104 protein-coding genes and 1 pseudogene (2 of these 105 only partly in view) are annotated in these 113,112 nt (G+C 71.5%); 52 read left to right on the top strand and 53 right to left on the bottom strand.

What is annotated here, in order from left to right; genetic code table 11:
* A protein-coding gene (locus tag IE264_RS21990) for a helix-turn-helix domain-containing protein (protein ID WP_373301930.1) crosses the window boundary here: on the bottom strand, window positions 1-1,025 show its 5' portion. Its footprint begins 238 nt before the window's first position; 1,025 of the gene's 1,263 nt are visible here — the first part of the coding sequence; its start codon is at window positions 1,023-1,025; its stop codon lies off the left edge, out of view.
* 397 nt (window positions 1,026-1,422) lie between these two features.
* Here IE264_RS21990 and IE264_RS21985 point away from each other — a divergent pair, with 397 nt between their 5' ends.
* The 3 genes from IE264_RS21985 to IE264_RS21980 all read left to right on the top strand — a co-directional run bounded on the left by IE264_RS21985 (window position 1,423) and on the right by IE264_RS21980 (window position 3,130).
* On the top strand, window positions 1,423-1,722 hold the full coding sequence (locus IE264_RS21985) for a hypothetical protein (protein ID WP_032759343.1): 300 nt from the start codon (window positions 1,423-1,425) through the stop codon (window positions 1,720-1,722).
* The gene (locus IE264_RS38050) at window positions 1,719-1,943 is read left to right on the top strand and encodes a hypothetical protein (RefSeq protein WP_078618725.1); all 225 of its coding nucleotides are present in this window, start codon (window positions 1,719-1,721) and stop codon (window positions 1,941-1,943) included. The genes IE264_RS21985 and IE264_RS38050 overlap by 4 nt, the downstream gene beginning before the upstream one ends.
* A gap of 83 nt (window positions 1,944-2,026) precedes the next feature.
* The gene (locus tag IE264_RS21980) at window positions 2,027-3,130 is read left to right on the top strand and encodes a methyltransferase domain-containing protein (RefSeq protein WP_032759429.1); all 1,104 of its coding nucleotides are present in this window, start codon (window positions 2,027-2,029) and stop codon (window positions 3,128-3,130) included.
* Here IE264_RS21980 and IE264_RS21975 read toward each other — a convergent pair.
* The 3 genes from IE264_RS21975 to IE264_RS21965 form a co-directional block, all read right to left on the bottom strand.
* On the bottom strand, window positions 3,127-3,651 hold the full coding sequence (locus IE264_RS21975; protein WP_032759342.1) for a GNAT family N-acetyltransferase: 525 nt from the start codon (window positions 3,649-3,651) through the stop codon (window positions 3,127-3,129). The two genes, IE264_RS21980 and IE264_RS21975, sit on opposite strands and share 4 nt — an antisense overlap.
* A gap of 74 nt (window positions 3,652-3,725) precedes the next feature.
* On the bottom strand, window positions 3,726-4,580 hold the full coding sequence (locus IE264_RS21970; protein WP_032759340.1) for an ABC transporter permease: 855 nt from the start codon (window positions 4,578-4,580) through the stop codon (window positions 3,726-3,728).
* Window positions 4,577-5,629, bottom strand: coding sequence for an ATP-binding cassette domain-containing protein (locus tag IE264_RS21965; protein WP_051821975.1), 1,053 nt, complete (start codon window positions 5,627-5,629; stop codon window positions 4,577-4,579). Before IE264_RS21965 ends, IE264_RS21970 begins: the two co-directional genes overlap by 4 nt.
* A 128-nt stretch (window positions 5,630-5,757) precedes the next feature.
* Here IE264_RS21965 and IE264_RS21960 point away from each other — a divergent pair, with 128 nt between their 5' ends.
* Window positions 5,758-6,672, top strand: a complete 915-nt coding sequence (locus tag IE264_RS21960) for a TetR/AcrR family transcriptional regulator C-terminal domain-containing protein (protein WP_032759338.1) — start codon at window positions 5,758-5,760, stop codon at window positions 6,670-6,672.
* Window positions 6,673-6,703: 31 nt separating this feature from the next.
* Window positions 6,704-7,105 (top strand): PPOX class F420-dependent oxidoreductase, encoded by a 402-nt coding sequence (locus IE264_RS21955; protein WP_015610458.1) that lies wholly within the window; start codon window positions 6,704-6,706, stop codon window positions 7,103-7,105.
* Window positions 7,106-7,130: 25 nt separating this feature from the next.
* On the opposite strand, the gene IE264_RS21950 is transcribed toward IE264_RS21955, so the two are convergent.
* Window positions 7,131-8,162, bottom strand: coding sequence for an SdiA-regulated/phytase-like domain-containing protein (locus tag IE264_RS21950; RefSeq protein ID WP_032759428.1), 1,032 nt, complete (start codon window positions 8,160-8,162; stop codon window positions 7,131-7,133).
* A gap of 112 nt (window positions 8,163-8,274) precedes the next feature.
* Between IE264_RS21950 and IE264_RS21945 the strand changes: the two genes are divergently transcribed.
* The gene (locus IE264_RS21945; RefSeq protein WP_229887679.1) at window positions 8,275-8,994 is read left to right on the top strand and encodes a GDSL-type esterase/lipase family protein; all 720 of its coding nucleotides are present in this window, start codon (window positions 8,275-8,277) and stop codon (window positions 8,992-8,994) included.
* On the opposite strand, the gene IE264_RS21940 is transcribed toward IE264_RS21945, so the two are convergent.
* Window positions 8,978-9,757, bottom strand: coding sequence for an MBL fold metallo-hydrolase (locus tag IE264_RS21940; RefSeq protein ID WP_051821974.1), 780 nt, complete (start codon window positions 9,755-9,757; stop codon window positions 8,978-8,980). The two genes, IE264_RS21945 and IE264_RS21940, sit on opposite strands and share 17 nt — an antisense overlap.
* Window positions 9,758-9,833: 76 nt before the next feature.
* Window positions 9,834-10,475 carry a TetR/AcrR family transcriptional regulator gene (locus IE264_RS21935; RefSeq protein WP_015610454.1) on the bottom strand — a complete coding sequence of 214 codons (642 nt, stop codon included), beginning with the start codon at window positions 10,473-10,475 and terminating at the stop codon, window positions 9,834-9,836.
* 275 nt (window positions 10,476-10,750) lie between these two features.
* Here IE264_RS21935 and IE264_RS21930 point away from each other — a divergent pair, with 275 nt between their 5' ends.
* Both IE264_RS21930 and IE264_RS21925 read left to right on the top strand, forming a co-directional pair.
* On the top strand, window positions 10,751-11,785 hold the full coding sequence (locus IE264_RS21930; RefSeq protein WP_032759337.1) for an MDR family NADP-dependent oxidoreductase: 1,035 nt from the start codon (window positions 10,751-10,753) through the stop codon (window positions 11,783-11,785).
* A 37-nt stretch (window positions 11,786-11,822) separates the two neighbouring features.
* A complete protein-coding gene (locus tag IE264_RS21925) occupies window positions 11,823-12,296 on the top strand; it encodes a MerR family transcriptional regulator (protein ID WP_190167682.1) in 474 nt (157 codons plus the stop codon).
* On the opposite strand, the gene IE264_RS21920 is transcribed toward IE264_RS21925, so the two are convergent.
* Window positions 12,250-12,792, bottom strand: a complete 543-nt coding sequence (locus IE264_RS21920; protein ID WP_051821973.1) for a MarR family winged helix-turn-helix transcriptional regulator — start codon at window positions 12,790-12,792, stop codon at window positions 12,250-12,252. The genes IE264_RS21925 and IE264_RS21920 overlap by 47 nt on opposite strands.
* A 19-nt stretch (window positions 12,793-12,811) precedes the next feature.
* Here IE264_RS21920 and IE264_RS21915 point away from each other — a divergent pair, with 19 nt between their 5' ends.
* Window positions 12,812-13,726 carry a DMT family transporter gene (locus IE264_RS21915; RefSeq protein ID WP_106973134.1) on the top strand — a complete coding sequence of 305 codons (915 nt, stop codon included), beginning with the start codon at window positions 12,812-12,814 and terminating at the stop codon, window positions 13,724-13,726.
* A 113-nt stretch (window positions 13,727-13,839) separates the two neighbouring features.
* On the opposite strand, the gene IE264_RS21910 is transcribed toward IE264_RS21915, so the two are convergent.
* Window positions 13,840-16,122, bottom strand: a complete 2,283-nt coding sequence (locus tag IE264_RS21910; RefSeq protein ID WP_032759334.1) for an exo-beta-d-1,3/1,6-glucosidase — start codon at window positions 16,120-16,122, stop codon at window positions 13,840-13,842.
* Window positions 16,123-16,353: 231 nt separating this feature from the next.
* Here IE264_RS21910 and IE264_RS21905 point away from each other — a divergent pair, with 231 nt between their 5' ends.
* Window positions 16,354-16,953, top strand: coding sequence for a TetR/AcrR family transcriptional regulator (locus IE264_RS21905; protein WP_031124740.1), 600 nt, complete (start codon window positions 16,354-16,356; stop codon window positions 16,951-16,953).
* 116 nt (window positions 16,954-17,069) lie between these two features.
* On the opposite strand, the gene IE264_RS21900 is transcribed toward IE264_RS21905, so the two are convergent.
* From IE264_RS21900 to IE264_RS21890, 3 genes are all read right to left on the bottom strand, one after another.
* Window positions 17,070-17,972 carry a CPBP family intramembrane glutamic endopeptidase gene (locus IE264_RS21900; protein WP_032759424.1) on the bottom strand — a complete coding sequence of 301 codons (903 nt, stop codon included), beginning with the start codon at window positions 17,970-17,972 and terminating at the stop codon, window positions 17,070-17,072.
* Window positions 17,973-18,281: 309 nt separating this feature from the next.
* Window positions 18,282-18,926, bottom strand: coding sequence for a dihydrofolate reductase family protein (locus tag IE264_RS21895; protein WP_015610446.1), 645 nt, complete (start codon window positions 18,924-18,926; stop codon window positions 18,282-18,284).
* A 194-nt stretch (window positions 18,927-19,120) separates the two neighbouring features.
* Entirely contained in the window at window positions 19,121-19,558 is a 438-nt protein-coding gene (locus IE264_RS21890) for a MerR family transcriptional regulator (RefSeq protein ID WP_032759333.1), read from the bottom strand.
* Between the two features lie 412 nt (window positions 19,559-19,970).
* Here IE264_RS21890 and IE264_RS21885 point away from each other — a divergent pair, with 412 nt between their 5' ends.
* A complete protein-coding gene (locus tag IE264_RS21885) occupies window positions 19,971-21,446 on the top strand; it encodes a SulP family inorganic anion transporter (RefSeq protein WP_106973133.1) in 1,476 nt (491 codons plus the stop codon).
* Between the two features lie 153 nt (window positions 21,447-21,599).
* Here the strand turns inward: IE264_RS21885 and IE264_RS21880 are convergent, their stop codons facing one another.
* The 6 genes from IE264_RS21880 to IE264_RS21855 all read right to left on the bottom strand — a co-directional run bounded on the left by IE264_RS21880 (window position 21,600) and on the right by IE264_RS21855 (window position 26,113).
* Window positions 21,600-22,193, bottom strand: coding sequence for an alpha/beta fold hydrolase (locus IE264_RS21880; RefSeq protein ID WP_051821972.1), 594 nt, complete (start codon window positions 22,191-22,193; stop codon window positions 21,600-21,602).
* A gap of 32 nt (window positions 22,194-22,225) precedes the next feature.
* Window positions 22,226-22,639: a VOC family protein gene (locus IE264_RS21875; RefSeq protein WP_031124736.1), complete on the bottom strand. Its 414-nt coding sequence runs from the start codon at window positions 22,637-22,639 to the stop codon at window positions 22,226-22,228.
* 66 nt (window positions 22,640-22,705) lie between these two features.
* Window positions 22,706-23,041 carry a hypothetical protein gene (locus IE264_RS21870; protein ID WP_032759331.1) on the bottom strand — a complete coding sequence of 112 codons (336 nt, stop codon included), beginning with the start codon at window positions 23,039-23,041 and terminating at the stop codon, window positions 22,706-22,708.
* A gap of 121 nt (window positions 23,042-23,162) precedes the next feature.
* Entirely contained in the window at window positions 23,163-24,263 is a 1,101-nt protein-coding gene (locus IE264_RS21865; protein ID WP_032759330.1) for a hypothetical protein, read from the bottom strand.
* Window positions 24,264-24,574: 311 nt separating this feature from the next.
* The gene (locus tag IE264_RS21860) at window positions 24,575-25,522 is read right to left on the bottom strand and encodes a phosphotransferase (RefSeq protein WP_032759329.1); all 948 of its coding nucleotides are present in this window, start codon (window positions 25,520-25,522) and stop codon (window positions 24,575-24,577) included.
* A gap of 165 nt (window positions 25,523-25,687) precedes the next feature.
* Window positions 25,688-26,113, bottom strand: coding sequence for a hypothetical protein (locus tag IE264_RS21855; RefSeq protein WP_032759422.1), 426 nt, complete (start codon window positions 26,111-26,113; stop codon window positions 25,688-25,690).
* An 81-nt stretch (window positions 26,114-26,194) separates the two neighbouring features.
* On the opposite strand from IE264_RS21855, the gene IE264_RS21850 reads away from it, so the two are divergent.
* Both IE264_RS21850 and IE264_RS21845 read left to right on the top strand, forming a co-directional pair.
* On the top strand, window positions 26,195-27,022 hold the full coding sequence (locus IE264_RS21850) for a helix-turn-helix domain-containing protein (protein ID WP_032759328.1): 828 nt from the start codon (window positions 26,195-26,197) through the stop codon (window positions 27,020-27,022).
* The gene (locus IE264_RS21845; protein ID WP_032759327.1) at window positions 27,019-27,258 is read left to right on the top strand and encodes a DUF397 domain-containing protein; all 240 of its coding nucleotides are present in this window, start codon (window positions 27,019-27,021) and stop codon (window positions 27,256-27,258) included. The genes IE264_RS21850 and IE264_RS21845 overlap by 4 nt, the downstream gene beginning before the upstream one ends.
* Before the next feature lie 62 nt (window positions 27,259-27,320).
* Here the strand turns inward: IE264_RS21845 and IE264_RS21840 are convergent, their stop codons facing one another.
* The 3 genes from IE264_RS21840 to IE264_RS21830 are packed head-to-tail and all read right to left on the bottom strand — an operon-like array spanning window position 27,321 to window position 30,144.
* On the bottom strand, window positions 27,321-27,911 hold the full coding sequence (locus IE264_RS21840; RefSeq protein ID WP_032759325.1) for a hypothetical protein: 591 nt from the start codon (window positions 27,909-27,911) through the stop codon (window positions 27,321-27,323).
* Complete coding sequence (locus tag IE264_RS21835; protein WP_032759324.1) at window positions 27,908-29,716, bottom strand: alpha/beta hydrolase; 1,809 nt, start codon at window positions 29,714-29,716, stop codon at window positions 27,908-27,910. Before IE264_RS21835 ends, IE264_RS21840 begins: the two co-directional genes overlap by 4 nt.
* Window positions 29,713-30,144, bottom strand: a complete 432-nt coding sequence (locus tag IE264_RS21830) for a hypothetical protein (RefSeq protein WP_106973132.1) — start codon at window positions 30,142-30,144, stop codon at window positions 29,713-29,715. The genes IE264_RS21835 and IE264_RS21830 overlap by 4 nt, the downstream gene beginning before the upstream one ends.
* 268 nt (window positions 30,145-30,412) lie before the next feature.
* Between IE264_RS21830 and IE264_RS21825 the strand changes: the two genes are divergently transcribed.
* On the top strand, window positions 30,413-30,853 hold the full coding sequence (locus IE264_RS21825; RefSeq protein ID WP_032759323.1) for an NUDIX hydrolase: 441 nt from the start codon (window positions 30,413-30,415) through the stop codon (window positions 30,851-30,853).
* A 62-nt stretch (window positions 30,854-30,915) separates the two neighbouring features.
* Entirely contained in the window at window positions 30,916-31,449 is a 534-nt protein-coding gene (locus tag IE264_RS21820) for a GNAT family N-acetyltransferase (protein ID WP_032759322.1), read from the top strand.
* On the opposite strand, the gene IE264_RS21815 is transcribed toward IE264_RS21820, so the two are convergent.
* Entirely contained in the window at window positions 31,428-31,829 is a 402-nt protein-coding gene (locus IE264_RS21815) for a hypothetical protein (protein WP_032759321.1), read from the bottom strand. The genes IE264_RS21820 and IE264_RS21815 overlap by 22 nt on opposite strands.
* A gap of 96 nt (window positions 31,830-31,925) precedes the next feature.
* Here IE264_RS21815 and sigJ point away from each other — a divergent pair, with 96 nt between their 5' ends.
* Entirely contained in the window at window positions 31,926-32,837 is a 912-nt protein-coding gene (gene sigJ, locus IE264_RS21810) for an RNA polymerase sigma factor SigJ (RefSeq protein WP_032759320.1), read from the top strand.
* A 77-nt stretch (window positions 32,838-32,914) separates the two neighbouring features.
* Here the strand turns inward: sigJ and IE264_RS21805 are convergent, their stop codons facing one another.
* From IE264_RS21805 to IE264_RS21795, 3 genes are all read right to left on the bottom strand, one after another.
* Window positions 32,915-33,241, bottom strand: a complete 327-nt coding sequence (locus IE264_RS21805) for a nuclear transport factor 2 family protein (protein ID WP_031124726.1) — start codon at window positions 33,239-33,241, stop codon at window positions 32,915-32,917.
* A 132-nt stretch (window positions 33,242-33,373) separates the two neighbouring features.
* On the bottom strand, window positions 33,374-34,270 hold the full coding sequence (locus IE264_RS21800) for a LysR family transcriptional regulator (protein WP_032759319.1): 897 nt from the start codon (window positions 34,268-34,270) through the stop codon (window positions 33,374-33,376).
* A 37-nt stretch (window positions 34,271-34,307) separates the two neighbouring features.
* Window positions 34,308-35,066 carry an SDR family oxidoreductase gene (locus IE264_RS21795; RefSeq protein ID WP_032759318.1) on the bottom strand — a complete coding sequence of 253 codons (759 nt, stop codon included), beginning with the start codon at window positions 35,064-35,066 and terminating at the stop codon, window positions 34,308-34,310.
* Between the two features lie 230 nt (window positions 35,067-35,296).
* On the opposite strand from IE264_RS21795, the gene IE264_RS21790 reads away from it, so the two are divergent.
* Window positions 35,297-36,157, top strand: coding sequence for an SDR family oxidoreductase (locus IE264_RS21790; RefSeq protein ID WP_032759317.1), 861 nt, complete (start codon window positions 35,297-35,299; stop codon window positions 36,155-36,157).
* A 91-nt stretch (window positions 36,158-36,248) separates the two neighbouring features.
* On the top strand, window positions 36,249-38,339 hold the full coding sequence (locus IE264_RS21785; RefSeq protein WP_032759316.1) for a serine/threonine-protein kinase: 2,091 nt from the start codon (window positions 36,249-36,251) through the stop codon (window positions 38,337-38,339).
* A gap of 77 nt (window positions 38,340-38,416) precedes the next feature.
* On the opposite strand, the gene IE264_RS21780 is transcribed toward IE264_RS21785, so the two are convergent.
* The 3 genes from IE264_RS21780 to IE264_RS21770 form a co-directional block, all read right to left on the bottom strand.
* The gene (locus IE264_RS21780) at window positions 38,417-38,902 is read right to left on the bottom strand and encodes a hypothetical protein (RefSeq protein ID WP_032759420.1); all 486 of its coding nucleotides are present in this window, start codon (window positions 38,900-38,902) and stop codon (window positions 38,417-38,419) included.
* A gap of 125 nt (window positions 38,903-39,027) precedes the next feature.
* Window positions 39,028-39,276 carry a hypothetical protein gene (locus tag IE264_RS21775; protein WP_158706566.1) on the bottom strand — a complete coding sequence of 83 codons (249 nt, stop codon included), beginning with the start codon at window positions 39,274-39,276 and terminating at the stop codon, window positions 39,028-39,030.
* A 33-nt stretch (window positions 39,277-39,309) separates the two neighbouring features.
* On the bottom strand, window positions 39,310-45,618 hold the full coding sequence (locus IE264_RS21770) for an RHS repeat domain-containing protein (protein WP_229887677.1): 6,309 nt from the start codon (window positions 45,616-45,618) through the stop codon (window positions 39,310-39,312).
* Window positions 45,619-46,015: 397 nt separating this feature from the next.
* Here IE264_RS21770 and IE264_RS21765 point away from each other — a divergent pair, with 397 nt between their 5' ends.
* Entirely contained in the window at window positions 46,016-49,027 is a 3,012-nt protein-coding gene (locus IE264_RS21765; protein WP_229887675.1) for a VCBS repeat-containing protein, read from the top strand.
* A gap of 158 nt (window positions 49,028-49,185) precedes the next feature.
* On the top strand, window positions 49,186-50,160 hold the full coding sequence (gene pip / locus IE264_RS21760) for a prolyl aminopeptidase (protein ID WP_032759312.1): 975 nt from the start codon (window positions 49,186-49,188) through the stop codon (window positions 50,158-50,160).
* 96 nt (window positions 50,161-50,256) lie between these two features.
* Here pip and IE264_RS21755 read toward each other — a convergent pair whose 3' ends face one another.
* From IE264_RS21755 to IE264_RS21745, 3 genes are all read right to left on the bottom strand, one after another.
* The gene (locus IE264_RS21755; RefSeq protein ID WP_015610419.1) at window positions 50,257-51,246 is read right to left on the bottom strand and encodes an aldo/keto reductase; all 990 of its coding nucleotides are present in this window, start codon (window positions 51,244-51,246) and stop codon (window positions 50,257-50,259) included.
* Between the two features lie 533 nt (window positions 51,247-51,779).
* Window positions 51,780-53,114: an MFS transporter gene (locus tag IE264_RS21750; RefSeq protein ID WP_015610418.1), complete on the bottom strand. Its 1,335-nt coding sequence runs from the start codon at window positions 53,112-53,114 to the stop codon at window positions 51,780-51,782.
* 174 nt (window positions 53,115-53,288) lie between these two features.
* Window positions 53,289-53,729 (bottom strand): MarR family winged helix-turn-helix transcriptional regulator, encoded by a 441-nt coding sequence (locus tag IE264_RS21745; RefSeq protein ID WP_015610417.1) that lies wholly within the window; start codon window positions 53,727-53,729, stop codon window positions 53,289-53,291.
* A gap of 134 nt (window positions 53,730-53,863) precedes the next feature.
* Between IE264_RS21745 and IE264_RS21740 the strand changes: the two genes are divergently transcribed.
* Window positions 53,864-54,058 (top strand): hypothetical protein, encoded by a 195-nt coding sequence (locus IE264_RS21740; RefSeq protein ID WP_015610416.1) that lies wholly within the window; start codon window positions 53,864-53,866, stop codon window positions 54,056-54,058.
* 43 nt (window positions 54,059-54,101) lie between these two features.
* Here IE264_RS21740 and IE264_RS21735 read toward each other — a convergent pair whose 3' ends face one another.
* Window positions 54,102-55,556 (bottom strand): NCS2 family permease, encoded by a 1,455-nt coding sequence (locus IE264_RS21735; protein WP_032759311.1) that lies wholly within the window; start codon window positions 55,554-55,556, stop codon window positions 54,102-54,104.
* A gap of 210 nt (window positions 55,557-55,766) precedes the next feature.
* On the opposite strand from IE264_RS21735, the gene IE264_RS21730 reads away from it, so the two are divergent.
* Complete coding sequence (locus IE264_RS21730) at window positions 55,767-56,096, top strand: DUF2530 domain-containing protein (protein ID WP_015610414.1); 330 nt, start codon at window positions 55,767-55,769, stop codon at window positions 56,094-56,096.
* A 145-nt stretch (window positions 56,097-56,241) separates the two neighbouring features.
* The gene (locus IE264_RS21725) at window positions 56,242-58,722 is read left to right on the top strand and encodes an HAD-IC family P-type ATPase (RefSeq protein ID WP_015610413.1); all 2,481 of its coding nucleotides are present in this window, start codon (window positions 56,242-56,244) and stop codon (window positions 58,720-58,722) included.
* A 95-nt stretch (window positions 58,723-58,817) separates the two neighbouring features.
* Here the strand turns inward: IE264_RS21725 and IE264_RS21720 are convergent, their stop codons facing one another.
* The 3 genes from IE264_RS21720 to IE264_RS21710 form a co-directional block, all read right to left on the bottom strand.
* The gene (locus IE264_RS21720; RefSeq protein ID WP_032759310.1) at window positions 58,818-59,678 is read right to left on the bottom strand and encodes a DUF5707 domain-containing protein; all 861 of its coding nucleotides are present in this window, start codon (window positions 59,676-59,678) and stop codon (window positions 58,818-58,820) included.
* Between the two features lie 235 nt (window positions 59,679-59,913).
* Complete coding sequence (locus tag IE264_RS21715; protein WP_015610411.1) at window positions 59,914-60,768, bottom strand: hypothetical protein; 855 nt, start codon at window positions 60,766-60,768, stop codon at window positions 59,914-59,916.
* Between the two features lie 123 nt (window positions 60,769-60,891).
* Window positions 60,892-61,782 (bottom strand): hypothetical protein, encoded by an 891-nt coding sequence (locus tag IE264_RS21710; RefSeq protein ID WP_032759309.1) that lies wholly within the window; start codon window positions 61,780-61,782, stop codon window positions 60,892-60,894.
* Window positions 61,783-62,051: 269 nt separating this feature from the next.
* On the opposite strand from IE264_RS21710, the gene IE264_RS21705 reads away from it, so the two are divergent.
* Window positions 62,052-64,559 carry a hypothetical protein gene (locus IE264_RS21705; RefSeq protein ID WP_051821970.1) on the top strand — a complete coding sequence of 836 codons (2,508 nt, stop codon included), beginning with the start codon at window positions 62,052-62,054 and terminating at the stop codon, window positions 64,557-64,559.
* Between the two features lie 156 nt (window positions 64,560-64,715).
* On the opposite strand, the gene IE264_RS21700 is transcribed toward IE264_RS21705, so the two are convergent.
* Window positions 64,716-67,925: a sacsin N-terminal ATP-binding-like domain-containing protein gene (locus tag IE264_RS21700; RefSeq protein WP_032759308.1), complete on the bottom strand. Its 3,210-nt coding sequence runs from the start codon at window positions 67,923-67,925 to the stop codon at window positions 64,716-64,718.
* A 323-nt stretch (window positions 67,926-68,248) separates the two neighbouring features.
* Complete coding sequence (locus IE264_RS21695) at window positions 68,249-69,178, bottom strand: DUF3027 domain-containing protein (protein ID WP_176144298.1); 930 nt, start codon at window positions 69,176-69,178, stop codon at window positions 68,249-68,251.
* A 472-nt stretch (window positions 69,179-69,650) separates the two neighbouring features.
* Between IE264_RS21695 and IE264_RS38560 the strand changes: the two are divergent.
* The 4 genes and pseudogenes from IE264_RS38560 (at window position 69,651) to IE264_RS21675 (ending at window position 73,213) form a co-directional block, all read left to right on the top strand.
* A pseudogene (locus IE264_RS38560) lies at window positions 69,651-71,098 on the top strand (MFS transporter).
* 27 nt (window positions 71,099-71,125) lie between these two features.
* The gene (locus IE264_RS21685) at window positions 71,126-71,605 is read left to right on the top strand and encodes a hypothetical protein (protein WP_015610406.1); all 480 of its coding nucleotides are present in this window, start codon (window positions 71,126-71,128) and stop codon (window positions 71,603-71,605) included.
* Between the two features lie 41 nt (window positions 71,606-71,646).
* Complete coding sequence (locus tag IE264_RS21680) at window positions 71,647-72,354, top strand: futalosine hydrolase (RefSeq protein ID WP_015610405.1); 708 nt, start codon at window positions 71,647-71,649, stop codon at window positions 72,352-72,354.
* Complete coding sequence (locus IE264_RS21675) at window positions 72,344-73,213, top strand: 1,4-dihydroxy-6-naphtoate synthase (RefSeq protein WP_015610404.1); 870 nt, start codon at window positions 72,344-72,346, stop codon at window positions 73,211-73,213. Before IE264_RS21680 ends, IE264_RS21675 begins: the two co-directional genes overlap by 11 nt.
* 16 nt (window positions 73,214-73,229) lie before the next feature.
* On the opposite strand, the gene IE264_RS38555 is transcribed toward IE264_RS21675, so the two are convergent.
* Complete coding sequence (locus IE264_RS38555; RefSeq protein ID WP_015610403.1) at window positions 73,230-73,613, bottom strand: cold-shock protein; 384 nt, start codon at window positions 73,611-73,613, stop codon at window positions 73,230-73,232.
* A gap of 190 nt (window positions 73,614-73,803) precedes the next feature.
* On the opposite strand from IE264_RS38555, the gene IE264_RS21665 reads away from it, so the two are divergent.
* Together IE264_RS21665 and IE264_RS21660 are read left to right on the top strand one after the other, a co-directional pair.
* Window positions 73,804-74,043 (top strand): hypothetical protein, encoded by a 240-nt coding sequence (locus tag IE264_RS21665; protein ID WP_015610402.1) that lies wholly within the window; start codon window positions 73,804-73,806, stop codon window positions 74,041-74,043.
* Between the two features lie 16 nt (window positions 74,044-74,059).
* Window positions 74,060-74,401, top strand: a complete 342-nt coding sequence (locus IE264_RS21660; protein WP_032759307.1) for a hypothetical protein — start codon at window positions 74,060-74,062, stop codon at window positions 74,399-74,401.
* 35 nt (window positions 74,402-74,436) lie between these two features.
* Here IE264_RS21660 and IE264_RS21655 read toward each other — a convergent pair whose 3' ends face one another.
* Window positions 74,437-75,099 (bottom strand): HAD family hydrolase, encoded by a 663-nt coding sequence (locus tag IE264_RS21655; RefSeq protein ID WP_032759417.1) that lies wholly within the window; start codon window positions 75,097-75,099, stop codon window positions 74,437-74,439.
* Between the two features lie 198 nt (window positions 75,100-75,297).
* Between IE264_RS21655 and IE264_RS21650 the strand changes: the two genes are divergently transcribed.
* The 4 genes from IE264_RS21650 to IE264_RS21635 are packed head-to-tail and all read left to right on the top strand — an operon-like array spanning window position 75,298 to window position 79,282.
* A complete protein-coding gene (locus IE264_RS21650; protein ID WP_051821968.1) occupies window positions 75,298-76,347 on the top strand; it encodes a FecCD family ABC transporter permease in 1,050 nt (349 codons plus the stop codon).
* Window positions 76,344-77,420 carry a FecCD family ABC transporter permease gene (locus IE264_RS21645; protein ID WP_032759305.1) on the top strand — a complete coding sequence of 359 codons (1,077 nt, stop codon included), beginning with the start codon at window positions 76,344-76,346 and terminating at the stop codon, window positions 77,418-77,420. The genes IE264_RS21650 and IE264_RS21645 overlap by 4 nt, the downstream gene beginning before the upstream one ends.
* A complete protein-coding gene (locus tag IE264_RS21640; protein ID WP_032759304.1) occupies window positions 77,417-78,292 on the top strand; it encodes an ABC transporter ATP-binding protein in 876 nt (291 codons plus the stop codon). Before IE264_RS21645 ends, IE264_RS21640 begins: the two co-directional genes overlap by 4 nt.
* Window positions 78,293-78,295: 3 nt before the next feature.
* Window positions 78,296-79,282, top strand: coding sequence for an ABC transporter substrate-binding protein (locus tag IE264_RS21635; RefSeq protein ID WP_032759303.1), 987 nt, complete (start codon window positions 78,296-78,298; stop codon window positions 79,280-79,282).
* A 10-nt stretch (window positions 79,283-79,292) separates the two neighbouring features.
* Here the strand turns inward: IE264_RS21635 and IE264_RS21630 are convergent, their stop codons facing one another.
* Entirely contained in the window at window positions 79,293-80,510 is a 1,218-nt protein-coding gene (locus IE264_RS21630; protein WP_078657578.1) for a chromosomal replication initiator protein DnaA, read from the bottom strand.
* A gap of 54 nt (window positions 80,511-80,564) precedes the next feature.
* Between IE264_RS21630 and IE264_RS21625 the strand changes: the two genes are divergently transcribed.
* The 4 genes from IE264_RS21625 to IE264_RS21610 all read left to right on the top strand — a co-directional run bounded on the left by IE264_RS21625 (window position 80,565) and on the right by IE264_RS21610 (window position 85,780).
* A complete protein-coding gene (locus IE264_RS21625; protein ID WP_032759301.1) occupies window positions 80,565-83,030 on the top strand; it encodes a helicase C-terminal domain-containing protein in 2,466 nt (821 codons plus the stop codon).
* A gap of 126 nt (window positions 83,031-83,156) precedes the next feature.
* Window positions 83,157-83,282: a hypothetical protein gene (locus IE264_RS38445; RefSeq protein ID WP_267065701.1), complete on the top strand. Its 126-nt coding sequence runs from the start codon at window positions 83,157-83,159 to the stop codon at window positions 83,280-83,282.
* Window positions 83,283-83,327: 45 nt separating this feature from the next.
* On the top strand, window positions 83,328-84,020 hold the full coding sequence (locus IE264_RS21615) for a YqjF family protein (RefSeq protein ID WP_051821967.1): 693 nt from the start codon (window positions 83,328-83,330) through the stop codon (window positions 84,018-84,020).
* A gap of 116 nt (window positions 84,021-84,136) precedes the next feature.
* Complete coding sequence (locus tag IE264_RS21610) at window positions 84,137-85,780, top strand: DNA repair helicase XPB (RefSeq protein ID WP_015610391.1); 1,644 nt, start codon at window positions 84,137-84,139, stop codon at window positions 85,778-85,780.
* A gap of 37 nt (window positions 85,781-85,817) precedes the next feature.
* On the opposite strand, the gene IE264_RS21605 is transcribed toward IE264_RS21610, so the two are convergent.
* The gene (locus IE264_RS21605) at window positions 85,818-86,006 is read right to left on the bottom strand and encodes a hypothetical protein (RefSeq protein WP_015610390.1); all 189 of its coding nucleotides are present in this window, start codon (window positions 86,004-86,006) and stop codon (window positions 85,818-85,820) included.
* A gap of 395 nt (window positions 86,007-86,401) precedes the next feature.
* Here IE264_RS21605 and IE264_RS21600 point away from each other — a divergent pair, with 395 nt between their 5' ends.
* Entirely contained in the window at window positions 86,402-88,474 is a 2,073-nt protein-coding gene (locus IE264_RS21600; RefSeq protein WP_015610389.1) for a HelD family protein, read from the top strand.
* 57 nt (window positions 88,475-88,531) lie between these two features.
* Here the strand turns inward: IE264_RS21600 and IE264_RS21595 are convergent, their stop codons facing one another.
* Window positions 88,532-89,221 carry a copper homeostasis protein CutC gene (locus IE264_RS21595; RefSeq protein ID WP_032759299.1) on the bottom strand — a complete coding sequence of 230 codons (690 nt, stop codon included), beginning with the start codon at window positions 89,219-89,221 and terminating at the stop codon, window positions 88,532-88,534.
* Window positions 89,222-89,589: 368 nt separating this feature from the next.
* Here IE264_RS21595 and IE264_RS21590 point away from each other — a divergent pair, with 368 nt between their 5' ends.
* Window positions 89,590-91,812 carry a heavy metal translocating P-type ATPase gene (locus IE264_RS21590; protein WP_229887690.1) on the top strand — a complete coding sequence of 741 codons (2,223 nt, stop codon included), beginning with the start codon at window positions 89,590-89,592 and terminating at the stop codon, window positions 91,810-91,812.
* A 21-nt stretch (window positions 91,813-91,833) separates the two neighbouring features.
* Here the strand turns inward: IE264_RS21590 and IE264_RS21585 are convergent, their stop codons facing one another.
* The 4 genes from IE264_RS21585 to IE264_RS21570 form a co-directional block, all read right to left on the bottom strand.
* Window positions 91,834-92,712 (bottom strand): 5-oxoprolinase subunit C family protein, encoded by an 879-nt coding sequence (locus tag IE264_RS21585; protein WP_032758860.1) that lies wholly within the window; start codon window positions 92,710-92,712, stop codon window positions 91,834-91,836.
* Window positions 92,709-93,473, bottom strand: coding sequence for a 5-oxoprolinase subunit B family protein (locus IE264_RS21580; RefSeq protein ID WP_051821920.1), 765 nt, complete (start codon window positions 93,471-93,473; stop codon window positions 92,709-92,711). The genes IE264_RS21585 and IE264_RS21580 overlap by 4 nt, the downstream gene beginning before the upstream one ends.
* Window positions 93,470-94,219 (bottom strand): LamB/YcsF family protein, encoded by a 750-nt coding sequence (locus IE264_RS21575; protein WP_032758877.1) that lies wholly within the window; start codon window positions 94,217-94,219, stop codon window positions 93,470-93,472. The genes IE264_RS21580 and IE264_RS21575 overlap by 4 nt, the downstream gene beginning before the upstream one ends.
* Before the next feature lie 117 nt (window positions 94,220-94,336).
* A complete protein-coding gene (locus IE264_RS21570) occupies window positions 94,337-95,053 on the bottom strand; it encodes a maleylpyruvate isomerase family mycothiol-dependent enzyme (RefSeq protein WP_032758859.1) in 717 nt (238 codons plus the stop codon).
* A 128-nt stretch (window positions 95,054-95,181) separates the two neighbouring features.
* Between IE264_RS21570 and IE264_RS21565 the strand changes: the two genes are divergently transcribed.
* The 4 genes from IE264_RS21565 (at window position 95,182) to IE264_RS21550 (ending at window position 99,587) form a co-directional block, all read left to right on the top strand.
* Window positions 95,182-95,856, top strand: a complete 675-nt coding sequence (locus IE264_RS21565) for an HD domain-containing protein (RefSeq protein ID WP_032758858.1) — start codon at window positions 95,182-95,184, stop codon at window positions 95,854-95,856.
* Window positions 95,857-96,032: 176 nt separating this feature from the next.
* Window positions 96,033-97,283, top strand: coding sequence for a PQQ-binding-like beta-propeller repeat protein (locus IE264_RS21560; protein ID WP_032758857.1), 1,251 nt, complete (start codon window positions 96,033-96,035; stop codon window positions 97,281-97,283).
* Between the two features lie 123 nt (window positions 97,284-97,406).
* Entirely contained in the window at window positions 97,407-98,723 is a 1,317-nt protein-coding gene (locus tag IE264_RS21555) for a Cmx/CmrA family chloramphenicol efflux MFS transporter (protein ID WP_078657545.1), read from the top strand.
* A gap of 204 nt (window positions 98,724-98,927) precedes the next feature.
* On the top strand, window positions 98,928-99,587 hold the full coding sequence (locus IE264_RS21550; protein ID WP_032758854.1) for an HAD family acid phosphatase: 660 nt from the start codon (window positions 98,928-98,930) through the stop codon (window positions 99,585-99,587).
* A gap of 68 nt (window positions 99,588-99,655) precedes the next feature.
* Here IE264_RS21550 and IE264_RS21545 read toward each other — a convergent pair whose 3' ends face one another.
* Both IE264_RS21545 and IE264_RS21540 read right to left on the bottom strand, forming a co-directional pair.
* Window positions 99,656-99,928, bottom strand: coding sequence for a DUF4031 domain-containing protein (locus IE264_RS21545; protein WP_015610378.1), 273 nt, complete (start codon window positions 99,926-99,928; stop codon window positions 99,656-99,658).
* Window positions 99,925-100,293, bottom strand: a complete 369-nt coding sequence (locus IE264_RS21540; protein WP_032758853.1) for a DUF8819 family protein — start codon at window positions 100,291-100,293, stop codon at window positions 99,925-99,927. Before IE264_RS21540 ends, IE264_RS21545 begins: the two co-directional genes overlap by 4 nt.
* A 105-nt stretch (window positions 100,294-100,398) precedes the next feature.
* Between IE264_RS21540 and IE264_RS21535 the strand changes: the two genes are divergently transcribed.
* From IE264_RS21535 to IE264_RS21520, 4 genes are all read left to right on the top strand, one after another.
* On the top strand, window positions 100,399-101,316 hold the full coding sequence (locus IE264_RS21535) for a MurR/RpiR family transcriptional regulator (RefSeq protein WP_015610376.1): 918 nt from the start codon (window positions 100,399-100,401) through the stop codon (window positions 101,314-101,316).
* A 57-nt stretch (window positions 101,317-101,373) separates the two neighbouring features.
* Window positions 101,374-102,333 (top strand): N-acetylmuramic acid 6-phosphate etherase, encoded by a 960-nt coding sequence (gene murQ / locus IE264_RS21530; RefSeq protein ID WP_032758852.1) that lies wholly within the window; start codon window positions 101,374-101,376, stop codon window positions 102,331-102,333.
* 51 nt (window positions 102,334-102,384) lie between these two features.
* Window positions 102,385-103,893: a PTS transporter subunit EIIC gene (locus IE264_RS21525; RefSeq protein WP_032758851.1), complete on the top strand. Its 1,509-nt coding sequence runs from the start codon at window positions 102,385-102,387 to the stop codon at window positions 103,891-103,893.
* A gap of 110 nt (window positions 103,894-104,003) precedes the next feature.
* On the top strand, window positions 104,004-104,633 hold the full coding sequence (locus IE264_RS21520; protein WP_032758850.1) for an NADPH-dependent F420 reductase: 630 nt from the start codon (window positions 104,004-104,006) through the stop codon (window positions 104,631-104,633).
* Window positions 104,634-104,645: 12 nt separating this feature from the next.
* On the opposite strand, the gene IE264_RS21515 is transcribed toward IE264_RS21520, so the two are convergent.
* Window positions 104,646-105,263: a Uma2 family endonuclease gene (locus IE264_RS21515; RefSeq protein ID WP_032758849.1), complete on the bottom strand. Its 618-nt coding sequence runs from the start codon at window positions 105,261-105,263 to the stop codon at window positions 104,646-104,648.
* 222 nt (window positions 105,264-105,485) lie between these two features.
* Here IE264_RS21515 and IE264_RS21510 point away from each other — a divergent pair, with 222 nt between their 5' ends.
* On the top strand, window positions 105,486-107,345 hold the full coding sequence (locus tag IE264_RS21510) for a PP2C family protein-serine/threonine phosphatase (protein ID WP_032758847.1): 1,860 nt from the start codon (window positions 105,486-105,488) through the stop codon (window positions 107,343-107,345).
* Window positions 107,345-107,773 carry a response regulator gene (locus tag IE264_RS21505; RefSeq protein ID WP_032758846.1) on the top strand — a complete coding sequence of 143 codons (429 nt, stop codon included), beginning with the start codon at window positions 107,345-107,347 and terminating at the stop codon, window positions 107,771-107,773. Before IE264_RS21510 ends, IE264_RS21505 begins: the two co-directional genes overlap by 1 nt.
* Window positions 107,774-107,794: 21 nt before the next feature.
* Here IE264_RS21505 and IE264_RS21500 read toward each other — a convergent pair whose 3' ends face one another.
* Window positions 107,795-110,290 carry an ATP-binding protein gene (locus IE264_RS21500; protein WP_032758845.1) on the bottom strand — a complete coding sequence of 832 codons (2,496 nt, stop codon included), beginning with the start codon at window positions 110,288-110,290 and terminating at the stop codon, window positions 107,795-107,797.
* 63 nt (window positions 110,291-110,353) lie between these two features.
* The gene (locus tag IE264_RS21495; protein ID WP_032758843.1) at window positions 110,354-110,815 is read right to left on the bottom strand and encodes an SRPBCC family protein; all 462 of its coding nucleotides are present in this window, start codon (window positions 110,813-110,815) and stop codon (window positions 110,354-110,356) included.
* A 190-nt stretch (window positions 110,816-111,005) separates the two neighbouring features.
* Here IE264_RS21495 and IE264_RS21490 point away from each other — a divergent pair, with 190 nt between their 5' ends.
* Window positions 111,006-111,359 carry a PRC-barrel domain-containing protein gene (locus tag IE264_RS21490; RefSeq protein WP_015610367.1) on the top strand — a complete coding sequence of 118 codons (354 nt, stop codon included), beginning with the start codon at window positions 111,006-111,008 and terminating at the stop codon, window positions 111,357-111,359.
* Window positions 111,360-111,484: 125 nt separating this feature from the next.
* On the opposite strand, the gene IE264_RS21485 is transcribed toward IE264_RS21490, so the two are convergent.
* Window positions 111,485-111,721 carry a hypothetical protein gene (locus IE264_RS21485; protein WP_015610366.1) on the bottom strand — a complete coding sequence of 79 codons (237 nt, stop codon included), beginning with the start codon at window positions 111,719-111,721 and terminating at the stop codon, window positions 111,485-111,487.
* Window positions 111,711-111,953, bottom strand: coding sequence for a hypothetical protein (locus IE264_RS21480; RefSeq protein WP_015610365.1), 243 nt, complete (start codon window positions 111,951-111,953; stop codon window positions 111,711-111,713). Before IE264_RS21480 ends, IE264_RS21485 begins: the two co-directional genes overlap by 11 nt.
* A gap of 259 nt (window positions 111,954-112,212) precedes the next feature.
* Here IE264_RS21480 and IE264_RS21475 point away from each other — a divergent pair, with 259 nt between their 5' ends.
* Window positions 112,213-113,112: the 5' portion of a LacI family DNA-binding transcriptional regulator gene (locus IE264_RS21475; protein WP_015610364.1), read on the top strand. The gene runs 144 nt beyond the window's last position; only the first 900 of its 1,044 coding nucleotides appear in the window; it begins with the start codon at window positions 112,213-112,215; the stop codon falls past the right edge of the window.

Here is a 113,112-nt window from a genome sequence, read left to right as displayed (position 1 = left end):
CGCTGCTTCTCCTCCGCCTCCGGCAGCTGGTCCAGAGCAGCGGACAAGGTGGCCCGGGCCTGCGGCAGATGCCCTGCCCGTAGCTGCGTGTTGCCCTTGAACGCGGCCAGACGCGGCTCGCTGAACCAGTCGAACCATTCAGGCACAGGGTGCTCGTTGCCCGCTGCAAGCACGTCTTCCCCGTGGCCGATGAGGTGAAGAGCCGTGCGGGTGTTGCTCGCCCGTGTCTCGCACTCTGCCTCGACGGCGTCGAGCCATGCGAGAAGCAGTGCCGGGGAATCGCCTCGGCGAGCATAGGTTCGCGCTGCGACCAGTCGCCGTGCGGCCTCGTCCTGGCGGCCTTCCCAGCCTGGTACGAAGGCCATGTGCGCAAGCGTCGCCGCCCCGAGCAGATGATCCTCGGCTTCCCTGGCCGCCTGTAGGCCGCGCAGCCACGTCTCATCTGCTTCGTCGGACTCTCTGAGGTCGAAGAACTGAATGCGCCCTGCGAGAAGCCACGTCTCCGACAACGACGAAGCCACGACCTGCCGAGTCCGCCCGACCGTCTCCGTCAGCAGGACGCACCCGAGCTCCGCGTGTGCGATCACCGTCGGGTGGAGGGCAGCCGGTGCGACGGACCAGTAGAGGTTCCGATGCGCACGGGTGACCGCGGCGAAGTCACCTCCGACTGAAGCCGGTTGGACCGTTGCTGTCGACTGGGCGGGTACAGCGGCGAGGCCCCTCCCGGTGGCGTTGAATGCGGAGTACGGCCGCTGCCCCCCGCTCTCCCTCCCCGGCGGAGGGGTGAACCCAAGCTCTTCCATGCTCTGGCCCAACAGCTGAGTCAGCGCTGACTGAAGGTCCGGGTGGGGCCATGGCGGTGTCGAGGACTCCCAGCGCCTCACCTGCCGCACGCCTACGCCGAGAGCTTCTGCGAGCGCCTGTTGTGAGTGATATCCGGCGGCTACGCGCGCTGACCGTAGACGGGTGTTGATTCGTGGTTGGGGCACCGTGCACCTCCGCAGTGGTTGTCCTGATCGTGACAGTCAGCCCTATGGGAGCAAGTCGATACCTCAAATGGTGGCAGATAAGTCCTCTTTAGTGCTGCGAAGAGTCCCATGGAAGTCCTCGAAAGTGGCCTCTTGCAGGGCCAGTCTGGACTTTCGTCGGAGACCGTGCAGCGAGGAAGACCATGACCCGTGCTTGGGCATCAGAGCAGCGTCCTGCGAGGCCACTTGTGGGTGAGGATGTGCAATCGCACTCTCCCCGCACTCCAGACCGGAAGGGCCATTCCCTGATCACCTTGCCAAAGGGCACAGCCGGACCGGACATCGAGTACCGCACATGGCTCGGCCACACCCAGTCCTGCGCCACTTGCCGGGCCGGGGCCTCTTGTCCGACAGCTGTGCGGTTGGGCCGTGCTTGGCGGGAGGCGCGGCGCGGATGAGGTGTTACGCGGAGGAGGGCGTTCACGAGGTGCCGTCCGAGGACGAGACGGGTGCCTGCTGCCCGGAGCATGGGGTGACGTTGTTGTGGCGCGGTGATCCGATCACCGCCGCCGACGTGCCCGAAGGGGCGGTCGTTGCCCTGGACGCGCTGTCGGTGGGTGCGGACGGTCCGTGCAGCCTTGCCTGCCGAAGTGCGTTGGTGACGGACCTGGCCGACGTGCACGCCCTGTGCCGCCTGCCGGAGTGCACCTGCCCGTGCCACGCGGCGGTCGCCGCGCTCCGGGATGCCGGGTGACCCCCGACCTGTCGGTCACGGATGTCCGTACGTGCGAGGCGTGCTGGCGAGCCCCGGTGACCGCCGTCCGGCACACCGCCCACGGCCGGGATCTGTTGTGCCGGGCGTGTGCCGAGGGTGGCTGTCCGCGCCGGGTCGACCTCTTCCCGCCGTACGGGATCTACCGACTGCACCGCCCTCTCAACCAGTCAGCTGCACCGATCAGAGGAGATGGACGATGACCGGCACCCCCGTACCCGTGGACTCCGCCGCAGGAGCCGAAGCCGTCGCCGGACGGCAGCCGGTCGAAGTTCGCCCCGCAGTTATGAGCACCGCGCAGGAGGTACCTACGTACCCATCCCTGGTACAGGAGTTGGCCGACCGTGGGCTGCTCACCGGTCGTTGGCGGCAGGTGTTCGATGCTGCGCCGCGCAGCGGGTTCGTCCCGGCCGATGTGTGGCGGCAGCTCCCGGACCGGTGCGAGCCGGTCGTGGGCACGGACGACTGGCTGGCGTTGGTGAACAGCGACGAGCCGGTCGTCACGCAACTCGACAACGGGGCCGAAGGCGGGCCCGGTATCGCGACGTCGTCGAACTCGATGCCCTCGATGGTGGCCCGGATGCTCGAACTGCTCGAAGTTCAGGACGGTCAGCAGGTGTTGGAGATCGGCACCGGCACCGGGTACGTCGCTGCTCTGCTGTGCGAGCGGCTCGGTGACGACCTGGTCCACAGCATCGAGCTGGACCCGGGCGTAGCCCGGCAGGCGGCCGAGGCGCTGGCCCAGGCCGGGTACCGGCCGCACCTGCGCGTCGGCGACGGCGAACAGCCCTGGCCCGGCCTGGGACCGGTCGACCGGCTCATCGCCACCTGCGCCCTGCGCCACATCCCGTACGCACTGCTCCGACAAGTCCGGCCCGGCGGGATCGTCGTCGCCCCGCTGGCCCGCGAGTTCTGGTCCGGTGCCCTGGTACAGCTCCACGTCCAGGACGACGGCACCGCGACCGGCCCGTTCCGCGGCGGAGCCACGTACATGCCCATGCGAGCCCAACGCCTCCCCGACCTCCACGACGTACACGGGAAGGGGCGGGCGCGTGCCGCAGGTCTGGACCCCGCCCGCCTCCTCGACCTCGGGTTCGCCCTGTACGCGGGGGCCCGGCTCCCCGGCGTACGCCTCATCCACCAGGACACCGACGACGGCGTCCAAGTGTGGGCGACCCGCGAGGACGGCGCCGCCGCGACAGCCGCCACGGGGGAGGAAGTGTGGCAGTACGGGCCCGGGTTCCTCTGGGAGGAGATCGAGCAGGCCTGGTGGGAGTACGAGACGGAAGGCCGGCCCGACGCCGACCAGTTCGGGCTGACCGTCACCGACCGGGGTCAGCACGTGTGGCTACGAGACCCGCACGAGGTCATCCGGCCTGGCAGGCCCTAACGGGCCCCCGGCACGGGCGGGTTGCCCGTCCACCGTCGCTCGCCGTCCTCCCACTCCCCCGTCGGCGCGAGCCCCGCCGCCGACGCCACCGCCTCCGACGCGGCGTGGTCGGGGTGGACATGGGCGACGAGCGTCCGGACGCCTCCGGCCGAAGTCAGGTGTGCCGCAAGGCCCTTCACCGCCTCGCTCGCATAGCCCCGGCCCTGCCACGGCGTCCCGACCACCCAGGCGATCTCCGCCCGTGGCTCCCGTACGGTCGCCTGGACGTATCCGGCGAGGCGCCCCTCCGAACGGACCCGGAGCACCCAGTTCCACCACAGCTCGCCGGGGTCCGGCGAACCGGCGCACTGCCGCTCGTACCGGGACCGCAGTGCGGCCGGGTCCGGCGGGCCGCCCCCGGTGAACACGTACAGCGCCGGGTCCGCGAGCACCGCCGCCATCTCCTCGGCGTACGCCGGATCGAGGGGTAGCGCGTCGAGGCGAGGTGTGGTGAAGGGTTGGGGCCCGGTGGTGGTCGGCACGGCCCTCGACCCTACGCCGACCGCCCGCACCGGGCACCTGGTTTCGGCAGCTCACCGCTGGTGCGCGAGGCGCTTCACCGGCTCAGGCGCCGGAACCGCCGTACCGCCAGCGGCAGGAAGACCAGCGTGATCGCCACCGGCCACACCACCGCCATCAGCAGGGCGTGCTCCTCCACCCCGGTCCCGCCGCCGGCCACCGGGTTGCCGAAGAGTTCGCGGGTGGCGGTCGCGGTCGAGGAGATCGGGTTCCAGGCGGCGACCGTGCCCAGCCAGCCCGGCATCAGGGACGGGGCGACGAAGGTGCTGGAGATCATCGTGAGCGGGAAGGCGACCGCGTACAGCCCGCCCGCCGCCTCCGGGGTGGGGACCAGCAGGCCCAGCCAGACGCCCACCCAGATCAGGCTGAACCGCAGCAGCAGGAGCAGCCCGAACGCGCCGAGGGCGGCCATCACCCCACCGCCCGCGCGCCAGCCGATCAGCAGCGCGGTCACGGCCAGGATGGTCAGTTCGGCGGCGGCGACCACCAGGTCGGCGGCCCCGCGTCCGGAGGCGAAGGCGGAGGGGGCCATCGGCATGGACCGGAAGCGGTCGACGACCCCCTTGCCGGCGTCGGTGACGACGGCCACGGCGGTGTTCATGAAGCCCATGGCCATGGTCATGGCGAACATGCCGGGCATCAGGAACTCCCGGTAGTCGCCGCCTCCGGGCACCTTCATGGCACTGCCGAAGATGTACCCGTACAGCAGGACGGAGAGGATCGGGAAGCCGAGCTGCCAGACGATGGCGGACGGCTGGCGCTGGTAGTGGGTGAGGGTGCGGCGGGTGATGTTCCAGCAGTCGGAGACCGCCCAGTAGGCGAGGCCGTGGTCGCGGCCCGCGCCGGTCGTCGCGGGGGTGCCCGCAGCAGGGTTCTGTTCGAGCGTGGTCATGCCGCCGCCACCTCTCGTGCGTCCTGGTGCTGCTCGAGGTCGTGGGCGTCCGCGCCATGTCCGGTCAGGCGCAGGAACACGTCGTCCAGGCTCGGCCTGCGCAGCCCGATGTCCTCCACGGCGATCCCGTCGTCCTGGAGGCTCCGGGCCACCTCGGTCAGCGCGGCGACCCGGTCGGCGACCTGGGCGTGCACCCGGCGGGTGGTGTCGTCGGTGAGGACGAGCCCTCCCCCGGCGACCCGGCCGACGGCCTTCGCCACCGCCGCGAGGTCGCCCCCGTCCGCGGCGACGACCTCGATCCGGTCGCCGCCGACACGGTTCTTCAGGGCGTCCGGGGTGTCGTCGGCGATGGCCCGCCCCCGGTCGATGACGGTGATGTGCGAGGCGAGCCGGTCCGCCTCGTCGAGGTACTGCGTGGTCAGCAGCACCGTCGTGCCGCCCGCCACCAGCGCCCGGACCGCGTCCCAGACCTCGCCCCGGCCGCGCGGGTCGAGCCCGGTCGTCGGCTCGTCCAGGAAGAGCACGTCGGGCGAGAGGATCATGGAGGAGGCGAGGTCGAGCCGGCGCCGCATCCCGCCGCTGTACTCCTTGGCGCTCCGGTCGGCCGCCTCCACCAGGTCGAACCGGTCGAGCAGCTCCCCCGCGCGGAGCCGGGCCCCGCGGTTGCCCAGGTGGAAGAGGCGCCCGAACATCTCCAGGTTCTGCCGCCCGGTGAGGCCCTCGTCGACGGCGGCGTACTGACCGGTGAGCCCGATCCTGCTCCGTACGCGGCGGGGTTCGCGCCCCACGTCGAGCCCGGACACCTCGGCCCGGCCCCCGTCGAACCGCAGGAGGGTCGCGAGGACCCGTACGGCGGTGGTCTTCCCGGCCCCGTTCGGGCCGAGCAGACCGTGGACGGTGCCGGGGCGGACCGCGAGGTCGAATCCGTCGAGCGCCCGCTTCTCCGCGCCGCCCTTCACCCGGTACCGCTTCACCACTCCCTCGGCGAGCACCGCGTACCCGGACGCGGACCTCGACCTGGTTTCAGGCATGGACTTCGACATGGACATGGAGCAACCCCCTGCTTTCTCCGACCGACCGGAAGCCAACTGAGTACACCGTACCCCAAACTGAGTACGACGTACGTCAATACGGGTACGGCGTACCCAAATCCTCGTCGGCGCATTACGCTGGCCCCATGGCGAAAGACGGATCGACAGCGGCGGCGGACGGCACGACGGCCGGGAGCGGCGACATCGCGCGCAGCCTGGAACTCCTGTGGGGCGCCGGGGAGCGCCCCAGCCGCGGCCCCAAACCGGGCCTCACCCTGGACCGGATCGTCACCGCCGCCGTCGCCGTCGCGGACGCGGAAGGGCTGCCCGCCGTCTCCATGCGCCGGCTCTCCACCGAGCTCGGCACGGGCACGATGTCGCTCTACCGGTACGTCCCCGGCAAGGCCGAGCTCCTGGACCTGATGCTCGACCGGGTGCTGGGCGAACCGCTGTCCGCCGAACCCGACCGCCCCGCCGGCGCCCAGGAGGCCCCCGGCGACTGGCGGGTGGCGATCGACGCCATGGCCCACACCTACCTGGACAACCTGCGCCGCCACCCCTGGCTGCTGAAGATCAACCAGGCCCGTACGGTGCTCGGTCCCAGCGCCCTGCGCGGCCTGGAACTCGCCCTGTCCGCCCTGCGGTCCATGGGGCTGCGCGACCCCGAGCTGATCGGCGTGATCATCACGGTCAACAGCTTCGTGGAGGGCCTCGCCCGTACCCAGGGCGACGCGGCAGAGGCGGTGGCGCAGACCGGGCTGAGCGACGAGCAGTTCTGGGACAGCCAGCGCCCCTATCTGGAGCGGGCCATGCTCAGCGGCGCCTACCCGATGATGGCGGGGATGTCCGAGGACACCTTCAGCGCCGACTTCGACCACTTCGAGTTCGGGCTCCGGCGGCTGATCGCCGGCTTCGAGGCCCTGGTCCAGGAACGGACGGCGGAGCGAACGACGGACCCGGCAACAGAGCCGACGGCGGACCGGACGACGGACCCCACAGCAGAGCCGACGCCGGACCTGACAGCAGAGCCGGCGCCGGACCTGACAGCGGACCGGACATGACAGCGAGCCCGGCCCGTGCCCCAATGGATATATGGACGCCAGCCGGGAGCTAGCCCCCTTCGTGAAGCAGTACGCCGTCCTGCTCAGCACCCACCGGCAGGACGGCACCCCCGTCGGCACGCCCGTCAACATCGCCGTCGAGGGCGATCACGCGTTCATCCGCACGTTCTCCTCGGCCTGGAAGGTCGAGCGGATGCGCAACCACCCGAAGGTGGAGCTCGCCCCGTGCACGGTCCGGGGCAGACCCACGGGGCCGCAGATCACCGCGCACGCACGGCTGCTGCGACCGGGCACGAAGGAGAACACGCACGCGGCGCGGACGCTGTCGCGGAAGTACCCGGTCGTGCAGGGCGTGCTGGTCCCGCTGATGCACCGGCTCAAGCGGGACAGGACGCTGCACTACGAGGTGTGGCCGGTGACGAACGGCGACTGACGGCAGGCCGCGCGTCTCCTTTCAGCTACCCCTGCCCGCGCTTCCGCTTCAGCGCGAACCAGAGGGCCGCCACGCCGACGATGATCACCGCACCGAGCCCCATGCTGCCCTTGCCGTTCTCCTCCCCCTGATCACGGCCGGCCCCCGCGCCCCCCTCGGCCGGGCTCCCGCTCCCGGAAGGCTTCCCCTGCTCCTGGCCGCTTCCCGGCTTGCCGCCCCCCTCCACCTCCACACGCACGACACCACTGCGCGTCCCCTCCGAGCCGAACATCAGGGCCGAGCCGTCCGCCGTGTACGTCACCGACTCGGCCTGCCGCTGGAACGGTGCGGCGACCGCCCGGCTCTCCCCGAGCCGGCCGTCCTCGAAGCCGTACACGCGGGCGCTGAAGTACGAGCGCAGCACCAGCGACCCCCCGTCGGGCGAGAAGGCCCCGTCCGTCACCCACGGCACTTCACCGACCCGCCGGAAGGTGTTGGTGGACCCGGCGGTGAGCTTGGCGGGGCCTTCGTAGAGCCCGCCGCCGTCCTCGTTCTTGGAGGCGATGTAGACGCGCCCGGTCTTGGGGTGGACCATCAGCGCTTCGGCGTTGCGGGCCCCGTCGGCGTACTTCACGTCGTACTGGGTGGCCGTGACCGTGGCGTCGCGAAGGTTCTTGGGCTCGGGAAAACGATAGATCCAGACATGGCTCCAGGACCCGTCCAGGTTGTCCCCGATGTCACCGACGTAGATGTCCCCGTCCGGCCCGATCGAAATGCCCTCCACATCACGCGGCTCCCCCACCCCCCGCATCGTGATGGTCGCGACGGTCTTCCCGGTCCGGGAGTCGACGGCGAAGACGTAGGGCCCGTCGTCGCTGTCGTTGTGCGTCCAGTAGATGCCGGGGTGCAGGCGGCTGGCGGCCAGGCCGCTGGACTCGGTGATACGGGGGTCCTCGATCGTGAAGTCACGGTCGGGCTTCCCGTCGGCGGCGACGGCGGGGCAGGCGGCGCCGAGGAGCAGCAGGAGGGCTGCGGCGGGAACGGCGAGACCTGCCGGACGGCTCGGATACGAACGCATGGCCCAAGTGTCCACGGTCGCGACCGCGTCCACCGCAGGGTCCACTCCCGCCCACCCCACCGTGTCCATCGTCACGTCGCAGGCCACAGCCGTGATCGGCCATGATGACGCCATGCGTTTTCTCCCGGTCGGGGACTCCATGACCATCGGCGCCACCGGCGACTTCACCTGGCGCTACCGGCTGTGGCAGCACCTGGGGGCGGTCTGCCCGACCCCGTACGAGATCGTCGGCCCCCGCACGACGCTGTACGACCCCGAGGCGAACGCCCCGCTCTCCCACGCGTACGCCGACCCGTCCTTCCCGCCCGACGCCCGCAGGCACCTGGCGGGCTGGGGCGAGGGGTGGCTGCACATGGCCCCGGCGATCGCGGACGCGGTGCGCGAGGCGGAGGCGGATGTGCTGCTGGTCTCGCTGGGCCTGATAGACCTCGGGTTCTACACGGACGCCGAACAGACGGCGGCCAACGCCCGCACGTTCATCACGGCGGCCCGCACGGCGAACCCGCACATACGGATGGTGCTGCTCCCGGTGATACCCAACGTCCGGGCCGAGTCGGACGCCCCCTTCGCCGCCTCCTGCGCCCGCTTCAACGAACTCCTCGCCAAGGCCGTCGCCGACCTCGACACCCCGTCCTCCCCGCTCCTGCTGGCCTCGCGCCCCCCGGACTACGACATCCACACGGACACGTACGACGGCACCCACCCCGGCCCGACCGGCGAACACCTCCTCGCCGCCGCCTTCGCCGACGCGATGCACCAGGCGTGGGGGCTGGGCGGGCCGTACGCCCGGCAGCAGGCGCTGGTCGGCGGACCGCTCACTGCGAAGGTCTGACCCACCCCGACACCGGCTCCCACACCGAGCAGTCGTGCGCGAAGAACACCCGCCCCGGTTCGAAGTCCGCCAGCCGGTCCAGCCAGGGCCGGTACGGCGGAAGCGGCGGCGGCACCCCGTCGAGGGCGGCGCGGCGGGCGAGCTCGTCGGAGGCGTAGTGCGAGGCGAAGTCATGGGCCTGCCCGGCGAGGACGACGACCGTGCCGTCACCTTGGCGGACGACCAGCGACTGGTGCCCCTCGGTGTGCCCGGGGGTCGGCACGATCCACACCCCGGGCCAGAGTTCGGCCTCCCCAGAGAGCTCCTCGTAGCGGGCGCCGGGAAAATCGATGAGCGCGTCGATCGTGTACCCGCCCCGGCGCGCGGTCGCCAGCTCGGTCTCCTGCACGAGGACGGGCACCCCTGCCAGGAGGGGATTGCCGCCGATGTGGTCGAAGTGGAGGTGGCAGTTCACGACGACGGTCACATCCTCAAGTGCCGCTCCCGCAGCGGCCAGCGCACCCTCCAGCGGGCGGCGCCGGGGCCGGTAGTGCGCTTCGGCGCCGGGGTCCCCGGCCCCGATCCCCGTATCGAAGAGAAGCCGCCCGCGCTCGTGCTCGACCAGATGGGCGAGCACCGGTTCGACCCTGGGGTGCGGACCGCCCACTTCGGCCGCGGGCCGGACGAAGGAGCCGAGATCGAGACGGTGCACGGTGACGGTCCCAGTCCCGGTCACTGTGACGGTCCCGGCCCCGGCCCTGGTCACGTTCGTACGGTGCGTCATACGGCCAGCCTGGCAGCTCGGCCGAGCGGTGTCCGGGGGCTCTGCCGACGGCAGATCGGCTCGCCCACGGGGCCCCTCACCCCACCGGCTGCGACCCCAGCATCGTCAGCGCCAGTTGCGTCAGCTCGCCGGAGACCTCCTCCGGGCGGGCCCGGCGGCAGCGGCGGGTGTGGTGGGCCATCAGTTCGTGCACCGAGCCGACCATCACCATGACGTCGACGCGGTGGTCCCGGTCCTCCGCCTCCCCCCGCTCCACCGCCCGCTCGGCCTCCCCCGTGAGGAACTCCGTCCACAGCGCCCGCCAGAGCTTGCAGTGCTCGTCCACCACCGCGCTGACGCCCAGCACCTCGACGAAGGTCACCCGTGCCTCGCGCGGATCCCGGGTGACGGATTCCACGTACGCGTCGAAGAGGCGCCGGACGCGATCCGCGATCGAGCACTCGTCGATCCCCTCGGAGTGCAGGACGGCCTCCATGGCCCGCAGGCCGATGGTGGTGACCCGGTTGTGCAGGGCGATGAGCAGCCCCTCCCGTGTCCCGTACTCCTGGCGGAGCACCTCGGGGGTGACTCCGGCCGCCTCGCACAGGTCCGTCTCGGAGGTCTCCCGGTAGCCGACGACGCCGTACAGCTCCCTTGCGGCGTCGAGCAGTTGTTCCCTCGCCTGTGTACGGGCCTGGTCACCGGGCCCCGTCCGCTGAACCGCCCAGCCATCCGCCACCGGTCCTCCTTCAGCGCAAGGTGCGGGAGAGGGCCTCGGCACCTCTGCACGAACCGCCGCCCCATTGTGCTCGCCCCGGGGGCCGCCGGAGTGCCGCGCCACACCCGTTCGGCGGAACACCGTCAAGCCGAAACGCTTCTTCTGCCCCGCGCGATTCACCTTCGGCTTGACCCTGACGTACGGGTCAGGGGTTAGCGTCACCGCACCCGCCGCCCGGACGCCTCCCGCGAGCCGCCGCGGCCCGCCGCCCCGCCGCCCTGAGCCGAGGAGCCCGCATGTCCCTCACCCCGCCGCTGCCCCGTACCGCGCGCGAGATCCGTCTGGTCTCCGTCCCCGACGGGCTCCCCACCACGGAGAACTTCGCCGTCGTCGAAGCCCCACTGCCGACGCCCGCGGCGGGCCAGGTCCTCGTCCGGAACCACTTCTTCCTGGTCTTCCCCGGTCTGCGCACCCTGATCGGGGGCGAGGTCGACGGGGTGCCGCTCCCCTCCCTGAGCCCTGGCGACGCGCTGTTCGGGCCGGCGGTCGGTGAGGTCGTCGCGGTGCCGGAGGGCAGCCCGTTGCGGCCCGGCGACACCGTCACCCACCTCCAGGGCTGGCGGGACCACGCCGTTGTTGACGCCGCCGCCTGCACGCCCGTGGGGGACGTGCTGCCCGACCCGGTCGCGCACCTCGCCCAGGGATCGTCCGCCTACGGGGCCCTGACCCGTCTGGCCGGGGTCCGGGCCGGCGACACCGTCCTGGTCACCGGAGCTGCCGGAGCGGTGGGCACCCTCGCCGGCCGGATCGCCAAGCTGCTGGGCGCCGGGCGGGTGATCGGCACCACCCGGTCCCCCGGCAAGGCGGAGCGCCTGGTCTCCGAACTCGGTTACGACGCCGTCCTCCTGAGCGGCTCCGAGCCCCCCTTCGCCGCCCAGCTCGCCGCGGCCGCACCCGAGGGCATCGACGTCCTGCTGGACACCGTCGGCGGCGAACAGCTGACGGCGGCCGTCGGCGCGGCCCGGCCGGGTGCCCGCTTCGCCCTGGTCGGGGCGTTGTCCGGCCAGTTGTCGGCGCGGCGCGCGGGCGGCAGTGCGCCCGCCGAGATCGACACGTTCCGCATCGTCGTCAAAGGGCTCTCGCTGCGCGGCTACAGCGGTGGCGACCACCCCGACGTCGAACAGGAGTGGACCGGACGGTTCGGGGAGTGGCTGCGCTCCGGCGAGATCACCTTCCCCCACACCCGTGTCCCGGGCATCGATCGCGCCCCGCGGGCGTTGCAGGAGTTGATCGAAGGGCGGCATTTCGGTGCCGTCGTCGTGGAGTTGTAGCGGCAGCGCGGTGCCAGGAGCGGACGGGGTGGGCGTCATGCGGATCGGTGAGGCGGCAGCGGCGGCGGGGTGCACCCCCAGGGCGCTGCGGTTGTACGAACAGCGCGGGCTGCTCCCTCCGCCCGGCCGCACCGCGTCGGGCCAGCGCGACTACCGGCCCGCCGAGGTCGCCCGGCTCCGCGTCATCCGGGAGCTGCTGGGCTCCGGCTTCACCATCGAGGACCTGCGCTCCTGCGCCGACCGCCTCCACCTCCTCACCCAGGACCCGCCGCCCCGCTGCGGGGCCGCCGACGCCCCGGAAGGCTCCGGCTCCGGTGTCGTCGGCCGTCGGCTCGCCATCCTCGACGCCGAGATCGACCGCCTCACCCGGCTCCGCGAGGACCTCGCCCGCCGGGCCTTCGGGGACAGGGCGGCCTTCGAGGACAGGGCGGGCGCCGACCCGCAGCCGTACGAGCCCGTTTCGGTCACGCACCGCTCCCCGGCGGCTCCACCCGCGCCAGCCACCCCGTGAGAAGCCTCTCCAGCTCCGCCGCCGCCTGCGGCTCCAGCGCGTCAAGCAGGTTCCGCTCGTTGCGCATGTGCTCGGTGAACGCCCGGTCGATCAGGGACCGGCCCGCCGGGGTCAGCGCCACCACCCGGCCCCGGCCGTCGGCGGCCGAACGGCGCCGGGTCACCAGGCCGGCGCGCTGGAGGCGGTCGATCCGCTTGGTCATCGCCCCCGTGGTGACCATCGTGTGCGCGGCCAGCTCGCCCGGCGCCCGCTCGAAGGGCTCGCCGGCCCGGCGCAGCGCGGCCAGGACGTCGAACTCGCCCTCCGACAGGCCGTGGGCGCTGTAGACGACGTCGAGGCGGGCGGTCAGGAGGTGGCCCAGGCGGTGCAGACGCCCGATGACGGCCTGCGGGGAGACGTCCACGTCCGGGCGCTCCCGCGCCCACTCGGCCTGGATGCGCGCCACGTGGTCGGGTCCCGCGCCTTCCGGAGCGACGTCACGAAAATTACCTTCCATGGAAGGCATAATAGCTTCCATGGAAGGTAACCTGAAATGGTCGCTGGTCACGGCCGTCGCCCCAGTGGCCTGGGGCACGACCTACTTCGTCACGCGGGAGTACCTGCCCGAGAGCCACCCCCTGTACGGCGCCGCCTTCAGAGCCGTCCCCGCCGGGCTCCTCCTGCTGGCCGTCTGCCGGAAGCTGCCGCGCGGGAGCTGGTGGTGGAAGTCCCTGGTGCTCGGCGCCCTGAACATGAGCGGCTTCTTCGCGCTCGTCTACGTGGCGGCGCAGCGCCTCCCCACCAGCCTGGCGTCGATCATCATGGCCCTCGCGCCCCTCTTCATGATGATGCTCGCCTGGCCGCTGGTCGGTGAGCGGCCCGGCTGGAAGCACCTCGCCGGGGCCATGACCGGCGTCGGCGGCGTCTGCCTGATGGTGTTCACGGCGAGCGGGCCGGTGGACGCCATCGGCATCCTCGCCTCCGTCGGGGCCATGGCGATGTCCTCGTACGGGTACGTCCTGGCCAAGCGGTGGAGCGGCGAGGTGGACGTACTCGCCGCCACCAGCTGGCAGTTGCTCGGCGGCGGGCTGCTGCTCCTGCCGTGCGCGGCCCTCGTGGAAGGCGGGCCACCCGCGCTCGACGGCCCCGCGCTCCTCGGCTTCGGCTACCTCGCCGTGGTGGCGACGGCCATCGCCTTCGCCGCCTGGTTCCTGGGGCTGAAGCACCTGCCGGCGGGGACGGTCGGTCTGCTGGGGCTGCTCAACCCCGTGACGGGCGTGCTGCTGGGGCTCCTGCTCGCCGGTGAGAGCCTCTCCGGGCGGCAGGTCTGCGGCCTCGTGCTCACGCTCTGCGGGGTGGTGCTCGGCCAGCGCGCCGCCCGGCCGGCCCGCCCTCCGCGCACCACTCCGGGGGCGGCCGAGGAGCCTGCCCGCACCACCCGGTCACCGTGACCGGCCAGCCCCCTCACCGCCACCCCCTCGCCGTGAACTCCGCCCTCGCCGTCACCCCTTCACCGTGAACTCCCCTCTCACCGTCACCCCTTCGCCGTGAACTCCCCCTCACCTCACCCCTTCACCGTGAACTCCGCCCGCAGCAGCGCCTCATCGCGCGACGAAGGCCCGACCAGCAGCTCGAAGCGGCCCGGCTCCACCACCCGGCGCCCCTGCGCGTCGACCAACGTGCAGGCGGCGACGGGGAGTTCGATCACCACCTGGCGCGACTCCCCCGGGGCCAGCTCCACCTGCTCGTACGCCTTCAGCTCCTTCTCCGCCCAGGTCACCGAGGTCACCGTGTCGCTCACATACACCTGGACCGTCTCCAGCGCGGGCCGGGCGCCGGTGTTGCTGAGCGTCACCCGGGCCCGTACCGTCTCCGCCGGTTCGACGACCGCCGTCAGCAGCTCCAGGTCGGTGTACTCCACTGTGGTGTAGCTCAGGCCCTCCCCGAACGCGAACGCCGGGCTCTGCGTGAGGTCCGCGTACCTCGTGCCGTGCTGGCCGCGCACCTGGTTGTAGTACGTCGGCTGCTGCCCCGCGTGCCGGGCGAAGGAGAGCGGGAGCCGGCCGGTCGGCTCGATCAGGCCGAGGAGCAGCTCCGCGATCGCCGTACCGCCGAGCATCCCCGGGTTGGCCGCGTACACGATCGCCGCCGCACCGAGCGCGGACGGCGGCAGCACCAGCGGCTTGGAGCTGATGACCACGACCACCAGCGGCTTGCCCGTCGCCGCCAGCGCGTCGAGCAACGCGACCTGGTCGCCCACGAGTTCGAGGGTGGCCGTCGACTTGCCCTCGCCGATCAGCTCGATCCGGTCACCGACGACGGCGACCACGTGGTCGGCGGCCTCGGCGGCGGCGACCGCCTCTCCGATCAGCGCCGGGTCGGGCGCGGCCGGGACGACGACCTCGGGGCGGGGCTGTCCGTCGGGGAAGAACTCCCCCTCGGGGTCGGGCCCGACGTCCAGGATGCGGGCGCCGGGCGCGTACGCCACGGTCCAGTCGGCGGGCACCCGGTCGCGGAAGCCGTCGAGGACGGTACGGATCATGGCGCGCGGCTGCCCGTCGGGGAGCCAGTCCGCCTGGCCGGAGGAGCCCGCCCAGTCGCCCAGCTGGGTCTGCGCGTCATCGGCGTTGGGGCCGACGAGCGCGACCGTACGGGGGCCGGAGCCCGTGGCCCGGCCGTCTCCGCCCTCTTGCAGCCCGCCCGCCAGCGGCAGCGTGCCGTCGTTGGTCAGCAGCACCAGGGAGCGCCGGGCCGCCTCCAGGTTGAGTTCGGCGTGTGCGGCGCTGCCGATGAACTCGGCCTGGAGGGCTGCGTCGGGGTGACGGGGGTTCTCGAAGAGTCCGAGCTCGAACTTGAGCGTCAGGATGCGGCGTACGGCGGCGTCGATCTCCGCCTCCGTGAGCGTGCCCTCCGCCACCGCCTCCTGGGCACCATCGAAGAACTTCGACGTCGTCATCACCATGTCGTTGCCCGCGCGGACCGCCGCCGCCGAGGCCTGCGCGTAGTCGGCGTAGATCTTCTGCTCCCACACCATGCGGCCGACGTTGTCCCAGTCGGTGACCAGCGTGCCGGTGTACCCCCACTCGCCGCGCAGCACCTCGCCCAGCAGCCAGTCGTTGACGGTGATCGGCACGCCGTCCATGGACTGGTAGCCGAGCATGAACGTCCGGCAGCCCTCCTTGGCGACCCGCTCGAAGGGGGGCAGGAACCACGAGCGCAGCTTGCGCCGGGAGATGTCCGCCTCGCTGGCGTCCCGGCCGCCCTGGGTCTCGGAGTACCCGGCGAAGTGCTTGGCGCAGGCCAGGATCGCGGTCGGGTCGGCGAGCCCCTCGCCCTGGTAGCCGCGCACCATCGCGGAGGCCAACTCCCCGATGAGGTGCGGGTCTTCGCCGAAGGTCTCGCTCACCCGGCCCCAGCGCAGGTCCCGGGTGATGCAGAGGACCGGCGAGAAGGTCCAGTGCACCCCGGTCGCCGCGACCTCCACCGCCGTGGCCCGCGCGATCCGCTCCACCAGGCCGGTGTCCCAGGTGGCCGCCATGCCGAGCTGCGTCGGGTAGATCGTCGCGCCCTCCCAGAAGGAGTGGCCGTGGATGCAGTCCTCCGCGACGAGCAGCGGGATGCGCAGCCGGGTCTTCGCGGTGAGGGCGGCGGCCTCCAGCACCCGCTCGGGCGAGGCGTGCAGGATCGACCCCGCGTGCAGCTCCTCCACAAGGTGCCGCACGCCCTCCTTGGCGTTGAGCTGGAGCATCTGGCCGACCTTCTCGGGCAGCGTCATGCGGCCCAGGAGATCGGCGACCCGGTCCGCGACGGGGAGCGCGGGGTCGAGGTACGGCGGCAGGAGGCCCACAGGAGTTCCTTTCACGACGGCACTCCGCAGTACCGTACGCTCAATACCGACCGCTTGGTAAGTATTGGAATGGTAAGTATTCGACCCTGTGAGAATCTGGGCCGGAGCGCCGGAGCGCCGGAGCGCCGGAGCGCCGGGGCCCGCGAGCAGCGGACCCGGCCGGCTCGGCAACGGCAGCAGCAGCGCGGGGGCGGAACGAGAAGGGCGTCCGATGACAGCGGGTGAATGCGCGTGACCCCGGGAACCCGGCGCGGCTACGCCAAGGGCCGGGCCAAGCGGATCGAGATCCTCGACCAGGCGATGGCCCTGTTCGGAGAGGCGGGCTACCGGGGTGCCTCGCTCCGGGTCATCGCCACCCGCTGCGGCATCTCCCACCCGGGCCTCCTGCACCACTTCCCGACGAAGGAGGCGCTGCTCCTCGCGGTGCTCCAGCGCCGCGACGACGTGGACGACGAGTGGCTGGCCCTCGGCGTCACCCGGGGCGTCGACCATCTGCGCCGGCTGGTGGACCTCGCGGAGCTGAACGCCAAGCGGCGCGGGATCGTCGAGCTGTTCTCGGTGGTCGCGGCGGAGGCCACCTCCCCCGATCACCCGGCCCACGCCTACTTCGAGACCCGCTACCGCACGTCCGTCGCCAACACCGAACGCGCCTACCTCCAGGCCCGCGACGACGGCTCACTACGGACCGGCACCGACCCGGCGACCGCCGCCCAGCAGCTCATCGCCCTGATGGACGGCCTCCAGATCCAGTGGCTGATCAGCGACTGCACGACGGACATGGCGGGCGTCCTGCGCGCCCACATCCGGGCGCAGCTGACCGTGGAGTTCTGAGACCGGCCTCTTAGGTCTCGGCCCGGCGGCGGGCGGCGGGCACGACGTACATCTTCGCCGGGGTGCAGGGGTGGACGACGACGGTGGCACTCAACACAGCGCGACCGGACGGGGCTTCAGGGGCTGACCCGCTCAACCCCCCGCCGCTTCGCCATCCACGCCACCACCAGGCAGTACAGCGGCGCGAAGACGAACTCGACGACCATCGCCTGCCACGGCGCGTCCGCCGCCGTCTCGGTGGAGGCGAGTTCACCGAAGCCCGCCGCGAGGCCGAAGGCGAGCAGGTTGTTGGCGGCGTGCAGGGTGATGACCGCCTCCAGGCCCCCGGTTCGGATCACCAGCCAGCCCCACCACAGCGCCGAGTAGAGCAGCAGGACGAACCCGGAGAGTTCGCCGAACCCATGGGCCAGGGCGAACAGGAGGGAGGCGAGTACGACGGCGGGCCACGGCGACCGGACAGCTCGCCCGATCACCTGGACCAGCCACCCCCGGAACACGTACTCCTCGGCCGCCGCCTGGAACGGCACCAGCGCCCCGAGCACGGCCAGGCTGACGAGAAAGGAGGTCCAGCCGGGCCAGCCGTCCCCGGCCGGTTCGGCGGACTCCTCCCCCCAGGTCCACGCGATCATGATGCCGAACTGGACGATGATCAGCGGAAAGGCAACGGCCGCGCACAGCCCGAGCCACTTCCACCGCAGCCGCCCGACGACCGAGGAGACGGTCCCGGCCGGCCGCTTGCCCAGGTAGCGGGCGCCCCACAGGACGATCGGTATCCCAATCGCGATCCCGACGAGCTGGAGGGCCATGTCGGCGACCGGGTCCTCGAAGAACACCTCGCTGTCCGCCGACGCGGGCCCCGCGTCCAGCACCTCCGCGAGGACGGCCCCGATCCCGGAGACGACCAGGATGCCCACGACGACCAGGAGCAGAACGAGCGACAGCTCCCCGAGCCACCCGAACCTGCCGCCCTGCCCGTTGCGCCCCTGCTGGTCGTAACGGGCCCCGGCCTCGGCCCGCACGGGACCGGGCGGCGGGAAGTGACCGTACGGCGGCGGCATGGGCCCGTGCGGAGGCACCGGCCAGCCCTGCTGCTGCCAGGCGGGTCCGGTGGCCTCCCGCCAGGCGGATCCGGTGGAAGCGGACGGGGGAGGCGGCGGGTCCCAGGGCGACGGGGGTATGTCAGGTTTCACACCAGGATCTTGCTGGCGCCCGGCGCCCGAGGTCAATTGCGGCCTGTACGTCGCGGTCACGCGGGTTCCGCAACCAGCAGCGCGGGAGGGACGGGGCGGGGCAGCCCGAGCGGGGTAACGCACCCCCCTGCCTCCGCCTCACTTCCTCCAGAACAGGTGGTGTGTCACCCCGCTCGGGCTGGGCACGGCCTCCAGGTGGAACCGGTCGAGCAGCTCGTCGGGCGACTCCCAGAGCCGTAGCCCGGTCCCGAGCTTCACCGGCGAGACCACCACGTGCATCGCGTCGACGAGGTCGGCGTCGAGGAACTCCCGGATGGTGGTGACACCGCCGCCGAGCCGCACGTCCTTGCCCTGGGCCGCCTCCCGCGCCTGCGCGAGCACCTCGGCCGGTTCGCCGCCGACGAAGTGGAACGTGGTGTCGGAGAGCGTGAACGAGGGGCGCTCGTGGTGGGTCATGACGAACACCGGCGTACGGAACGGAGGCTCATCGCCCCACCAGCCGCGCCACGCGTCGTCGGGCCAGGGTCCGCGCTGGGGGCCGAACTTGTTCCGGCCCATGATCTCGGCGCCGATGTTGCGGTCGAAGTCCCGCGTGAAGTAGTCGTCCAGCCCCCGGCTTCCCCCCGCGTCCGTACGCATCGGCCAGCTCGCCGTGGCACCGGCCCAGGAGAACAGGCGCTCCGGCTCGACGTGGCCGAAGGGCCTCTCCAGGGTCTGATCCTCACCGGCCGCGATGCCGTCACTGGAGACGGTGAAGTTCTGGACTCTCAGCAGCTGAGCCATCTGTTCCTCCTGCGCTGTCGACGACGACACCCGTAGTGAACGCGGCACCGCGGAGCAGGCCGGCGGTGACACGCACACGAGCGAGTTCTCCTGGCGCGGTCAGCTGCCGAAGCGTTCACGGCATCGATGCTGCCACCAGCCACTGACAACGGGCTCTTCGCCGTGCGGCTCCGCACCGAGGAAGAGGCTTCGGATCAGCTGTGAACTGCGTCAGTGCGCGGAGTGGGGTCCTCGCCGGGAACGTTCTGGAGCCGGGCGCGGAGGGTGGCGGCGAAGTCTTCCGCGCGGCTCAGCTGGGTGCGCAGCTCCTCGATCTTCCGGGCGGCGGTCTGCTCGTAGACCTCCATGCGCTCCAGAAGCTCTGCGCGTTCGGTCCGGTCGGCCGGCCGTGAGGCGTCGAGGCGGTCGGTGACGTCGAGCAGGTCGCGCATCTCGTCCAGCGTGAAACCGAGGGGCTTCATCCGGCGGATGACCATGAGCCGCTGCACGTCGGTCTCGGTGTAGAGACGGAAGCCGCCCTGGGAGCGGGCGGAGGGGATGACGAGCCCGACTTCCTCGTAGTGGCGGATGGTGCGCAGGGACAGTTCGGTCCGTGCGGCGACTTCGCCGATCTGCATGTGGTCGTCGTCCACGCCTGTGGCCTGGCCCTTCTCGTCGTGGCGGCCGCATCCCGTACGACTCACCAATCCCTACTCTAACGTTAGGGTAGAGTTGCTGATGCCGGAGCGGTCGACCCGCTCCGTTGCCGCCGATTCCGGGGCCGAGGAAGCCCCCGGCGGGGACCCCGATTCTTGCAGGAGAGAGCGTGCGCGAGCCCATGACGCCGATCGCCGCCGCCTGCCCGCCGTGATCCTTCGCACCCCGATGTGAGCCGTCGGCCGCCCGAGGCGGGCCGCGTCGTCTCCACCCCCGGCCCCCTGCGGGCCGTCCGCAGGCTCCGCTCCGGCCCCTGCGCGTCCTTCCCGCACGCCCGGCCTGCCGACGGGCTGTGCCTGAGCACGACAGGTGCCTGCTCCCTTGCCTACTTCCGCACTGACTCCCGCCATGCGCCTGCGCGGCCTGAAGCCCGAGTGGCTGAACAACCCGAAGGTCTGGCGTACCGAGATCCTGGCCGGCCTGGTCGTCGCGCTGGCCCTGATCCCCGAGGCGATCTCGTTCTCGATCATCGCCGGTGTCGATCCGGCGGTCGGACTGTTCGCCTCGTTCACCATGGCCGTGGTCATCTCGATCGTGGGTGGCCGCCGCGCGATGATCTCCGCCGCCACCGGCGCCGTCGCCCTCGTCATCGCCCCCCTGAACCGGGAGCACGGCCTCGGCTACCTGATCAGCGCCGTCATCCTCGCCGGCGTCATCCAGATCGTCCTGGGCTCCCTCGGCGTGGCGAAGCTGATGCGGTTCGTCCCGCGCTCGGTGATGGTCGGCTTCGTCAACGCCCTGGCCATCCTGATCTTCATGACCCAGGTCCCCGAGATGTACGACGTGCCGTGGGCGGTGTATCCGCTGCTCGTCGGCGGCCTGGCGCTCATGGTGTTCTTCCCGAGGCTCACCAAGGCCGTCCCCGCCCCGCTGGTCTCCATCGTCATCCTCACCGCCATCACGGTCGCGGCCGGGATCGCGGTGCCGACCGTCGGCGACAAGGGCGAACTCCCTTCGTCGCTGCCGGTGCCGGGCCTGCCGGACGTGCCCTTCACCCTGGACACCCTGGCCACGATCGCCCCCTACGCGTTCGCGATGGCTCTGGTCGGGCTCATGGAGTCGCTGATGACCGCGAAGCTGGTCGACGACATCACCGACACCCACTCCTCCAAGACCCGGGAGTCCATCGGCCAGGGCATCGCCAACATCGTCACCGGCTTCTTCGGCGGTATGGGCGGCTGCGCCATGATCGGCCAGACGATGATCAACGTGAAGGTCTCCGGTGCCCGCACCCGCCTCTCCACATTCCTGGCGGGCGCGTTCCTGATGGTGCTGTGCATCGCCTTCGGCCCGGTCGTCTCCGACATCCCCATGGCCGCGCTGGTGGCCGTCATGGTCATGGTGTCGTTCGCGACCTTCGACTGGCACTCCATCGCCCCGAAGACGCTGAAGCGCATGCCCGCCGGGGAGATCGCCGTCATGGTCATCACGGTGCTGGTGGTGGTCGCCACCGACAACCTCGCCATCGGCGTCGTCGTCGGCTCCGTCACCGCCATGGTCATCTTCGCCAGGCGCGTCGCCCACCTCGCCCGCGTCACCAGCGTCACCGATCCCGACGGCACCACCGTGGTGTACTCCGTGACCGGCGAGCTGTTCTTCGCCTCCTCCAACGACCTCGTCGGACAGTTCGACTACAACGACGCCCCCGACCGCATCGTCATCGACCTCTCCGCCGCCCACATCTGGGACGCCTCCTCGGTAGCCGCCCTCGACGCCATCGAGACCAAGTACAAGCAGCGCGGCAAGACGGTGGAGATCGTCGGCTTGAACGCCCCGAGCGCCGACCTCCACGGCAAGCTGACCGGTGAACTCACCAGCCACTGACTCCCGCCCGCAGCCTCAAGGCCGAGGCTCTGTGCCGCTCTTCGGCGGTGCCGGGCTCCGGCCGTGCCGGGCTCCGGTCGCATCGGGCTCCGGTCGCATCGGGATCCGGTCGCATCGGGATCCGGTCGCATCGGGATCGCGCCCGGTGGTTCGCTACGCCCGGCCCAGCGAGCCGACGAAGTGGTCAAGCCGTGAGACGACCTGCCGCAGCACCTCCGCCGATCCCACGACGTCGTCCGGGAGCTCCAGGCCGTGATCGGCCGAGGGGATTTCCAGGACGTCGTGGTGCAGGGACGCGGCGACCTCCGCATCCCACAGCTTGTCGGCGGTGCCGCCGACGAGGAGGGTGGGCGGCTGGGCCCGCCGGAGGGCGCGGACCACGTGGTCGAAGGTGAGGAGAGGGGTGAGCCAGGCCGCGGCGATGCCCCGGTCGGCCGCGATGCCGGAGGCGAGCGAACCCAGGGACTTGCCGACGATGAGACGACAGGCCCCCTCCTCCGCGCTGACGGCCCGGCCCACCTGCCACTCCACCCAGGCGATCCGCTCGTCCACGGGGAGCTGCGCGAAGTCGTCGGGGACGTGCCACCACAACTCCTGGACCGTCCAGCCGTGTTGGCGCAGCACCTCACGGGCGAAGTGCAGCAGCGGCCGGGCGGGCGAGTACCCGACGCCGGGAACGACGAGCGCGACACGGCCGGGGTCGCCGTCGAAGCGAGAGGGCATGGCGAAGGGGGAGGGGTCGGACATGACCGCAGGCTACAAGGGGGCGTGCCCCCGGCTTACTGGTCGCGCTCGGGCCAGACGGGGCCCTGATCGGTCCAGACGACGCCCTTGTTGCGGCAGAGGCAGAAGGGGTGGCCGATGGGGTCGGTGTAGACGCGAAAGCCGTACCCGTTGGGGCCGATGCAGTCCCGCTGCGAGGTCGCGCCGAGGGCCAGGACGCGGAGCTCTTCGGCCTCGATGTCGTCGACTTCGAAGTCGAGGTGGAACTGCTTGGGGTGCTCGCTGTCGGGCCACTGCGGGGCGCGGTAGTCCTCCACCTGGATGAAGGCCAGCTCGATGTCACCGAACCGGATACCGGCCCAGTGCTCGTTACTGCCCTCCTTGACCGGGAGCCCCGTCACCTCGGAGTAGAAGGCGGCCAGCTTCATCGTGTCCGGGCAGTCGATGATGAAGTCGGTAAGTCGTAGCATTCCGCGATCTTGCCACAGGACCAAATGAGCCGGACTTCGAGACAGGCCCCTTGCACGAGCCGCCTCTCAGCCCCCCTGCGGTTCGACCGGGTCGGCCGCCAGGGCGCCCGAATCCTTGTCTGCCGAGAGCAAGAACAGGACCGGACAGGCGACGGTGAACCCGAGGCCGACGTTCATACAGACCATCACCGTCTCGAATGAGGCGTCGGCGATCCGAGGGACGCTGTTGACGAGCACGTGGGCGTAGATGCACAGGACGCCGTAGGCGCGAAGCCGCATCCCGGCCAGTCGTTTGCGCATCCACGGCGGCGTCCACCCCGCCAATATCGCCACCGGCACGGGCACCATGAGCACCGTGGACACTGCCAGCCCTATCCAGTGGTACAGCAGCTCACCGTTCACCCCGCCCCCCTTCGTAAGTGATCACCAGCCTACGGAGGGTTGGCGAGACCCGTCCATGCCGAACACCGCGATCCTCCGACGAACCTGTCCCGGTCAGAGGATCACCAGCCGCCCCGTGCCATCACGGAGCACCACCCTCCGCATCCACCCCCGGTGCGCCTCCACCCTCCGCGAAGGCAGCGAACCGCTCCCGCCACGGCGGAGGTTCAGGGGCCGCATCGCCCCGGCCCAGGGCATCGGCCCAGAAGGCACGCTGCTCCTCCCGGTGGCAGGGCCCACAGGTGGTGGCCCACGGCACAGGAGGCCGGAACAGGTGCTCCTCGCCGGGCCCGGCGCAGGCGATCAGGGCCGGTGGCGCCGGGGGCGGCTGCGGCGGATCCACGCTCTCGGGGGCGGCGGGCAGCTTCTCCTTGAGCCGGTGGGCCAGGAACCCCACCGCCGTGCGTACCCCTTGGGGCGGCAGCCCGTTGCAGAGTGCCCGCCGCAGGTCCGCGGCGGTGACGCCGCGCCGCAACCACTCGGCGGCGAGCCCGGCGATGGAACGGGCTTCGGGGACGCCGAGATGCAGTTGGCGCTGCTCGTGGCGGAGGGAGAGCAACACGCGCTCGGCGACAGCTACTTCGGGCCCGGCGGAGGACTCCCGGCAGGCCGCCCCGCAAGGCTCCCCACAGACCCCCTCGGAGGGATCCTCCGCACCCCCCACCCCCTCCACCGCTGCTTCCTCACCCTCGCGTGCTTCGGTGGGTGGGTGGGATTCGTTCTTCCCCGGTTCTTCGTCTGCGGGTAATAGACCACCGACCACCCGACCACCCGGAGCACCGACCGTCGGAAAGTGCGCACTCGGAGCGGAGCCCGCGCCCCCCACGCTCATCACCTCGTACCCATCGGCCGGAACCCCGGCCCGCAGCCGCGCGGCCTGGTCGTCCGTCAGCGGGAAGTTGGAGAAGACCTGCACGGTCCGCCACCGCCCACCTGCGACGGTCTCCCGCTTCTCGTGGACGTACCCGCTCGCCACCAACTCGGACTTGGCCTTCTGGTACTGCCGCCCGGTGATGTGAAGAGCACGGGCGTGCTCACCGAGAGCCTTGTCCCGGGCGGACTCGGGCAGCCCTTGCACGTAGATGACCAGAATCTTCGCGTCACTGCCGAGGCGCGATTGACGTACAAGGCCGTTGGAGACCTTCGTATAGCCCCGAGGAGGCGGGATAACATGCGAAAGCATCGCGGGTGGACCTCTGTATCCACTAGTGGTGAAGGTCCCCGGGCCGGTGCTCTAACACCGCCGGGGGCCGCTCCATGCGCGCACACGGACTCGCATACACACACAGAACGTGATGTCACGATTACGGTACCGCAACCTGAGGACTCAGGTCCGCGCTCCTCGCTCTTTCACCGCGCCCCCGCCCGCAACCTGATCCCTGGCGTGGCGTGGCCCGTTGCCCATCTGACGGAGTCAGCTCCATAGCGGAAAGGTCGACGTTGTCGCCCTCGCGAAACGCACTGGCCTACGCGCGCCCAGGTAAGTAGTCACGGTCACGAACGGTCGGCAGCGCCGCGCCCAGCGGTGAAGTCGTCGAAAGTCGGGAAAAGGGCAGTGTCGACGCTCCCGGTGCGCTCATACTGCCCAAGTCCCTTCAGGAAGAGGTGGCGCCGGTACTGCCACTTCTGGCGCTTGCCGACCGGGGCCGGATCGGCCGGACGCATCAACGCAAGGAAGAACAGGCTCTTGACCAGTAGGAACGCCCCCAGGTGCGGGCTGACCGGGTCGGCGCCTGCGGCCTGGGCGGCCGAATCCAGCGCGGCCAGGTACCTCTCGCGCTGGTCCGGGGTGACGGCGTATCCCTTCGCACCACCTTTGAACGGGACGACTTCGAGCGCTGGCGCTACGTCGTACCCGAGAGGCACGATGCCGTGGTGCTGCCAGTCGATGACCCCGCCCGGAAGGACGTTGGGCAGACCGTAGTCAAGGTGGCCCCACACCATGGGCACGCCGTCGAGCCGGTCCATCGCCCGGTCGAGGGCCGCATGGACGCGCGGGGTGTCGAGGTCGGGGTTCTCGGCGAAGACATCGCGTGTCCACCCCGCCTGCTCCACCCACCGCCGCAGCGCGTCGGGGGCCACATCGACCGGGTGTCCGACCTGGGCGTACAGCAGCCGGGCGGAGACCCGGGCGAGCTGGCCGACCACGGCGTCGGCCGGATTCCGCCCACCGTCAAGGCGCGCCAGCGCCATCTCATGCAGCGACTGCCCGCCCAGGGACTCCTCGACGGCGAAGAACACACCATCGCTCATCTCCCCGCACTCCAGGACCCGCGGCACCGGATAGTCCAAGCCGGTGACCATCTGCTGGAACGCCGCCTCGGTCCGCAGGGCCTCACCGCCGGTGCGCCGGTAGCGCTCCCCGTCTGCGGAGACGTAGACCGACCCCCCGTCTGCGTCGGCCGTACGCTTCTTGACGAACTGCCAGCCGGTGGCCTTCATGAACGTTCTCCTCCCTGCTTGGCTCGCGCGCCTGGTCGCGTTCTCTCGATGAGCCAGCGCGGAAGCCGGCTCACGAGCGTCCATGACTCAGCTCACATCACCCACTGCAGCACGGTGGCGCGGCCTCGCGAGGACATCGCCCTGGGGCGTGGCGGCCCGCACCTCTCACTCCTTCACCGCGCACCCCGCCCGCAGCCAGGCCATCTCGTGCAGCAGCGCGGCATCCACGAACGGATCCTGCGCAGTGGGCCGCGACCGCCAGTCCAGCGGCCAGGTCGCCCCGTCCAGCGCGGGCACCCCCACGAAGGCCGCACCCCGGGCGTTGCGGTTCATCGCCTCCACCCCGGGCGGCCACCGGTGCCCGGCAGCCGTACCGGGCGCGAGCAAGAAGTACATACTCCGCTCCCCGATGCCCGAACGGACGATGGGCCCGGCGTGGAAGTCGGTGAACTGCATGACCTCGTACGCGATTTCCTCGCCCAGCATGCCGATGGCCCGTACGGCGTCGAAGTGGATACCCACGTGACGGAGGGCGTGGCCGGAGGCGGGGATCCAGGAGGGAACCGGATCCAGTGAATTTCGGAGTTCCATGCGTTCAGCTTTGCGGCGGACACGTACCGTGACCAGGGTCACAAGCAGGTTGTGAACAGTGGTGTACATACGAGGTGACCCGTGCACTCCAGTGATCAGGCCGAAACCGGCGCCGAGACGTTCGGGCTGCTGCTCAGGCACTTCCGCGAGCGGGCCGGCCTGTCGCAGGAGCAGTTGGGCAAGCGGATCGGCTACTCCAAGTCCCAAGTGGCGATGGTGGAACGGGGTGCGCGACCGCCGAAGGGCGTCTTCGTGCAGCGGGCCGACGAGGAGCTGGGTGCACAAGGTGCACTGATCGTCGCGGCACCGAAGCCGCCGAAACAGACGAAGCAGCGCAATCCGCTGCCGGGCTGGTTCACGCCGTTCGCGGACGAGGAGGAGAAGGCGTGGGCGCGGCACTCGTACGAGAACCACGTCATGCCCGGTCTGCTCCAGACGGAGGCGTACGCCCGGGCCGTCTTCACGAGCCGATACCCGACCTATGACGACGACGAGATCGAGGCAAAGGTGGCCGCGCGCCTCGAACGGCAGAAGCTGCTGTCCCGAAGGCCGCTGCCCGACATCAGCTTCGTCCTGGAGATGGTCGTGCTGACCCGGCCGATCGGCGGCCGTCGCGTGATGAAGGCCCAGCTCCACCACCTCGCCGAGGTGGCGCGGTTGCGGCACGTGCGCATCCAGCTGATGGACCCGGACCGGGAGGACCACGCGGCGCTGGACGGCCCGTTCGTCCTGCTGGAGACCGACAAGCGCCAGCAGCTCGCCTATATCGAGGGGCAGGGCGGCAGCTTCTTCGTCACCGAACATCCGCAGCTGGGCAACCTGTTCGGCAAGTATGGCGTCACGCGGGCCCAGGCATACACTCCGGAGAGGACTCTGGAGAAGATCGAGAAGATGGCAGAGGAACTATGAGTACCGACCTCCACTGGTTCAAGTCCAGCTATAGCGGCAGCGAGGGCGGCGACTGCGTAGAGGTGGCGCTCACCTGGTCCAAGTCCACCTACAGCGGCAGCCAGGGCGGCGACTGCGTAGAGGTCGCCACCTGCCCCCACACCATCCACATCCGCGACTCCAAGGACCTCACCGTCCCCGCGCTCGCCGTCTCCCCCACCTCCTGGACGTCCTTCGTGGAGTTCGCCGCCTCCTGAACAAGGGCCTCGGGGTAGCCGCCCGAAGCAGGGCGCTTACCGACGTCACTCGCCCCTGGAGGTCAGGGCGAGGGGGTGGAGCCCGGTGCCGGGGTCTCGGCTGACCAGAAGTCGGAGCGGACGTTGGGGGTCGGGATCTCACCCTCGTACGCGCGGCCGTTGGCCACCTTCGACGGCGCGGCCACCTTCGACTCTTCCACACAGGGGCTGGTGACCTCGAAGAACGCCTGCCCCTTGTAGCCGAACATGACGCTGATGCCGAAGCCGTCCTTGGATGTGGCGATGACCTCAGGCATCTCCTTGCTCGGATTCACCATGTCGATCCGGTAGCCGCTCGCCTTCCAGAAACGCTCAACCACACCCAGGAAGTTCCCGCGGCGCTGTTCGGAGACGATCGTCATCACGGTCCAGTACCGCGTCACGTCACAGCTGCCGGTCGTCGTCGCGCGGTGGACCCATTCGATCTCCGGCTTGAGCGCCCCTACCGTCTCGTAGAGCATTCCGTCAGCACGCTCCGCCGCGCCCTGCATGTCCATGTCTGCCAATGGTCCCCGTCCGTTCTTAGTACCGAGCGGCAGCCCGCACCCGGCGAGTAGCGCTCCGGCCACGACCACCGCACAGCCCAGGCGAATGGTCCGCGTGACATGCCTCATCGGTGGTTCTCCCTCACGATGTCCTCAGAACGTCCACCGACGATCCTGGCGATGTTGTTCGCCGACACCCTGTCCTTCTCCGGAGAGAAGTAATTGGAGTGGGCGTCGAACAGTCCGACATCGCGGACCACCCTGGGCCCGTCGTCAACCTGGAAGCGCTGTGCTCCGAACGCCTCACTCGCCGGGTCCTTGCCGAAGTACAGGTCGTCGTCGCCGATGTCGAAGAGGTCACGTCCCACCCTGACGCCCACTGGACCTCCCAGCGCCCAGCCGAGCGCCACCTCGCTCTTCGCCGGGAGGTGAGTGACCGGGTCGTTGTCAGCGGCGCCGACGAACACATGGTCCTTGCCCACGCCGAGTTCCGTCGCCTTCTGCGCGTCCACGCCGGGGCTGCCGAGCAGGATCACATCATCGACACCCGGAATGCCGCCGGACTCCTTGGCGGCCGTGCCCACAGTAAGCGAGCCGTAGGAGTGTCCGATTGCCGTCACATGGGGGTCGTCGTTCGCATTCGTCGCCGAGAGGCCTGCCATGAAGTGGTTGTAGGCCGGAGCACCGCGTTGCGCGTCGCCCTCCGACATCACGTCCACGCTCTGCGGGGCGTCGTAGCCCAGCCAGATGATCGAGGCAGAGGACGGATCCACCCTCTGGGCCCCGAGAGCCGTGTCCTGAGCCCGCTTCATCGTGTCCTTGACGAACTCGTCGTTGAGCTTCGTGCCGAGACCGGGGACGTAGGCCGAGACGTTCCTGGAAGCATCGGGGTTGCCATACGAAACGATCGCGCGGCCGTTGCCCTCGTCCCCGATACCCAGAAGGAACATGGGCGGGTGGCTCGGCTCACTCAGTTTCCCCTGGATCATGCGGAGGGCGTCGAGCTTGGTCTTGGCATCGTCGCCGCCCCGGCGCGCCATCTCGTCCATGAGGACCGGCAGGTAGTTGCGATTCGCCTCGTCGCGGGCGACCGCCGGAATTCCGTCCAGCCCGCCGATCAGGTCCGGTGCGACCTTCAGGTACTCCTGACGCTGCTCGTCGTTCAGTCCGTCCCACCACTTCTTCCGCTCGGCGGGACTCTTGTCCTCCGGAACGTCTTCGGCAAGGTGCATGCCGGCAGTGGAGCGGACGTCGGCGGTGTCCCGGGCAACGTCCTTCAGCGTGGCCGCCGTGACATCGAGGCCCTTCTCCGCCCTCAGGCCGTTGAGGGTCTTCGCGTACCGGGCGTCGATCTCCCCGGCGGACCGCACGGCTCGGGCGATACGGTCGGCCACGTCCTGTGCCTGCGCCGCGTTCGGGTTCACCGGCTTGAAGCCGGAGTAGCCGGGGTACAGCGACTGCTGCCCCTGTGAGCCGGGGCCGGGCGGTTCCAACGGGAGGCGGGAGCTGCCCTGGGACTTACCGCCCGGCGCCTCCTGCTTCGTCCCGGTCGCATCTTCGACCTCGACAGCCGGGTAGCTGACGGACCCGTCCTCATGAACGGTGAAGTTCAGGGCGGCGGCGTCCGCGAGTGCGCGCTTCAACTGGTTCTGAGGCTCGGCGAGATCGCCGGCGAGTCCGTTGAGTGCGGTACGGACGAGCCCGCACTCGGTCTGCAAGTACTGGAAGTTACGGCTGAGGCGCCGGAGCCTGCCGAGGGCCGCCTCCGCGGAGTCGCTCTCCTGGGTCTCGCGGAGCTTCGCGGACATCGCGCGGTCGACCCGTACGCGGTCGGAGGCCGAACGGCCCGATACCTCGTGCCACTTGTCGCCCGCCTCCGTGAACTCGGAGGTCTTGAGGTCGCGCAGCAGCCGCCACGTGAGAGTCGCGGTCATCGCCGCTCATCCGTCGTGCCGCTGACGCGGACACCCTTGAAGGACCTCTCGACCGCGGTCTCCGTCTCCCCCATCTCCTTGGCCACCCCCAGCAGGGCCCCTTTGAGCTGGTCACACTCGTCCCGCACACCCTGGAGGCGGTCCTCCCAGGACCTCAGCACGCCCTTGAGAGCCGTGACGGAGCTGAGACCGGCGGCCCCCGCCTCGACACCCTCGTGGCCGCGGCCCAGCGCCGACCGGCTCGTCTCCGTCCTGGTGCGCAGGTCGCCGGCGGTGCCGGCGGCGCTCGTCCAAGGGCCCTTACTGTGCTTGAGGGCTCCGGTTCCGCCCTCGCCCGCCCCGGGGTCGGAAGCCGCCGAGGCTAGCCTCATCGCGGGTTCCTCGCCGACCGGCCCGAACATCTCGTGCCAGCGCTCCGATTGGGACACGACACTCCCCCGTCTGTCTGCGTTCCGCTTCCGCGCCCCGAAAGGCTAACGCAGAATGCTTACCTGTACGCGATCGGGAACAGGTTCCGGACATGGGAATGGCTGATCGGAGCGCCAGTCAGGTGTGGCTGCTTGCGCTTGCGCAAACAGTGGTCGGGCGGGGCGCGCACTGTTGTGCTGTCCGGCATCATGAGCAGGGCCTTCCCCCTGGCCCGTATCTCCGTTCTCAGTCTGCCAAGTTGAGTGCCCGCCACAAGGAGCCGCCCAAGTGACCACTCGCCTCCCCGGCCCCCTCGCCGAGAGCCTCCTGGCCGAAGCCCGCCGCGACGGCATCGGGAAGTACGTCGTCGGCGCGCTCATCACCGACGAGGACGGCCGGGTGCTCCTGCTCAGGCGGCGGCCCGACGACTTTCTCGGGGGGCTGTGGGAGCTGCCCAGTGGCGGGGTCGACCCCGGGGAGCGGCTCGTGGATGCCCTGTGCCGGGAGGTTCTGGAGGAGACCGGACTCACCGTCACCGGCGTCACCGGGCACGCCGGGAGCTTCGACTACGCCTCACGAAGCGGCCTCAGGACACGGCAGTTCACCTTCGCGGTCACCGTCGGGGCCACCGGGCCGGTCGCCCTCACCGAGCACGACGACTCCATCTGGGCCGACCGGGGCGACCTGCCGGCCGTCAGCGACGAGACGCGCGCCCTCCTGGCCGGGTAGCTAGGCTCGGTGGCGGTGGGGCTCTCCGCTCCCGCCGCCGCGTCCCGCAGGAGGGTTCCCCGATGATCACCTGGCGTCGGCTCACCGAGGACGACTTCCCGTTGCTGATCTCCTGGCTGGAGCAGCCGCACGTGGCCCGGTGGTGGAACCATGAGACCTCGATCGAGGCCGTACGACGGGACTTCGGGCCCTCCCTCCGGGGCGAGGAGCCTTCGGAGGAGCTGATCGCCCACCTCGACGGCACCCCGTTCGGGCTGGTGCAGCGGTGCCGCCTGGCCGACTACCCCGAGTATCTGGCGGAGGTCGCCGCCCTGATCGAGGTCCCTTCCGGGGCCATGACCATCGACTACCTGATCGGTGAGCCGCAGTTCGTCGGCCGTGGGCTCGGGCCGCAGATGATCCGGTCGGCCGTCCAGGCGATCTGGGACGAGCATCCCGACGCCCCTGGTGTTCTGGTGCCCGTGTCCGCGGCCAACCGGGCGTCCTGGCGGGCTCTGGAGAAGGCCGGACTGCTGCGGGTCGCCGAGGGGGATATGGAGCCGGACAACCCCGTCGACGACCGGGCCCACTATCTCTACCGGATCGACCGGACCTGATGTCCCGGGCGGGGCGGTCGCGCCAGCGCCAGCACGCTCAGGCCGAACATCAGGACGCCCAGGGGGAGATGGACCGACGGTAGGTGCGCGATGCCGACCGCGACCTGGGCGGAGGCCAGGGCCAGGAAGCCGGTCGCGTACCCGATCGGCCGGGGCGAACCCCCGCCCGGCTTCCAGGCCAGCACCGCAGCGAGGACGTACAGCATCGACGCCCCGTACATCACGCGCGCCCCGACATCGTGCAGCACTTCCCCGTACGTCGTGGTGAACAGCAGTCCGGCGGAGACCGCCTGGACGAAGATGGTCAGGGTCTGCAGTGCGATCGCGATCTGCAGGAACGAGAAGCGGTGGTGGTGTGCCGTCGTCGTCTCGGTGGCCATGCCTCGGTCCCCTGTTCCGCCCCCGCCCGGGGAGCAGTAGATCGATAAGGTCTCACCCGTCCGACGACGTGGGCGTACGAAAGGTAAGGCGGGGGCGTGGGGGCAGCGGGGGCGGGCATCGACGCGGTGGCCGGTGAGCGGCGGCAACTGATCAATGTCGCCTATCGGTTGCTCGGTTCACTGGCCGAGGCCGAGGACGCCGTGCAGGAGGCCTACGCGCGCTGGTACGCGCTGCCGCGCAACCGGCGGGACGAGATCCTCTCCCCCGGCGGCTGGCTGACGACGGTGACCGGCCGCATCTGTCTGGACGTACTCGGCTCGGCGCGGGCCCGGCGTGAGCGGTATGTCGGCGCGTGGCTGCCCGATCCGCTGCCCGACCGCGCCGAGTGGGGACTCGTGAGCGAGGGCGGCGACCCCGCCGACCAGATGGTCCTGGACGAGTCGGTGGCCATGGCCCTGCTCGTCGTACTGGAGTCGATGACGCCCGCCGAGCGGGTGGCGTTCGTCCTGCACGACGTCTTCCGCTACCCCTTCGCCGAGATCGCCGCCATCCTCGGCCGGACCCCCGCCGCCTGCAAGCAGCTCGCGGCCTCCGCCCGGCGGCGGGTGCGCGACGCACCGGGACCGGCCGCGGTGGCGGGCGACGGGCGCGCCGAAGCCGTGCGGCGGGTCAAGGAGGCCTGGGAGCGCAAGGACATCGCGGCCCTCGTCGACCTCCTCGACCCCGCCGCCGTGATGACCGCCGACGGCGGCGGCCTGGTCGGTACGGTCCTGCGTCCGATCGAGGGCGGTGCGCGCATCGCTCAGTACATGGTCGCCATCGCCGACCGGGCTCCCGGCCTTGAGCTCCTGGAGCGGTCGGTCAACGGTGCGCCGGGCCTGGTGGCCCGGCGGGGCGGCACCGTCATGACCGTGGCGTCGTTCGATGTCGACGGCGACGGCCTGATCACCCGGATCTGGGCGGTCCGCAATCCGGAGAAGCTGCGGCCGTGGCTGCGGGACGGCTGAGGCGGGCCGTGAGAGCCGTGCAGGAACGGCTCTGCTGAGGCGGGCCGTGCGAACCGTGCAGGAACGGCTCTGCGCGCTCAGGCCGGCGCCTGGCCCGTCTCGAAGCGGCTGATGCGGTCGCCGGTGACCGTGAAGACCCAGCGCGTCCGCATCGTGCCCCAGGTGTCGTTCGTGTAGTCGACGACGAGGGTGCGGCCGTCGTCCGAGGCTTCGACGATCTTCATGCGGCCGTTCGCCTTCGGGGAGAAGATCTCCTTCTCCGTCCAGGCGGCCAGATCCCGTTCGCTGCCGTCGTCGGACATCGTGGCGTCCTCGGTGAGGACGGCGGTGAAGGCGGTCTCGTCCCCCGCGTTGACGGCGGCGACGAACCTCTCCACCACCGGGTCGCTGATCGATGTGGTCATGGTGTTCCTCCTCTGGTGCGTCCGGGAACGGGGATTCCCGGGGATCCTCACCGAGTCTCTGTCGGCGGGTGCTCCGCCGCACGTCGGACGACGGCGGCCTCGGGCACGCGTCCAGCGGACCGGGGCCCCGCGTCACCCGGCGGACCCCCCGGGAAAATCCCCCGCCCGGCTGAGGAAGACGTCCCGGTCCCGGCAGGTCGTGTGCGCGGGCCACAGCGCGTGGACCGGTACGTGGACCGGCGGGTCCAGGTCGATGACCTGGGCCGCACCGCCCGCCGCCGGGCCCGGGGGTGCGGTGACGAAGGCGATGCGGCCGGTCGCGCTGACGGCGGTGATGGGCGGCGTGCCCTGCACCGGGTTGCGCTGGGTGTCGGGTTCCACGCCCGCCTGGCGGCACAGGCCGATCAGGAGGTCCGTGTACGCGGACGAGCCGGACTCGCCCCACACCGTGAGCGGTTCCCCGCTCAGGTCGCCCAGGGCCACCGTGGGGTGCGCGGCGAGCGGGTGGCCGGCGGGGACGGCGACCCGGAGGCGGTGTTCGGCGATCCGGGCGCGGGTGAGGCCCGTGTCGGCGGGCATGGACCGGCTGAGCCCCAGGTCGCAGGCGCCCGTGAGGAGCTGGTCGCGCAGCTCGTCGGGAAAGAGCTGGCGTACGTGGGCCTGTATGCCCTGCTCCTCCGTACGGGCGCGGGTCAGCAGGTCGACGACCTCTTCGGCGGTGACGGCGGGCGTGTGGCCGATGCGCAGGTGCCCGGCCTGGCCCCGGCCGACGCGCCGGGCGCGCTCCAGGGCGGCGTGGGCCTGGGCCTGGAGCGCGCGGGCGTCGTCGATGAGGGCCTGACCTGCGGGGGTGGGTGCGACGTGCTGGTGGCCCCGGACCAGGAGCTGGACGCCGACGTACCGCTCAAGGGTGCGGATCGAGGTGCTCAGCGCCTGCTGGCTGAGGTGCAGCCGCTCGGCCGCCCGGGTGAACCCGCCCTCCTCCGCTACGGCGACGAGGTGTTCCAGCTTGTGCAGGTCCAGGGTCACGCGGTTCTCCCGTACGTCCGTACGTCCTGAAAGGGGATCAGCGGACGGTGTAGCCACCGTTGGCGAAGATCGTCTGGCCGGTGATCCAGCCGCCCTCGGTGACCAGGAACCTCACCAGCGGCGCGATGTCCTCGATCTCCGTCAGCCGGCCGCCCATGGCCTGCGACTTGTGGAACTCCACCCGCTCCGGCGTCTCCTGCGGGTAGAAGAACGGCGTGTCCATCGGCCCCGGGGCCACATTGTTCACCGCGATCCCGCGCGGGGCGAACTCCTTGGCCGCCGCCCGGGTGAAGTGCTCCAGCGGGGCCTTGGCGCCCGCGTAGGTGGCGTACCCGTCCGTGAAGGCGGCGAGCAGGGACGTCACCAGGCTGACGATGCGGCCCCCGTCGTTGAGCCGGGCGCCCGCCTCCTGGAGGAAGAAGTACGCCGCCTTGGAGTTGATCGCGAACATGCGGTCGTACTCCTCCTCGGACGTCTCCCCGATCGGCTTACGGAGGACCATGCCGGTGGTGTTCACGGCCACGTCCACCCCGCCGAAGGCGTCGAGCGCCTGGTCGAAGAGGCTGCGTACGCCGTCGACGCGGGTCAGGTCCTCCCGTACGACCAGGGCCTGGGCGCCCGTGCCGCGCACCGCCTCCGCGGTCTTCTCGGCATCGGCGGCGGTGTTCTCACCGTGGTAGTGCACGACCACGTTGGCCCCGGACTCGGCCAGGGTCCGGCTGATGAGGCCGCCGAGGTTCTTGGCCCCTCCGGCGACGACCGCGGTCTTGCCGCTCAGCAGCTGCTGCTCGCTCATGGTGACGGTCCCTCTCTCCGGCCGCATCTGTCGATATGCGGCGTTGGTCTGCTTTCGCTGCAGTTTCCGCCTTCCACGCTAGGAGCGCCCCCGGGGCCGGGGGAAACACAAAGATCGCGTCGGTCCACCAGGAAGATGGATCGTCGCAGCTCAGCAGGGGCGTGAAGGCGTCGGAGCCATGGCCGGGAAAGTCGTTGACGTAGGCGTACGGGTCACGAAGGATCGGCCCCGTGACGATCAACGAACAGCCTTCGGCCGCCCCGGAGCCGACGTCGGAACCGGTACGTGCACCGGAGCGGGCAGCCCCGGAACTCGCCCGCCCCGTCGCCCTGATCACCGGTGTCGGACGCAGCATCGGGATCGGCGCGGGCATCGCCCGGCAGCTCGCGGCCTCCGGCTGGGACATCGCGTTCACCTACTGGACGCCGTACGACCGGCGTATGGAGTGGGGCGCCGAGGACGGGGCCGCCGCCGCCATCGCGAAGGAGCTGGAGGACGCCGGAGCCCGTACGGCGGCGATCGAGGCGGACCTGACCGGCCCCGACGCCCCCGCCCGCATCTTCGACGAGGCGGAGCAGCGCCTCGGCCCGGTCACCGCGCTCGTCCTCTCGCACGCGGAGTCGGTGGACTCGGGGCTCCTGGACACCACCGTGGAGGCGTTCGACCGGCACTTCGCCGTGAACACACGGGCCAGTTGGCTGCTGATCCGCGAGTACGGGCTGCGCTTCCGCGGCGAGCCGGGCGGGGGCACAGGTGCGGGCGGGGGCACGGGCCGCATCGTCGCGCTCACGAGCGACCACACCGTGGGCAACCTGCCCTACGGCGCGAGCAAGGGCGCCCTGGACCGCATCACCCTGGCCGCAGCGCACGAGTTGGCCCACCTCGGGGTGACCGCCAACGTCATCAACCCCGGCCCGGTGGACACGGGCTGGATGAACGACGAACTGCGGGAGGCGCTGGCCCAGGGCACCCCGCTCGGCCGCCTCGGCACCCCGCGCGACACCGCACACCTGGTGGACTTCCTGTGCTCCCCGCAAGGACAGTGGGTCAACGGGCAGTTGCTGAAGAGCAACGGCGGCGCGGCTTCCTGAGCCCGCCCGATATCACCATGCCTCGCAACCCTGTGGAGTCCTGAGGGAACGTCTACTGTTTGCCTGGTCCATGTAGTGCACAGGGGGTCGCATGCAAGGCGAAGACAGGGCCGGGGCCGGCCGGGCGGACGACGGGGCCACCGGTGGCCCCGAGGACCGCTGGGCGGGCGACGGCCTCCGGCGTGCGGACTCCGGGGCGGCGCAGGAATGGCCCCGGACACCGCCGCACGAGGCGTCCCCGGGCCACCGCCGCCCGCAGGTGGTGATCGAGGGCCGCTACGAGCTGCTGGAACCGATCGGCAGCGGCGGCATGGGCGAGGTGTGGAAGGCCCATGACCTGCGGCTGCGCAGGTTCGTCGCCATAAAGGGGCTGCTCGACCGGAACGCGATGACCGCCGGCACCCAGGCGGCGGCGATGCAGCGGGCCCGCCGCGAGGCGGAGGCGATCGCCAAGATCGAGCACCCGAACGTGGTGACCGTCCACGACCAGGTCGAGACCGACAACCAGGTCTGGATCGTGATGAAGCTGCTCGAAGCCAGGTCCCTCGCGGATCTGCTGCGCGGCGAGAAGGTGCTCGCCGTGCCGAGGGCGGCGGACATCGGCCTCCAGATCCTCCAGGGCCTGCGGGCGGTGCACGCGGCCTCGGTGGTCCACCGCGATGTGAAGCCGGGCAATGTGCTGGTCCGGGACGACGGGCTGGCGATCCTGGTGGACTTCGGGATCGCCACGTTCGAGGGCGCCGCCCAGGTGACCCGTTCCGGCAGCGTGATCGGCACGCCCCCGTACCTGGCGCCCGAACTCTTCACGCCCGGCTCCCCCGGCCCCACGCCCGCCTCCGACCTGTGGGCGCTGGGGATCACGCTGTACGAGATGGTCGAGGGCCGGGTCCCCTTCGCGGGCGGCGAGGTGTGGGAGGTCCAGGAGAACATCCGGCAGGCCCCCGACCCCGTACTGCGGTACGCCGGGCCGCTCGCCCCCGTGATCCAGGGCCTGCTCTTCCCGGACCCGCACGAGCGTGTGGACGCGGCCACGGCGGAGGCGATGCTGCGGGAGGTGCTGGGCGCCCCCATCGCGCGGACCGCGACCGCGGGCGGGGCGACGGGCGGGGCGGCGACGCACCCGCCGACGGCCGTGTCCGAGCCCCCGCCCGGTCACGATCCGGAGCCCCTGGGCCCGCCCGTCGCGGAACCCCGGGCGGCGGACGGACAGCGGGCGCAGCAAGGCCGCCGCCGGAAGGGGCCGTGGCTGAAGGCGGCGACGGTGACGCTCTGCGTCGCCCTGCTGGGCACGGCGGGCTGGCTGGTGGCACAGGGCGCCGGCGCCGACAAGGGCGGTACGGGCGGCAGCACCACCACGGGGACGAGCGGCCGCGGTGGCAGCGCCGTACCGGAGAAGTGGAGGAAGGAGAACCCCACCCTGAAGATCGGCGTCAAGGACGATCAGCCGGGCCTGAGCAAGTACGACAGGAAGACGAAGACGTACGCGGGTTACGACATCGACCTGGCCTACGCGATCGCCGAGGACATGGGGTACAGCCGGGACCAGGTCGTCTTCACGACGGTCCCGACCGACTACCGGAGCACCGCCCTCAAGACGAAGGGGGTGGACCTCGTCATCGCCTCGTACAGCATCACGCCCGAACGGAAGAGCGCGTCGCCCGGCGGGTACAGCGTCGACTTCGCGGGCCCGTACTACGAGGCGAGCCGGGGGTTCCTGGTCCGCGAGAAGTCGAGCAAGTACACGATCAACGACTCCAGCGACCTGCGCCGGCTCAAGGTCGAGGTGTGCACGGCCCGGGATTCGACGTACGAGACGGAGCTGCCCAAGCGGGGCTTCACCATGACGGAGTCCCAGCCCAACACCTACCAGGACTGCCTGGACCAGCTGCTGGACGTGAAGTCGGACGTCTACGCGGTGGCCTCGGACGACATCATCCTCGCGGGTTACGTGAAGGCGAACCCGGGCAAGGTGCGGCGGCTGGAGAACATCCAGGGCGCGGAGGGGTACGGGGTGGCGATGCGCCCCAACTCACCTGGTCTGAAGGCCGAGGTGTGCTCGGCGCTGCGGAAGATCCTGGCCGGGAAGGTCTGGGAGGACATGTACGCGAAGAACCTGTCGGCCCTGATGGACAGCAAGACCCCACCGGGCCGCCCGGACCTGACGGAGTGCGAGGGGTACTGAGGCCCTTGGGCGTACGGGTCCAGGCTCACGGGTCCGGGCTCACCGCTCCAGGTACGGAGCACCGCTCTCGGCGCGGCTCACCGCTCCGGAAACCGCTCCCCGCACCGGCTGCAGAAGACCGGCGCGGGGTCCTCGGAGAGCCGCCCGCACTCCGGGCAGACCCGGTCCAGCATGCAGGGCCCCTCGCCCCCCTCGTATGCCCCGCTGGGCGGCTTGACCGCCAGGCCGGGGCGGCGGCGGTGCACGGTGAGGTACGTGAGCCCGTCCGCGCCCGCCGAGAGGGCGCGGCGGGAGGTGCGGGGCAGCCAGACGACGGTGCTCGGGCTCAGCACGATGTCGCCGCCCCCCACACGGACACGTCCCGCGCCCTCCAGCACGACCAGGAGCACATCGAGCACGTCCTCCTGATGGACCCCGACCTCCGCACCGGCCGGCAGCCGCACAAGATTGGCGTCCAACTCCCGCCCCGCCTCGGCCAGATGCCACAGCGCGCCGCGCTCGTCGGGCGAGGCGGAGGCGAGGATGTCGTCCAGTACGGCGAGGACCCGGGGAGTCGCGTTCACGGCGCCCAGGTTACGCAGCAGCGGCATCGTGTGGGGGACGCCCCCACACGATGCCGCCCCAGCCTCTTCACAACCTTCTGAAATCGGTCGCCGCACTCAGGGACCACTGACCGGGAAAAGAGGTGTCAGTGACCCAGGTATTCAGACAGGCGAATCCCTCCGATGCACAGGCCGACCACGCCGAGGATCGCCCAGAGGAACCGAACAACGTTCGGGGTGAACCTGGGGTCGGGAGGACCGCCGGGAGTGACCCTGGAAATCAGATCGTACACCTTTATCGAAAGGCCACGATAATCCGCCGCCACGAGAATCCCCATGACCGCTATAGCGAATCCCCAGATGACATGAAGCATTTCGCCGTTCTCCCTATCCACCCACGGAGGCCAGGCCACCCCCGACCGCCCCAGCTACCACGTGAACAATTTGTGCACACCGGTCTTTCCCGAGCCGAAGTTCCCCTCCAGCCCTGCGGCGCCAGCAACCCCCGCAGTGAAACTATGCACTATGTCGCCGCGAGAATTTCTCGTGCCATAGGTGCCTCGATGTCCGGCAGTGACGCCCCACCCGTAGCCGGCCGTTCCGCCGAACCCGGAAGCGTCGCCCCGAATTTGTTCGAAATCGTCTGCATTGCTGCGCACCAGACCAGCACTGGCACCGACCCCGGCGGGACCCCCCACCTGCTCCTCGATGGTTCCACTCAACCCGAAGTCCGTCTTGCCGTCAGGGCGCTTGGTCCAAATAAGGCACCCCGAAAGTTCGCCACCCAGGCCAACAGTACCACCCACACTCACGCATACTCCGGATGTGTTCGTGTAGGTATTCACGTAATCCCAGGCACCCTTGGCCTTACCCCAGGCTTTTCCAAGATTCCCCTTGATGCTGCCCCAGGTGTCATTCTCCTGTTGGCGCTTCCGGGATGCAGCCTGCGTATTTACCTTGCTCGGCGCCGTCTTGTTCACGCTCTTGTACGACACATGGGAAACCTTGCTCGTCCCGTAGTAGCGCACTTTGTAGGTGCTGGGGTTGGCCTGGTACGCCTTGTAGCGCTTCTTGGACTGGGTGTCCTTCTTCGGCGTCTGCTTCCACACCCACTTGCCGTTCCTCATGGTGAAGCCGGCATACATGCCCCGGTCGGAAGCCCACTGCTCGTCGGCACGGGGTCCGCCTCCCGTCGGACCGTCCGGGCGAAGCCCCGTCGGGTCCGACTTGGTGAGCGGGCTGTTGTGGGCGTAGCTGTAGGCGTTCATCTGCGCCGGGTCACCGAAGTCGATGATCGGGTCGACGGAGACGAAACGGCCCAGGACGGGGTCGTACTCACGGGCGCCCAGGTGGGTCAGGCCGGTGGGGTCGTTGGTTCCGCCGACGAAGCCGCGGGGGCCGAAGACCGACGACTGCTCGGATCGCAGCTGACCGAAGGGAAGTTGCTTCCTGCGGGTCAGGGCCAGGCTGCCGACCGCGAGGGCTGTCATGGCCGTGCCCTGGTGGTCGTTGATCAGGTAGGCGATGGAGTTGCCGTTACGGACGGCGACGGTCTCACCGTTGTGTGTGTAGTAGCGCGTCGCGGTCTTGGTGCCGTTCGCCGCGAGCTGCAGCTGGTCACCGTTGGGGAGGGTGAGGGTGCTGGAGCCGTCCCCGTTCTTCGCGATGATCCGGTTGCCGTCGGCGTCGTAGGTGTAGGCGGTCTGCTTGCCGGCCTCGGTGAGGGTGGCGAGCTGGCCCTCGGGGGTCCAGGTCAGGTCCTGGACGGTGGTGCCGATGGTCCGCTTGGTGGTGTTGCCCGCGTCGTCGTACTGGAAGGTGCTGGTACGCCCGTCGGCAGAACCGCCGGTGACGGATGCCTGCTGCACCGCGTGGGGGCGCTTGGCTCCCGGGGTCGGGTGCGTGTAGGTGGTCGTGGCGTCCGCGCCGCCGGCCGTGGTGGCGTGCTCGACCTGCTTCGACCGGTTGCCGATCTTGTCGTAGCTGTAGCTGTGCCAGTACGCGTCCGGCCCGCCGACCGTGGACGCCGAGGGGGCCGCCGCGCAGTCGGTCTTCGCCGTCCAGGCCTCGGCCAGTCGCCCCAGCGGGTCGTTGGTGAAGCACTGGGTGTCGGTGGACTGCTGTGCGTCCTGACCGCTGACATTGGTCACGCCGGTGACGTTGCCCGCCTGGTCGTAGGCGTACGTGGTGTCGTCGACCCGCTTGGGGGCGACATCACGGTCGGTGGTCTGCCGGGTCACCCGGCCGGTGTGCTCGTCGTACAGCACGGTCTTGTACGCCTTCTGGTTCAGCGTGGCGCTGTACTCCAGCCGGGTGGGGCGGGAGAAGACGTCGTAGAGCGTGTTGGCGACCAGCGCTCCGCGCTGACCGCTGGTGCGGAAGGCCTGGTCGTCACTGTTGTAGTTCGTGGTCACCCGTTCGGCGGGGATGTCGCCGACAGCGGGGTTGAGAGTCCAGAGCAGTGCCCCGGTCTCCGCGTTGTAGCCGTATGTCCAACTGAACGTTCCTGCCAGTCCGCCTGCCGCGGCCGGAACCGTGCTGGTGGTCGAGGTGGGCTGGTAGCGGTCGTTGAAGCCGTCGGTCGCGGTGGTGTACTCGGCGGTACCGACGTAGCGCGTGCTCTTGGTCAGCTGCCCCTTGGCGAGGGTGTCGTAGGTCCACTTCGACAGGAGCGTGGTGCCCTGCCTGACCTCGTCCTTGCGGCCGAGCACGTCGTACTTCGTGGTGAGGGTGACACCCCGGTCGTCGGTCGTGGTGACGGGGCGGCCCAGGTCGTCGTACTCCGTGAGCGTGGTGCCCTTGTCCGGGTCGACGGTCTTGGTCTTCTGGCCCCGGCTGTCGAAGGTGTGGGTCCAGATGTTCTCGTCGGGGTCGATGACCGAGGACGGCTCGTCGTACTTGCCGTACACGTACCGGGTGTTCTCGGACGTGGTGCGTGCGGCGTTCGTGTACTGCAGGAGTTCGGTCGTGCGTCCGCGCGCGTCCGTCACCGTCGTCGTGGCTGTGCCGCCCTTGGGCGGAATGACCGTGGTGCGGTCACCCTCGTAGACCGTCTTGTTGCGCCACTGCTCGTCGCCGAACTTCACGGACAGCGCGTCCGTGACGCGGCCCATCCCGTCGAAGAGGTTCTGTGTCGCCGTCGGGACCGTGTTCACCGCGGCCGACTTCAACGTCGCCGACGGCGCGCCCGTGGCGTAGTAGGGGGCGTACGTCTGCCACGGCCGGCCGTGGGTGTCGTAGTGGGTCTCCGTCATGATCCGGTCCTGCGTGCCGGTGGCCGGGGCCTGTGTCTGGCGCTCCCGCAGCAGTCCGTCGTAGAGCGTGTGGGTGGTGCGGTAATCGCCGTTCTGCTTGAGGGTCTTGGTGGTGACGGCATTCGTGTCGGTCTTGGAGATCCGGTAGCTGTACTCGGCGGAGGGCTTGTCCGCGTGGGCGGCCTTGGTCCAGCCCGGCTCCCACACCTTCAGCACCCGGCCCAGGCCGTCGTGGACGGCGTCGGAGCGCTTGCCGTTCGCATCCACCGTGGCGGTGACCACACCGCGGACCGGGTCGTGCGTGGTGGTGGTGACGTGGTCCTTGGCGTCGGTCACCGTGACCGTGGTCGGTGCCTGGAGAGTGGCGGGGGTGTAGCCGGTCCGCGTGGTGGTGACCTTCAGTGCGTCGGTGGAGGCCTTCTCCCTGCCGTGCTGGTCGTAGGTGTGGGTCGCGGTGGTGAGGTATCCGGTGCCCTTGTCGTCCTGCTCATCCAGGCGCGTCACATCGCCCCGCACGGGCGGCGTGGTCAGGGCGGTCGCGTTGTCGTAGTAGAAGCGCTCGGCCGAGACCAGGTCCGCCGGCAGGGTCGGCGTGGTGCCGCAGGGCTTGGCCACGGTCCGGGACTCGGAGATCGCGGTGAGGATGTTGAGCGAGGTGTTGCGGACGTAGGTGTTGGTGGTGCACTCCTCGTCGCCGGTCTTCGCCGTGTCGCCGAGCGAGGACTCGGTCAGCACCTGGCCGACCGCGTCGAAGGTCCGCTCCAGACGGGTGGTGCGCCACCCCGCGCCGACGGCGGTGCGGGTCTGCTCGCTCTTCCCGCCCGTGGCGTACGCGTGGAGGGCGGGCAGTCCTTCGGCCCGGGTCTCGGTGGCGGTCGCGGCAGAGCGCCACGGCTCGTGGCTGGTGGTGGTTTCCAGCTTGCCGCCGTCGCCGTTGTAGGTGGCTTCCTCGCGGGTCATACCCGCGAAGGTCTCCCGGTCGGTGACAGCGACACCTTCGGTGTCCTTCACCGAGGCCCCTTCAATGCCCCGGAAGTAGCGGAACTCCTTCAGCGTCCGCTTGTCCGGTGCCACCCCGGTGCGGACCTGGACCCGTCCGTATCCCTTGCGGTCGCCGTACGTCAGGTGCTTGGCATTGGTGAATTCGTCGTCCTTCGACTTGGCCCAGGCCATGCCGTCCAGGTACGCGTAGTCGGTCTGCTTGGTGGGGGCGCCGCCGGTGATGTCGGTCTCCAGGACCTGGGTGACGACATAGGAGTGGAACCAGTCGAGATACGGCTCGTAATTCGCCCCGGGGGCTTCCGCCGGCGACCACTTCACCGGATAGCAACGCCGGTTGTTGGACGTGGGGGTGGGGACGCTGCCTGCCTTGCAGTCGGCCGCCGAGTAGGTGAGGCCGATCGTCCCGCCGGTCTCGGTGTTGATGCCGTAGACGCGGTAGCGCCAGAACGGCGGCACCGGATCCGGGGCGCCGCCGGTGGTGGCACCCTCCACGCGGTTGGGCAGCGTCTGCCCCTTGAAGGTCACCGAGGGAAGGGTGACGGAGCCGGTGCCGCCGTGTCCGGTGCGCGTGATCGACGCCAGCCACAGGGCCGGGTCACTGCCGTCGCCGGTCGAGGGGAACTGGTGGGTGAAGGCCCAGGAGTCGACCGGCTTGAAGGCCGTACCGACGAGGACCGAGGTGTCGATCTTCGTCAGCCGCTTCCGGCTCCAGAAGGACGGCGAGTATCGGTCCTTGCACTCCGTGCCCGACGCGCAGTAACGGTCGAAGGGGACGTCGGGCCAGTTCTTCGCCTTGGCCTTGTCGAATGTTCCGCAGTCGCTCAGGCAGCGCTCGCTGTTGGTGAACTCCACCTTGGCGGCGGGCTGGGCGTAGAAGTCGGTCCCGCGCAGACCGTACTCGATCCGCTTGAGGTACCCACCGCGGATGTAGGGGGTCGCGGTGGAGGCGCCGGTGCTGGGGTTGACGTTGCGACCGTAGTAGTTGGTCTCCTTGTCCCAGTAGTACGTCATGGCGTCGCCGTGCGGGTCGATGACCGCGTCCAGGTTCCACCGCCAGGCCTGCTGGCACCAGGCGTCCTTGAACGCCGCCGCATAGCAGGGCTCGCCCGTCTGGTTGCCGAAGACCGGCACCGTCCAGGTGGAGTTGGTCTCGTCCTTGCCCGCGGCCCAGCCGGACGGACGGTTGTAGCCGAAGTAGTAGCGCGTGCCGTCGGGGGTCGTCACCCGCCAGTGCTCACCGTCATTGTCGCCGTTGGCCCGCGTGGTACTGGCGAACTTCTCGACCTTGGTGCCGTCGTCACCCTCCAGCCGCCACTCGCCGCTGGTGTCGTCCTTGATGAGGGTGTTGGACCGGCCGCCGAGGTTGATGACGGCGTTGTCCTTCTTCCAGCACAGATCGCCGACCTTGGCCGTGGTCGTGCTGTTCTTCGTGTCGTCGGTGCAGGCGATGTACTGGCGCTCGATGTAGCCCGGCTCCATCGACCAGCCGTCACCGATGCTGTTGGCCTGGTTGTTCGTCGAGGCGGTACGCCCGTCGACCGCCTGGGAGGAGTAGCCGAGCTGCAGCTCCGGGACGGCGGAGCCGGCCACGGCCGGGGTGCCGATCGGATAGGTCCAGGAGAACGCGCCGTTCGAACCACCCGCTGACCAGGAGGCGGACGGAGAGAGCGAGGTGGCCTTGAAGTTGCCCGATGGGCCGGCCTCCGCAGCGGTCGCGGCCAGCAGCATGGTGCCGCCGGAGACCACCTGTGCCCCCGCCGACCGCGCCACAGGAGCGGTACCCGCAGCCTGCGAGGTGGTCGTCGGAGCGGCCTCGGGCAGGGTGACAGCAGCCTTCAGCGTGCCTTCGCTCGCGTCGTTGCTCGTGGTGAGGGACTCGCCCGTCGCGCAGCCCTTCTTGCCCGGTGTGGTCAGCGCGCAGGCAGGAAGCGTCTTCAGGGTGAGGCGGGAGGCCCAGTCGCCGCCGTAGGCGTCACGGAAGCCGGAATAGTCGACCTCGACATCCACGCTCCCCTCCGCCCCGGCGGTGGGACGCAGAGCGAGTACGACACCCTCGACGCCCAACGACTCGGTGGTGGCCCGGTCCAGAACCTGGACCTGGACCTTCTGCGGGCCTGCTGCCCCGGCCTTGCCGGAAGCGGAGGACAGGGCCGAAGCCTTCGCCGAGCCCACCGTCCGCGGTGCGGTGCGGCCCACGCTGACGGGCAGCGAACCAGCCTTCACCGAAGCTCCGTTCTCACGGAGCGAGGGAGTCGCGATGCCGGGCTCCGGCCAGGCGACCTTGGGCGACTTCCACGGACGTTGCGCCGCCTGATCGGGCTTCGACGACACCTGCTTCGCCACCTCCCCGGTCGGCACCGGGTCCGGCTTCTCCAGCCTCAGCAGATTCAGGTCGGCGGCTGCCGCAATCGGCCCGCCGAGCAGTCCCACAAACAAGAACGCGGCCAGCGCGATGGCTATCAGCCGCGCCCGTCTCCTCACGCGTCCGGTAATGACGCCCCCACCCGAGAACATGCGCAGAACTCCCCACCCGTTGGCAAAAAAAGACAGACGAGCACGGAAGCTAGCAGGACTTTCACATCGTCAGCACGGGGTGTCCGTAACGATTCGGCGGCTTCCAGCCACTACCCGAATGAAGAAGGTGATTGATTCATTGGCTTATGCACCAGAATATGAAGAATGGACGGCTCGAAATGAGTGACCTGATAGCGCATCAGCCTCGGAATGCTTTCGTCACACTTCCCTCACGTTCTAGGGTGCGAGTCGAACAGACCTGGGAGGGGACTTTTTGATGGAACTTTTGCGAGTCAAAACCAGATGGAGAACAAAGGGTGGCGTCACAGTGGCGGCGGCCCTCGCCGTCCTTCTGACACTCGGCGTGCCGCAGTACGTGCCGGAAGCCGCCGCCGAGCCCGCAGCCACCCCGACGCCCGTGGCGTCCAAAGCCGATGCCGAGGCGCTGGCGCAGGCCGAAGCATCGGAGACCGGCCGACCCGTCGAAGTGCTCGCCAAGCGCTCCGAGGTGTCGCAGGTGTTCGCCAACCCTGACGGCACCTTCACCCAGGACACCTACGCACTGCCCCAGTTCGTACGCCAGGACCGCAAGCTGGTGCCGATCGACACCACGCTCAAGGTGAACGCCGACGGCTCGCTGTCCCCGAAGGCCGCAGAGGTGGACGTCCGGCTCTCCGGCGGTGGCGAGGGACCGCTGGTGACCGTCGTACGCGATGGGCGCAGCATGTCCTGGACCTGGCCGCAGCCGCTGCCGAAGCCCGAGGCCGACGGTGACACCCTGACGTTCGAGGATGTCCTGCCGGACGTCGACCTGAAGGTCAAGGCGGGCCCGGCCGGATTCTCCAGCCTCCTGGTCGTCAAGACTGCGGAGGCGGCCGCCGATCCGGCACTGAAGCAGGTCGACTTCGACCTGGACACCAACGGCCTGGCAGTGAGGACAGACGCTCACGGCAACTTCACTGCGGTCAACCCGGCCGGCGAAGTGGTCTTCACCGCGCCGACCCCCCTGATGTGGGACAGCAGCACCGCCTCCGCGCCTGCCGCGCCTGCGGCCCGCTCGACCCGCAGCGCCCCCGTCGGACCGCCGCCGCCCTCCGATGAGTTCGAGCCCGCGCACGGTGCGCAGCAGGCGGCCATGGGGATCTCGGTCACGGGCGGCAAACTGCGCCTCACTCCGGACCAGAAGCTCCTGACGGGCAAGGACACGCAGTACCCGGTGCTGCTGGACCCGGCGGTCTCCGGTCCCCGGCACTCCTGGACCATCGCCTACAAGAAGCACCCGAACAGCTCGTTCTTCAACGGCGCCAACTGGGACAACGGCACTACCACCGCGCGTGTGGGGTACGAGAACGAGACCAACGGGCTGAGCCGGTCCTTCTTCCGTATGGATGCCGCCAACCTGTGGTCCACGAACAAGGTTGTCTCTTCCTCCACGTTCCGGATCAAGAACACCTGGTCCTGGTCGTGCACGAACCGGCCTGTCGAGATCTGGGAGTCCGGCGCCATCTCCGCGTCCACCACGTGGAACAAGCAGCCCGACTGGCGCAAGAAACTGGATTCGGTCAACGAGTCCCTCGGCTGGGGCCCGGACTGCCCCGGGGGGAACCTCGCCTTCGATGTGACCGCGGGTGCGAAGGACGTCATCGCCAACAAGTGGAAGACGCTCACCCTGGGTCTGCGGGCGTCCAAGGCCGATGAGGACAACAACAACGTCCTGTCGTGGAAGAAGTTCGACGCCAAGTCGGCCGTGCTGTCGACGACGTACAACACCGTGCCCAACGCCCCGAACAGCCTGGACACCATTCCCAGCTCCGGTGGGTGCGACATGGTCGCCCCGTACACCACGATCGGGAACACCGACGTCACGCTCACCGCGAAGGTCTCCGACCCGGACGGCGGGACGGTCCGCGCCCAGTTCCGCCTCTGGGGCACCAACAACCTCGCGGGCGGAGCTGAGATCTTCAACCAGATCGTGTCCGCCACCTCCGGCACGGTCGCGAAGGTCAAGGTCCCCAAGGCCACCTTGCAGAAGCACCTGGCTGCCGCCAAGGGGAACTTCGGCTGGAAGGTGCAGACTCTGGACGCGAGCGCCAATTCGGCCTGGAACCCCAGTGCCAGCATCTGCCGATTCGACTTCGACCCCACCCGGCCCAGCACACCACCCACCGTCAGCTCCCAGCAGTTCCCCGACGGCTCCGACGGCTGGCCCGCCATCACCGGCCAGGCCCGTACCGCCGGAACGTTCATCCTCGGCAACGGGGGCGTCAATGATGTCAAGTCCTACGAGTACTGGAGCGATTGGGACCCCACCGTCCGCAACGTCACGCCCAGCGCCGATCTCGACGGGGACGGGAAGATCGACGCCAAGCTCGTCCTGACCCCGCCCGCAGCCGGGTCTCAGCGGCTCTACGTCCGCAGCCTCGACGCCGCACAGAACCGGTCCGACCGGGCCTCCTACCTCTTCTACGCCAACGGGCTCTCGGTCCCCGACAAGGCGGGAGACCTCAACGGAGACGACAACGCCGATGTCTACGGTGTGCGTGGCAGCGGCGAGTTGTGGCTGTACGCCGGCCAGGGCAACGGCTACGTCGGAACCGGAACCGTGGCGGGCAATGGCGACTTCAGCCAAGCCGGTATCACACACCGCGGCGACTGGACGGGGGACGGATTCGAAGATCTCATCGCGGCCATTCCAGGAGACGGCGGCAAGTCCCTCCACCTCTACCCGAACAATGGGGTCGGCTGGGCCTGTACCGAACGTGACGAACAGGCCGATGGGCACTCGCGCTCCTGCCAGTACGACCGCCAGGAGATCGACGTCTACGACGAGGCCAACAACCACTGGATGAACGCCGAACAGATCCTTGCCATCGGTGACGTGGACGGGCCCCTGGACACCGACAACGACGGCACCATCGATATCGCCGGCTACCCCGACCTTCTCGTGAAGGAGGGCAATCTGCTCTGGTTGTACTTCGGCTCGGAGTCCCTCTACCTCGACGAAACCCGTGCTCCGGTCCTCATCGGCAGCGGATCTTGGTCCAACTACGACCTGGTAGCGCCGGGGGACCGCACCGGCAACGGACATGTCGACCTCATCGCCCGCCACAAGACCAACGGCGAACTCCGCCTCTACCAGGGCACCGGGCCGTCAGGAGAAGGCCTCGGCAACGGCCCCACCTCCACCGTCATCGGCAGCGGGTGGACCCGCGCCCACCGGCCGCTGATCACCGCCGTCCCCGACGCCGGCTCCGACAACAAGGCCGACATCTTCGCCACCGGCAGTGACGACAAGCTGTACCTCTACCACAACCTCTCCGGCAGCGGGGTCGCCATTGGAAGCAGCGGATGGCTCGACTTCCAAGCCATCAGCTGACAGCAAGAGCGCGCAGCAAAAGGGGTACCTCCCGTCACGGTGACGGGGGGGTACCCCTTTTCCTTCTCCCGCTCTTCGGGCCGGGGTGGGCCGGAAGCCGGGGCCGACGGCTCCCGTAGGGTGTCCGGTCCACGAAGTCCCGAGGGGGAGGCACCACGGTGGACAGGACCCGGCCCGACGATCTGTACCCGCCGATCGACCCGTACGACAGCGGCATGCTGGACGTCGGCGACGGCAACCTCGTGTACTGGGAGGTGTGCGGCAACCCGGACGGCAAGCCGGCCCTCGTGGTCCACGGCGGCCCCGGCTCGGGCTGCACCCCGCGCGCCCGCCAGTACTTCGACCCGGACCGCTACCGCGTGGTCCTCTTCGACCAACGGGGCTGCGGCCGCTCGACGCCCCACGCGAGCGACCCGGCGACGGACATGCGGCACAACACCACGCACCACCTGATCGCCGACATGGAACGCCTGCGGGAACACCTGAACATCACCGACTGGCTGCTGTACGGGGGTTCCTGGGGCTCCACGCTGATCCTGGCGTACGCGCAGACGCACCCGGAACGGGTCACGGAAGCCGTCATCTCCTCCGTCACCACGACCCGCCGCAGCGAGATCGACTGGCTCTACCGCGGCGCCGGCCAGATCTTCCCCGAGGCCTGGCACACCTTCCGCGAGTCCGTCCCCGAGGCAACCGGCCCCACCGGCCTGGTCACGGCCTACGCCCACCGCATGGAGAGCCCCGACCCCGCCGTACGGGAACGGGCGACGGCCGCCTGGTGCGCCTGGGAGGACGCGGTCCTGTCCATGGAGGCCAACCCGGGCCCGCCCCCGTACAGCAGCCGCCCGGGCCCGGCCCAGCAGGCGCTCGTCCGGATCTGCGCCCACTACTTCTCCCACGGCGCCTGGCTCCGGGAGAACCAGCTCATCGACGAAGCCCACCGCCTGACCGGCATCCCCGCCGCCCTCATCCACGGCCGCTTCGACCTGGGCGGCCCCCTGATCACCGCCTGGGAACTCGACCGGGCCTGGCCGGACGCCGAGTTGACGGTCATCGCCGACGCGGGGCACCTGGGCGTCCCGGCGACGAAGCGGGCGGTGCTGGCCGCGCTGGACGGGTTCGCGGCGACGTGAGGTCCGCCCGCGGCGGCAACACCACCCGGGCGGGGCGGACGCGCACGGCCGCCGCCCCCACCCGGGAGCGGCGGCCGCGGAGCACGCGGGCTCAGGTCACCAGGCGAAGGCCTCCGGTGAAGGGCCCGGGCCCGGGAAGATCTCGTCCAGGCCGGTGAGTACGGCCTCGGGGAGTTCCAGTTCCAGGGCGCGCAGGGCGCTGTCCAGCTGCTCGGCGGTGCGCGGGCCGACGATCGGGCCCGTGATGCCGGGGCGGGTCAGCAGCCAGGCCAGGGCCGCTTCGCCGGGCTCCAGGCCGTGCTTCTCCAGCAGGTCCTCGTACGACTGGAGCTGGGCGCGGGTGGCGGCGTCCGCGAGGGCGTCGGCCGCGCGGCCCGAGGCGCGGCGGCCGCCCTCGGTCGTCTTCCTGATGACACCGCCCAGCAGACCGCCGTGCAGCGGCGACCAGGGGATGACCCCGAGGCCGTACTCCTGCGCGGCCGGGATGACCTCCATCTCGGCGCGGCGCTCGGCGAGGTTGTAGATGCACTGCTCGCTGACCAGGCCGAGCGAACCGCGGCGGGCCGCCTGCTCGTTGGCCTGGGCGATCTTGTAGCCGGGGAAGTTCGAGGAACCCGCGTACAGGATCTTGCCCTGCTGGACCAGGACGTCGATCGCCTGCCAGATCTCCTCGAACGGGGTGTCCCGGTCGACGTGGTGGAACTGGTACAGGTCGATGTGGTCCGTCTGGAGCCGCTTGAGCGAGGCGTCGACCGCCCGCCGGATGTTCACGGCGGAGAGCTTGTCGTGGTTGGGCCAGGCGTCGCCCTCGGCGGCCATGTTCCCGTACATCTTGGTGGCCAGGACCACCTTGTCGCGCCGGCCGCCGCCCTGGGCGAACCAGGTGCCGAGGATCTCCTCGGTGCGTCCCTTGTTCTCGCCCCAGCCGTAGACGTTGGCGGTGTCGAAGAAGTTCAGGCCCGCGCCGAGCGCGGAATCCATGATCGCGTGACTGTCCGACTCATTGGTCTGCGGGCCGAAGTTCATCGTCCCGAGAACGAGTCGGCTGACCTTGAGTCCGGTGCGTCCGAGCTGTGTGTACTTCATGACGCCCCAGCCAACTCCTTCGAGTCCACTCCAGGCAAGCGCGCGTCCCGGACACGCCGAGGAGTCCGCCGGACGGTCAGCGTCCGCTCTCCAGCGTGACCAGGGGGTTCCTGTCGTTCTTCTCGCCCCTGTGCGCCACGGTCCTCGGCTACCTCTTCATGGGGCAGACCCTGGGGCCGCTCCAGCTCCTGGGCGCGGCCGGGGTCGTCGGCGCGGTGGTGCCGGCTCAGCGCGGCGCGGGAGCCCCGCCCGGCACGCCCCCGCCTGCCGCGTCACCCGCCGAAGGCGGCCGCCACGGCGACGACGAGGAACATGAGCACGAGCACGGCCGCCATGATGCGGTTTCTGGTCTTCGGGTCCACCCTTCGAGCCTAACCGCACCACCCACCGGCCCCGCGCCCAGGCCCGTACCACCTTCCGGCCCCGGGAAGCCGTAAGGCAGGTCCGGGTGTGTCCCGGGGGGCGGGCCTACGGACAACGAAAAGGCGCCCGCCCCCGGTCTCTCCGGGCGGAGGGCGCCTTTCTCGCGTGTCTCACGCCGCCGTGGCCAGCTGTTCGCGCTGGACGAAGCGGACGTGCGGGCGGCCCGGGCGGAGGTCGACCTTCAGGCGGAGGCCGCCGACGCGGGCGAGGGCGAAGCCGACGCCCAGGGCGGCGATCACCGAGATCGCGCCGCCGGCCGCGAAGCCGATGCGGGCGCCGTACGTGTCGCTGATCCAGCCGACGATCGGGGCGCCCACCGGCGTACCCCCGGCGAAGACCATCATGTAGAGGCTCATCACCCGGCCCCGCATCTCGGGGTCGGCGGCCATCTGCACGCTCGTGTTCGCGGTGATGTTCGTCGTCAGGCCGAGCATGCCGATCGGGACCAGCAGGATCGAGAAGAGCCAGACGTTCGGGGAGAGCGAGGCGGCGATCTCCAGCAGTCCGAACGCCGTGCCCGCCGCCACCAGCATCCGCAGCCGCGTGGAGCGGCGGCGGGCCGAGAGCAGTGCGCCGGCCAGCGAACCCGCGGCCATCAGGATGTTGAAGAACGAGTACATCCCGGCGCCGCCGTCGAAGACCCCGTCGGCGAAGGCGGTGAGCCAGATCGGGAAGTTGAAGCCGAACGTGCCGACGAAGCCGACCAGGACGATCGGCCAGATCAGCTCGGGGCGGCCACGGACGTAACTCAGTCCTTCCCGCAACTGTCCCTTGGCGCGCGGCACCCGGACGGAGGCATGGAGCTCGCTCGTCCGCATCATCAGCAGGCCGATGAGCGGGGCCAGGAAGGAGAGACCGTTGAGCAGGAACGCCCAGCCGCTGCCGACCGTGGTGATCAGGACTCCCGCGACGGCGGGGCCGATGAGCCGGGCGGACTGGAAGTTCGCCGAGTTCAGGCTGACCGCGTTGCGGAGCTGCGCGGGGCCGACCATCTCGGAGACGAACGACTGGCGGGCCGGGTTGTCGACGACGGTCACCATGCCGAGGAGGAAGGCGACCAGATAGACGTGCCAGACCTCGACGACGCCGGAGAGGGTCAGGACGGCCAGCGCGATACCGCACAGGCCGAGCAGTGCCTGGCTGACGAGCAGGATCTGCCGCTTGGGGAGGCGGTCGGCGATGACACCGCCGTACAGGCCGAAAAGCAGCATGGGAAGGAACTGGAGGGCCGTGGTGATACCTACGGCCGTCGCGGAACCCGTCAGGCTCAGGACGAGCCAGTCCTGCGTGATGCGGGACATCCAGGTTCCGGTGTTGGAGATCACGGCGCCCGTCGCGAACAGGCGGTAGTTACGGATCTTCAGCGACGAGAAGGTCCCGCCGGTCTTGCTCTCGTGGGTGGAAGTCGGTGCGGGGGCGGAGTCTGCTCCGGATCCCGTACTCAAAAGGGTTCATCTCCTCAGGCGTCTGCGGCGTGCGGTCCGACGAGGACGTGACGACGGGCGCTCCGGCGGTGATCGTCCGGGGCCGGCGGTGTGCCGGTCCCGCTGCGATCGTCTTCCCCGGACCGGTGGTCCCATCCGGTACGGGGAAGGCGTGACGCCGGTGCGCCCGCGGGGTCACAGGTGGGCGAGCTTCTCCAGCACGGGCGCGGCGGCCCGCAGCGTCTCCCACTCGTCCTCGTCCAGGCCCTCGGCGAGGTGGGACAGCCAGGCGTTCCGCTTGGTGCGGCTCTCCGCGAGCATGGCCTCGGCCTGCTCGGTCTGGCTGACCATCTTCTGCCGACGGTCATCGGGGTGCGGTTCCAGCCTGACGAGTCCCTTCGCTTCCAGCAGCGCGACGATGCGGGTCATCGACGGGGGCTGCACGTGCTCCTTGCGGGCCAGCTCGCCGGGGGTGGCCGAGCCGCAGCGGGCAAGGGTGCCGAGCACCGACATCTCGGTCGGGCTCAGCGATTCGTCGACGCGTTGGTGCTTCAGGCGCCGGCCCAGCAGCATCACGGCTGAGCGGAGGGAGCTCACGGCGGCGGCACTGGCACCGTCGTGGATCAGGTCAGGCATGTTTGTTAGCGTAACTCATTACCCAAACTAAATACCACCCGATGGTACGCGCGCGAGAAACCGATCACCCGAACGAGTGAGACGGGAGCGGAAAGTGACGCGAAAAGCGCCCCCGGGCGGCGACCCTGCTTGGCATGGGATCGACAGTGCTCAGCCTGCGGATAGACGGTGAGCTGCTCGACCGGCTCCGGCAGCACGCCGCGAAACGCGGAATGAGCGTCCAGGACTACGTGGTCCGGACGCTCATTCGCGACGACTTCGACGAACGCTTCAAGGCGGCCGTCGACGAGACGGAGAAGTTCTACGGGGAGGAGCAGACGATCACGTGAGGCCGCCGGCCGGGTAGGGCCGACGGCCGGGTGAGGCCGCCGGTCAGGTGAGGCCGAGCGCCGGCATCGCGTAGTAGAAGACGAAGACCGCCGACACCACGTACATCGCGACCGGGACCTCGCGTCCCCGGCCCGCCGCCAGGCGCAGCACGGAGAAGGCGATGAAACCGATGCCGATGCCGTTGGTGATCGAGTACGTGAACGGCATCATCACCATCGCCAGGAACGCCGGGACCGCGAGCGTGTAGTCGCTCCAGTCGATGTCCCGCACCGAGCCCGCGATGATCAGGAAGCCGACCGCCAGCAGGGCGGGGGTGGCCGCCTGCGACGGGACCATGGTCGCCAGCGGTGTGAGGAACAGCGCCACCGAGAAGAGCAGACCGGTCACGACGCTCGCCAGTCCGGTGCGGGCGCCCTCTCCGACGCCCGCCGTGGACTCCACGAAGCAGGTGGTGGCGGAGGAGGAGCTCGCACCGCCCGCGGCGACCGCGACGCCGTCCACGAAGAGCACCTTGTTGATGCCGGGGAAGTTGCCGTCCCGGTCCATCAGCTTCGCCTCGTCGCCGACGCCCAGGATCGTGCCCATCGCGTCGAAGAAGCAGGACAGCAGCACGGTGAAGACGAAGAGGATGCCGGTCAGCACCCCGACCTTGCCGAAGCCGCCGAAGAGGCTGACCTCGCCGAGCAGCCCGAAGTCCGGAGCGGAGACCGGGTTCCCCGGCCACGCGGGCGTCGTCAGGCCCCAGGCACCCTCGGGCAGGCCCGCCACCGCGTCGATGACCACGGCGACGACCGTCATGGCGATGATCGAGATCAGGATCGCGCCGGGCACCTTGCGCACGATCAGCGCGAGCGTGAGCAGAGCGCCCAGGACGAAGACGAGAACCGGCCATCCGGTGAGGTGACCATCGCCGCCGAGCTGGAGCGGCACGGTGGTCATGGCGGCGTCCGGGATGCGCGAGACGAAACCGGAGTCGACCAGGCCGATCAGCAGGATGAAGAGGCCGATACCGATCGCGATGCCCTTGCGGAGCGACCTCGGTACGGCGTTCATCACGCGTTCCCGCAGCCCGGTCGCGACCAGCAGCATGACCACGATGCCCGCGAGGACGACCATGCCCATCGCATCCGGCCAGCTCATCCGGGGGGCGAGCTGCAGGGCGACGACGGTGTTGACGCCGAGCCCGGCCGCGAGCGCGATCGGCACGTTGCCGATGACACCCATCAGCAGCGTGGAGAAGGCGGCGGAGAGCACGGTGGCGGTGACCAGCTGGCCGTTGTCGAGCTGGTTGCCGTACATGTCCTTCGCGCTGCCCAGGATGATCGGGTTGAGCACGATGATGTAGGCCATCGCGAAGAACGTGGCGAACCCGCCGCGGAGTTCGCGCGCGACGGTCGACCCCCGCTCGGAGATCTTGAAGTACCGGTCCACGCCGCCCTGGGGCTGCGGAGCCGGGGGCTGCGGGGAGTCGACCGGAGCGGTGGCCGAGGGGGGCATGGGTGACCTCAGTCGTACGTAGAGGAGTGGGAGCAAAAGGGCAAAAGGTGATCGAAATTGGATGTTCAGACGAACAAATCGAGCCAGCCCAAAGCAGATTCAGTATGAATACATCAGACGAAGATCGCTATCTCCGCGCGTAGACCCGCGTGGCGCCTCGGGTCCACCGGCCCGCGCACCCCCGATCGGGTGGGCCCATACACTGAACTCATGGAGAAGTGGACACCGAAGCACGAGGCGCCCGAGCCCCTGGAGGGCCCCGTCGTCTCCACCGTCGTCGGCGGCACGATCCTCTGGTTCGTCCTCTTCCTCGCCCAGCTCCCGTTCTACGGCTGGTTCGCCGACCGCGGGCACACCTGGTGGGTGTGGACACCGCTGGCCGGAGCCGCACTCGGACTGATCGGCATCTGGTACGTCCGCGGGCGCGAAGCCGCCATCAAGCGGCACGCGGACCGGGCGGAGGCCAAGGACGCGGTCGGGGCCGAGGCTGCGGACGGCGCGCTCGGCAGCACGAGCACCGAGGCGGACCGGACCGCCTGAGGACCCTGCCTGACGGGCGCCACGCCGCCCCCGTACGGGAGCCGCCCCGATCCCGTACGACCACGGGACCGACTTGCTCCTCCCCTGGTCGGATCTTCGGCCCCCCGGCGGGTGATTCGCATCGCACGCCCGTACCGTCTAGTCCATGACGCAGCGGGCACTCGATTCCTCCGGGGAGCAGACCCCCGGATCCCCCCGGCCGGCCATGATCGACGCAGGGGCGGAGCTCGATCCCGTGCACCCGGTGGAGCTACCACCGTCCGGTCACCCCGATGCCACCGGTCTCACCACCGCCGAGGTCGCCGAGCGGGTGGCGCGGGGCGAGGTCAACGACGTACCCGTCCGGTCCTCGCGCTCGGTCACCGAGATCGTCCGCGCCAACGTCTTCACCCGGTTCAACCTGATCATCGGCGTGCTCTGGGTGATCATGCTGTTCGTCGCGCCGATCCAGGACAGCCTCTTCGGCTTCGTGATCGTCGCCAACACCGGCATCGGCATTATCCAGGAGTGGCGGGCCAAGAAGACCCTGGACAGCCTCGCGGTGATCGGCGAGGCGAAGCCGACCGTGCGGCGCGACGGGGTCGCCGCCGAGATCTCCACCCACGAGATCGTCCTGGGTGACGTGGTCGAGCTGGGCCCCGGCGACAAGGTGGTCGTGGACGGCACGGTCGCCGAGGCCGACAGCCTGGAGATCGACGAGTCGCTGCTGACCGGCGAGGCCGACCCGGTGCTCAAGCGGCCCGGCGACCCCGTGATGTCCGGCAGCTTCGTCGTCGCGGGCGGCGGGGCGTTCACCGCGACCAAGGTGGGGCGCGAGGCGTACGCCGCCCAGCTCGCCGAGGAGGCGTCCCGCTTCACGCTCGTCCACTCGGAGCTGCGCAGCGGCATCAGCACGATCCTCAAGTACGTCACCTGGATGATGGTGCCGACGGCGATCGGGCTGATCATCAGCCAGCTCGTCGTGAAGGACAACAACTTCAAGGACTCCGTCGCCCGGACCGTCGGCGGCATCGTCCCGATGATCCCCGAGGGGCTGGTCCTGCTGACCTCGGTGGCCTTCGCCATCGGCGTCGTACGCCTGGGCCGCAAGCAGTGCCTGGTGCAGGAGCTGCCCGCCATCGAGGGGCTCGCCCGGGTCGACGTGGTCTGCCTGGACAAGACCGGCACCCTCACCGAGGGCGGCATGGACATCACGGAGGTCCGGCCGCTCAACGGGAGCGACGAGGCGTACGTGCACCAGGTGCTGCGCTCCCTCGGCTCCTCCGACCCCCGCCCCAACGCCAGCCTCCAGGCCATCATCGACGCCTACCCGGCGGGCGGCGAGGGAGGCGAGAAGGGCTGGACGGTCACCGACGCCATGCCGTTCTCCTCCGCCCGCAAGTACAGCGGCGCGGCCTTCACCGAGACCGACGGGACCCCCTCCGCCTGGCTGCTCGGCGCCCCCGACGTCCTGCTCCCCGACGGCGACGGGACCCTCACCGAGATCGAGCACCTCAACGAGCAGGGCCTGCGGGTGCTGCTGCTGGCCCGGGTACGGGGCGAGCTGGACGCGCCCGGTGCGGCGGACGGGGCCGTACCCACCGCCCTGGTCGTCCTGGAGCAGCGGCTGCGCCCGGACGCCGGTGAGACGCTCGCCTACTTCGCCCAGCAGAACGTGGCCACCAAGGTCATCTCCGGCGACAACGCGGTCTCGGTCGGCGCGGTCGCCGGGAAGCTGGGCCTCGCGGGCGCCGAGAACACCCTCGACGCCCGCCGGATGCCCACCGACCCCGACGAGATGGCGACGGCCATGGAGGAGAACGCGGTCTTCGGCCGGGTCACCCCGCAGCAGAAGCGGGACATGGTGGCCGCCCTCCAGTCGCGCGGCCACACGGTCGCGATGACGGGCGACGGCGTCAACGACGTCCTGGCGCTCAAGGACGCCGACATCGGGGTCTCGATGGGCTCGGGCTCGGAGGCGACGCGGGCCGTGGCCCAGATCGTGCTGCTGAACAACAGCTTCGCGACGCTGCCGTCGGTCGTCGCCGAGGGCCGCCGGGTGATCGGCAACATCACCCGCGTCGCGACCCTCTTCCTCACCAAGACGGTCTACTCCGTGCTGCTGGCGATCCTGGTGGTCTGCTTCCAGGTGGAGTACCCGTTCCTGCCGAGGCACCTGACGCTGCTGTCCACGCTGACCATCGGCGTCCCCGCGTTCTTCCTGGCCCTCGCCCCGAACAAGGAGCGCGCCCAGCCCCACTTCGTACGCCGCGTCATGCGGTACGCGATCCCCTCGGGCGTCATCGCGGCGGCGGCCACCTTCACCACGTACCTGGTCGCGCGGCACCACTACGCGGGGCCGGGCGCCCTGGAGGCCGAGACGAGTGCGGCGACGCTGACGCTGTTCCTGGTCTCCATGTGGGTCCTGGCGATCATCGCCCGCCCGTACACCTGGTGGCGCATCGGCCTGGTGGCGGCGATGGGGCTCGGGTTCCTCATCGTGCTCGTGGTGCCGTGGCTCCAGGACTTCTTCGCCCTGAAGCTGGTCGGGACGACGATGCCGTGGGGGGCGGTCGGCATCGCGGTGGCGGCGGCCGCCCTGCTGGAGTTCAGCTGGCGGCTGGTGGGCCGGCGCTTCGGAGCGTAGGCGCGGCGCAGGCATACGGAAGCCCCCGGGAGGCTGTGCCTCCCGGGGGCTTCTCCATAAGTGCCCGCTCACTGCTTCACGTGCTGCTTCACGTACTACTTCACGTCGACGTAGTCACCGGCGGCCGAGACGGCCGGGGTGGTCGACGTACCGGCGAAGCTGTAACGCCAGTAGCCGTCGGCCGAGGCCTTGACGGTGGTCTTCAGGGTGCCGGTGGAGCTGGTCTTGACGGTCTTGACCGTCGTGTAGCTCTTGGCGCCCTTCTTCTTGAACTGGAGCTTCACGGGCTGCGCGGTGTAGCCCTTGTACGTGCCCGTGTCCCAGTTGGCGCGCGTCAGCTTTCCGGTGACGGTGAGGGTCTTGCCCTTCTTCACCGGCTCCGGGGAGGCGTTGACGGTCAGCTTGGAGAAGCGCTGGACGCGGGCCTTGGCGGCGGAGTCGTTCACGGTGTAGTCGCCGTCGTTGGCGAAGACCGCCGCGCCGATGCGCCAGTTGGCGGCGTCGGTGTTGATCATCTCCTTGGGGTCGAAGGTGACCGAGAGGGTGCAGGTCGACGTGTTCGTCTTGACGACCTTGCAGGAAGCCCTGCTCTCGTTCTGCTCGAAGTAGAAGACGTCCTTGTCCTCAAGGCTCTTGCCGATCCAGATGATCGTGGACGCGTCCGCGATGCCCGAGTCGTCGGTCGCGGTGATCGCGATCGAGAACTTCTGCTTCGACTTGGTGCCCACGGCCAGCGGCTTGCCGCCGTTCGCGACCACGGAGAGGACCTTGGTGTCGCCCTGCTGCTCGGCCGCGGCGGCCGACCGGGCCTTCGCGCCCTTCGACGCCTCGGTGGGCGCGGAGAAGGCGTAGCCGCCGTCGGAGGTACGGCGGTCGTCGGCCTGCGCGGCCGGTACAGCGAGAGCGGAGAGGGCCAGGGCGCCGGAGACGGCGGCCACGGTGGCACGAATACGCATGTGTCCCCAAGTGGAGAAGGGGCCCCGGGGCGCGTCGTCAGCCCGGCAGGACCCGTCTGGTCCAGAGCCTGTTGGCTCACAGGATCAGACAGCCGACACATGTGAATGGTTGTGCGACTTTATGACTTTTCAGTGAACGGCGGGGCGCGAACGGGCGTGGGCCGGAGCCGCCCCCGCGCTGTGCGGTCGGTCCGCCCCACCCGGGGCGGACCGACCGCACAGCATCGACGCAGGGTTACTTCACGTCGAGGAAGTCGGCACCGGACGTCACCGCGGGGGTGCTCGCCGTACCGGCGAAGCTGTAACGCCAGTGGCCGTCCACGGACGCCTTCACGGTGGTCTTCAGGACGCCGGTGGAGCTCGTCTTGACGGTCTTGACCGTCGTGTAGCTCTTGGCGCCCTTCTTCTTGAACTGGAGCTTCACGGGCTGCTTGGCGTAGCCCGCGTACTTCTTGGTCTCCCAGTTGGCGCGCGTCAGCTTTCCGGTGACCGTGATGGTCTTGCCCTTCTTGACGGGCTCCGGGGAGGCGTTGGCGGTCAGCTTGGAGAGGCGCTGGACCTTCACCTTGGAGGCCGCGTCACGCTGGAACTCCTCGCCGTCCAGAGCCAGCGCCCACACCCCCACCTTCCAGGTGGTCGCGTGGGCGTTCTTCAGCTCCTTCGGGTTGAGGGTGATGGTCCCCTTGCAGGTCGTGGTGGTCGCGTTGACCACCTTGCACGAGAAGCCCTTCTCGTTGGGCCCGAAGCCGACACCGGTGTCGATGTTCTTGCCGGCCCAGATGAACGGCGCGGCGCCGCCGATGCCGGAGTCGTCGGTGGCCGTGACGGAGAAGGACACCGTCTTCTTCGCCGTGGTGGCGAGCACGATGGGCTTGCCGGCGTTGACGACCGCCGAGGTGACCTTGCCCTTGACGGACTTCGCGGCGGCACCGGACGCGCGCTTCGCCTGGTCACCCTGCGCGGGCTGAAGGGCGGTGAAACCGTGGTCCGCGGACCACGAACGGCTGTCATCGGCCTGCGCCGTGGGTACGGCGAGGGCGGACAGGGCCAGGGCGCCGGAAACGGCAGCCACAGTGGCACGAATACGCATGTGTTTTCCCCAAGTGGAGAAGGGGGCCCCGGGGCACGTCGTCAGCCCGGCGGGGCCCATCTGGTCCAGAGCCTGTTGGCTCGCAAGATCAGACAGCCGACACATGTGAATGGTTGTGTGACTTTATGACTTTCCTGTGATCTTCACATCGACGTAGTCACCGGGGGCCGAGACGGCCGGGGTGGTCGACGTGCCCGCGAAGCTGTAACGCCAGTAGCCGTCGACAGCGGCCTTCACCGTGGTCTTCAGGGTGCCGGTGGAGCTCGTCTTGACGGTCTTGACCGTCGTGTAGCTCTTGGCGCCCTTCTTCTTGAACTGGAGCTTCACCGGCTGGGTCGCGTAACCCTTGTAGGTGGCGGAGTCCCAGTTGGCGCGCGTCAGCTTTCCGGTGACGGTGAGGGTCTTGCCCTTCTTCACCGGCTCCGGGGAGGCATTCACCGTCAGCTTGGAGAAGCGCTGGACCTTGGCCCAGGCGAGCGAGTTGTGGTCCAGCTCCGTGCCGTCATTGGCGATCGCGCTGACCCCGACGTGCCACGAGGCCGCGTCGGAGTTGATCATCAGAGCCGGGTCGAGGGTGATGGTGCCCTTGCAGTGCGAGAGGGTCGCACTGCTGGCCGCGCACGAGACCGACTTCGCGTTCGGACCGAATCCGAAGGACTTGTCGATGTCCTTGCCCACCCAGATGAATGCGGCGGCGCCGCCGACACCCGACTCGTGGGTGACCTTCATGGAGTAGGAAATCGTCTGCTTCGACTTGGTGCCGACGACGATCGGCTTGCCACCGTTGACGAGAAGCCCGAAGACCTTGATGTCACTCGCCTGGGCGGTGGACCGAGCACCGGCCTCGCCCTTGATGCCGGATCCGGCACCGAAAGGCGCCTTCGGAGCGGGAAGTTCAATCTCGCTGGACCACGAACGGCCATCATCGGACCGCGCGGCCTGCGCGGCCGGAATCGCGAGAGCGGACAGGGCCAGGGCGCCGGTGGCAACAGCGACAGTGGCACGGATGCGCATGTGTTCCCCAAGTGGAGAAAGGGGGCCCGCGGCACGATCTGCGGCCGGCTAGGTCCCATGTGGTCGGTGAGTCTGCTGACTCGCATGAACAGACAGCCGAATCGTGTAAACAGTTGCGAACATTCGTAGATTTCTTGGGAAGATCACGGATGGCTGGAGGAGATCCACCGGCCTCTGGGGTGGGAGGACTTGATTCGATGACACACATACGCAGCACCGGCCATGCCGGCCGAGGGCGACGGACGGCCCACGAAGCGACGGCGGGAACCATGACGGGCGCCCTGATCGCGGCGGCGGTCCTGTTTGCGCCCGAGGCGGCGGCGGCCCCCATCGGCACCGGCCCGGAAGCGCCGACGGCCGTCACCGCCACCACGCTCGCGAGCGGCGAGCGGCTGGAACTGCTGCCCGGAGAGGGCACAGCGAAGCCGAGCTTCCGGATCGTGCCGAAGGACGGCGGCCCCACCGGGCGGTACGCCTACGCGCTCTCCGGCGACGAACTGACCGTGCTGCCGACCGGCCGGCCCGGCCGCGTCACCCCGACCACGACGCCCCTTGACGGCCCGTCGGCAGGCACCTCGTCGGCGAAGCGGAGCGGCACTGCCAGGTCCTCCGCCGCCGAGTACCCGGTGACCTTCTCAGTGGCCAACGCCGTCCAGGACACCACCCCGATCATGCGGGTGTGGGACAGCACGACCTGGCAGCCGTACAACGTCGAGACGGAGCAGTTCGCGCTCAAGGGCACAGCCTCCCTGCCGCCCGGCAACTACTTCGCCCTGGCGATGTACGGCGGCTACGACCAGCCCGACTACCTGCTCGCCAGGTCCTTCAAGGTGACGTCGGCCGCGGTCAAGGTCGCCTTCGACCAGGCAGGCGCCAAGGAGACGGGCATCCGGACCGACGACCCGAGCGTGACCCGTACGACCGGCGTCGTCTCGGCGTCGCTCCCGAACGGGGACAGCATCGGATACGCGGGCGGCTGGCGCAGCCGGGTCTTCGTCACCCCGTTCATCGCCTCGGGCAGCGCCCTGCACATCCACGAGGTGCACGGGAGGAAGGGAGCGACCTCGCAGCGCCCCAGCCTGGTGCGGTACGACCTCTTCCACACCTTCGAGCGAACCGTCCCGGCCACCCCGGTCGCCGAAGTCAGGCAGGCGGACCTGGCCGAGACCGAGTTGACGGTGCGGGGCGGCGGCCAATACCGCAGCGCCTTCCTGGAGACAACTCCGAAGAACCCCTTCGGCGGTGTCTACCTGTCGACGCCGGTGCCGGTCGCGGACGTGCTCACCGAGTACGTCACCCCCGGGCAGGCCTTCTCCCGGAACGCCGGGTACGGGCCCCACACGTTCGGACTCCCGGACCGCACTCTGCAGAAGGGGGTACAGCGGGGGGAGACGATCGGCAGGGCACCGTACGCATTGAACGGCGGTAGGAAGTTCAGCGCCCTCCGCCTCCGTGACAACCTCTCGCTCCACGGTCCGTTCTCGTTCAGCGACAGCGACGGCACCCTCGGGCACGACAACGAGGCCACCCAGTCCTACCGCTTGAGCGCGCACGAGGAGACGATCGCCGAGGTGACCGGAAAACCCGCGCGGACCCCGGTGACTCTGAAGATGCCGCCCGGCCAGGACACATACGAACTGGTCCGCACGGTGACCCGGGGCGGCGACACGCCCTTCTCCCGGCTCTCGGACAAGCTGATCACCGAGTGGAGCTTCACCTCCGGGACGGCGACGACCCGGACCGACCAGGAACTTCCCGACATCGGTTTCCGGGTCAGCGGACTCGGACTGCGCAACGAGACCGGCCCCACACCTTCCCGGGTCATCGCCACCGTGCACGCGCCGGAAGGCACCCCCCGGCTCCGCGGCCTGGAGTTCTCGGTCGACGGCGGGACGACGTGGACTCCGATAGCGGTCGACGGCACCTCGGCCACCGCGGAGGGCGAGGTGCCCGTCCCACAGAACACCCGGTACGTCTCGCTCCGCGCCACCGGCTCCGACGAACGGACCGGCAACACCGTCCGCCAGACGGTGTCCCGCGCCTTCGCCGGCCCGGCGGGCGTGACGCTGCCTCCGCAGACGGCGGGCGCAACGGCCGTCTCCGGGGTCACCGTCAACGAGAACAAGCCGGTCGTCCTGGACTCCATGGTCCACGGGTCGACGGCGGTGTTCCCCGTCGGGTTCACCGCCACCGATCCGTCCGGGATCGCCGGCGGCACCTTCCTTCTGTACCAGGGCGCCTACGACAAGCCCGACGCCGTTCTCGCCAGTAGCACGGCCTACTGCCGGCCGCTGGACGCGACCACCTCCACCTGCTCGGGCCTTGTCTCCCTGGCCCCGCACGCAGAGCTCGGCGACAACCGGCTGGCAGGCGTGTGGAAGGTGGCCGCGACCGCACGCGCCAACGACGGAAAGGGCGTGGCCGACCAGCAGGCGGCCGGGGCGTTCCGGATGATGCGCAAGACCGTACTCACCCCTGCCGACGCCACGCCCGAGCCGGTCACCGCGGGCGGTGACCTCACCGTCACCAGCCGGCTCACCGGGAGCGACTGGACCGAGGAGGGCTACGTCGGCTACGCCGGTCAGCCGGTCACCCTCCAGTTCCGTCAGGCCAGTACGACGGCCTGGTCGGACGTCAGGACCGTCACCAGCGGCGCCGATGGAGCGGTGACGACGACACTCAAGGCGTGGAAGGACGGTGACTGGCGCTGGAACTTCACCGCGACTCCCGCCGCCACCGCGGCCTCATCGGCGGCGGACCACGTCGACGTGAACTGAGCCGTACCGGACGAGCAGACCGCATGAAGGGTCCGAGCGGACCGGTTCCATGGTCCTGATCCACAGACCGGATCCCCGGACCGGGATCCGCCGACCGCACCGGCAGACCGGCTGAGAGGGCGGTGGTCATCACGACCACCGCCCTTTCAGCGCTCCTCAGTCGAACCAGCGGTCCCGCGCCAGCTCCTGCGTGCGGGACGGGTCCTCCAGCAGGGCCGCGACCTCGAAGCGGCGGGGCCACTGGCCCGCCGCCCACGCCAGGCCGGCCGCCACGCCCTCCAGGGTGGAGGCGTGGACGACCCCGTCCTGGGTTCGGCGCCAGTCCAGTTCCACGCCGCCCGCGCGGAGTTCGGGGTGCTCGATGTACGTGTCCGGGGTGGCGGGGCCGAGCAGGACGCGGACGGAATCCGGTACGCGGTGCTCCTCGCCCTCACTGGTGACGCCCGCCTCGATCGTCTCGCCGAGCCGCCGCACCTGGAGCAGCTCGGCCAACTCGGCCGCCCGGGAAGGCGCTACGGGCAGCAGGGGCAGGCCCTCCGTCAGCGGCAGCACGTCCGGGGCGTCCGCGATCACGGCGTCCGCCGCGTCGACCACCGTCACCTCCCCGTCCACCACCGCCCGCAGCTCGTCCGGCAACGTCACCTGGTCCGGGTCGAGTTCGGCGAGGGCCGTGTAGAGCGCGTGCAGCTGTACGGGGGTGACGGGGCGGTCCTCGTCGGCCAGCCGGCCCAGCAGCTCGGCCGCACCGCCCGGCTCGTCCAGGAGGGCGGCGACCGAGGTGCGCACCCCGAGGGCCCGCAGCACCTGGGCGTCGTCGAAGCCGGTGGCGTCCACCGCGTCGTACAGCCCGGCCAGGACCGGGTCACCGCCGGCCGAGCGCAGTCCGGCGGGGCGGCGGCCGTCCAGCACCGGGTGGTCGCGCAGCCACCACGCGGTGTACGGGCGCACGGACTGCGTCGTCCCGTCCGGCAGCAGCACCCGCACCGGCTGCGTCAGGGCGTCGCGCAGCGGGGGCCGGGCCAGCATGGCGAGCGCCTGCGGCCAGGCGTCGTCGTCCACCAGGTCCAGATCCCGTACGGCGACGATCTCGGTGGCGACCGGCGGCACCGGGGTCTCGGGCAGCTGGTCGAGGAGGTCCTCGCACCACACGTCGACGGCGTCCAGCAGCCCGGCGTCGTCGGGTTCGGCGAAGTCGCTGTCGCGGGGCTCCAGTTCGTCCGGGTCCAGGACGACATCGGTGGCCCGTACGAGGGCGAACGTGGCGAGCACCCCGCAGGCGGTGAGCGGCTGTTCGCCCCAGCGGTCGGCCAGTTCCTCGTCGGCGACGGCGAGTTCACCTTCCCGCATGATCTGCGCGAACGGGGATCCGGGAAGGACGAGTTCACCGGCCGGGGCCGGTTCGCCGTCCTCGTCGGGGAGGGCCAGCGCACTGAGCCAGGGCTCGTCGCCCGGGGCCAGTTCGGCGTCGCGTACGAGGGTGAGGACGGTCTCCGCCAGCTCGTCGCCGTCGAGCGCGTCCTCGTCCCAGATCTCCCCCGCGTCCAGCGATCCGGCGACCGCCGCCCGCACTTGAGGGGTCGTCAGCACGGCGCGCGGCGTGGCCGGCAGGGCCCCGAGCTTCTCCAGCAGCGGGTGGGCGGCGTCCGGGTGGGCGACCTTGAGGCCGAGCCGGGAGAGACGGGCGAGCACGGGGCCGGTGAGGGCGTCCGGGAGGGGCAGCAGCACCTGGCGGGGGCCGATGGTGGTGCGCGGCGGGCGGCCCGCCTGCTCGTCCTCCGGGTCACCGGCGAGCGGGACCGGGAGGCCGGAGAGCCGGTCGGGGTCGATGCCCGCGAGGCTGTCGTAGAGCCGGTGCCACCAGGCGGGGTCGCGCTCAAGTCCGGCGAGGCGGTCGATCGCCTCGGTGAGGGGGACGCGGGCGACGCCGAGGGTGCGCAGCTCGGGGCGGCGCTCCAGTCCTGCGGGCAGCAGACAGGGCAGCACCTCGGCGAGGACCCGTACGGTCTCGGCCCCGACGCCCTCGACCACCTCGGCCTCCACGGGCCGCAGGCCGGTGGTGTCGTCCGTACGGTCCCGGTCCCGGTCCTGCTCCCAGTCGTCCGCCCAGCTCTGCTCGGCCTCGGGGTCCCGGGGCGCGGCGGGCTCCAGGAACGCCACCCGGGGCAGCCGGGCCAGGATCGCGCCGCGCAGGGCCCCGTCCAGGCCGCCCTTGCCGAGCGGCCCGGGTACCAGGTCGATGGTGCCGGTCGACACCGGCTGCCAGGCGCCCAGCAGCTCCGCGTACGCGTCGGCCGCCCGCTCCACCAGGAAGTCCGTCAGCGGCCCCGGTGCGGGGTGCCTGCGGGCGGTGTCCAGGGGGAGGGAGGCGATGAGCAGGGCGGGGATGCCGAGGGGTTCGTCGGTGGGGGTCGGGGCGTGGACGACCGGGGCGGTACGGGGGCGGAGCGGCGCCCCGGACTCGTCCACCGGGACCGCCCAGGTCACCGACCAGTGGGGGCGCAGCCGCTCCTCGACCGGGCGGTCGGCGAGCAGGGCCGGCTCGACCGGGCCGTGGTGGAAGACGGTGCGCCAGCGGTGCAGGCCCTGCGCGGAGTCGTCGATGTGCGTGTACGGGCCGTGGGCCGAGCGGCTCAGGGTCCGTACCCCGTCCGGGGTCTCGATGACGACCTCGGCCAGGCCCGGCAGGGTGAGCAGCAGCGCGTCGTCCACGGCGGCCAGCAGCCGGGCGGCCAGGTCCTCGGCGGTGCCGTCGCGCAGGGGCAGCACGACGACGGTGTCGTACCCGTCGGGTGCGGTGCCCTCGGCGGGCAGCGGGAGGCGCAGCATCGGTACGTGGCCGTCGCGGCGGCGCAGCTCGTCGCCGAGGCCGGGGGAGCCGACGGCCGCGTTCCGGGCCATCTCGCGGGCCTCGGCCAGGGACCAGCGGACGCCGCCGTGGCGGCCGAGCACGGCGGGCTCGTCGCTGACCGCGAGGACGGCGGCGAACCCGACGCCGAACCGGCCCACGGCGGACTCGTGGCCCTCGCGCTTGGCGGAGGCGCGGAGGGTGGAGAGGGACTCGACGCCGGTGGCGTCCAGGGGGGCGCCGGTGTTGGCGGCGGCCAGGACGCAGCGTCCGTCGGGGTCGCCGGGGGCGGCGGGGTGCAGGGTGAGGCGGAGCCTGCCGGGGACGCCTCCGCGGGCGGCGGCGTCGGCGGCGTTCTGGGCCAGCTCGATGACGAGGCGGTCGCGGTAGCCGCCGAGGGCGAGGTCCTCCTCGGCGTTGGCGTCCTCCCGGAAGCGGGCGGGGCCGGCGCCCCAGGCGTCGAGCACGCCGCGCCGCAGCCGTGCCGTCCCGAACGGATCGGCCCCCTCGGTCGCATTCATGCTCACGCTGTCGACTCCGTCCGCCGTGGTGTGGGTGGCGTGCCTGTGCCGCCCAGTGTGCGCCCGAAGGTACCGCGCACGCGGCCCAGGCCCCCAACCCACTGCGGCGGCCACCCCAAGCCCGTCCGGGCTACCCCCAGCCCGTCCGGCGTTTGAGGACGGACCCCTTGCCCACCCAGCCCGTCCGGCGTTTGAGGACGGAACCCTTGGCCGGGGTGGGCGCGCAGAAAATCAAGGCCCTGAGGCACTGCACCCCCGCAGAGGCACCCGACACCCCATCGACGGTTCCGTCCTCAAACGCCGGACGGGCTGAACGGGGCGCCCTACGAGTGGCCCAAGTCCTCCGACGCACCGTCGGCCTCGGACGGCACCGAACCCCCATCGCGCTCGGGGCGGAGCGCGTACTCGTCCACCCGCATGGTGTCCAGCGCATGCGCCGCCGGCTTGACCGGCTTCGGCATCACCGCCGCCTCCGAGTGCCCCCCGCACCCGTACGCCAGCGACACCACATGCCCGTCCGCCGGGCCGAACTCGTTGGCGCACACCCCGAAGGCCTGCTTCAGCGAGCCCGCCATCGGGATCAGGAACGCGCAGCTCACACACGTGGCCGGCGCGGCCTGCGCCATCGGGGTCTTCGGGCCGAACGCCTCGTCCCAGCGGTCCGCCGCCTCGTACAGCCCGTACCGCGACAGCACCCGCGCCCGCCGCGTACCCAGCTCCTCGGCCACGGAGGCGATGGAGCCACGGGTGGTCACGGCCACCGGCCGGTCCGTCAGCTCCGCGTCCTCCGAGTCGACCAGCTCGGCCAGCTCCTCGGAGACGACCGAGTTCGGCGGCGGCTCGTCCTCCCCGGTCCAGCCGGGCTCCAGGCGCAGGTCCTCCGACTCGGTCGGCAGCAGGTCCCCGGGGCCCATGTCACCCGGGCGGAGCCGCTCGCTCCACGGCACCCACTCCGGTGCCAGGATCGCGTCGGCCCCGGGCAGCAGCACCGTTTCGTCCAGGGTGACGTTCTTCGCGCGGGAGGCCCGCGCGACGGTCACGGCCCAGCGCCAGCCCCGGTAGCCGAAATCCTTGGACTCGAAGTAGTGCGTGACGACGCGGTCCCCCTCGGAGACCACACCGACATGCTCACCGACCACGCCGGGCGCGGCGGCTTCCTCCGCCGCCGCGCGTGCGAGGTCTACCGCCTCGGCACACAGGCGGTCAGGAACGGGGGTACGGGCCGTACGGCTTCGCGTCGTCGCAGCACTCACAGGTCTCGCTTCTCTCCATACGCCAGTCTCACGAGCGCGCCAGCTGCTGCACGATTGCCGTTTTCGGCCAGACAGTTGCGGGCGGAGCGGACCTGGGGGCCGCGTCGACGTCCACACCCGTTGTGCCTGCCTCGGGCGCGCCTTCTGCCACCCATTCTGCGGGATCGCGGAGAGGCGCGCGGCCAAGAACAACCGCCGGTGGCGCGTTACGCACGCTACCCTCTCCGCCGCTCCGCGCCCACCTGCCCGTCCCAAACGTGCCGTATCCGTCCCTCCTGCATCCGGCCGGAGGCGTGTCCCGGGCCCTCCGGCATCCGCCCCGAGGCGTGTCCCGGGCCCTCCTATATCCGGCCGCACCCGCCCCGGGGGGCTTGCGCAGCCCCGTCCGGGCCCGCTGGTCCGACAGGGCGTCACGCGCGAGTCCCCGGCCGATCACCGTTCATACCGGCCAGGGTTGGGGCACTATGACGGGGTGACTGCCGCCAGGTCGCACGACGGTCCCGGCCCGCTCCGCAGGGCGGGACGGGCGACGGGTCGCGCCCTGCGCTCCCCGTTCACCGGTACGGCGCGGGGAATCCGCAAGGCGACGCACGCCCACGGAGCCGGTGAATCCGGCCTCGGAAAACTCATCGAGCTGCACGCGGTGAACGGCGCCGGTGACGTCATGATCACCGTCGCCCTCGCCTCCACGGTCTTCTTCTCCGTGCCGACGGACGAGGCGCGCGGGCGGGTCGCCCTCTACCTGGCCATCACCATGGCCCCCTTCACCCTGCTCGCCCCGGTGATCGGCCCGCTGCTGGACCGGCTGCCGCACGGCCGCCGGGCCGCGATGGCGGGCGCGATGCTGGCCCGCGCCCTGCTGGCGATCACCATGTCGGGGGCGGTCGCCACCGGCGGCCTGGAGCTGTATCCGGCCGCGCTGGGCGTCCTGGTCTCCTCGAAGGCGTACGGCGTGGTGCGCAGCGCGGTCGTGCCACGGCTGCTGCCACCCAAGTTCTCCCTGGTCAAAGCCAACTCCCGGGTCACCCTTGCGGGGCTGCTCGCCACCGGGGTGGCGGCCCCGATCGGGGCCGGGCTGCAGACGATCGGCTCCGCCTGGCCGCTCTACGGCGCCTGCGCGATCTTCATCGCGGGCACCTTCCTCGCCTTCACGCTGCCGCACAAGGTCGACTCCGCCAAGGGCGAGCGCCGGGCCCGCCTGATCGACCCGCACGGCGAGGAACCCGTACCGCCCCCGCCCCGAAGCCGAGGGGCCTGCGGAAGGACGGGATCCGGAAGGACGGGCTCCGCAGGAACGGGGAGAAACCCGCCAAGGAGCGCCCGCCCGGTCTCCGGTCCGTCGGCGGGTCGGTGTTCCACGGCCTCCAGGCCAACGCGGCGCACCGGGCCCTCTCCGGCTTCCTGATCTTCTTCCTGGCGTTCCTGCTGCGCGAGCACCCGATGGCCGGCCAGAGCGCGGCCGTCTCGCTCGCCATCGTCGGCGTGTCGGCGGGGGTCGGCAACGCCTGCGGTACGGCGGTGGGCGCCTGGCTCCGGGCGCGCGGCCCCGAGGTGATCATCGCGACGGTGCTGGGGCTCGCCCTGGGCACGGCGGTGCTCGCCGCCGTCTTCTTCTCCACCGCGGCGGTCGCCGCGCTCGGGGCGGTCGCCGGGTTCACCCAGGCCCTCTCCAAGCTGTCGCTGGACGCGATGATCCAGCGGGACGTCCCCGAGGAGGTCCGCACCTCCGCCTTCGCCCGGTCCGAGACATTGCTCCAGATGGCGTGGGTGGTCGGCGGCGGCATCGGGATCGCGCTGCCGCTCAACGCGGTGCTCGGGATGTCGGTCGCCGCGGGCATTCTCGCCCTCGGCGCGGCCACGTCCGTACGGGGTCTCCTGGGGGCCGCACGGCGCGGCACGCCGCACCCCCGCGTGGCGTGAGCGGAGGCGACCGATAGCCTTCGGCCCATGACCGTTGCGTTCTTCTCCGGTAAGGGCCGTCGAATCGGCGTCGCTCTTGGTGCCGTGTCCGCGGGACTCCTTGTCCTGTCCGCCTGCGACAAGCCGACGCCGCTCGCCACCGTGACGGTCGGCACGACCTCGGTGAACTCCGAGGCGGCCTGCTACAACGACGGTGAGGCGATCAAGGAATCGCTGATCCAGGGCTGCCTCAACCAGAAGCCCGAGAAGACCATCGAGGTCGCGATGGACGACAAGGTCCGCTTCGGCGTCGACCCGGAGATCGCCGAGAACGGCTGGACGCTCTTCATCAACGGCCAGCAGGCCGAGCAGGAGCCGTTCAAGAAGACGTACCGGACGATCCCCGGCAGCGCGTTCTTCACCAGCCAGACCGGCGAGCCCGCCAGCAAGACGAACGTCTCCATCGTGGAGACCAAGGGCAAGAAGCTCACCGGCATCTGGCAGTTCGAGCTCAAGAAGACGTCCTGACCGCCGTCCCCCGTCCCTCCTGAGGCCCTGAGGCTCTCCCTGTGCGTGTGCTCGTCGTGACCGCTGTCCCGGTGGAACGGGACGCGGTCACGCGTGCGTTCGGGGGTACCCCGCAGATCCTCGACGTGCCGGGGGCCGAGCTGCACCGCAGCGGTGTGTTCGACGTCCTGGCGGGCGGTGCGGGCCCGGCGGCGGCAGCCGCGGCGGCGGCCTTCGCCCTCGCGTCGGCTACAGGATCCGCCCCGGGGCCGTACGGGCTCGTCGTCTCGGCCGGGATCGGCGGCGGATTCGCCCCCGCCGCCCCGCTCGGCTCGCTGGTCGTGGCGAGCGACATCGTCGCCGCGGACCTGGGCGCCGAGACCCCCGACGGCTTCCTGCCCGTCACCGCGCTCGGCTTCGGCCGGGACCGCTTCGCGCCGCCGCCCACGCTCGTACGGGAGGTGGCGGCGGCCACCGGCGCCTCGCCCGGCCCCGTCCTCACCGTCTCCACCGTGACCGGCACCGCCGCCCGCACCGCCGCCCTGCTCACCGCGTACCCGGGTGCGCTGGCGGAGGCGATGGAGGGCTTCGGGGTCGCGGAGGCCGCCGAGCGGGCCGGGGTGCCCGTACTGGAACTGCGGGCCGTCTCGAACACCGTCGGCCCCCGCGACCGGGCCGCCTGGCGCATCGGGGACGCGCTGGCCGCGCTCACGGAGGCGTTCGGGAAGACGGGACCCGTACTGGAAGGTTGGAACCGGCATGACCACTGAAGCGAACCCGGACGCGATCGAGATCGCCTTCTCGCCCTGCCCCAACGACACGTTCGTCTTCGACGCCTGGGCCCATGACAGGGTCCCCGGCGCGCCCGCGCTGAAGGTGACCTTCGCGGACATCGACATCACCAACGGCATGGCCGAGCGCGGCGAGCTGGACGTCCTGAAGGTGTCGTACGCGGTCCTGCCCTGGGTCCTGGACGAGTACGCGCTCCTGCCGTGCGGCGGGGCGCTGGGCCGGGGCTGCGGCCCGCTGGTCCTCACCAAGGAGATGGGCCTCGACCTGACCGGCCGGACGGTCGCGGTGCCGAGCGAGCGCTCGACGGCGTACCTGCTGTTCCGGCTCTGGGCGGCGGAGATGGTCCCGGGCGGGGTCGGCGAGGTCGTCGTCATGCCCTTCGACGAGATCATGCCGGCCGTGCGGGACGGCAAGGTGGACGCCGGTCTCGTCATCCACGAGGCCCGTTTCACGTACCGGAACTTCGGGCTCCACAACCTGGCCGACATGGGACGCCACTGGGAGGACACCACCGGCCTGCCGATCCCCCTCGGCGCGATCATCGCCAAGCGCTCCCTCGGCGAGGAGACCCTGGGACGCCTGGCCGAATCGATCCGCAGCTCGGTCCGGCTGGCCTGGGACCACCCGGAGGTCTCGCGGCCGTACGTCCAGGAGCACGCCCAGGAGATGGACCCGGCCGTCGCGGACCAGCACATCGGGCTGTACGTGAACGAGTTCACCGCCGACCTCGGCGAGGACGGCTACGCGGCGGTCCGGGGCCTGCTCACCCGCGCCGCGGCCGAGGGGCTCGTACCGCCCCTCGGCCCGGACGCGCTGCTGTTCCCCGCCTCTTCCTGAACCCCGAGGACGCCCTCTACACGTCCAGCTGGTCGGCCACGGCCCGCAGCAGGCCCGCGATCTTGGCGCCTGAGGCCTTGTCCGGGTAGCGGCCGCGCTCCAGCTGGGGCGTGATGTTCTCCAGGACCGTCGTCAGGTCCTGGACGATCGACGCCAGCTCGTCCGGCTTGCGGCGCTGGGCGGCGGCGACGGACGGGGTGGGGTCGAGGACCACCACGGACAGGGCCTGGTCACCGCGCTGGCCCGCGACCACGCCGAACTCCACGCGCTGGCCGGGCTTGAGTGCGTCGACCCCGGCAGGGAGTACCGACGAGTGCACGAAGACGTCGCCGCCGTCGTCGCGGGAGAGAAAGCCGAAGCCCTTCTCGCTGTTGAACCACTTCACCTTGCCGGTGGGCACGTCTGTCCCCGTCCTCGTACTCGTCAATGTGCGGAAGAGCCGGTCCTCGAAAGGGAACGGACGAGAACAACGGCTCCGGATAGCAGTACAGCGGGTCACCGTGACCCGCCTGGTCCAAGGCTAATCGCCCTGCGGCCGGTGACAAGACGTCGCCGGAGTGTTCCTCCGGGCTGGGAACTACCCTGGTGGGGTGAGTACTACTCCTTCAGGCGCCGGGGACCGGCTGGTTCAGGTCGGCGCGATCGTCTTTTTCGTCGGCGCACTGGCCACTCTCGTCACGGTGGCCCCGCTCTTCCTCGGTACGGAGCCCTTCCCTCCGGTCGCGTACGGGGTCTCCATGTTCATGGGGCTCGGCTTCCTGATCGCCGGGGCGGGCGTCGTGCGCTCCGCGTGGACCAGCTCTCCGAAGCGGGCTGCGGAACGCGGCTAGGGCCTAGGGTCGTCGTGTGAACCACGGACTCCGTATGCAGCGGTCCCGGCCCGTCGGCGACGCCGGCTCCCCGGCGGCCTGCACCGTTCCGGGCCGGGCGACGGCGCACGTCGACGACCTCCTCGTACAGATCGCGCACGGCAGCCGGGACGCGCTCGGTGAGCTCTACGACCTGCTCGCCCCGCTCCTGCTGGAGCTGCTGCGGTCCCGGCTCCCCGCCGGTGCGGACGCCCGCTCGGCGCTCGTCGACGGCTTCAGCAGGGTCTGGCGGCAGGCACCCTCGTACGAGCCGGGACCGCACGGCCTGGACTGGGTGATCGACCGGGTGACCGGCGAGGTGACCGAGCCGGAGCGCTAGCGGGCCCCCGGGCCGCCCCGCTTCGCAGCACTCCCTCAGGCCGCCGCGCGGTCCGCCTCGAACGCCCGGAGCCAGGCCGGGAACTCCGTCAGGTCGTCCAGCACCACGTCCGCGCCCGCCGCCCGCAGCTCCTGCGCGTCGCACGGGCCCGTCGTCACGGCGACCGACAGCGCTCCGGCCGCACGTGCCCCGCGTACGTCCCCGGTGTGGTCGCCTACGTACACCTGCGCTCCGTGTTCGCGCAGCGCCTCGCCCTTGGCCTCCGCCCACAGCCAGCCGACCACCGCGTCCGGTTCGATGCCGAGGTGGGCCAGGTGCAGCTTCGCGTTCGGCTCGTACTTCGCCGTCACGACGATGGCCCGGCCGCCGAGCGCCCGCACCTCGGCCACCGAATCCCGCGCCCCGGCGAGGGCCGTGGTCGGCGCTATCGCGTGGTCGGGGTAGAGCTCCCGGTAGCGGTCGCCGGCCGCGGCCACCTCGGCGGCCGGGAACCAATGGGCCAGCTCCTCCTCCAGCGGCGGGCCGATCCGGCTCACCACCAGGGCGTCGTCGATGCGCACCCCCGTCTCGGCGGACAGGGCCCGGTAGGCGGCGGCGATACCGGGCCGGGAGTCGATGAGGGTCATGTCGAGGTCGAAGCCGACCGTGAGGGGGGCGGTGCGGGGGGCCGGGGTGGGGCGCGGAGCCGTGGAAGCCATGCGGACCATTGTGCCGACGGGCCCGGCGGGCCGACCCACCGCCGTCTCCCGGCTGTGCCCACCCACCCCCGTCCCCAGCGAAATCCCGCCGCCTAGACTGAGCCCGCACTTAGCCAAGCCTTAGTTACCTCCCTCGACCGTCCCCCGTCGACCTGCCTCCGTCGACGCACGCCCCCGTGTCCCTCCCGATTGGTTCAGATGTCAGCGTCAGCGCCAGCGCCCGTGCCGGCACCGGCCGTCGCGCCCCGCGCCCCCCGTCTCTCCCGGCGCGCGACCGCGACGGCCGCGGCCGTCGTCGCGCTGCTGCTGGCCGTCCTGCTGAGCCTCGCGGTGGGCGCGCGTTCCATCCCGCCGGGCGAGGTGCTCGACGCCCTGCTGCACGGCGGGAACTCCGACGCCGCCGAGGTGATCCGCACACTGCGGGTGCCGCGCACGCTCATCGGCCTGATGGTCGGCGCGGCGCTCGCCCTCGCGGGGACGGTGCTCCAGGGAATCACCCGTAACCCCATCGCCGACCCCGGCATCCTCGGCATCAGCCAGGGCGCGTCGGTGGCGGTGGTGATGGCCATCGCGTTCGCGGGGGTCCACACGCTGACCGGGTACGTCTGGTTCGCCTTCGCGGGCGCCGCCGTCGCCTCGGTCGCCGTGTACGCCATCGCCTCCAGCGGGCGGGGCGGCGCGACCCCGGTGAAGCTCGCGCTCGGCGGGGCGGCGATCAACGCGCTGCTGGTGTCCGTGACGATGGGCGTGCTCACGACGAAGGCGTCCGCGCTGGACGAGTTCCGGTTCTGGCAGGTCGGCTCGATCGCGGGGCGGGAGGCGGACGTCGTCCAGCAGATCTGGCCCTTCCTCCTCGTCGGCGCCGTACTCGTCCTCTCCGTCGCCCGCGGGCTGGACGCGCTCGCGCTCGGCGAGGACGTGGCGAAGGGGCTCGGGCAGAACGTCGCGGCGGTCCGGATCACCGGCGGCATCGGGGCGACCGTGCTGACCGGGGTCGGGGTGGCCGCCGCCGGGCCGATCGCGTTCATCGGGCTCGCCGTCCCGCACATCGCCCGCGCGGTCGTCGGCAACGACCACCGCTGGGTGCTGCCCATGGCCGCGCTGATCGGGCCGGTGATGCTGCTCGTCTCGGACGTCATCGGCCGGATCGTGTTCCCGCCGAGCGAGGTCCCGGCGGGTGTGATGACGGCGCTGATCGGGGTGCCGTTCCTGGTCACCCTCGTACGCCGGAAGGCGGTGCCGGCATGAGCGAGTCGTCAACGGCCGTACGGGTCCGGCCCGCCGGGTACTCCGTCGTGAAGGCCGGGCCGCGCGGCCGGTTCCTGCTGCACCGGCGGGCGTCCGTCGTCGCGGCCGCCCTCGTCGTGCTGCTGGCCGTGGTCTGCGTCGCCTACCTCTGTGTCGGCGAGAGCTTCGTCGCGCCCGGCGAGGTCGTGAAGGTGATCCTCGGGCAGCCGTCCTCCGCCGAGCTGGTCGTGGGCACGCTGCGGCTGCCGCGCATGGTCGTCGGGCTGCTCGTGGGCGTGGCGTTCGGGATCGCCGGGGCGCTGATCCAGACGGTGGCCCGCAACCCGCTCGCCAGCCCCGACATCATCGGCATCAGCCAGGGCGCGAGCGCGCTCACGGTCGGCGCGATGACCTTCGGGATCACCTCGTACACGTTCCTGCCCTACCTCTCCGTCGTCGGCGGCATCGCGGCGGCCGCACTCGTCTACGTCTTCGCCTGGCGCGGCGGGCTGCACGCCACCCGCTTCGTCCTCATCGGCATCGGCATCGCCATCGCGCTGCGGTCGGTCACCACGCTGTTCCTGACCAAGGGCGACTACCTGGTCGCGCAGCAGGCGCAGATCTGGATGACCGGTTCGCTCAACGGGCGCGGCTGGCCGGAGGCCGCCCCGCTCGCTTGGACGCTGCTGGTCCTGCTGCCCGCCGTCGCCTGGGCGGCCCGCGCGCAGCGGACCGTCACGATGGACGACGACACCGCCACCGCGCTGGGCGTGCGCCTGGGGCGCGTACGGCTCGGACTCGTCGCGCTCGGCGTGGTCCTGGCCTCCGTCGCGACGGGCACGGCGGGCCCGGTGGACTTCGTGGCGCTGCTCGCCCCGCAGATCGCCCGCCGGATGACCCGTACCGCGCAGATCCCGCTGCTGTCCTCGGCGCTGCTGGGCGCGGTGATCGTCGTCCTCGGCGACCTGCTCGCCCGCAGGCTGTTCTCGCCCACCGAACTGCCGGTGGGCGTCCTCACGGCGGCGGTCGGCGCCCCGTACCTGATCTGGCTGATCATCCGCGGTCACCGCGGCCGCAGTGGAGGCACCGCATGAGCCCGACGACCGACTCCCCGCACGGGTCCGCGCGGCTCGCCGCCCGCGCCCTGACCCTCGCGTACGAGGACCGCACCGTCGTCCACGAGCTGGACCTGGCCGTGCCCGACGGGCAGGTCACCGTCATCGTCGGCCCGAACGCCTGCGGCAAGTCCACCACCCTGCGGGCGCTCGGCCGGCTGCTGAAGCCGCGCGGCGGGGCGGTCCTGCTGGACGGTACGGAGCTGGCGCGGATACCGACCAAGCGCATCGCGCAGTCCATCGGGCTGCTCCCGCAGACCCCGGTGGCCCCCGAGGCGATCACCGTCTCCGACCTGGTCGCCCGGGGCCGCCAGCCGCACCAGAGCTGGTGGCAGCAGTGGTCGGACGCGGACGAGCGGGCGGTGACCGACGCCATGTCCCGTACGGATGTGACGGCGCTGGCCGAGCGGTCGGTGGACGAGCTGTCGGGCGGGCAGCGCCAGCGGGTGTGGATCGCGATGGCGCTCGCGCAGGAGACGGATCTGCTGCTGCTCGACGAGCCGACGACGTACCTGGACATCGCGCACCAGGTGGAGGTCCTCGACCTGGTGCGCCAGTTGGCGTCCCCTGCCGCCGACGGCACCCGCGGCCGTACGGTCGTCACCGTGCTGCACGACCTCAACCAGGCGGCCCGGTACGCGGATCACCTGGTCGCCATGAAGGAGGGCCGGATCGTCGCGGAGGGCCGGCCGGGGGACGTCGTCACCGCCGGGCTCGTCCGTGAGGTCTTCGGCCTGGAGGCGGTGATCGTCCCGGACCCGGTGACGGGTTCACCGCTCGTCGTCCCGGGCGCCCCCTGGACCCCTGCCCCCGTTCCCGCCCCCGCCCCGACTCCCGGAAAGGCCCTCTGAACCATGACTCCCCAGCACCGCTCCCGTCTGCTCGCCGCCGCGTCCCTCACCGTGGCCGCCGCCCTGTCCCTGTCCGCCTGCGGCTTCTCGTCCGAATCCTCCAGCGCGTCCGGCTCCAGCTCGGACGGGTCCTCCGAAGGTCCCCGTACGGTGAAGACGGCGATGGGCGACGTGAAGGTCCCGGCCGCCCCGCAGCGGGTCGTCGTCCTGGACACCGCCGAACTCGACTCGGTCCTCACCCTCGGTGTGAAGCCGGTCGGCGCGACCCACGCGGACGTGGAGTCGGGGTTCCTGAACTACCTGCCGAAGGACCAGGTCGCGGGCATCACGGACGTGGGCCAGATGATGACCCCGAACCTGGAGGCCATCGCCGGTCTGAAGCCCGACCTCATCCTCACCAGCAAGATCCGGCACGGCGACAAGTACGCCGAGCTCTCCAGGATCGCGCCGACCGTGATGACGGAGAACACCGGCTACCCCTGGAAGGAGAACTTCCAGGTCCACGCGGAGGCCCTGAACAAGAAGGCCGAGGCGAAGATGGTCACCGACGACTACGCCGAGCACGTGGCCGACGTGACGAAGGCGCTCGGCGGCAAGGACAAGGCGGCCGCGACCGAGGTCAACATGGTCCGGTTCGTCGAGGGCGCCGACATCCGCATCTACGGCAAGAAGAACTACATCGCCACGATCCTCGCCGACGTGGGCCTCGGCCGCCCGGCCGTCACGGACCAGGCCAAGGACGGCTTCAGCTACGACGTCAGCCCCGAGAAGATCGACCTCGCGGACGCGGACGCGGTCTTCCACTCGACGTACGGCGACCCGGCGAAGTCCAAGGAGACGCAGACCACCGGCAGCGGTCTGTGGAAGAACATGGACGCGGTGAAGAACGGCAAGGTCTTCGCGGTCGACGACCAGCTGTGGATCCAGGGCATCGGCTACACGGCGGCCGACAAGATCCTCGAAGAGCTCAAGGCCGACCTGACGAAGTAGCCGCCGTTTCTCACCCCGTACGCCTCCGCGCCCGCCACACCAGGTAGAGCGCGGAGGCGACGGCGGCGACGCGGACGACCACCGGCCAGGCCCCGGCCAGCACGTCGCGGAGCGCCCCCTCCGCGATCGGCTCGCCCCAGCGCCCGTCCATCCGCCCCCACACCCAGACGAGCGCCCCTGCGACGACGACGCCCGGCAGCCCCAGGGCCGCCCACTTCGCCTCCGTACGGGAGAGGGTCCGGGAGCCGTACGCGATGAGCCAGCCGCCCGCCAGCGGGATCCAGGACCCGGTGACCGCCCCGGCGAGCAGCAGCAGGGCGGCCAGGAGCAGCAGGGGGTGGGCGAAGCCGCCGCGGGGGGCCGGGGCGGCGGCCACCACGGGTTCCGCCACGACGACGGGCTTGCGGCGGCGCGGCCGCGGGATGCGGAGGGCGCGGCGGCGGGGGGCTTCTTCGGTGTCGCCGCCCTCCTCGGTGCCGGACTCGTCGCCCTCTTCCGCGTCTTCCGCTTCCTCGTCCGCCTCCGGGACCTCGGGCCTCGGCCGCCTGCCGAGGAGTTCCGGGGCCTCGATGCCGCCGAAGAACCCGGGGATGGCGGTCCCGGCGTCGAAGGGCCCCGGCTCCAGGCGCCACCACTCGCCGTCGCCGGTGCTCTGCTGGTCGGGGCCGAGGACGTGGGGGGCGGAGGGGTGGGGCCAGTTGGGGACGGGGGTGTCGTCGGGGCGCGTGGTCTTGTCGAGTTCTGTACGGGGGCGGCCGGCGGCGGGCTCGGCGGGCCGCGACGCGCCCCGCCAGGAACGGGTTTTCGGGGCGGAACCGGAGGCTGGACCGGAGTCCGCCCGCCCCGGCTTCTGCGGCTCCTCCGCCTCCTCCGGGGCCTTCGGGCTCTTGCGGAGGAGTCCGTTCCGGGGCCGGGGCAGCGGCCGCCGCTGGTCACCCGTCCGTGGTGCCGGCCCGCTCCGCGCCGAGGGCAGCGACACCGTCCCGTCGCCCGACTCCGCGGCGGCGCCGACCAGTTCGCCGGGGGTGCCGAGCCCGCCGATGATGCGCCGCACCGCCGCCGGGGAGTCCGCTCCCCCGGTGGCGCGCTGCCGGTCGATCTCGCTCCGGAGCGTCGAGACGAGCCTCATCCGGGCGCCCGACGACAGCTGTTGCTGCTGGGCCAGGTCGCCGACCCGGCTCAGGTAGTCGTAGACGAGCTGGTCGCTCTCGATCCCCACGCGGTGCATCCCCTCTACCGGCCCTGCCCCGACGGTAGCGTTTCAGCGGCTAACGTGGGACGGATGGGGACGACCACACCACCGCGCACGCTCGCCGAAGCCCTGCGCGCCCGGGGCGACGAATCGCTGGCCGGGCTGCTGCGTGCCCGCCCCGACCTCCTCAACCCGGTGCCGAACGACATCACCCAGCTCGCCACGAGGGCCGGCACCCGGGCCTCGGTGGTCCGCGCGCTGGAACACCTGGACCGGTTCGCGCTGCAGACCGCCGAGGCGCTGGCGGTGGCCCCGGACCCGGCCCCGTACGACATCCTGCTCTCCCTGCTCACCGGCGACGGCCTGGACGACGGAGAGCAGCGCGACGACGTGGGGGCGGCGGTCACGGCCGCGCTGCCGGGCGCGCTGGCGACGCTGCGCGAACAGGCCCTGGTCTGGGGCGAGGACGAACGGCTGCGGCTGGTGCGCACGGCCCGCGAGCTGCTCGCCCCGTCCCCGCAGCACCCCTCCCCCACCGGTCTCGGCCCCACGGTCGCGGAGGCGACGGCCGGGATGTCACCGGGCCGCCTCCAGGAGATCCTGACCACGGCGGGGCTGCACGCCACGCACGACCCGGTCTCGGCGGTGGCCGCGCTGTCCGCCCTGTTCACGGACCGGACGCGGATGGCGGAGCTGCTGGACACGGCCCCCGTAGAGGCGCTGTCGGTCCTGGACCGGCTGGTGTGGGGCCCGCCGTACGGCGAGGTCACGCCGAACCCCACCCCGCCCGTGAAGTGGCTGCGCGACCGGGGCCTGCTGCTGCCGGTCTCGACGCGGACGGTGGTCCTGCCGCGCGAGGCGGCCCTCCATCTGCGTGCCGGGCGCGCCCACCGCGTACCGGAACCGGCACCCCCGGTCGTCACGGCGGCGGCCGAACGTGATCCACAGGCTGTGGACAGAGCGGCGGCCGGTCAGGCGTTCACCGCGCTGTCGACCGTCGAGGAGCTGCTGAAACTCTGGAACGGCGGCGGCCCGGCGATCCTGCGGGCCGGCGGCCTGAGCGTACGAGAGCTGAAACGCACGGCGACAGCGCTGGACGTGACGGAACCGATCGCCGCGTTCTGGGTCGAACTCGCCTACGCGGCCGGGCTGCTGGCCACCGACGGCGAGAGCGACGAGCGGTACGCGCCGACACCCGCGTCCGACGAGTGGCTCGACCTCTCCGCCCAGCACCGCTGGACCCACCTCGCCACCGCCTGGCTCCCGGCCACCCGGGTCCCCGGCCTGGTCGGCGGCCAGGACGCGAAGGGCCGGGCCCTCTCCGCGCTCGGCCCCGAACTGGACCGCTCGGCCGCCCCCGACGTACGCCGCCGGGTCCTGGCCCTCTTCGCCGAACTGCCCCCGGGCACCGCGCCCGACCCGGAGACGCTGCTGCGACGGCTGCGCTGGGAACGCCCGTTGCGGGGTTCCTCGCCCTCAGGAGAGGGCACCGACCTCCGCTCCCGGCTCGCCCTGTGGACGCTCAACGAGGCCGAGCTCCTGGGGATCACGGGCCGGGGCGCGCTGTCCTCGCAGGCTCGCGCGCTGCTGGAGGAGGGCGAGGAGACGGCGGCGGCCTTTTTGGCCCCCCTCCTGCCCGAACCGCTGGACCACGTCCTGCTCCAGGCGGACCTGACGGCGGTGGCGCCGGGCCCGCTGGAACGCCCCCTCGCCGAAACCCTCTCGGTCCTGGCCGACGTGGAGTCGAAGGGCGGCGCGACGGTCTACCGCTTCACGCCCGGCTCGGTGCGCCGCGCCCTGGACGCCGGGCAGGCGGCGGCCGACCTGCACGCGTTCCTGGCCGCGCACAGCCGTACGCCGGTGCCGCAGCCGCTGAGCTACCTGATCGACGACGTGGCCCGCCGCCACGGCCACCTGCGGATCGGGGCGGCCTCCGCGTACGTGCGCTGCGACGACGAGGCGGTCCTCAACGAGATCCTGGCCGACCGCCGCTCGACGGGCCTGCGCCTGCGCCGCCTCGCCCCCACGGTCCTGGCCTCCCAGGCCGACCCCGGCTCCCTCCTCGAAGCGCTGCGCGAGATGGGCTACGCCCCCGCCGCGGAATCCGCCGAGGGCGACGTCCTGATCACCCGCGCCGGCGCCCGCCGCACCCCACCCCGCACCCCTCCGACCCCGGTCCCCGAAGGCCCCCCGGTCCCGGACGACACCCTGCTGGGCGCGGCGGTACGAGCCATCCGCGCAGGCGACACGGCCGCCACGGTGATCCGCAAGGACCCGGCGGAGGGTGGCCCGTCGTCCACCACGTCCTCCGGCTCCCTCCCCCGCACCACCTCGGCGGAGACCCTGGCCACGGTCCAGGCGGCCGCGATGACGGGCACCGCGGTCTGGATCGGCTACGTCAACGCGGAGGGCGCGGCCAGCCAACGCGTGATCGCCCCGGTCCGCGTGGAGGGCGGCTTCGTCACTGCGTACGACCACACGGCCGACGAGGTCCGCACGTTCGCCCTCCACCGGATCACGGGGGTGGCGGAGCTGGCGGAGGACGGGAAGGGATAGGGGCGAGGTGTCAGGCCCCCGGACGCTCAAGGGAAGCTCTGAGGATCACGTCGAGGCTTGTCGCGGGTCACACCGCATGACAGGTTCACCGTGCACCCCCACAGTCGATCCGCCGAGGAGATGAAGATGATCGGAACCCTGACCGCCGGCGAGCAGATCATGATGGCGATCGTGGCGGTGGCCGTCCTCGGTCTCGCCGTACTCGGCGTCAAGCGGGCCAAGCGCACCGGGCAGCCGGGCGAGACCGAGTAGCCGGTGGTGCCTGAGCCGGTATCGCCCCGCCCGCCCGCCGCGCCGATGCGGCCGCTGCTCACGCAGTCCTGGCTGGACCTGGCGTTCCTGCACTGGGCGGTCGATCCGGCGGATGTGGCACCGCTGTTGCCGCCGGGGACGGTGCCGGACACCTTCGACGGGGCGACCTACGTCGGGCTCGTCGCGTTCCGGATGTACCGGGTGGGCGGGCTCGGGCTGCCGGGCATCCCCTACCTGGGGACCTTTCCCGAGACCAACGTCCGGCTGTACTCCGTGGATGAGCGTGGGCGGCGCGGTGTCGTCTTCCGGTCCCTCGACGCCTCGCGGCTGATCCCCGTCCTCGTGGCGCGGGCCGCCTTCCGGCTGCCGTACGTGTGGTCCCGGATGGACATCGAGCGCTCCGGCGACACCCTCACGTACACGAGCACCCGGCGCCGGCCCGGCCCGCGCGGTGCGCGGAGCCGGATCGTGCTGCGGGCGGGGGACGCGATCGAGGAGCCGACGCCCCTGGAGCACTTCCTGACCGCCCGCTGGGCGCTGCACAGCTCGTTCTTCGGGCGGACCGTATATCTGCCGAACGCCCATCCGCAGTGGCCCCTGCACCGCGCGGAGCTGCTGGAGTGCGACGAGGACCTGGTGGCGGCCGGGGGGCTGCCCGCGCCGGCCGGTGATCCGGTGAGCGTGCTGTACTCCCCCGGCGTCCCCGTGCGCTTCGGGCCGCAGCGGCGTGGGGCCTGAGCCCGGGGCCGCCGCCCCCGGGCTCCGCACGCACTCACCCCGCCCCGCCCCGCGATGCGGCACACTGGACGTTTGGCCGCATCCGTGGCCGCACCCCGCAGAAAGGGCCGAAGCGCGTGACCGGACCCCTCATCGTCCAGAGCGACAAGACGCTGCTCCTCGAAGTCGACCACGAGCTGGCGGACGCCTGCCGCCGGGTCATCGCACCCTTCGCGGAGCTGGAGCGTGCGCCCGAGCACATTCATACGTACCGGGTCACCCCGCTCGGGCTGTGGAACGCCCGGGCCGCCGGGCACGACGCCGAGCAGGTCGTCGATGCCCTGGTGGAGTACTCCCGCTACCCCGTGCCGCACGCGCTCCTGGTCGACATCGCCGAGACGATGGCGCGGTACGGGCGGCTCACCCTCTCCAAGCACCCGGTGCACGGGCTGGTGCTCACCAGTACCGACCGGCCCGTGCTGGAGGAGATCCTGCGGTCGAAGAAGGTGCAGCCGCTGGTCGGCGCCCGGCTCGACCCGGACACCGTTGCCGTGCACCCCTCGGAGCGCGGGCAGATCAAGCAGACCCTGCTGAAGCTGGGCTGGCCGGCCGAGGATCTTGCCGGGTACGTGGACGGCGAGGCCCATCCGATCGAGCTGGCCGAGGACGGCTGGGCGCTGCGGCCGTACCAGAGGCAGGCCGTCGAGGGGTTCTGGCACGGCGGGTCCGGTGTTGTCGTGCTGCCCTGTGGGGCCGGGAAGACGCTGGTCGGGGCCGGTGCCATGGCTGAGGCCAAGGCCACCACCCTGATCCTCGTCACCAACACCGTCTCCGCCCGGCAGTGGAAGCACGAGCTGGTGAAGCGGACCTCGCTGACCGAGGAGGAGATCGGCGAGTACAGCGGTACGAAGAAGGAGATCCGGCCGGTCACCATCGCCACCTACCAGGTGCTGACCACCCGGCGGAAGGGCATCTACCCGCACCTGGAGCTCTTCGACTCCCGTGACTGGGGGCTCGTCGTCTACGACGAGGTGCACCTGCTGCCCGCGCCCGTCTTCAAGTTCACCGCCGACCTCCAGGCCCGGCGACGGCTCGGGCTGACCGCCACCCTCGTGCGGGAGGACGGGCGGGAGTCCGACGTCTTCTCGCTCATCGGGCCCAAGCGGTTCGACGCCCCGTGGAAGGAGATCGAGGCGCAGGGCTACATCGCGCCCGCCGACTGCGTCGAGGTACGGGTCAACCTCACCGACTCCGAGCGGCTCGCGTACGCCACCGCCGAGCCGGAGGAGAAGTACCGGTTCTGCGCCACCACCGCCACCAAGCGGAAGGTGACCGAGGCGCTCGTACGCAAGCACCAGGGTGAGCAGACCCTCGTCATCGGGCAGTACATCGATCAGCTCGACGAGCTGGGGGAACACCTGGACGCGCCCGTCATCAAGGGCGAGACCAGCAACGCCCAGCGCGAGAAGCTCTTCGGGGCCTTCCGGAACGGGGAGATCAGCGTCCTCGTCGTCTCCAAGGTCGCCAACTTCTCCATCGACCTGCCGGAGGCCACCGTCGCCATCCAGGTCTCCGGGACCTTCGGGTCGCGGCAGGAGGAGGCCCAGCGGCTGGGGCGCGTCCTGCGGCCGAAGGCCGACGGGCACGAGGCGCGGTTCTACTCGGTCGTCGCCCGCGACACCATCGACCAGGACTTCGCGGCGCACCGCCAGCGGTTCCTGGCCGAGCAGGGGTACGCCTACCGCATCGTCGACGCGGACGAGCTGCTCGCCGGGAACTGAGCGGGAGGGGCGGGGCCGGGGGGTACGGACCAGGGCGTCAGCGGGACCGCCTTACCCCCGCCTCCTCCGCGTACTCCCCCAGGACCACGACCCCGAAGGCCGTCGTCACAAAGACCTTGATCGCGCGTACGGCGTCTCCGACGCGGTGGGTGCGGTGGTGACCGGTGACCGCGGTCGCGCCGTGCGCGGGGCCGGTCCTGCGTGGGTTCAGGGTCGCTGTGCTCATGTATCCATGGTGCTCCCGTCACCCGTATGGGCGCGTCGGCCCGCAGAGGGAACCTGCGCGCCGGGCGCGTAGGTCTCCGGTACCGCTCGGGCCGCACACATCCCCTACGGGTACCCCCGGTGCCGTAAACCCTTCCCTGCGCGCACCCCGGTGCCCGTAAACCGTTTCGACCGGGCCCCGGCCCGCGGCTACAATCGCCGGTCTGCCCGCCTCCCGCACCGTGGTACCGGCCTTCGCCGCCGGCAGCCGGGGGAGCGCCGCCGACCGGACGGAAACCGGCCGACACCTACAGAGACGAACCTTCCCAGCGGACCCGACGGCTCCGGATGTCCCCGGAGCGCGGCGCGGTCCGCCGTCCTGCGTTGAAGAGCCGTTGAAGAGCCGGAGGCATCACCGTGCCCGCGCACGTAGCAGAAAGCGATTCCACCACCGACCCCCTGGCGCACGAGCGCGCCCATCTCGCCGCGTCCCGCGCCGCCCTGCGCGCGATGCGCGAGGACGTCCAGGCCCTCGACATCCGCGATGTCACCGCGAACTGGGTCAACGCCGCCGTGCTCCAGTCCCAGATCGACGACCGCATCAAGGCGCTCGCCGACCTCTCCCACACCCCCCTGTTCTTCGGCCGCCTCGACTACCTCCACGCCGTCGGCGGCGACCTCGCCGAAGGTGCGGAGGGCGAGCGGTTCTACATCGGGCGCCGGCACGTCCACGACGCCGCCGGGGACCCGATGGTCATCGACTGGCGGGCCCCTGTCTCCCAGCCGTACTACCAGGCGTCCCCGAAGAACCCCCAGGACGTCGGGCTCCGCCGCCGCTTCGGGTACACCGCCGGCGAGCTCACCGCGTACGAGGACGAGCACCTCACCGACCCCGCCGAGGTCGCCCACACCAGCCGCCTCCTCCAGGCCGAGATCGAGCGGCCCCGCGTCGGCCCGATGCGCGACATCGTCGCCACCATCCAGCCCGAGCAGGACGAGATCGTACGAAGTGGCCTCGGCGGCACCGTCTGTGTGCAGGGGGGTCCCGGCACCGGGAAGACCGCCGTGGGCCTGCACCGGGTGGCCTTCCTGCTCTACGCGCACCGGGACCGCCTCGCCCGGACCGGCACTCTCGTCATCGGGCCGAACCGGTCCTTCCTCCACTACATCGAGCAGGTCCTGCCCGCCCTCGGTGAGCTGGAGGTCAAGCAGGCCACCGTGGACGACCTGGTGACGGCGGACGTGGAGGTCCGGTCCACGGACGACGCGGCCGCCGCCGTCATCAAGGGCGACGCCCGCATGGCCGAGGTGCTGCGCCGGGCCATCCGCTCGCATGTCACCACCCCCACCGAGCCCGTCGTCGTGGTGCGCGGGTCGCGGCGCTGGCGGGTGCCCGCGTACGAGATCGAGGAGATGGTGGACGAGCTGCTCGCCCGGGACATGCGGTACGGCTCCGCCCACGAGGCCCTGCCGCAGCGGATCGCGCACGCCGTCCTCGTACGGATGGAGGAGGCGGGCGAGGCCCCGGACGACCGGGTGCAGAACACGGTGGCCCGCAACCCCGCGGTGAAGGCCGCCGTGAAGGCGATCTGGCCCGCCGTCGACCCGGCGAAGCTCGTGCTGAGGCTGCTCGCCGAGCCGGAGTTCCTCGCCGCCCACGCGGAGGGGCTCCTCGGCGAGGACGAGCAGAAGCTGATCCTCTGGGCGAAGCCCGCCCGCAGCGTGAAGACGGCCAAGTGGTCGGCGGCGGACGCGGTGCTCATCGACGAGGCCCGTGACCTGGTGGCCCGTACGCACTCGCTCGGCCATGTCGTGCTCGACGAGGCGCAGGACCTCTCGCCCATGCAGTACCGGGCGGTGGGGCGACGGTGCTCGACGGGTTCGGCGACGGTGCTCGGAGACCTCGCCCAGGGGACGACGCCGTGGTCCACGGAGAGCTGGAGCGAGGCCCTGTTCCATCTGGGGAAGGCGGACGCGGTCGTGGAGGAGCTGACCGCCGGGTTCCGCGTGCCGCGCGAGGTCATCGCGTACGCCTCCCGGCTGCTGCCCGCGATCTCGCCGGGGCTCGCGGCGGTGGAGTCGGTGCGTGAGTCGCCCGGTTCGCTGGTCGTACGGGAGGTTCCCGGAGCGGAGGCGCTGGACGCGGCCGTCGTCGCCGCCTGCGAGGAGTCCCTGCTCCACGAGGGGTCCATCGGGCTGATCGCCGCCGACGCCCGGATCCCGGCGCTGGGTGCGGCGCTGGCCGCCGCGGGCCACGCGCATCTGTCGCCCGGTGAGGAGACCACCGCCGCGTCCCGGCTGACGCTGGTGCCCGCCTCGCTCGCCAAGGGCCTGGAGTACGACTACGTGGTGCTGGACGAGCCGGCGGCCGTGGTGGACGGCGAGCCGGACGAGCGGACCGGGCTGCGGCGGCTGTACGTCGCGCTGACCCGTGCGGTGTCGGGGCTGACGGTGGTGCACGCGGCGGAACTGCCGGAGGCGTTGGTCTAAACCGGGGGGCGGGGTGGGGAGGGGCCGGCCCAGCCCCTCCCCGCGCCTACTGGCGCCTCAGGCGTCGAGCGCCTCGCGCCACTCCCGTACCGCCGCCGCGTCCACCGGCGCCGACCAGCCGGCCGGGCGGGCCGCACCGCCGATGTGGAAGGCGTCGATGCCCGCCGCCCGCAGTTGGGGCAGGTGGTGGAGCTGGAGCCCGCCGCCCACCAGGATCTGCGCCTCGTACCCCGGCTCCCCGGTGCGGGCGGCCTCGGCGAGGAGCGTCGGGATGCCGTCGTCGACCCCGGCCGCCGAACCCGCCGTGAGGTACGTGTCCAGGCCGGGCAGGTCCGCGAGCTGCTTGCGCAGGGCGTCGCGGTCGGTGGCCCGGTCGATCGCGCGGTGGAACGTCCACGCGCTGCCGTCCAGCTGGGCGACGATCCGCTCGACGGCCACGAGGTCGGCGTGGCCGTCCTGGTCGAGGAAGCCGAGGACGAACTCGTCGGCCCCCTCCGCCCGCAGTTCACGGGCCGTGCGGGCCAGCACCTCGATGTCACCGGCGGCGAACCCGTCCGCCAGCCTGAGCATGACGCGCAGCGGGATGTCCACGGCGGACCGGATCGCCGCGAAGGTCTCCCGTGACGGCGTCAGGCCGTCCGCGGCCATGTCGGTGACCAGTTCGAGGCGGTCTGCACCACCTGCCTGGGCGGCGACCGCGTCCTCCGCGTCGAGAGCGATCACCTCCAGGACTGCACGGTTGCTCATGGGTCCCCATTCCTCCGATACGCGCACCTATAGGTCTAGTCCAATGACCAGCCTACGGGGCGGCCGAGCGGCCGCGCAGCCCTCCATCTGAACGCATGATCGCCAAGATGCGCGACCCCGCACCGCAGACGAGTGACGAGACTCGCGCCCATAGCGGGGCGAAGGCGGACGCCGACGCCCCGGACGCCCCTTGCGTTTCATAGGGGTGGGGGGTATACATGAGAGGAGAAAGGGATACCCCCTAGGGGTATCTGAACCGCCCCGAGGAGGACCCCGTGCCCGCGACCACCAGCGACATCACCACCGCCACCGGTACCGGCACCGCCACCGCCACCGCCACCGGCACCGTCGAGCTCGCCATCGGTGGCATGACCTGCGCCTCCTGCGCGGCCCGTATCGAGAAGAAGCTCAACCGGATGGACGGCGTGGAGGCCACCGTCAACTACGCCACCGAGAAGGCGAAGGTGACGTACCGGGGCGAGGACGTCTCCGTACAGGATCTGATCTCCACCGTCGAGGCCACCGGCTACACCGCCGAGGAACCACCGCCGCCGGATACGAGGAGGCCGGACACGGAGAGGAGCGGGACGGCGCGGTCCGAACCCGACGACGGGCTCACCGCCCTCCGTCAGCGCCTGATCACCTCGCTCGTCCTCGCCGTCCCGGTCATCGCGATGGCGATGATCCCCGCCCTCCAGTTCGACAACTGGCAGTGGCTCTCCCTGACCCTCGCCGCCCCCGTCGTCACGTACGCCGGCTGGCCCTTCCACCGGGCCGCCTGGACCAACCTCCGGCACGGCGCGGCGACGATGGACACGCTGATCTCGGTCGGTACGTCGGCCGCGTTCCTGTGGTCGGTGTGGGCGCTGTTCTTCGGCACGGCGGGCATGACCGGGATGACGCACCCGTTCGAGCTGACCATCGCGCGCAGCGACGGCGCCGGGAACATCTACCTCGAAGCCGCCGCCGGAGTGACCGCCTTCATCCTCGCCGGGCGCTACTTCGAGGCCCGCTCCAAGCGGAAGGCCGGAGCCGCGCTCCGGGCCCTGATGGAGCTGGGCGCGAAGGAGGTCACCGTCCTGCGCGACGGCCGCGAGGTGACCGTGCCGACCGCCGAACTCCAGGTCGGGGACCACTTCCTGGTCCGGCCCGGGGAGAAGATCGCCACCGACGGCACGGTCATCGAGGGCAGCTCGGCCGTGGACGCGTCGATGCTGACCGGTGAGTCCGTGCCCGTGGAGGTCACCACCGGTGACTCCGTGACCGGGGCGACGATCAACGCCGGCGGCCGACTCGTCATCGAAGCCACCCGCATCGGCTCCGACACCCAGCTCGCCCGCATGGCCCGCCTGGTCGAGGACGCCCAGAACGGCAAAGCAGCGGCCCAACGCCTCGCCGACCGCATCTCCGCCGTCTTCGTCCCCATCGTCATCGCCCTCGCGCTCGGCACCCTGGGCTTCTGGCTCGGCAGCGGCGCCGGGCTCACCGCCGCGTTCACCGCCGCCGTCGCGGTCCTGATCATCGCCTGCCCCTGCGCCCTCGGCCTCGCCACCCCCACCGCCCTCATGGTCGGCACCGGCCGCGGCGCCCAGCTCGGCATCCTCATCAAAGGCCCCGAAGTCCTCGAAACCACCCGTCGCGTCGACACCATCGTCCTGGACAAGACCGGCACCGTCACCACCGGCAAGATGACCCTCCTCACCGTCCACACAGCCCAGGACACGGACGAGAACACCGTCCTGCGCCTGGCGGGGGCTCTGGAGCACTCCTCCGAACACCCCATCGCCCAGGCCGTCGCCACAGGCGCGGCCGACCGCCTCGGAGCCACCCTCCCCACCCCCGAAGACTTCGCCAACATCCCCGGACTCGGCGTCCAGGGCGTGGTCGAAGGGCACGCCGTCCTCGTCGGCCGGGAGCAGTTGCTGGCCGAGTGGGAGATCCACCTGCCGGACAGGCTGGCCCGCGCCAAGGCCGAGGCCGAGAACGCCGGGCGCACCGCGATCGCGGTGGCGTGGGACGGGGAGGCGCGGGCGGTCCTGGAGGTCGCGGACGCGGTGAAGGACACCAGCGCCGAGGCCATCGAGCGGCTGCGCGCCCTCGGGCTCACCCCGATCCTCCTCACCGGTGACAACCGGGCCGTCGCGGAGGCGGTCGCCGCCGAGGTGGGCATCGCACCCGACCAGGTGTACGCGGAGGTCATGCCCGAGGACAAGGTCGACGTCGTCAAGCGCCTCCAGGCGGAGGGCCGGAGCGTGGCCATGGTCGGCGACGGGGTCAACGACGCCGCCGCCCTCGCCCAGGCCGACCTGGGCCTGGCCATGGGTACGGGGACGGATGCCGCGATCGAGGCGAGCGACCTCACCCTCGTACGGGGAGACCTGCGGGCCGCCGCCGACGCCATCCGGCTCTCGCGCCGCACGCTCTCCACGATCCGGACGAACCTGTTCTGGGCCTTCGCCTACAACGTCGGCGCACTGCCGCTGGCGGCGGCCGGGCTGTTGAACCCGATGATCGCCGGGGCCGCGATGGCGTTCTCGTCGGTGTTCGTGGTCGGCAACTCGCTGCGGCTGCGCGGCTTCAAGGGTGCGTGAGGGGCCGCCGGGAGTCGCTCCTCATGCCCGTACGAACCTGACCCGCGTTCCCGGAACCGCCTGCGCCGCCACGGCGAGGGCGGTTTCCGGTACGACGCCGACGACCGGGTAGCCCCCGGTCGTCGGGTGGTCGTTGAGGAAGACGACGGGGAGCCCGTCCGGGGGCACCTGGATCGCCCCCAGCACCATGCCCTCGCTGGGCAGTTCGCCGTCCCGGGCCCGCTCCAGGGCGGGTCCCTCGGTGCGGAGGCCGATGCGGTTGCTGTGCGGGGAGACGCGGTAGGCGGCGGTGGTGAGCGTACGCAGCGCGGCGGCCGTGAACCACGCGTGGCGCGGGCCGAGGTGGAGGGGCAGCACCAGCTCGGTGGGGCGGCCGGGCCAGGGGGCGGGGCCTTCGCATTGCGGTGGCTCCCCGGCCGGTTCGCCGAGCGGCAGCGTGTCGCCCTCGCGGAGGGGGGCCGGGCCCAGGCCCGAGAGGAGGTCGGCCGAGCGGCTGCCCAGCACCGGTTCCGGCTCAAGGCCGCCCGCGAACGCCAGGTAGCCGCGTACCCCGCTCACCGCGGGGCCCACGTCCAGCACCGCGCCCGCCGGAACCCGCACGGGCGCGCCCCACGCCACGGGCCGCCCGTCGACGCTCACCCGGCACCCCGCACCGCCGACGACGGCCACCACGGTCCGGTCGGGGCGGACCGCGCACCCGGTGACGGTGGTCTCCAGGAGGGCGGCGCCCGGCCGGTTGCCCGCCAGCCGGTTGGCCAGCCGGGCGGCGGGGGCGTCCAGCACCCCGGCCCGCCCGACGCCGAGGTGCGCCCAGCCGGGGCGGCCCGCGTCCTGGACGGTGGTGAGGGCGCCGGGGCGGACGACGTGGAGGATCCCCTTCCCCTCCCGTACGGACGTCAACTGCCCGCCTCCGTAAGGGGTACGGGTACGCGCTCCGGTTCCGCAGCCACGAACCGCACCCGGGTCCCGGGTCCCAGCAGCGCCGCCGGTTCCCTGGCCGGGTCCCACAGGGCCGCCGGGTCCACCATCCGCCCGATGAGCTGCCAGCCGCCGGGCGAAGGGCGCGGGTAGACCCCGGTGTACGGCCCGGCGAGGGCCAGCGCCCCGGCCGGAACCTTCGTACGCGGGGTCGTGCGCCGGGGCACGTGCAGCCGCTCGGGCAGTCCGGTCAGATAGCCGAACCCGGGGGCGAACCCGCAGAAGGCCACCCGGAACGCGGTACGGGAGTGGAGTGCGGGCACCTCGTCGGCGCCGACGCCCCAGAGCGCGGCGACCTCGTCCAGGTCGGGGCCGTCGTACACGACGGGGATCTCGACCGCGTCGTGCGTCTCGCGGTGCAGGGGCGGGAGTTGCCAGGAGAGGAGTTCCCGGGCGAGCCGGTCGCGGGCGGTGGGCACCCGGCCACCACCGCCCCGAGGGTCCTCGATCCCGTCGAGAATCCCGTCGGGAATCCCGTCGAGCAGGACGGTCCGGGCGCCGGGGACGATCTCGCGTACGCCGGGGAGTGCGCCCCGTTCGCGCCGGCGGAGGAGCTCGGCGTGGAAGGCCTCGGCGTGCTGACCGTCGGCCAGTTCGACGAGGAGGGCGTGCGGCCCGGCGGGCAGCACGCGCACCTTCGTACCGTCGTCGCCCTGGTTCGTACCGCCGTCCCCCCGGCTCATGCGAACGCCTCCACCCGCACGCCCGCTTCCTCCAGTGCCGCCCGCACCCGGCGCGCGAGGGCCGCGGCGCCCGGGGTGTCGCCGTGGACGCAGAGCGAGCGCGCCTCGACGGGTATCCGGCTGCCGTCCGCCGCGGTGACCTCCCGGTCGAGCGCCATGCCGACACCGCGGCGTACGACCTCGTCGGCGTCGTGCACCACCGCCCCCGGTTCGCCGCGCGGGACCAGCGTGCCCTGCGCGGTGTACGCGCGGTCGGCGAAGGCCTCCTCCACGGCGGGCAGCCCGGCGGCGGAGGCGTGGGCGAGCAGGTGGGAGCCGGGCAGCCCGAGGACGGCGAGGCCACCGCCCGCGAGCCGGACGCCCGCGACGACGGCAGCGGCCTGCTGCTCGTCGTGGACGGTCCGGTTGTAGAGGGCGCCGTGCGGCTTGACGTACGAGACGGTGGAGCCGGCCGCTTCGGCGAACACCCGCAGGGCGCCTATCTGGTAGGCGATCTCGGCGGTCAGCTCGTCGGCCGGAACATCCATCGACCGGCGCCCGAACCCGGCCAGGTCCCGGTAGGAGACCTGCGCCCCGATCCGTACGCCGTTGACGGCGGCCGCATCGCAGACCCGCCGCATCACGGAGGCGTCGCCCGCGTGGAAGCCGCACGCCACATTGGCGCTGGTGACGCAGGCGAGGAGCGCTTCGTCGTCGGTCAGGGTCCAGCGGCCGAAGCCTTCGCCGAGATCCGCGTTCAGGTCCATCTTCACCGGGCGCACGCTATTGACTGTGCTCGTGGTCGACAAGGGCCGGTCCGAGGGGCGGAAGGCCTGCTCCCTCGGCTTCATCCCCCGCTCCCCCAGCCGTCCCTCAGCCATCCCTCAGCCGTCCAGCTTCGGCGGCCGGTCGAAGAGGTGCAGGTCCCCCTCCCGTACGCCGTGGAGCTCGTACCGCGTGCCCACCAGCGGCCGGTTCGCGTACAGCCGGATCAGGGTCGGCCCGTCGCCTCGGTACCGGCCCACCGGGCGGTCTTCAGGAGAGCGGACACCGAGCGGGCGCGGCTCTCCCCAGCCCGCCGGCTCCTCCCCCGCCACGTGGGCGACGATCTGCGGCATCTCCTTCCGGTACGCCACGCCCTCCAGCAGGCCGAGGGCGTACCCCAGCCCGCTCCCGGCGTACGCCCCTTCGAGGCCCCACGCCTCGCGCACATCACCGGCGTGCACCCACTCGCCGAGCGCGACCCCGTCCAGCTTCCCGCCCGCGGCGGCGATCACCGGACCGGCTCCGGTCATCCCGCGCTCCAGCTCGTCGAGGAGTGCGGGCAGGGGCAGACCGGCCCGCTCCGCGATGTCCCGCTCGTTGGACTCGGGGGAGAACACCCCTTCCTCCAGCCGGTCCTCGACCACCCTGGTCAGTGCGGCGGCGCAGTGCGCGAGGACATCGCGGACGGTCCAGCCGGGGCACGCGGTACGAAGGCCGAAGGCGGACTCGGGGGTGGCGCGCAGCAGCGGGAGGAGGACGTCACGCTCGGTCCGCAGGAGCAGGCCGGGCAGTTCGGGATCGCGTACGGGAGCGGTGGCGGCGGATGTGGTGGTCATGCGGCTCAGCCAACCGCAGGGAGCCCGCCGGCCGGGGCCGGATGCCGGAATCCGTGCGGGGCTCGGCCTCTCATCCGTACGGGGCTCGGCCTCTCATCCGTACGGGACGCAGCCTCTAAGGTCGTCCCATGACGGACAGCCCGCGCCCCCGCGACACCCGTGCCCTGCCCGACCGCTGGCGGGACACGCTCCTCGCCGCCCGTTCCGGAGCGCCCGGCCCCGACCCCCTGCCGTACGCCGAGAACCTCCTGGTCCGTTGGGCGGAGCCGCAGCGGCGCTACCACACCACCGCCCACCTGACGGCGGTCCTGGACCGGATCGACACCCTCGCCGGGTACGCCGCCGATGTGCACGCGGTGCGCCTGGCCGCCTGGTTCCACGACGCCGTGTACCGGCCCGACCGCACGGAGAACGAGGAGCGCAGCGCCGCCCTCGCCGAACGCGCACTGCCCGAGGCGGGGATGGGGGAAGCGGTGACGGTGGAGGTCGCGCGGCTGGTCCGGCTCACCGTGACGCACGACCCGGCGGAGGGGGACGGCAACGGCGAGGTGCTGTGCGACGCGGACCTGGCGGTCCTGGCGGGCGGCCCGGACGCGTACGCGGCCTATGCGGCGCAGGTACGTGAGGAGTACGGGTTCGTCCCCGACGAGGCGTTCCGGGCGGGGCGGGCGGCGGTGCTGCGGCAGCTCCTCGCGCTGCCGAGGCTGTTCCGTACGCCGTACGGGGCGGCCGAGTGGGAGGCGCGGGCCCGGCACAACCTGGCGACGGAGCTGGAGCTGCTGGGGTCGTCCGGTCCTCAGTGATCGGCCCGTGTTCCGGTTCCGGTCGGCCCCTGTTTCCGGTTCCGGTCGGCAAATGTTCCGGTTCCTTCACGGAGTTGTTCCGGTCACGCCCTGGCCCGGCCAGGAGAACCTGACGACCGCTAACGTCTGGCATCGCAGTTGCACACACTCTGACAACTCCACGGGGGTACGGAAAAATGTCCAAGGGATTCGTGGGACACGGCACCACGGCCGGCAGAACTTCACGGCGGCGAATACTGCGACTGGCCGGCGGCGCGCTCACCATGACGGCGCTCGGTGCCGGGCTGACCGGCTGCGAGGACGAGCTCGCGACCGGCGGCGCAGGCAGCACGCCACCGCCGCGCACCGCTTCTCCTGAGGACGGCAAGGGCACCGAGGACGGCAAGGCCCCCGCACCCCTGTGGACGAAGTCGACCTCGGCACAGACCTACGGGGACAACGACGAACTCGTGGCCGTGGACGGCGTGGTGATCGCGAGCGGTGACCCGCTGGCCGCCCTCGACGGGGCGACCGGCGCCGAGCGGTGGTCCCTGCCGGGCGGCGCGGTCCCCGGGGCCCCGCTGCTGCTCGGCGCCGGCGGCAGCACCCTGTACCTGGCGAGCGGCAAGTACGACGGCAACGTCATCGGGTACGCCCCGGCCTCCGGCAAGGAGACCTGGCGCAGCCACCTGGGCAAGGAGTACCGCCAGCCCAGGCCGGTCGCGGTCGACGGGACGCAGGTGTACGTCATCGCCGAGATCCTGGAGGCCGACGGCTCGTCCCGTACGAACGTGATCGCCGCGCTGAACAGCAGCACGGGCAAGCTCGCCTGGAAGGAACAGCGCGACCTCGGCACCGAGCAGAACGGCGTCCACGCAGCCGTGCAGGGCCGCTACCTCGTCTACACCGACTTCAAGAAGAACCTCACGGTGCGCGACACCGCCACCGGCAAGCAGGTGTGGACGCAGAAGACGACGAAGACGAGCTACGGCCCCTTCGTCGTCCACCAGGATCTGGTGATCGTCCCGCAGGGGCAGCGGCTCCAGGCCTTCGCCCTGTCGGACGGGTCCGAGAAGTGGTCCGTGGAGGCCGAACAGTTCACCACGTTCCGGGAGCCGACCGTCCTGGACGACGTGCTCTACATCGCCGACAGCGGCCGGACGCTCCGGGCCGTCGAGCCGCGGACCGGCAAGAAGGTCTGGCAGTCCACGGCCCTCAAGGACGCGGGCGCGCAGGTGCCCCGGCAGTTCGTCCGGGTCGGCTCCACCCTCTACGGGGCCACCGACCTCGACAAGCAGGGCGGCGTCCACGCCATCGACGCGAAGACCGGCGCCCTGCGCTGGACCTTCAACGACAAGTCCGGCGACTTCCACTCCTGGCTGGTGGCCACCGACGGCAAGCACGTCTTCGCCCTGCACGGGAAGAAGCTGCACGCCCTGCCGGGGTGACCGGCCCCACGGCACGCCCTGCCCGGGTGACGGCCGTCCACCCACCGGGAGCCGGGAATGCGGAGGCGTTCTCCGGTGTTGGGACGAGTCATGCCCGACTCCACCTCACGCCGCCGCACGTCCATGCCTCCGGCCGTATACATCCTCGGCCTCTCGGTCTTCGCCCTCGGCACCAGTGAGTTCATGCTGTCGGGCCTGCTGCCGCCCATCGCGGACGACATGAACGTCTCGATCCCGCAGGCCGGGCTTCTCATATCCGCCTTCGCGATCGGCATGGTGGTCGGCGCCCCGCTGCTCGCCGTGGCCACACTGCGGCTGCCGCGCCGCACCACCCTGATCGCGCTGATCTCGGTCTTCGGCCTCGGGCAGATCGCGGGCGCGCTCGCCCCGACGTACGAGGTGCTCTTCGCCTCCCGGGTGGTGAGCGCGCTCGCCTGCGCGGGTTTCTGGGCGGTCGGGGCGGCGGTGGCCATCGCGATGGTCCCGGTGAACCAGCGGGCGCGGGCGATGGCCGTGATGATCGGCGGGCTGTCGATCGCCAACGTGCTGGGCGTGCCGCTGGGCGCCTTCCTCGGCGAGCACTTCGGCTGGCGGTCGGCGTTCTGGGCGGTGGGCGCGGCGTCGGCGGTGGCGCTGATCGGGGTCGTCACCCGTATCCCGTACATCCCGCTGCCGGAGAAGAAGCCGGAGCTGAGGCGGGAGCTGGCGATCTACCGGGACCGGCAGGTCTGGCTGGCGATCGTGATCACCGCACTCGCGGCGGGCGGGGTGTTCTGCGCGTTCAGCTATCTGGCGCCGCTGCTGACGGACGTGGCGGGGCTGGACTCGGGCTGGGTGCCGTGGATCCTGGGCCTCTTCGGGATCGGCGCGCTGGTCGGTACGACGATCGGCGGCCGGGTCGCGGACGCGCACCTCTTCGGGGTGCTGCTCAGCGGCATCACGGCGTCCACGGTGTTCCTGGCGGCGCTGGCCCTGTTCGCCTCCAGCCAGGCGGCGGTCGTCGCGCTGGCGTTCCTGCTGGGTCTGTCGGCGTTCTTCACGGCCCCCGCGCTCAACGCCCGGATGTTCAACGTGGCCGGGGCGGCCCCGACGCTGGCCGGTGCCACGACGACGGCCGCGTTCAACCTGGGCAACACGAGCGGCCCGTGGCTGGGCGGCACGGTGATCGACGCGGACTTCGGCTTCGCGGCGACGGCGTGGGCGGGCGCGGCGATGACGGTCCTGGCCCTGGCGGCGGTGGCGGTGTCGCTGCGGCTCCAGCGCGGCGGGGGCGGCCGGAGCCGGTCGCGGCTGATCGCGAAGAGCGCTGCCGCCGGTACGGGGAGTGCGGGCGCTGCGGTCGGTACGGGGAGTGCGGCGGGCGCGGAGCGTGCGGTGCCGGGACCGGGGGCCACCGGGCCGGTGACGTCGGCGGACTGCGTGGCGTCGCCGGGCGCGTAACCCCGAGGCCCGCCCCCCCTGCTGATTCCTCCGGCTGATTCCTCCGGCTGATTCTCGTCGGCAGGCGAACGGCAGCCGACGGGAAAGACGCTACCGACCAGTAGCCAGACGGCCACCCGCACTTCACTATTGAGCGCGAGCATGACAACCCGTCGTCCGATCACGGCGTACGGGCCATTGGCAGGTTCCCACCCAGGAGTCCCCATGCATGCAGGCGCCACCATCCAGCGCACGGCTGCGGCACTGGCCGCGGCCTTCGCCCTCGTCGCGGTCCCCGTCACCTCGGCCGACGCGACGGAGACGGCCCCCGCCCGCACCACCGCCCAGGTCACCGCCGCAGCCGCCGCCCCGGCCGCCCTCGCCGCGAGCGTCGACTACAACGACTGGCGGCAGGAGGTCGCGGCCGTCGTCGCCGAGGCGCGCCCCTGGATCGAGTCCCGTACCGGGAACGCGGGCGGTGAGAAGCAGGCGATCGTCCTCGACATCGACAACACCGCGCTGGAGACGCACTTCCACCCGTTCTGGGAGCTGCCCACCCCCGCCGTCCGTGACGTCCGCGACCTGGCCCGCTACGCCGATACGCGCGGTGTGGCCGTCTTCTTCGTCACCGCCCGGCCGGGCATCATCCACTCCCTCACGGACTGGAACCTGAAGAAGGCCGGCTACCCGGTCGACGGGCTGTACGTGCGCAGCCTGCCGGACCTCTTCGAGGAGGTCAGCGCCTACAAGACCGAGCAGCGGGCCGCGATCGAGGCGAAGGGGTACAAGATCATCGCCAACATCGGGAACAACACCACCGACATCGTGGGCGGCCACGCCGAGCGCACCTTCAAGCTCCCGGACTACGACGGCGAGCTCTCCTAGTCCGCACAGGGCGGGCGGCCACCAGGGGGGGCCGCCCGCCCCGGCACCCACCGGCGTGGGCGGCCGCACTACCCCGGCGCCGCCCGCCCCTTCGGCCGCCGGAGCCCGGCGGCGGTGAGGCGGCGCACCAGCTCCTTCGAGCCGATCTCCCGCGCCCCCGCCCGTACGGCGTCCGCGTAGTACGCCTCCGGCACGTCGTAGTGGTCGCGCTCGAAGGCGCGCGGCGGGCAGCCGATCACGGCGGCGAACGTGTGCAGCTCCTCGAACGACACGTCGCTGACCAGGTGCGACCAGAGGCGGCCGTGTCCGGGCCAGGTGGGCGGGTCGATGTAGAGGGTCACCGCCGCAATACCTCGCCCAGCGCCCCCACCGGCGCGACGGCCACGGCCGCCTTCGTGCACACCCAGTGCGGGTCGGGCCCCAGCTCCGGCTCGACGTCCAGCGCGTGCGGCTCGTCCTCGGCGCAGGCGGGGCAGAGCGGCCACCGCCCGTACTTCTCCAGCAGGGCGTCCTGCACGTCCTGGGCGATCAGCCCGGCGACGAACTCCGCACCCTCGGGCCACTGCTCGACCCACCACCGGCGGTGCGTCACCGCGTCCTCGACGAACGAGACGACGTCGGCCTCGGCGACATCGCCCGCGACGAGATCGGCCATGACCAGTGCGCGGGCGGTGTGCAGTGCCTGCTCCAGGGGGTTCAGCTCCATACCCCCATTGTGCGGCCCGCGCGCGGAAGCCCCACCGCCAGAGGCGGAGACCACAGGACCACAGGGGGGGTTGACGGACCCCCGGGTTGAAAATATCTTTCAGATGTGACCCAAGACGTGAAGGAAATTTTCAGCGGCGACTCCCCGCCCGCCCCCGCGGCCCTCGCCGCGAAGGTGCGGACGCTCGCGCCCTCCATGACCCGCTCCATGCAGCTGGTCGCCGAAGCCGTCGCGGGCGATCCGGCCGGATGCGCCGCCCTCACCGTCACCGGTCTCGCCGAGCTCACCGGCACCAGTGAGGCGACCGTCGTCCGGACCGCCCGCCTCCTCGGCTACCCCGGCTACCGGGACCTGCGCCTCGCCCTGGCCGGGCTCGCCGCGCACCAGGAGTCCGGCCGTTCGCCGGCCGTCACGGCGGACATCGCCGTGGACGACCCGATCGCCGAGGTCGTCGCCAAGCTCGCCTTCGACGAGCAGCAGACCCTGGCGGACACCGCCGCCGGGCTGGACACCGTACAGCTGGGGGCCGCCGTGGCCGCCGCGGCGACCGCCCGCCGCATCGACATCTACGGCGTGGGCGCCTCCTCCCTCGTCGGCCAGGACCTGGCGCAGAAGCTGCTCCGCATCGGCCTGATAGCCCACGCCCACGCCGACCCGCACCTCGCGGTGACCAACGCCGTGCAGCTGCGCGCCGGCGATGTGGCCATCGCGATCACGCACTCGGGCTCGACGGGTGACGTCATCGAGCCGCTGCGGGTCGCGTTCGACCGGGGGGCGACCACGGTCGCGATCACCGGGCGGCCCGACGGACCCGTCTCGCAGTACGCCGACCACGTCCTCACCACGTCCACCGCCCGCGAGAGCGAGCTGCGCCCCGCCGCCATGTCGAGCCGGACGAGCCAGCTCCTGGTCGTGGACTGCCTGTTCATAGGCGTTGCCCAGCGGACGTACGAGACGGCCGCGCCCGCCCTCGCCGCCTCCTACGAGGCGCTCGCCCACCGCCACAACCCGCGCACCCGCTGACCCCCGCACGACCCGTACGAGAACCAGCACGAGCACGAGAAAGCAGAGCCGCCCTCCATGACCTCCACCACCGACGCCTCCGGCACCACCGACAGCTACGGCGAGCTCCGCGCCCAGCTGGCCACGCTCACCACCGAGGCGTTCCGCCCCGAGTTCGCCGAGATCGACCGGCTGCCCACGGCGGAGATCGCCCGGATCATGAACGGCGAGGACGCCACCGTCCCCACCGCCGTCGCCGAGCGGCTGCCGCAGATCGCCGCCGCGATCGACGCCGCCGCCGAGCGCATGGCCCGCGGCGGCCGCCTGATCTACGCGGGCGCGGGCACCGCGGGCCGGCTGGGCGTGCTGGACGCCAGCGAGTGCCCGCCCACCTTCAACACCGACCCCTCCGAGGTCGTCGGGCTGATCGCGGGCGGCCCGTCGGCCATGGTGAAGGCCGTCGAGGGGGCCGAGGACAGCAAGGAGCTGGCCGCCGCCGACCTGGACGCGCTGAAGCTGAGCGCGGACGACACGGTGGTCGGGATCTCCGCCTCCGGCCGTACGCCGTACGCGATCGGCGCGGTCGAGCACGCCCGCGCGCAGGGCGCCCTGACCATCGGCCTCTCCTGCAACGCGGACTCCGCGCTGGCCGCAGCCGCCGAGCACGGCCTGGAGATCGTCACCGGCCCCGAGCTGCTCACCGGCTCGACCCGGCTGAAGGCGGGCACGGCCCAGAAGCTCGTCCTCAACATGATCTCGACCGTCACGATGATCCGGCTCGGCAAGACGTACGGGAATCTCATGGTCGACGTCCGCGCTTCCAACGAGAAGCTCCGGGCCCGCTCCCGGCACATCGTCTCCCTCGCCACCGGCGCGTCCGACGCCGAGATCGAGGCCGCGCTCGCCGCCACCGACGGCGAGGTCAAGCACGCGATCCTCGCCGTCCTCGGCGGGGTCGACGGACCCACCGCCGCCCGGCTCCTGACCGAGTCGGACGGCCACCTCCGCGCCGCCCTCGCGGCCGTACGCACCACCTGACCCACCCGGGTACCCCAACCCCACCCCCCGCACAGCAAGGCACCGAGCACCATGGCCACAGAAGACAAGAACCGCGCCACCGCCGCCGCGATCCTGCCGCTCGTCGGCGGGGCCGCGAACGTCGCCTCCATCGCCCACTGCATGACCCGGCTCCGCCTTGGTCTGCACGACCGTTCCCTCGTCGACGACGAGGCGCTGAAGGCCCTGCCCGCCGTGCTGGGGGTGGTCGAGGACGACACGTACCAGATCGTGCTGGGTCCGGGCACGGTCGCCCGGGTCACCCCGGAGTTCGAGCAGCTGGTGGAGGAGGCCCGCGAGGCCGCCCCCGCGCCGGTCGCCGCCGTCTCGGCCGAGGAACTGGCGGCACAGGGCGCGGCGATCAAGGCGCAGCAGAAGGCGAAGAACGCCACCCCGTTCAAGCTGTTCCTGCGCAGGATCGCCAACATCTTCGTGCCGCTGATCCCGGCCCTCATCGGCTGCGGCATCATCGCGGGCCTCAACGGCCTGCTGGTGAACCTGGGCTGGCTGCCGGCCGTGACACCCGCGCTGGCGGCGATGGCATCGGGCTTCATGGCGCTGATCGCGGTGTTCGTGGGCTACAACACGGCGAAGGAGTTCGGCGGTACGCCGATCCTGGGCGGTGCGGTCGCGGCGATCATCGTCTTCCCGGGCGTCGCGAACATCGACGCCTTCGGCCAGACGCTCTCCCCCGGCCAGGGCGGTGTGCTCGGCGCGCTGGGCGCGGCGGTGCTGGCGGTGTACGTGGAGAAGTGGTGCCGCCGATGGGTGCCGGAGGCGCTGGACGTCCTGGTCACCCCGACCCTGACGGTGCTGATCTCCGGCCTGGTGACGATCTTCGGCCTGATGTACGTGGCGGGCGAGGTGTCCTCGGCGATCGGTACGTTCGCGGACTGGCTGCTCGCCAACGGCGGCGCGGGCGCGGGCTTCGTGCTCGGCGGCCTCTTCCTCCCCCTGGTGATGCTGGGCCTGCACCAGGCGCTGATCCCGATCCACACCACCCTCATCGAACAGCAGGGCTACACGGTCCTGCTCCCGATCCTCGCGATGGCCGGAGCGGGCCAGGTGGGCGCGGCGATGGCCGTCTACTTCCGCCTCCCCCGCAACGAGTCGATCCGCCGCACGATCAGGTCCGCGCTCCCGGCGGGCCTGCTGGGTGTCGGCGAGCCCCTGATCTACGGCGTCTCGCTCCCACTGGGCCGCCCGTTCATCACGGCGTGCGTGGGCGGCGCGTTCGGCGGCGGCTTCGTGGGCCTGTTCAACCAGCTCGGCGACAAGGTCGGCTCGACGGCCATCGGCCCGTCCGGCTGGGCCCTGTTCCCACTCGTGGACGGCAACCACGGCCTGGGCACGACGATCGCGATCTACGCGGGCGGGCTGCTCGTCGGGTACGTCGCCGGGTTCGCCGCGACGTACTTCTTCGGGTTCAGCAAGGACCTGCTGAGCGAGTTCAACGTCTCCCAGAAACCGACCCCGTCGACGGTCGCCGCCACGGGCAACACGCACCCCGGCTCCCCGGCGAAGGCCCCCGCAGGGGTCTGAGCCCCCCGCCGGGGCGGGGCCTGAGGACGGGAGGACTACGCCTCAGGCCCCACCCCGCCCCCTCCTGCCGCCCGATGCGTCCCCCGGCTCCCGCTGGCTAGCGTCGCCCCATGCGTATAGGACTGCTCGGCACCGGAAATGTCGCCCGCGCCCTGGCCCACGGCTGGCGCACCGCAGGACACGACGTCCTCCTCGGATCACGCCGGCCGGAGGAACGGACCGGCCTCGATCTCCCCGTCGCGGGCCTGGGCGAGACGGCCGCACACGCGGAGGTGCTCGTCAACGCCACGCCGGGAGGCGTCTCCGTGGCGTTGCTGCACTCCATCGGGGCCCCCGCGCTGGCCGGGACCTTACTGATCGACGTCGGGGTCGGCCTCTCGGACGACTTCACCGAGCTCACCCACCCCAACAGCAGCCTGGGCGAGCTGATCCAGGAGGCCTTCCCCCTGACCCCCGTCGTCAAGACGCTCTGCACGATGGACTCCACCACCATGACCGCCCCCGGCGAACTCACCGAACCGGGCACGGTCTTCCTCTCCGGCGACGACATCGAGGCCAAGCGGACCACCGGCCACCTCCTCACGGACCTCGGCTGGCCGCCCTCCTCCCAGCTGGACATCGGGGGCATCACCACCGCACGCGGCCAGGAGCACTTCGCGTTCCTCTTCATGGGGATCGCGGGCGGGGTGGGGTCGCACACCTTCAACATCAAGGTGGTGACCCGCCCGCGGACGGAGTAGGGGCCCGTACGCCTACGGAGTGACAGCCCCCGGGGACTCCTCCGTCGGGATCGACACGTCGAAGGGCGCCGGGAGGGCCAGCGGCTTACCGAAGGGCGCCGCGTCCGTGTGCTTGAACGTGCCGTCCTCGTTCGGCTCCGTGAACAGCGTGGACATCGGGCCCCGGGTGTCGAAACGGTCGATCAGGAGGTACATCGGGACGCCCGCACGCGCGTAGGCGCGGTACTTCTTGGTCCGGTCCTCCCGCGCGTTCCCCTTCGATGTGATCTCCACGATGAGCAGCGCCTCGGCGGCGTCGAGCGGGTCGCTGGTGTCGGGATCAGCCGTGTTGATCAATTCGGTCGGCATGATCACGAGGTCAGGCACGTACAGCTTGCCGAGCGGCGCCACGTGGATGCCGAGGGTCTGGTAGATCCCGAGTTCTTCGGGAAGCCCTCGGTAAAGGCGTCGCTGCACCTTCGCGGCGATGCCGCTGTGATGTGCGTGCGGCGGTGGTACCAAGACGATCTGTCCTTGGTCGATCTCGGCGCGCCACCCCTCGGGCACGTCCAGTTCCCGCCATGTCTGCAGCAGGTAGTCCCACGCGCGCGCATCCGGTGCCTGGCCGTCCTCGACGAACGCTGCGGTCATCGCGGGTCCCCTCTCCGTGGCCTTGCCGAGAGGCTAGATCGGAGGTTTCACAGCTGTACCCCGCTTCTCCCGGCGCCCCACGGACGAGTGGCCGCGCACAGGGCAGCACGCCCGCCCCCGTGATCCCTGCCACGGCATGAAATCCGGCCTGCCGGTCATACTGGCCGAGTACCGGAGACACGGCCGAGTACGGGAAACCAGACGGAACCGGAAGGCGGGGACATGGTCGACGACACCTGGTCCAGTGCGCTGCACCGGCTCTGGCAGGCCGCCTCGCGGGCCGAGGAGGTCTCGGCGCTGGCCGACGACGTCTACGCACCGCTCCTCGCCACGCCGGGGGTCCACCTCGTCGTGGGCACGCGGTGGGAGGACCCGCAAATCCTGCGGTACATGCGCGCCCTGAGGGCCGGGAGCGACAGCCCGGTGATCACGGCGACGGCCCGGTCCGTTCCGGAGGCGGCGGTACGGGAGCCGGGGGACGAACCCGTGGTGACCCGGATCCCCGTGGCCGGGCTCGACGACGCGGGGTGGCCGGAGGCGGAGCTCCTGCGGCGGACGCCGGAAGCGACCTTCGTGGTCTGCACGTTCCGGCTGGACCACCGGGGCTGGGCCTCGCTCGGTGTCGGCGTCGACGCCTCGGCGGACGTGGCGGCCGTCGAGGGCCGGCTGGCCCAGGCCGTCGACGTCATCGTCGCCTGCCACACCGGCATCATCCAGCGCGGCCGAGAGGCCCGGCGGGGCGCGGACGACGCGCTGCTGGCCGAGGCCTCGCTCCAGATGGACTCGTCCCTGGACGTGGAGGAGACCCTGCGGCGGGTGGCCCGGATCGCCGTTCCGGCCGTCGCCGACGGGGCGCTCGTCCACCTGCTGCGCAGCGAGGGTCCGGAGTTCGTCTCCGCCACGCACGTCGCCGTCCGGCAGCAGCGTGCGCTGGAGGAGATCGGCCGCGAGAACCTGTGGCTGGCGGCGCTGCTCGCCCGCCGGAGCGAGGACGAGGACACGGTGTTCCTGAGCGGCCCCGAACTCGACGGCTCGCCCTTCGCCGACACAGCCGAAGCCACCGAAGCCACCGAAGCCACCGAAGCCGATGGTGATGGTGACGGCGCGAGACCGGTGGCGGCCGAAGCCGACCGCCACTCCACCGTCATCAGCATCAGCACGCTCCGCGCCCGGGGCCGCGTGGTCGGCAGCATCACCTTCGTCTACCAGCGGCCCGAGGCCCGGCTGCCGGGCAGCGCCTTCCTCCGCAGCCTGGCCACCCGGGCCGCCCTCTCCATCGACAACGCCCTGCTCTACGAGCTCCGCCGGCACGCCGTCCTCTCCCTCCAGGAGCACCTGCTCCCCTCGCAGCTCCCCGTCACCGACCAGTGGGACCTGTCCGCCAGCTACGAGGTCGGCGATCCCATGCTCGACGTGGGCGGCGACTTCTACGACGCCGTGCCCCGGCCCGACGGGTCCATCGCCCTGCTGATCGGCGACGTCTGCGGGCGCGGCGCGGAGGCGGCGGCCCTCACCGGGCTGGCCCGCCACACCCTGCGCACCCTGCTGGAGCAGGGCACCGACCCGGGCACCGCCCTCAGCCGGCTCAACCGGGCCCTGCGCCAGGAGCGGGCGAGCCGCTTCCTCACCGCGGTCGTCGCGACCCTGGCCCCCCAGGCCGACGGCACGGCGCTGCTCACCACGTGCAGCGCGGGGCACCCCTCGCCCCTGGTGCTCCGCAGCGACGGCACGGTCTCCGAAGTGCTCACCGGCGGGCTCCTCCTCGGCGTCCTGGACGACGTCTCGTACGAGAGCCACGAGGAACGCATCGGCCCCGACGACACCGTGGTGCTCTTCACCGACGGGCTCACCGAATCACGGGAGGCGGGCGGCGCCTTCTTCGAGAGCATCCTGCCGGTGCGGCTCGCCGCCCTGCGCGGTTTCGACGCCGCCCACATCGCGGAGAGCCTGACCCAGCAGGCCAAGGCGTACCGCGCCTCCGGGCAGGACGACATCGCCCTGCTCGTCGCCCGCTGGACCGGCGTTCCGCCCGGCGCGGACCTGCTCCCCCACCCCCTGCAGCTGGTAAAGGCGGCCCGGTGATGAACAGCGACGGCCTGATCCTCGTCGTGGAGGACTCGGAAGAGGACACCGAGGCCATCCAGCGCGCCCTGTCCCGGTCCCACCCCTCCCTGCACGTGGAGTTCGCCCCGCGCAGCCACGCCGTGCTGGACCGCCTCCTCGACCCCGCCGCCCCCACACCGGATCTGGTGCTGCTCGACCTCAACATGCCGGGCGTGAACGGCCTGACCCTCCTGACGAACCTGCGCGCGAACGCCGCGTGCGCGTCCCTGACCGTGGTGGTCTTCACCTCGTCCACCTCCTCGGCCGAGGAGGACGCGTGCTACGCGGCCGGCGCGGACAGCTACATCTACAAGCCCGTCAACTTCGAGCTGTTCCAGACGGTGCTGCGGGGCGCGGTCGACTTCTGGATGACGCACCGGGCGGACGGGCGCCGGGCCGCCGGGTAACCCGCGCCCGCCGGACACGCCCTACCGCTCCTCCACCGCCCCGCCCAGCGTGAACCACACCGCCGTCCCCGGGCCCCCGCCCTGCGGCCGGCTGCCGTCCGGTGCGGTGGCGGGGCTCTCCAGCCACAGCCGGCCCCCGTGGCGTTCCACGATCCGCTTGACCACGGCCAGGCCGACGCCCGAGCCGCCGCCCCGTTCCTCGCGGCGGTGCAGCCGGCGGAACAGCTGGAGGACGTCCTCGTGCTGCTCGGGCGGGATGCCGATGCCGTTGTCCCGTACGACGACGGCGGTCACCTCCCGCCCGGCCGCGCCGCCCGGCTCCGCCACCGAGGCCGCCTCCACCCACACCCGCCGCTCGCCGTCGCCCTCGTCCGCCGCGTACTTGGCCGCGTTGACGAGCAGGTTCTCCAGCACCTCGCGCAGCCGCGCCCGGTCGGCGCGCAGGCGGGGCAGAGGGGCGGGGCGCACCAGCGTCACGCCCTGCTCCGCCAGCCGGTCACCGGCGACGAGCAGCGCGTCGTCCACCACCTCGTCCAGCGACAACAGCTCCTGCTCCAGACCCACTTGACCGAGGAGCGAGAAGTGCAGCAGGGAGTCGAGCAGCCCGTCCATGCGCTCGGCGAGCCGCCGTACCGTGGTCAGACGGCGCAGCGAGGTGGCGTCGAGCACGGCACCGGCGTCCTCGACGATGAAGGCGGCCGCGTTGGAGATGCCCCGCAGCGGCTCCTTCAGGTCGTGGGCCGCCGCGTGCGCGAAGGAGTCCAGGTCCTCGTTGGTCCGGGCGAGCTCCGCGTTCCGCGCCGCCAGCCGGCCGCTCAGCAGGCCCGACATCTCCCGCCACAGCTCCCCGGCCACCACCCGCTGCGCGGGGGTCCACGGCGCGCTCCGCCCCCGTACGGTCGCCCGGTGGACGGCGGACGAACCGCGCGGGGTCAGCCGCTCACCGCCCGGCCCCGTCCGCACCGGGCGGGCCGGATCGGCCGCCCACTCCCGGGGCGCGGGCAGCTCGTGCCGCCACCAGGCCAGCAGGTCGCCGTCCCGGTTGAAGGGGAGGAAGAGGAGACCCGCGGGCACCCCCTGGGCCTGGGCGTCCGCCGGTTCGAGGCCCAGCAGCTCCGGGACCCGGTCGCTGCTCCACACCTCGCCCACCGGACCGGAGTCCGCCAGCCGCTCCAGCAGGCCGCGCAGCCCGGCGGGGAGCGGGTCCCCCGCCGTCGGCGTCCCCACACCCCGCAGCAGCACCGCCCCGTCGGCGTGGAGGAGTTCGGCCAGCCCCTGGACAGGCCCCATCAGGGCGTCCGGCGCCTGGGCGGAGAGCCGGGCCAGCAGCGTGGCGAGCGCGCGCCGGTACCCGGAGAGCTCGTCGGCCTGCTCGCGCTCGGCGACGGCAGCCAGTTGCAGGGACAGCGCGATCCCGAAGAACTCGCAGGCCGCCCGCACTTCGGGGGTCAGCCGCTTCGGCTCGTCACCGTGGCACGCGATCAGGCCCCACAGTTCACCGTCGTGCAGGAGCGAGACCGACATGGACGAGGCCACACCGATGTTGCGCAGATACTCCAGGTGGTAGCCGGAGACGGTACGGAGTATCGAGCCCGACAGGTCGAGCGGTTCGCCCGTCCCCTCCCGGAGCTCCGGGAGCAGCCCCACCGTCGCGTCGTCCACGTCACCGATGACCCGGATCCAGTTGCGGGCGTAGAGGCGGCGGGCCTGCGGCGGGATGTCGCTTGCGGGGAACCACAGCCCGAGCCACGGCTCCCGCCCTTCGTTACGCGCTTCCGCGATGACCTGGCCGGGTCCGTCGGCGCCGTCGAACCGGTAGGCGACCACCCGGTCGTAGCCGGTGAGCGCCTGGACCTCGCGGACGGCGGCCGCGCAGCACTCGGTGACGTCGGCCGCCCCCTGGAGCCGGTGCAGGGCGCGGCGGACCCGGGGGTAGAAGTTCTGGAAGACGAACGGCCCGTCCGCGGCCCGCGGTTCGAACTCCAGCACCAGCAGCTCCGCGACCCGGTGGACGGTCACGTCGAAGGGACGCACCCGCCCGTCGTCCGACTCCAGCGAGAGGGCCAGCACCCCGGAGGCGGCGGGCCCGCCCGGGGAGGCGGCGGCGGAGTCTCCCGCGGCCGGGGCTGCAGCGGCGGCGGAGCCTCCCGAGGCCGGGGCGGCAGCGGCGGCGGAGCCTCCCGGGGCCGGGGCGGAGACCACGGCCGGGCCCTCCAGGCCCGCCGCCGCCTCCATGCTCTCCAGCACCAGCGCCCACTGCTCCTCCCCGATCAGCTCCGTGACCGGCCGCCCCACCAGCTCCGCGGCCGCCCGGCCGAGCAGCTCGTCCGTGTTGCGGCTCACCGTGTCCACCACGGCATCGTGCGGCCGGGCGGCGACCAGGGCCCCGTACGACTGGACACCGCCGAGCAGGTGGATCGGCTCCCGGACGCACTGGGAGAGGTCGAACTCCTGGCTCACTCCGGCCTCGGCCGCCACCGCTTTCGGGGAGAGCCATCCCCGTACCTCGTCGGACACTGCCGTTTCTCCGTTCCGCCGCCCGTCGTCCCGCTCGCGTCTTCCTACCACCGGGCCGTGCTCTCAGGGCGCGGCGTCCCCGCAGTGGGCGAGCACCGCGCGCGGCATGGTCCGGGTGATCTCGTCGCCGAGCCGCTCGAACTCCCGGCGCAGGAAGGGGTCGGCGAGCCGGGCGATGCCCTTGAAGCGGATGTGCGCGTGGTACGTGATCCTGGTCGCGCCCTCGCCCTCGGCCCGGAACGTGAGGTCGTCGGTGGAGACGGCCGTCCTGTTGGTGCCGACGAAGACCAGCCGGTCGGACTCCTTCACATCCAGCCGGTACATGAGCTCCGTGCGCCGCCCCCGGAACTCGGAGACGTTGTGCCACCTGGCACCCCGGGTGACGGTGGCCCCGGCCGGTCCGTCGGCCGGGGTGCACTCCCGCGTCCCCGGGTCCCACTCCTTGGCCCGGGAGAAGTCGGCGAGATACTCCACGACCCGGTCCAGCGGGCACGGGACGGTGAACGAGCGCCTGACGTCGACCACGATGACTCCTCAATTCCTCGTACGGAAGAAGACATGACCTCAAGGGTCCATACCAGGACGAAAACCACCTGCCCGCCCCAGCCTCCCGTACACCCACCCAGGCCTTCTCGCCGTGCGGCGGAAGCATGTGTCGAGCGGTTCTCCCCGGGCACACGGAGTCCAGCGGATCCATCAATTGATTGGAGCCACGATGAGCGACTCCCTGTGGGGCTACCAGCCGTCGAGCGGTCACACTGCGGGCACCGATCTCTCCGGATACTCGGTGGAGGCGACCGACGGCGGTATCGGCAAGGTCGACAAGCACAACGACGAGGCCGGCTCCGCCTATCTGCTGGTCGACACCGGGGCCTGGATCTTCGGCAAGGACGTCCTGCTCCCGGCGGGCACGGTCAGGCGCATCGACGCGGAGGCCCGCAAGGTGTACGTGGACCTCACCAAGGAGCAGGTGAAGGACTCGCCGGAGTTCGACCGCCACCGACAGGCCGAGGACCCGGGCTACCACGCCCAACTGTCCGCGTACTACATGGCTTTCCGCATCATGTGATCCGGATCCGGATCCGGATCCGGATCCGCGTACGCCCGCCCCCGGACGCGCGTACGCCCCCGAACGGCGGCGGGCCCGACCCCGAGGAGGGGCCGGCCCCGCCGCCTCACGCGTACGCCCCCCGTTCAGCGCGGCAGCTGCCCCTCCCGGTTGATCTCCGTCACCCGGGCCCGCAGGACCACGCCCGGCGGGGCCGGCTGCAGGGCATCCGGCGGGCAGGACCACTCCGGTCCGCCGCCCGGCGGCCGCAGCCGCACGTCCTCCCCGGCCAGGCCCATCACCCGGCCCACGCGCCCGTCCCGGCCGTCCACCGCGAACGTCCCCGGCTCGGGCGTACACCGGTCGAGTCCCTCAGTCGCCATGACCGCTCCCCTTCTCCGCCAGCACCTCGCACAGCCGCAACGCGGTGTCGATGTTGCAGCGGCCCAGGTCGACCAGTGGCGTCGGCTCGTTGCCCGCGCACGAGACGGGGTCGACCCGCAGCGAAGGCAGCGTCACGCCCAGCCCGGCGAGCCCTTCCTTCAGCTGTGCCACCGCGTCCTCCGCCGTCCGCACTCTGTCCGCCGCCACCCTGCGCCGCTCCGTCGCTTCCATGCTGCACACCTTCCACTCTGAGTAATGGCAATGCCTACCCAGCGTGTCCAACGCGCAACGGGCCAGGAAGAGGCGCTGTTCCGGCAACCGGCTGCTGCGGAACGGCCGGGCGCGCCCCGCCGGCCCGCACAGCCCGGCCGCGTACGGGAAGCGCTCTCAGTCATGCGCCGCCCCGGCGCTAGGCTGTAGCCGATCCGGCGACGGCACAGGCCAGCACCACCCCGCGTGCCGCCGCCCCCGTCGACGAGGAGCGACCGCCTTGCCCGAGCAGTCCCCCGGGTCCCGGCCCACCCTGGAAGCCGTCGCGGCGCGTGCGGGGGTCTCCCGGGCCACCGCCTCACGGGTCGTCAACGGGGGCGACGGAGTCCGCAAACCGCTGGTCGACAAGGTGCTCAAAGCGGTCGACGAACTGGGCTACATCCCCAACCACGCGGCCCGGACCCTGGTCACCCGGCGGACCGGCGCGGTGGCCGTCGTCATCGCCGAGCCGGAGATACGGATCTTCTCCGACCCCTTCTTCTCGCAGCAGATCCGGGGCATCAGCAAGGAGCTGACCGCCCACGACACCCAGCTCGTCCTGCTGCTGGTGGAGGGCCCCGGCGACTTCGACCGGATCGCGCGCTACCTCTCCGGCGGGCACGTGGACGGGGCGCTCGCCTTCTCCCTCCACACCGACGACCCGCTGCCCGCGATCACCCGGCGGGCGGGGATTCCGACGGTGTACGGGGGCCGGCCCAGCTGGACCGCCGACCCCGGTGACCAGGCCGTTCCGTATGTCGACGCCGACAACCGGGGCGGGGCGCGGGTCGCCGTGCAGTATCTGCGGGACCTCGGGCGGGAGCGGATCGCGCACATCGGCGGGCCGCCCGACCAGACCTCGGCGATGGACCGCCTCGACGGCTACCGGGACGTGCTCATCGACGTGGACCCGACGCTCGTCGCCGAGGGCGGGTTCACCGTGGAGAGCGGGGCGCGGGCGATGGCCGAGCTGCTGGAGCGGCGGCCCGACCTGGACGCGGTGTTCGTCGCCAACGACCTGATGGCCTCGGGTGCGCTGCGGGTCCTGCGGGAGCGCGGGGTGGCCGTGCCGGAGCAGGTGGCGATCGTCGGGTTCGACGACATGGACTCGGTGGCCGCGACGACCGACCCGCCGCTGACC

Origin of the sequence: Streptomyces microflavus, from assembly GCF_014650075.1 — a bacterium.
Taxonomy (GTDB): Bacteria; Actinomycetota; Actinomycetes; order Streptomycetales; family Streptomycetaceae; genus Streptomyces; species Streptomyces microflavus.
This window is presented reverse-complemented; position numbering and strand designations above follow the sequence as displayed.

Excerpts from the sequence above, each read along its gene's own strand:
- IE264_RS21525 (WP_032758851.1), top strand. The coding sequence starts at position 102,385 with ATGGCCACAGAAGACAAGAACCGCGCCACCGCCGCCGCGATCCTGCCG.
- IE264_RS38445 (WP_267065701.1), top strand. The coding sequence starts at position 83,157 with ATGATCGGAACCCTGACCGCCGGCGAGCAGATCATGATGGCGATCGTG.
- IE264_RS21955 (WP_015610458.1), top strand. The coding sequence starts at position 6,704 with ATGGACGCCAGCCGGGAGCTAGCCCCCTTCGTGAAGCAGTACGCCGTC.
- IE264_RS21960 (WP_032759338.1), top strand. The coding sequence starts at position 5,758 with ATGGCGAAAGACGGATCGACAGCGGCGGCGGACGGCACGACGGCCGGG.
- IE264_RS21625 (WP_032759301.1), top strand. The coding sequence starts at position 80,565 with ATGGGGACGACCACACCACCGCGCACGCTCGCCGAAGCCCTGCGCGCC.
- IE264_RS21645 (WP_032759305.1), top strand. The coding sequence starts at position 76,344 with ATGAGCGAGTCGTCAACGGCCGTACGGGTCCGGCCCGCCGGGTACTCC.
- IE264_RS21650 (WP_051821968.1), top strand. The coding sequence starts at position 75,298 with ATGTCAGCGTCAGCGCCAGCGCCCGTGCCGGCACCGGCCGTCGCGCCC.
- murQ (WP_032758852.1), top strand. The coding sequence starts at position 101,374 with ATGACCTCCACCACCGACGCCTCCGGCACCACCGACAGCTACGGCGAG.
- IE264_RS21635 (WP_032759303.1), top strand. The coding sequence starts at position 78,296 with ATGACTCCCCAGCACCGCTCCCGTCTGCTCGCCGCCGCGTCCCTCACC.
- IE264_RS21730 (WP_015610414.1), top strand. The coding sequence starts at position 55,767 with ATGGAGAAGTGGACACCGAAGCACGAGGCGCCCGAGCCCCTGGAGGGC.
- IE264_RS21700 (WP_032759308.1), bottom strand. The coding sequence starts at position 67,925 with ATGAATGCGACCGAGGGGGCCGATCCGTTCGGGACGGCACGGCTGCGG.
- IE264_RS21880 (WP_051821972.1), bottom strand. The coding sequence starts at position 22,193 with ATGTCCGACCCCTCCCCCTTCGCCATGCCCTCTCGCTTCGACGGCGAC.
- IE264_RS21895 (WP_015610446.1), bottom strand. The coding sequence starts at position 18,926 with ATGGCTCAGCTGCTGAGAGTCCAGAACTTCACCGTCTCCAGTGACGGC.
- IE264_RS21985 (WP_032759343.1), top strand. The coding sequence starts at position 1,423 with ATGAGGTGTTACGCGGAGGAGGGCGTTCACGAGGTGCCGTCCGAGGAC.
- IE264_RS21840 (WP_032759325.1), bottom strand. The coding sequence starts at position 27,911 with ATGAGGCATGTCACGCGGACCATTCGCCTGGGCTGTGCGGTGGTCGTG.
- IE264_RS21745 (WP_015610417.1), bottom strand. The coding sequence starts at position 53,729 with ATGCCTGACCTGATCCACGACGGTGCCAGTGCCGCCGCCGTGAGCTCC.
- IE264_RS21930 (WP_032759337.1), top strand. The coding sequence starts at position 10,751 with ATGTCCCTCACCCCGCCGCTGCCCCGTACCGCGCGCGAGATCCGTCTG.
- IE264_RS21560 (WP_032758857.1), top strand. The coding sequence starts at position 96,033 with ATGTCCAAGGGATTCGTGGGACACGGCACCACGGCCGGCAGAACTTCA.
- IE264_RS21655 (WP_032759417.1), bottom strand. The coding sequence starts at position 75,099 with ATGGCTTCCACGGCTCCGCGCCCCACCCCGGCCCCCCGCACCGCCCCC.
- IE264_RS21915 (WP_106973134.1), top strand. The coding sequence starts at position 12,812 with ATGGAAGGTAACCTGAAATGGTCGCTGGTCACGGCCGTCGCCCCAGTG.
- IE264_RS21520 (WP_032758850.1), top strand. The coding sequence starts at position 104,004 with ATGCGTATAGGACTGCTCGGCACCGGAAATGTCGCCCGCGCCCTGGCC.
- IE264_RS21725 (WP_015610413.1), top strand. The coding sequence starts at position 56,242 with ATGACGCAGCGGGCACTCGATTCCTCCGGGGAGCAGACCCCCGGATCC.
- IE264_RS21845 (WP_032759327.1), top strand. The coding sequence starts at position 27,019 with ATGAGTACCGACCTCCACTGGTTCAAGTCCAGCTATAGCGGCAGCGAG.
- IE264_RS21860 (WP_032759329.1), bottom strand. The coding sequence starts at position 25,522 with ATGAAGGCCACCGGCTGGCAGTTCGTCAAGAAGCGTACGGCCGACGCA.
- IE264_RS21580 (WP_051821920.1), bottom strand. The coding sequence starts at position 93,473 with ATGAGCCGGGGGGACGGCGGTACGAACCAGGGCGACGACGGTACGAAG.
- IE264_RS21540 (WP_032758853.1), bottom strand. The coding sequence starts at position 100,293 with ATGGAGCTGAACCCCCTGGAGCAGGCACTGCACACCGCCCGCGCACTG.
- IE264_RS21575 (WP_032758877.1), bottom strand. The coding sequence starts at position 94,219 with ATGGACCTGAACGCGGATCTCGGCGAAGGCTTCGGCCGCTGGACCCTG.
- IE264_RS21740 (WP_015610416.1), top strand. The coding sequence starts at position 53,864 with ATGGGATCGACAGTGCTCAGCCTGCGGATAGACGGTGAGCTGCTCGAC.
- IE264_RS21640 (WP_032759304.1), top strand. The coding sequence starts at position 77,417 with ATGAGCCCGACGACCGACTCCCCGCACGGGTCCGCGCGGCTCGCCGCC.
- IE264_RS21835 (WP_032759324.1), bottom strand. The coding sequence starts at position 29,716 with ATGACCGCGACTCTCACGTGGCGGCTGCTGCGCGACCTCAAGACCTCC.
- IE264_RS21550 (WP_032758854.1), top strand. The coding sequence starts at position 98,928 with ATGCATGCAGGCGCCACCATCCAGCGCACGGCTGCGGCACTGGCCGCG.
- IE264_RS21940 (WP_051821974.1), bottom strand. The coding sequence starts at position 9,757 with ATGACGCACCGTACGAACGTGACCAGGGCCGGGGCCGGGACCGTCACA.
- IE264_RS21605 (WP_015610390.1), bottom strand. The coding sequence starts at position 86,006 with ATGAGCACAGCGACCCTGAACCCACGCAGGACCGGCCCCGCGCACGGC.
- IE264_RS21715 (WP_015610411.1), bottom strand. The coding sequence starts at position 60,768 with ATGCGTATTCGTGCCACTGTGGCTGCCGTTTCCGGCGCCCTGGCCCTG.
- IE264_RS21920 (WP_051821973.1), bottom strand. The coding sequence starts at position 12,792 with ATGGAAGGTAATTTTCGTGACGTCGCTCCGGAAGGCGCGGGACCCGAC.
- IE264_RS21630 (WP_078657578.1), bottom strand. The coding sequence starts at position 80,510 with ATGCACCGCGTGGGGATCGAGAGCGACCAGCTCGTCTACGACTACCTG.
- IE264_RS21590 (WP_229887690.1), top strand. The coding sequence starts at position 89,590 with ATGACCTGCGCCTCCTGCGCGGCCCGTATCGAGAAGAAGCTCAACCGG.
- IE264_RS21945 (WP_229887679.1), top strand. The coding sequence starts at position 8,275 with ATGCGTTTTCTCCCGGTCGGGGACTCCATGACCATCGGCGCCACCGGC.
- IE264_RS21565 (WP_032758858.1), top strand. The coding sequence starts at position 95,182 with ATGACGGACAGCCCGCGCCCCCGCGACACCCGTGCCCTGCCCGACCGC.
- IE264_RS21755 (WP_015610419.1), bottom strand. The coding sequence starts at position 51,246 with ATGAAGTACACACAGCTCGGACGCACCGGACTCAAGGTCAGCCGACTC.
- IE264_RS21815 (WP_032759321.1), bottom strand. The coding sequence starts at position 31,829 with ATGGCCACCGAGACGACGACGGCACACCACCACCGCTTCTCGTTCCTG.
- IE264_RS21855 (WP_032759422.1), bottom strand. The coding sequence starts at position 26,113 with ATGGAACTCCGAAATTCACTGGATCCGGTTCCCTCCTGGATCCCCGCC.
- IE264_RS21865 (WP_032759330.1), bottom strand. The coding sequence starts at position 24,263 with ATGCTTTCGCATGTTATCCCGCCTCCTCGGGGCTATACGAAGGTCTCC.
- IE264_RS21785 (WP_032759316.1), top strand. The coding sequence starts at position 36,249 with ATGCAAGGCGAAGACAGGGCCGGGGCCGGCCGGGCGGACGACGGGGCC.
- IE264_RS21505 (WP_032758846.1), top strand. The coding sequence starts at position 107,345 with ATGAACAGCGACGGCCTGATCCTCGTCGTGGAGGACTCGGAAGAGGAC.
- IE264_RS21925 (WP_190167682.1), top strand. The coding sequence starts at position 11,823 with ATGCGGATCGGTGAGGCGGCAGCGGCGGCGGGGTGCACCCCCAGGGCG.
- IE264_RS21705 (WP_051821970.1), top strand. The coding sequence starts at position 62,052 with ATGACGGGCGCCCTGATCGCGGCGGCGGTCCTGTTTGCGCCCGAGGCG.
- IE264_RS21735 (WP_032759311.1), bottom strand. The coding sequence starts at position 55,556 with ATGCCCCCCTCGGCCACCGCTCCGGTCGACTCCCCGCAGCCCCCGGCT.
- IE264_RS21515 (WP_032758849.1), bottom strand. The coding sequence starts at position 105,263 with ATGACCGCAGCGTTCGTCGAGGACGGCCAGGCACCGGATGCGCGCGCG.
- IE264_RS21720 (WP_032759310.1), bottom strand. The coding sequence starts at position 59,678 with ATGCGTATTCGTGCCACCGTGGCCGCCGTCTCCGGCGCCCTGGCCCTC.
- IE264_RS21875 (WP_031124736.1), bottom strand. The coding sequence starts at position 22,639 with ATGCTACGACTTACCGACTTCATCATCGACTGCCCGGACACGATGAAG.
- IE264_RS21795 (WP_032759318.1), bottom strand. The coding sequence starts at position 35,066 with ATGAGCGAGCAGCAGCTGCTGAGCGGCAAGACCGCGGTCGTCGCCGGA.
- IE264_RS21555 (WP_078657545.1), top strand. The coding sequence starts at position 97,407 with ATGCCTCCGGCCGTATACATCCTCGGCCTCTCGGTCTTCGCCCTCGGC.
- IE264_RS21950 (WP_032759428.1), bottom strand. The coding sequence starts at position 8,162 with ATGCGTTCGTATCCGAGCCGTCCGGCAGGTCTCGCCGTTCCCGCCGCA.
- IE264_RS21685 (WP_015610406.1), top strand. The coding sequence starts at position 71,126 with ATGACCGTTGCGTTCTTCTCCGGTAAGGGCCGTCGAATCGGCGTCGCT.
- IE264_RS21485 (WP_015610366.1), bottom strand. The coding sequence starts at position 111,721 with ATGGCGACTGAGGGACTCGACCGGTGTACGCCCGAGCCGGGGACGTTC.
- IE264_RS21675 (WP_015610404.1), top strand. The coding sequence starts at position 72,344 with ATGACCACTGAAGCGAACCCGGACGCGATCGAGATCGCCTTCTCGCCC.
- IE264_RS21970 (WP_032759340.1), bottom strand. The coding sequence starts at position 4,580 with ATGACCACGCTCGAACAGAACCCTGCTGCGGGCACCCCCGCGACGACC.
- IE264_RS21615 (WP_051821967.1), top strand. The coding sequence starts at position 83,328 with ATGCGGCCGCTGCTCACGCAGTCCTGGCTGGACCTGGCGTTCCTGCAC.
- IE264_RS21510 (WP_032758847.1), top strand. The coding sequence starts at position 105,486 with ATGGTCGACGACACCTGGTCCAGTGCGCTGCACCGGCTCTGGCAGGCC.
- IE264_RS21885 (WP_106973133.1), top strand. The coding sequence starts at position 19,971 with ATGCGCCTGCGCGGCCTGAAGCCCGAGTGGCTGAACAACCCGAAGGTC.
- IE264_RS21710 (WP_032759309.1), bottom strand. The coding sequence starts at position 61,782 with ATGCGCATCCGTGCCACTGTCGCTGTTGCCACCGGCGCCCTGGCCCTG.
- IE264_RS21570 (WP_032758859.1), bottom strand. The coding sequence starts at position 95,053 with ATGACCACCACATCCGCCGCCACCGCTCCCGTACGCGATCCCGAACTG.
- IE264_RS21490 (WP_015610367.1), top strand. The coding sequence starts at position 111,006 with ATGAGCGACTCCCTGTGGGGCTACCAGCCGTCGAGCGGTCACACTGCG.
- IE264_RS21980 (WP_032759429.1), top strand. The coding sequence starts at position 2,027 with ATGAGCACCGCGCAGGAGGTACCTACGTACCCATCCCTGGTACAGGAG.
- IE264_RS21805 (WP_031124726.1), bottom strand. The coding sequence starts at position 33,241 with ATGACCACATCGATCAGCGACCCGGTGGTGGAGAGGTTCGTCGCCGCC.
- IE264_RS21480 (WP_015610365.1), bottom strand. The coding sequence starts at position 111,953 with ATGGAAGCGACGGAGCGGCGCAGGGTGGCGGCGGACAGAGTGCGGACG.
- IE264_RS21595 (WP_032759299.1), bottom strand. The coding sequence starts at position 89,221 with ATGAGCAACCGTGCAGTCCTGGAGGTGATCGCTCTCGACGCGGAGGAC.
- IE264_RS21820 (WP_032759322.1), top strand. The coding sequence starts at position 30,916 with ATGATCACCTGGCGTCGGCTCACCGAGGACGACTTCCCGTTGCTGATC.
- IE264_RS21965 (WP_051821975.1), bottom strand. The coding sequence starts at position 5,629 with ATGTCCATGTCGAAGTCCATGCCTGAAACCAGGTCGAGGTCCGCGTCC.